Consider the following 110701-nt stretch of genomic DNA (forward strand, 5'->3'; position numbering starts at 1 on the left):
CGCTGGCATTAGGATTATGTGGGCGCGCTGGAGGACTACGACTACAACACCATTGTCCATGTTCGTACGTATAATGAGCGCCGTGGTATTCTGCCACTTAACGAGATTCCCGAGTACTTTTGGAGATTTGGAGACACTCGTGAAGCGCCTGTTGTTTTGGAAATGCCCAAGGGTGTTGCTGTCGACATGATAGCCGATATGTGGGAGCAGGACCCAAGTGGTATTGGGCTTTTCGGCCCCAATAATGGTAAGGGTGGCGTTCACGCGATCGTCGGCCCGAATACACCACCCGACACGCTCCCCTATCCGGTGAATGACCAACGGATTGTCCGGGTCCAAACCGATCAGGCATTTGTTCTGGCTCGACTGATCGGCACACCTGACGAAGTCAAGGAACTCAGCGAACAGCTCAAATGCTACAGTGCTAGTGAGGAGTCGGTGGGCAAGATCATCTCGGGTGAGGACAAGTACGTGCCCAACTATCAGCCGCGCGGTATGGCCTATTGGGAGTTGCTGCATCTGGCTATCAACGAGGAAACCGTGCGGGGTCAGGATCGGTTCTTCATGTATTGGCTAAAGACGCAAGGCATTGAGAAAGGCAAGCCGTCCGAGCCGACCGAACGGCAGGCGAAGATCGTGCTCGATGGAGCCATAACGGGCGAGTTGATGGCCAAGTCGTCTGTGTATGACGAGCGCATCGAGGGCGTGTTGCGCCAGAACAACCGGCGCATGGTGCTGGGCGGACCTTGGGGAGAAGGTATCAAGTACACGCAGTGCATGCCGCATTATGATACATTCGATCCACGTGCACGCAACACCTATGAGGCGATCGTTACATCGCCAGCCATGACCGTGCCGTATATTTACAAGGACTAAATGGTCAAGTTTCGCAACGATGGCGGCAATCGTATGATCAGAAGCAACAACTACGTCATCACAATTACAAAGGATCCTCCGACCCAATTGTTTTGGTCCATAGTGGCCTTCGACACCGACACCCAGAGAATTTTGGACAACCGCGAAGTAACCTAGGGTGGCAAAGCCACGGTTGGCAGTCGGACGGATGGTCTACGCATCAATGAAGATGTAAACATCACCATAATGGTCGGCCCGGATGCGCCGCCCGACGGCTGGAGCCAACTATGTGTACATCCAGCCGGGGCGCGGCTGGTTCCCGTACTTGCGCAGTTTTGGAGCCGAGCCGTCGTTCTTCAACGACGAGTACAAGCTGTCGACGGGTGTAGAGGTCGATGACATCTCGGACATCACAAAGTGACCCGAAGGTCGCAGCGCTTAGACGCGGCGGCTTGATACTTGCGTATTAAGGGTCATCGAAACATGCTAAGAAGACTAGTTCTATCAGCTGCTCTCTTCGGCGTTCTCTCGTCTCCTGTCCGGACCGAAACCAATCCATACACCTTCGAACGTGGTTTTCCCGCCAACGAGGAAACGATTCAGGGCCCGCGGGATGCGACAATGCTGCGGCGCGCCATCGAAGCGGTGATGCAACAATTCGAACCCTTCGGCGCCCGCCCGAACAAGGTGGGCATCATCATGCCACAGGACCCCGAACAGCAGTTCTCGATTGCCAATCCGGACACGCCCTATGTGATAGGTTTTTTTGATTTGAACCAAGCCGGCCCCATGGCGGTCGAGGTTCCCGAAGGCCCCTACATGGGCACGCTGGACAACCACCACATGGAATGGTTCGGCGACATGAGCACCATCGGATCGGGCAAGGGTATGGGCGAAAAGGATTTGCTGATGCCGCCCGGCTATGACGGTGATATTCTGGACGGGTACACACCGCACTATAGTCAGACTAGGAAACTAATACTTTTGATGCGCGTCGCCGTCCCGACCGGTCATTATGATGAGGCAGTCGCGCTTGCACGCAAGCTAAAGGTCTATGCGCTGGGGAATGACGCCAGCGCATAGACCTACGAAATCGTTGAAGTCGAGGTCAATCCGGCGCCTCGGCCAATGCTGACATGGGAAATGTCGATGGACTACTGGCGTCAGTTTCACTCCGTCATCGATCATGAGATCGCTCTACCGCGGCATCGCTTCATGGCTGGTTTGCCTAATCTAGGTGGCATCCCGAAAGGCCAGGCGTTCGAGCCAGACGCCCGCATGGAGACTATTCTGACCGACGCGGCCATGACCGCTTGGGCCAAAATGAACGTCAACCTCTTTGCCAAGGGACACCCCGAAAGTCTGACCTGGCCTGACCGCAACGGGGAGTTCATCCCGTTGATAGGACCTCTGAATCCGGAAACCAAAGATTTCGAAACAGTCAACTACCGGGGCTTGGATTGGAATGATCACTTCTTCTTCAAGGCATTTGGAATATCGGCCAGGATCTGTTGCTGTGAAGTCAGACCCCGATCGCTCTATTTCTACACTCCGTGCGGCTCTAACAGCGCCTATCTGGACGGAACAAAGGCCTACAAACTCACAGCTCCCGGCCCGATTCCCAAAAAGCTCCTTTTGTCGGAGACAGTCTGCGCCTCTGAAACGAGGACGATAATCGACACCGATCTTGGTCGCGGTGCAGTGCGCACGATGTTCAAAGACCCACAACCGAAAGAAGATGGTTCCTATGACATCTTCTTTGGACAAAACGCGCCTTCAAGAGAAAGAAAATCAGCGGGTCAAGACGAACCCGGGCAAAGGCTGGTTCACTTTCCTGCGTATCTAAGGCCCACAAGAACCCATTTTTGATGACGCTTGGGTTCTGCCCGATATCGAACCTATGGAATGGTGAAGTGGCAATGGGGCTTTGTTGCACAAATCCCATGAAGGATTCACCTCATGAATCCAGCATGATAGCTGCTGTGTATGAGCAGTTGGTCTCCTACAAGATACAAGACGACAAACTGGTCGTCATACAATGACAGTTTGAAGCGCCGTGGCTCACTGTCTATTTGGTTTGATCCCGAGATGGTTTGGGTGCCACCGCCGAGCGGCAAGCGTGGACGGCAACAGAACTTCAGTGATGCTGCGATCCAAGCCTGTCTCACTTTGAAAGTGCTGTTCGGACTGCCATTGGGGCAGGCCACGGGTTTTGTGCAAAGCCTGCTGCAACTCATAGGGCTGGATTGGGCAGTGCCAGACTTCAGTACCCTTTCCCGCCGTCAGCGAACGCTGAACGTAAGACTACCATATCGCGGCGGAACTGGCCCGCTGAACCTCTTGATTGATAGCACAGGCATCAAAGCGGAGGGCGAAGGTGAGTGGAATGCCCGCAAGCATGGCGGCTCAAAGCGACGTATCTGGCGCAAGATTCACATCGGAATTGACGAGGAAACGTTGGAGGTTCGGGCGGTCGAGATCACCAGCAGTGGCGTCGGGGATGCTCCCGTGTTGCCCGATCTCCTGAACCAAATTCCGTCCAGCCAAGACATCGGCAGTGTCACCGCAGACGGAGCGTACGACACGCGCAAAGTCACGAGGCTATTGCCGCTAGAGACGCCTATGCGGTGATCCCTCCGCGTAAGAACGCAAAGCCCTGGAAACCGACGAGCGCCGGAGCCATAGCGCGGAACGACGCGGTCAGCGCACAACGATATCTGGGCCGCACTGTGTGGCGACGCTGGAGCGGATACCACCGCCGAAGCCGCGTCGAAACCAAGATGCGTTGCCTGAAACTAATGGGCCAATCGCTCATGGCACGGGACTTCGACAGGCAAGTCGCGGAATTCCAAATCCGCATCGCCGTCCTCAACCGCTACACGGCTCTTGGCATACCTATCACTGAGGCCGTAGGCTAAATCCGTCTGCGGTAAGGGGAAGAACGTCCTTCACCCGATTTGTGCAACAAAGCCCTTACGGATGACTGCTGCCAGCCAAAGCAGAAATTTATTAACACGAACACTATTTTATAGTGACTTCAGTGTTTTCTACTATAGCTTTGAAGCCATGAATATTCTTGAGAGCTTCATAACACTTTGGGTCGTTATTGATCCGATTGGTACGATTCCAGTTTTCATCGCGGTCACAACTGGAATGAATGCTGCGACCCGCCGCTCGACAGCGTTTACTGCAACATTTGTTAGCATAGGCGTTTTGTTGTTCTTTCTCATACTGGGGCAACTGCTTATCGACGCGCTTGGCATAAGTTTGCTGTCTTTTCAGGTGGCCGGTGGAATTGTATTGTTCCTTTTCGCGCTCACCATGATATTTGGCGAACCGAAGCAAGAAACTGATCTCAATACGAAAGAACTGGATGAGGAGCGCCCAAAGCAGGATCGCCCCTCACCTGCGATCTTCCCGTTGGCGGTACCTTCACTGGCATCGCCCGGCGCGATGCTGGCAATTGTCCTTCTAACGGACAACAATGAGTTCTCAATCCTAAGTCAGGCTGTAACGGCCATGGTTATGGTCGCGGTTCTACTCGCCGCTTTTGTAGCGATGCTAATGGCTGAACCGATCATTCGACTGATTGGCAACTCTGGTGCAGCGATTATCAGCCGTGTGATGGGAATGATTTTGGCATCAGTTGCGGCGGACGCAGTTTTGACCGCCATCCTAGAGATTCTTCGAACAGGGTCAGTCTAAAAGCCGGCCACTTTCTGACTGGCAATTTCCGATAGCTGGGAATGTCGACAGACTGTGAGGTTTAGGAGTTCCTGACCCTGAATTTGCAGCGAATTGCGGCAATGCGAGGTGCGATCGTAGAATGACAGGACCACTCAGAGTGTAGGCTATAGACCGGAGTGTCGGCCAACTGACCAAGAAAACAGCGGATGTTGCACTGCACCCAATGACGGCTTTGAACCCGGCTTGCCGGGTGCCACGCTACATCCCAATATCTTTTAAGCGCAGAAAGTTGATTTCCAATGTCTGACCTGAAAATCAAAAACCGTACATCAAATTCTTGATCAACTCCAACGGATTACCTTCAAATATTGTACACGTCGGCGACCTCAAAGTCCCGCTTCGCGGGCCTATTGGAGCTAATTCAAGTGACCTAAGCTTTATTTGAAAAGGTTTTATATGCTTTGGTCACGGAGACAAACTCAATAAAGCAGACCACATGATTTTGCGCTTTAGGAAGACACTGATCACTCCCGACGCAAGCCTGTTACTCATCTCAGTTGGTACGGAATACAGGATGGAATTGCCGCGCCCTAGAGCGCGGACAGCGCGGCCTTTCTAGCTTCGAGGGACCACACCGAGATTCAGTTTCTGTCGATCTCGACTTTTACAAGCAAAAGGAAAACCTGATCGGATCTTATGTGTATGACATGGGGTGCATTTCAGTGTTACAATTTTGTTGTGAGAAGAGAAAACAAGGACACAACCACTAAGAACAAATCCAACTAAGGCCATTGGAACGGTGCGAAGCGTCTTAACTTAAAGACATGAATTTACCAAGCAAGGGGCTCGGAGGGTAGGGAGAGCCAATGGATGCGAGAACAATAGAAACGCTAGGTCTCGCTGCAGGTTACAGCCTCCAACACAATCTGCCTGCCCAGCGGGTGGCAAGGGGACTAGCTTCGATCTGTGATTAGCTAGATACGATACGACGCTGTTTTGTAACCGGTTGTTTGGTCGCCAGTGACAAATCTATGTTTTAACCCTGTAACAAACATGGTTTTCTACTTTAACTTCGGTTGTCGTATAGGTGGCCAGATCTCCTAGATAGAGCTTAGAATTGGATATTATATGAACGACCGTCGTCTCCTAAATCAGATAGGTAGAAGCGCATACAAGTTAAGTGTTTATCAAATTTTGCGCGAGCGCTCGATCCTTGAGTCGGCAGATTATATCGAGCAGCACATTGATACAGCAATGATCTTCGACCAGCTGGCAAAGCTTTGGAGCTACTCAGCTAAGTCTGCGAATTTGAATGATGGTTTAGTCCTCGAGTTCGGTGTCTTTAAGGGCAAATCTATCAATCACTTCGCTAGGTTATTCTCCAACCAAGAAGTGCACGGATTTGACAGTTTTGAAGGCTTGGCAGAGGATTGGAAAGGCTATCATTTGCCAAAGGGTGCATTTGATCTTGGTGGAAACCTTCCACAGGTTGAAAACAACGTAACGCTGCACAAAGGGTGGTTTGAGAATACACTACCATCTTTTTTGGAAAAAGAACCTGCCCCTATCCGCTTATGCCATATTGATTGTGATACATACGAAAGTGCGCTGTACGTCCTCAAAAGTTTGGCAGACCGCTTAGTCAAAGGAAGTATCGTTGTCTTTGATGAATACCACGGATACCCAAACTGGAAAAACGGTGAGTTCAAGGCCTGGCAGTCGGTTTGCAACAGTGATGTCGGCATTAAATATCGCTATATAGCGTTTTCTGATATGCAGGTCGCAGTCGAAATCCTCTAAAGCGTTTCCGTGCCATCTCCTCAGAGATCATCAGGTCATGGCTATTCTTGATTGAACATAGATATTCAGCACATATCATTCACATCTACTTTATTTATGCTCAGCGTCGTTTTGTCTGCTGAGCCGCATTTCTAAAGAAGATTTGCGATTACCGAGACAATTCAATTCTCCGGTCCTTCAGCCGTTAGCTTGTTTGGGATCTCCTGCCTAGAGCTCGCTCCCAACAGTGGTCCCCCCTTATGTTGAGTAATGCGCAGGAGTTTAGTAGGCGCTTAAGCGACCTAAGTCCGAATAAATTGTTCAAATTTTTGCAGATCGAGATTTTGTGGAGTCTGGTACGTCCAAGGCAGACACCACCAGACAGTCGGTGTGACGGAACAAATCTATTTTCGCGAAAAGTAGAACTAGGTCGTTGAAAATGCCATTGGCTCAAGCCCAAAGGCGAGTGTGGAACGGGTGTGAAACAACTCAAATAACTGAAGCGGTTACCAAAAGGAGTAGGAGCTACTCTGACGGGTTGTGCAGGGTTTAACACTGTACAAGCTGATATTGAAGTAGGCCGCAACGGGAAGATCGCCCTTCACCCGATTTGTGCAACAAAGCCGTTACAGAGGGTAGCTCTGATGTCCGTTGTTTTTCCTGAATTTGGGATTTTCTCCATCATGCTCAAAGATCTCTTTCAAAAGAGAGAGAGCACCCTTTGCAATTTTCACAGGCGAACATCCTGATGATGTAGGGAAGCGCTAACGCTTCAAGAAAGCACATGGCATCTGAAACTTGAGCTGAGCTCATGTAGGTCGAATTTTTTCACAATTGTCAGCGCGTGGCTCTTTCTTGTTTCTGGCGACATAACATGGAGATCGCCTTGCCTGATTCAGCTTTGACCCAACTTGCAGATAGCTTGCGTGCCACGCGCCAGTCTTTTGATGCCATACCCGTGATCGATATTGCGTCTTTGGTGGATGGTCGCGATCCCTTTAGTGTTGCCAAAGAAATCCGTTGGGCTTTGTCCAATGCCGGTTTCATGTATGTGAAGAACCATGGTGTTCCCTCCAGCGTTGTTGAGGCAGCGTTTGCGCAGGCAAAGGCGTTTTTCGATCTGCCCAACGACGACAAGATGGTGCTGCATGTCGGCAACTCTGGCGTTGCAATGCGGGGGTACATCGAAATATTCGGGGAAAATACTGACCCCGCCAAAACGAAAGACTTGAAAGAATGCTTTGATATTGGGCCTGAAACGCCGGGTTATGAGGTGCCGTTTTTTGGGGCCAACCAATGGCCAGATCAGCTTCCTACCTTTCAACCTGCAATCTATGCCTACCATGAGGAAATGAAAAAACTCTCCCTGATCCTGCTGCGGGGGATCGCCCTGAGCCTGGATTTGCCCCCCGAATTCTTTGCCGCGAAAATGTTGAATCCGATCAGCATTCAGCGCCTGCTGCATTATCCACCACAGACTGGCAAAATTGATGAAAGCGTGATGGGGATCGGGGCGCACACGGATTACGGAAATTTGACCATTCTTGCGCAGGATGATGTCGGCGGGCTGCAGGTCATGAACCGCGATGGGGTTTGGGTACACGGACCGCCGATTCCGGGAACCTTTGTGATCAATATCGGGGACCTAATTCAACGGCTGACCAATGACGTCTACCTTGCAAATCTTCACCGGGTTGTGAACACCAGCGGGCGCGAACGCTATTCAATCCCGTTTTTCATTGATGCGGACTATGATGCGGAATTTGCCCCAATCCCAAGCTGCATCAGCGCTGAGTACCCAATCCGTTATGATCCGGTAACATGTGGTCGGCACAAGTTCGGTCGGTTTCTTGATAGTTTCCCGCATTTGGCCGCAACATTCGGCTAATCGGGATTAGGGGGTGATCAGTCCGGCGGTTGTTGCCTCGGCGCGGGTGGGAGACCACAATTGCGCGCTTGGGGTGTCGAACATCCGGGTCAGAAATTGCGGGCTTACCCCTTGGTCGCGGAAGAAGGCACGGTCCTTGTCCTGTTCCTCTTGCAAGTCCAGATGGGGCAGGGCGGTGGCAAAGTTCAGGGCATATTGATGAAATCCAAGACTGGCCCCAGGGGCGAGACTGCGTTTGGTGCCGGCGACAAAAACCAGAGTGCATGCCGAATTGCAGGTGTCGACGGCCTGTGTGTTCAGCTTCTGGCTCAAAATCACTCGGGCGACCCCCCGGGCCTCGTAAATGTGGCCTCCTTCACTTGTCAGGCTTACAGATTGCAAGTTTGGGTTCGCGGCGATGAGGTCTGTTACGCGCTTGGTTAGACCAAAGGTGATATCGCCAGAAAGCAGCATGGTTTCACCATCTTCAGACACCGTGAGGGCATATGTGGCGGCGTGTTCTCGATCCATCCGATCGGTAAACAGCTCAGCCTCTGGCGGGGCATAGGCCGCGAGACCCAACCCCCACCATTGCGCACTCATCAAAGAGGCCGCCAGCAACAACGCAAGATAGCCGCCCCAAACCGGGATCATGCTGCCAAGTCCAGAGACATAAGCATCTGCCGCGCGTTGAAAACGCATGGCTTGCCAGAAGAAGAAGGCGATGTCGCAAACCATCAAGATGTATAGCGGGATCAAGGGGAGAGTTAGAACCGCCCCAACGGCCGTCAAAGCAGCATAAATAGCAACGCGTGGTACGACCAGCCAAAGCCAGAAAACACGCGCCAAAGAGGCTGGATCACTTTGCATTCTGCCACAGTGCGCGGCTTCGCCCCGTGGATCAATTACAAAGACAACGTCACTCTAGAATGGTGGCAATTTGATCCATGGGTTTTTTCATTTTGGCGACCTGCGGCACTGTTGCGTCTGGGGCTGGGTGCCCCACGGCGATGATCATGGTGGGTTTTTCGGATGCAGGGCGACCCAACGCTTCGTTCAGGAACCGCATCGGGTTCGGAGTGTGGGTGAGGGTGCTAAGCCCGGCGTGGTGCAGGGCGGCCAACAAAAAGCCGGTCGCGATGTTCACGCTTTCAGGCACATAATAGTTCTTGTAGCGGGTCCCGTCTTCGAATTGCCCCCAACGCTGGGCAAAAACTATGATCAGCCAAGGGGCAATTGTCAGGTGTTCTTTGACAGCATTGGTGCCAATGGGTTCCAACGCCTTTATCCATTCATCTCCAGCACCGCCTTCGTAAAAGCGGCGCTCTTCTTCTTCGGCTTCTTCGCGAATGCGCTGTTTCAAAGCGGGGTTTGCCACGGCCACGAAATGCCAGGGTTGATGGTTTGCACCTGACGGAGCAGTGCCTGCGGTTTCGATACAACGTTCGATGATATCACGTGGCACCGGCTGATCGGTATAGTCGCGCACGGTATGCCGCTTACGCATTACATCGTAAAACTCCGACGCTGCGGTGCGCATTTCTTCGTCCGTCAGGTCGACGCGGTCTGGCAAGGGCAGGGTGGTATAGGTCAAGGCTTCGCGGGCAAACATGCACAGATCTCCGATGGGGTTCCCCATTATTAGGTCTGCTCAGGCTGGGATCAACCCTTTGGACGCAGCGGCGCGAACTGCTTGTGTCAGAGGTTGCAAGACGGGGGCCATGATGCGGCTGACTTGCCATGTGAGCGGCACGTCCAAAGGGGTGTTTGCGATCAAAGGAGTCAACCTGCCATTGCGGATCGGACCGCGTACCAATTGTGCCGGGTTCATACCCCAGCCAAGCCCCAACCGTGCCGCATCTACAAACGCCTGTGTGGACGGCAAAAAATGTGTCGGTGGAGAGATGCGGCGCCCAAACTGCGCGTCGATCCAAGCCTTTTGTAAACCATCTTTGGCGTTGAACGTCAGACACGGGGCCTGCGCTAATCTGGGCGCAGTCACCCCATCGGGAAACCACTGATCCATATAGCCGGGACTGGCCGTCGCGATGTATCGCATTTTGCCCAATGAAATAACGTCACATCCTGTCACTGGTTTCGTTGTTGCACTGATGGCCGCGCTGACTTCCCCACGTCTGAGCCAGTCTGCGGAATAGTCCTGATCATCCATAACCAAATCAAAAAGCACATCAGGGACCGCAGCCATTGCTGTTACAAACCACGTCGCAAGTGAATCTGCGCTGACTGCAATTTTCAGGCGTGCGGGGCCGGGCGTTGCATCCAGCGACAGCTCTCGGCTCAATTGTGCTTCAAGCAACCCGACGTCTTCGGCATGTTTAGCAAGGCGAACGCCTACTGGCGTGCCGGTACACGGCGTAGCGCGATTGATCAAAGCAACCCCAACTCGGTCTTCCAATGCTTTGATACGTTGGGAAATCGCTGACGGGGTTACCGACAGATCGGCGGCGGCGGCCTCGAAACTTCCTCGTTGCAGGATGGCTGAAAGAGCAGATAGCTGCTGTGGGTCGAACTGCATTAGCAATCCTTAATTTAGGTCAGTTTCTTTAATTGGATTATCGCGCCGATAGTTCGTAGTCAAATGCAGACCTACTGAACGGAGCGCACATGACTTCTTCTTTCTTTCCCGGATTTGCCTTGGGATTCAGCCTGATCCTCGCCATTGGGGCGCAAAACGCATTTGTTCTGCGCCAAGGTCTGCGTCATGAACATGTGCTGCCCGTTGTGCTGACCTGCGCGGTGTCTGATGCGATCCTGATTGCTGCGGGTGTCGCGGGCTTTGGCTCTTTGGCGCAGGTGGTCCCTGGTTTTGAAACGGTCATGCGATATGGCGGGGCTGCGTTTTTGGTTTGGTACGGAACCCGCAGCCTGATCAGTGCTTGGCGCAGCCATGCTGGGTTAGAAGCGGACCCGCGAAACGGGGGCAAGACGGCGCTCAGGACCGTTTTGCTGACGGTGCTCGCCTTCACTTGGCTGAACCCGCATGTCTATTTGGATACCGTCGTTTTGATCGGTTCGATTTCTGCGCAGTATGATGATCGGCTCAGCTTTGCACTGGGCGCGATGACAGCCAGTTTTGTTTTCTTCTTTGCGCTTGGGTATGGCGCAAGATTACTGGCCCCCGTTTTTGCGCGTCCACGGGCATGGCAAGTGTTGGACGCGTTGATTGGGCTAACGATGTGGGGCATTGCCCTGAAATTAGTTACCATGTGAAGTCTTGCCCCCGGCCTCGATTGGGTGTTCAACCGTTTGTATGACAACAACCATCACTTCTGAACCTCGGCCCCTTGCGGGAATGATGTGGATGCTCGCAGCTGGGTTTAGCTTTGTTGTGATGACCGCACTGGTTAAATCCCTCGGGACAAGTCTACATCCGATACAGTCGTCGTTTCTGCGCTATGCGTTGGGTTTGGTATTTGTGCTGCCAGCCATTCGCCCATTGTTGAATGCAAAACTGACGCCCAGACATTGGGCGCTGTTCAGTATCCGCGGGGCGCTTCACTCGGTTGGGGTCATGCTGTGGTTCTTTGCCATGACGCAAATTCCGTTGGCCGAAGTGACTGCTATGAATTACCTGACCCCGGTTTACGTGACATTGGGGGCGGTCATATTTTTGGGGGAGAAACTGGCTTTGCGCCGGATCTCAGCGGTGATTGTCGCAGTAATAGGCGCCGCGATTATTCTGCGCCCGGGGTTTCGTGAGATTTCATCAGGCCACCTCGCGATGCTTGCGACCGCTTTTCTGCTTGGGGGGTCTTATTTACTGGCCAAGGTCACAGTTGATGAGGTCAGCCCTGCGGTGGTTCTGACCATGTTGTCGGTGTGGGTAACGATTGCACTGACCCCGTTTGCCATCGCGGTTTGGACCCCACCCAGTTGGTCGGATATCGGTGTGCTTTTTGTTGTTGCTTGCTTTGCGACTGCTGGGCATTATTTCATGACGCTGGCGTTGCAAGCCGCGCCGGTAGCGGTCACCCAACCGGTCACGTTTTTACAGCTGATCTGGGCTACGCTGCTCGGGGCTCTGGTTTTCGACGAGGGGGTCGATATCTGGGTCGTAGCAGGCGGGAGTCTGATCTTGGCTTCGGTGAGTTTCATCACGTGGCGCGAAGCAGTCCTAAAGCGCCGCGCGATCACGCCGCACAGCATCGCGCCTAAGCTCTGAAATGAACGTTTGGAAGACCTGATTAGGTCTTTGATTGACGAGTCAATAAAAAAACCCTAGCGTTTATGAAACGTAATCGCGGAGGGCGGAATGCCAAAACTTGGAATGGAGCCAATTCGGCGGGATGCGATCGTACGTGCGACGATTGCTGAGCTGGGTGTAACCAAGTCTCTGGATGTAACCGTCAGCCAAATTGCAAAACGCGCCGGGATATCCAGCGCGCTTGCGCATCATTACTTTGGCGGCAAAGATCAGATCTTTCTGGCTGCTATGCGACGGATTTTGTCTGATTTTGGCGCTGAAACGCGGGAAGAGCTGAGCACAGCGCCGAAACACGAGCGGGCGCAGGCCATTATCCGTGCTTGTTTTGCGCCATCCTGTTTTACCCCCGATGTCGTTGCGGCTTGGATGACTTTTTACGTTCTGGCCCAAACGAATGATGACGCCTTGCGCCTTTGGCAGATCTATCAGGCGCGGATGCGCTCCAATCTGGTGAACGCTTTGCGCCCGCTGGTCGTGGATCCGGTTGAGAATGCCGAGAACATGATCGCACTGATCGATGGGCTTTATATTCGCGCAGCCCTTGGCGCGCCCGAAGAGCCCCAACTTGCCGTAAATCACGCGCTGCGTGTGTTGAATACTATGATCGAGGCCGGACAATGAGCCAACCCAATATCCTGATCTTGATGGTTGATCAGCTAAATGGAACGTTGTTCCCAGATGGACCAGCGGATTGGCTGCATGCGCCCAATTTGAAAAAGCTCGCGGCCCAATCCGCACGCTTTTCCAATGCTTATACCGCGTCGCCTTTGTGCGCGCCGGGACGGGCGTCTTTTATGTCAGGACAATTGCCGTCGCGCACAGGGGTGTATGACAATGCGGCCGAGTTCCGCTCGGATATTCCTACCTATGCGCACCATCTGCGTCGGGCGGGGTATTACACCTGTTTGTCGGGTAAAATGCACTTTGTCGGACCAGATCAGATGCATGGGTTTGAAGATCGCCTGACAACCGACATCTATCCAGCAGATTTTGGGTGGACGCCAGATTACCGCAAACCGGGTGAGCGGATCGATTGGTGGTATCACAATATGGGGTCGGTAACTGGGGCAGGGGTTGCAGAAACCTCGAACCAGATGGAGTACGATGACGAAGTTGCGTACAATGCGACCGCTAAACTGTACGAACTTTCGCGTGGGTTGGATGACCGGCCCTGGGCGTTGACGGTCAGCTTTACCCATCCGCACGATCCCTATGTGGCACGCAAAAAATACTGGGATCTGTACGAAGATTGCGAACACCTGCTGCCAGAAGTTCCAGCGATGGACTATGAAGATCACGACCCCCACGCCAAGCGTATCTTTGATGCAAATGACTGGCGCAGTTTCAATATTACCGAAGAAGATATCCGCCGCTCGCGCCGGGCCTATTTTGCCAACATTTCATATCTTGATGACAAGATCGGTGAGATCCTGAATGTGTTGGAAACCACCCGGCAAGAAGCGATCATCCTGTTTGTGTCCGATCACGGGGACATGCTGGGTGAGCGTGGGTTGTGGTTCAAGATGAGCTTTTATGATGGCTCTGCGCGCGTGCCTTTGATGATTTCCGCACCTGATCTGCCAGCTGGCCGCATAGATACGCCAGTATCGACGCTGGATGTGACCCCGACATTGGGGGCGCTTGCAGGTGTTTCGATGGAGGAAATCGCCCCTTGGACGGATGGTCAGGATTTGACTGGGCTTGCCAAAGGTGCCGAGCGGACAGAGCCGGTGACCATCGAATACGCGGCCGAGGCATCTTATGCGCCTTTGGTTTCGTTACGGTATGGTCCTTGGAAATACAACAGATGCGCGCTTGACCCGGATCAGCTGTTCAATTTGGAAAACGATCCACACGAGTTGTCGAACCTTGCAGATGATCCAGCGCACGCTGGGACACTGGCCACGATCAAAGCCAAATCAGAGGCGCGTTGGGATCTGGATAAATTCGATACCGACGTGCGTGCAAGTCAGGCCCGTCGCTGGGTCGTTTACGAGGCGCTCCGGCAGGGGGGGTATTATCCATGGGACTATCAACCACTGCAAAAAGCCTCGGAACGGTACATGCGCAATCACATGAATCTCGACAATCTTGAGGAAGATAAACGCTTTCCACGCGGTGAGTAACCTCTCGACGTAAACAACCATAATCCCGCCGGGACCAACACGAAATGAACGCCCTGAGTGGGGGCGATGTCGGTGGGCTTGCCAGGAGCCAAAGAAATGGAAGCAGATTTTGTCATCGTAGGGGCCGGGTCCGCCGGTTGTGCTATGGCCTATCGGCTGAGCGAGGCGGGGTCCTCGGTGTTGGTTATCGAATTCGGGGGCACTGATGCTGGCCCGTTTATTCAGATGCCAGCCGCGCTGAGCTACCCGATGAATATGTCGCGCTACGACTGGGGATATCAGTCAGAGCCTGAACCGCATCTGGGCGGACGTCGACTTGTGTGTCCGCGCGGTAAAGTTATTGGTGGGTCATCGTCGATCAACGGCATGGTTTATGTCCGAGGGCATGCCATGGATTTTGATCATTGGGCTGACATGGGGGCCGATGGCTGGTCATATGCCGATGTGCTGCCGTATTACAAACGGATGGAAAGTTGGGATGACGGTGGGCATGGCGGTGATCCGACGTGGCGCGGCACGGATGGTCCGTTGCATGTCACGCGTGGACCACGGTCCAACCCCTTGTTCAAGGCGTTTGTGGATGCTGGCCAACAGGCTGGTTACGAAATCACCAACGATTACAACGGCGAAAAGCAAGAAGGCTTTGGCCCGATGGAGCAGACCGTCTACAAAGGGCGGCGCTGGTCTGCGGCAAATGCTTATTTGAGGCCTGCTTTGAAGCGTCCCAATTGTGATCTGGTGAACGGATTGGCGACACGCGTGGTGATGGAAGAGGGGCGTGCGGTTGGCGTCGAAATCACCCGCGGTGGCAAGACCGAGGTGATCCGGGCCCGTCGTGAAGTGGTTCTGGCGTCTTCGTCGATCAACTCGCCGAAACTGTTGATGTTGTCGGGGATCGGGGCGGGGGCACATCTGGCAGAACATGGTATCGACGTGATCGCGGATCGCCCCGGCGTGGGCGCAAACCTGCAAGATCATCTGGAACTTTACATCCAGCAGAAAGCCATTCAACCCATCACGTTGTACAAGCATTGGAACCTCATTTCCAAAGGTGTGATTGGGGCGCAATGGTTGTTTACGAAGACCGGGTTAGGGGCGTCAAACCAATTCGAAAGTGCTGCATTCTTGCGCTCGAAACCGGGCATTCCGTATCCCGACGTTCAATACCATTTCTTGCCGATTGCGGTGCGTTATGATGGCAAAGCCGCAGCCGAAGGGCACGGATTCCAAGCCCATGTTGGGCCGATGCGATCGGAATCTCGGGGGGCGGTGACGCTGCGCTCGAACAGGGCGGAAGATGCCCCCAAGATTCAGTTCAACTACATGAGCAAAGAACAGGATTGGGAGGATTTCCGCACCTGCATTCGCATGACGCGCGAGATCTTTGGTCAGGATGCATTCAAGCCCTTTGCTGGTCATGAAATTCAGCCGGGGGATGCGTTGCAAAGCGATGAGGATTTGAATGGGTTTATCAAAGAGCACGCGGAAAGCGCCTATCACCCCTGTGGGACCTGTCGGATGGGGCGTGCGGATGACAAGACTGCAGTTGTCGATCCCGAAGGCCGCGTGATTGGTGTTGACGGATTGCGGGTTGCCGACAGTTCGATCTTTCCCCGGATCACCAACGGCAATTTGAATGCTCCGTCGATTATGGTGGGCGAAAAAATGTCGGATCATTTGTTGGGTAAGGACCCATTGGCGCGCGCCAATGATCAGCCTTGGATTCACCCTGAGTGGGAAACCGCGCAGCGTTAACCTTTCTTAACAGCTGCGGTTGAATGCGCGGCTTTGGCCGCGCATATCTGATCTATGCTAAGATACTATTTTTGTTTGATTTTAGCATTGGCACCTCTGGGTGCCAGTGCTGAATTCTCTGGTCCTGTTCGAATTGTTGACACTGATACCTGGGATGTGGGGGCGGTGCGTGTGCGTTTGCACGGTATTGATGCCCCAGAGGCCGGCCAACCGTGCCAAAGGAGCGATGGCGCAGAGTGGAATTGTGGTGCGTGGGCGACCCAGCAGACCCGGGCGCAATATGAAGGCCAGCAGGCGAAATGCGAAGCGGTAACGCAAGATCACTATGGCCGGACCGTCGCTCGATGTTCGGTGAACGGAGTTGATGCCGGACGGGAGTTGGTCGCGCAGGGGTTGGCGTTTGCATTCAGAAAATACTCAGTCGCCTATATCGGAACGGAGCAGGCCGCGATCGCGCAACAGCGCGGAGTTCACGAGGGACGAGTCGACCCGCCGTGGGTCTATCGCAACAGCCAACGTGCGCCCCAACGTGATCGGACTTGTCAGATCAAAGGCAATATTTCCTCCAACGGGGAACGAATTTTTCACGTTCCCGGACAGCAGTTTTATGCACGCACACGGATTAGCGAACAAAAGGGCGAGCGGTGGTTTTGCAACGCTGCTGAGGCCCGTCGTAAAGGTTGGCGGGCTGCCTACAGATAGATGCGAAAAAAGTGGTGTTTGGGGTGCGAATTTGATCCGCGTCAAAGTGAGCGGCGGCTGGCTGTCCTAGCCTGTGTTCGAAACCGGAAATAAGGAGCGAACAGATGTCTCACACCCCCCATGAACTGGCAGAAGAATTCCCAGACAAAGTGGCCGCCATGAGCGCGTTGAAGCAGTCTGATGCGCATTTTGCCAAACTGGCGGATGAGTATCACGAGGTGAACCGCGCTGTGCACCGCGCCGAAACCAACGTTGAGCCGATTGAAGAGTTGGCAGAGGTTGATTTGCGCAAAAAACGCTCGGCTCTGAAAGACGAGATCTGGGGCATTCTGGCAAAAGCCTGATTTGCTAACATATCAAGAGATCGGGGGCCGACGGCCCCCTTTTTGTGTCTGCAAGATCATCTGCGTTGGAGGTTAGTTTACCTCATAAGGGAGGATGCTGCGTTGATCCGCATTGATGGTTAACCGTCGTTCCAGCGGCGGAACGGAGCGCTGATGGCACGTTTTGCGTTCACAGATACGGCATGAAATACCGATGGGTTCGTAGGCGCTGTCGTTGGATACATCCATATTGTCCGCGTAAACCAGAGCATCGGCATGGCGGACTTCGCACCCTAAAGCGATGGCATAGCGGCGCACCGGGGCACCAAACGAGCCACCGGGTTTCGACACATCCCGGGCAAGGGAAATGTAACGAATGCCATCAGGCGTTTCTGCAAGTTGCCGCAGAAAATGCCCCGGCGTTTCAAACGCCCGATGCACGTTCCACAAGGGGCAAGCGCCGCCGAACCGGGCAAATTGCAAACGTGTTGCCGAATGCCGCTTGGTGATGGTGCCTGCTTGATCAACGCGGACAAAGAAGAACGGAATGCCCTTGGCGCCGGGGCGCTGCAAGGTTGAAAGACGGTGCGCCACCTGCTCCACCGAAGCCCCGAACCGCGTACTTAACACTTCTAAATCATGGCGGCTTTCTTTGGCAGCGGTTAACAGCTGGGTGTAGGGCATGAGGGCCGCGCCCGCAAAGTAGTTGGCCAATCCAATCTTGGCGATGGAGCGGGCCTCCTCGCTTTGAAAGCGCGCAAAATCAAGAGTGGCCTCAAGCAGTTTATCCTGACTGAGCAAAGCAACCTGCAGCAGCAGTTGAAAGAGTTGAGTTTGAGGGGCGATGCGGGAGGACAGGCGGAGGGTTCGCGTCACGGCGTCATAGCTGCGCAGGGTCGGGGTATCGCTCAATTCGATGCGGATCCCCATTCCTGTCAGGCGTTCAAAGGCGGCAGCGCGTATGCCGCCATTTGGGGTAGCGCGTTCTGAAAAGCGCTCCGCTGCCCGATCAACCGCATCAATATAGTTGTCACAGTAGTGAAAGAAATCTCGGACTTCTTCCCAAGGTGAACTTTGGATTTGTGCATCCTCTCGCCCCAAAGCCTCGTCCAGCGATGCAAGCCTTTCGTGGGTCTGTCGGTAGCTTTTGTGAAGTTCAATGAACGCACGTGCCAACGCAGGGGCGTTTGAAGCGGTCAGGCGCAGGTCGGCCAACGGGGGAATGGCATCAGAAAAAATCGGGTCTGCAAGGGCTTCACGCATGTCAGAGACAAGCCGCTCACTGTCACCGGTGCTCAGCTCGGTTACATCCATGCCGAATTCTTGAGCGAGTGCCAGAACAACTGTGGTCGAGACCGGGCGGTTGTTGTTTTCCATCTGATTGAGATAAGGCAACGAAACGCCAAGCTTGGCGGCAAAGTCTTTCTGGGTCAGCGTTAGACGTGTACGCATCTCACGCAGCTTTGCGCCCGCATAGAGTTTCTGGGTGGCCATAGGGTACCTTTGCAAGTTTACCTATTGGCTAAGCTAACTTTGCAAAGGGGGCAGTGCAACCTATTGCAGGCCAAGTTGACGTTCTCGGTTGATAACAACAGAAATCGCAACGACACCAAAAAGGCCGGTCACAACCATGAGGTACAGTAGCGGCATTGCGCCGGTTTCGGGACCCAACAAAGCCCCGGCAAGGGCGCTTAGGCCAGCGCCACCTGCCAACATGATTGCCCCGGACAGACCCGAAGCCGTGCCGGCCAAATGGGGCCGTACGGACAGCGCGCCCGCCGTTGCGTTTGGAATCGACATGCCGTTTCCAAGACCCACAAAGGTCATGAAACCAAAGAAGCTGAGCGGTGAACCGTACCCCGCCCACATCACGATCACGGAAAGCACAACACCGATCGCGTTCAGCCAGCATCCCCAAAGCACCATGTGGTTCACGCCGATGCGCGTAGAGAAACGCCCGCTGATGAAGTTACCGACAAAGTACCCAACAGCCGGGGCTCCGAAGAAAAAGCCCAATTCACTGGGGGACATGTCGTAGACAACGGTCCCAACAAACGGTGCGCCGCCAAGATAGGCAAAAAAGGAACCAGACGAGAATCCGCAGGCGAGTGAGTATCCCCAAAAGCGCGGAGATTTGAGCAGCTCTGGGTATTCTTTGAACTGGGCGGCGAGTGTCTTGCCGCTTTTGTGCGCGGTTTCGCCAAAGTCGAAATAGGTAAGCGCCAGTGTGATTACGCCGAGCCCGAATAAAAGCCAAAAGTTGGCGTGCCAGCTGAACCATTCATCCAATACACCGCCAAGTGCCGGGCCAATCATTGGAACAACAGCCATGCCCATCGTGACATAGCCAATCATCGAGGCCGCTTGATCCTGTTCGTACATATCGCGCACTGCTGCACGGCTGAGAACAACGCCGACGGCGATCACGGCTTGGCACATACGGAAGAACAAGAATATCTCAGCTGTGGGTGAGAAAATGCACCCCAGCGTTGCCAAAAGGAATAGAGACAGACCCCACAAGATAACCGGTCGCCGACCTGCCTTGTCTCCGAGGGGGCCGATCAAAATCTGCATCACCGCGTTGACGAGCAGATAGAGCGCGACCGAAAGCTGCATCAGACGATAATCGGTCTGATAGTATTCCGTCATATTGGGTAGGCTGGGAAGAAAGATGTTCATTCCGAGCGCAGACAGCCCAGAAAGCAGGATCAACGTGGCGATCTTTGGTGGGCTGCGGTGGGGGGCGGTTGTTGCGGGATCGGACTGCATACTTCGCATCTATGCCCGCGTTTGAAAGATGTCCAACACTACGTGTGGTTAATATGATAATTAGCAGATTTGCATTTAGCTTTGAGGCCCTTTGTTTGAATTTGCAAATTTGCCGAAAAAGACTTTGGCCTCGCGTCAACTGAATATATGGTCCGCTAAAATTTAATAGGGGACAATCGTCATGAAGGACATCCTTTCCGAGCTCGAAGATCGCCGCGAAGCCGCGCGACTGGGTGGTGGGCAAAAGCGGATCGATGCGCAGCACGGGCGCGGTAAACTGACAGCCCGCGAGCGGATCGAGCTGCTCTTGGATGAGGACAGCTTCGAAGAGTTCGACATGTTCGTCGCCCATCGTTGCACCGATTTTGGCATGGAAAAACAACGCCCTGCGGGTGACGGTGTGGTCACGGGCTGGGGCACGATCAACGGTCGCATGGTCTATGTCTTCTCGCAGGATTTCACCGTGTTTGGTGGGTCGTTGTCTGAGACGCACGCGCAGAAAATCTGCAAGATCATGGATATGGCGATCCAGAATGGCGCGCCAGTGATTGGCATCAACGACTCGGGTGGTGCGCGTATTCAGGAAGGTGTCGCATCGCTCGCGGGTTATGCCGAAGTGTTCCAGCGCAATATTATGGCCAGTGGCGTAGTGCCGCAGATCAGTGTGATCATGGGCCCCTGTGCCGGTGGTGCAGTGTATTCACCAGCGATGACCGACTTTATCTTTATGGTTAAAGACACGTCATACATGTTTGTCACCGGCCCCGATGTGGTCAAGACCGTGACCAACGAAGTCGTGACCGCTGAGGAACTGGGCGGGGCGTCTACGCACACCAAGAAATCCAGCGTTGCGGATGGCGCTTTTGAAAACGATGTCGAGGCCCTGGCCGAAGTGCGTCGTTTGGTGGATTTTCTGCCATTGAACAATCGCGAAAAGCCTCCGGTGCGCCCGTTCTTTGACGAAACATCCCGTATCGAGGCCTCGCTTGACACGCTGGTGCCGGAAAACCCGAACACCCCGTATGATATGAAAGAGCTCATCACCAAATTGGCGGATGAGGGCGACTTCTACGAGATCCAAGAAGACTTCGCCAAAAACATTATCACCGGATTTGTTCGCCTCGAAGGGCAAACTGTTGGGATCGTGGCCAACCAGCCGATGGTTCTGGCCGGGTGTCTGGATATCGATTCCAGCCGCAAAGCGGCGCGTTTTGTGCGGTTCTGTGACTGTTTTGAAATTCCGATCCTGACCTTGGTTGACGTGCCGGGCTTCTTGCCGGGGACAAGCCAGGAATACGGCGGCGTTATCAAGCACGGTGCAAAGCTGTTGTTCGCTTATGGCGAAGCGACCGTACCAAAGGTCACTGTGATTACGCGCAAGGCTTATGGCGGCGCGTATGACGTTATGGCGTCCAAGCATCTGCGAGGCGATTTCAACTACGCTTGGCCAACTGCTGAAATCGCGGTGATGGGTGCCAAGGGTGCAACCGAAATCATCCACCGTGCCGATTTGGCGGATGCGGAAAAGATTGCGCAGCACACACAGGATTACGAAGACCGTTTTGCCAACCCGTTTGTGGCGGCTGAAAAGGGCTTTATCGACGAGGTGATCCAGCCCAAGTCGACGCGTAAACGCGTGGCACGAGCTTTTGCTTCCTTGCGGAACAAGTCGCTTAAGAACCCGTGGAAAAAACACGACAACATTCCGTTGTGATCCATGAGCGCTCGTTGGCATATTTTGCGTACCGAAGGCAGTCTGACGTTATGTCGTCAACTGCCCCCTCGGTTTGATGTGACGGCTCACACCGAACTGCCTTTGGCGGATTCGGCGAAAGTTGCGCATCAGATCCGACAGGATATGTGGCGGGCGGTTCAAAAAGTACGAGGCTTTTCCCCGGTTGTGACTGTGACGCAGCTGGGGGACACATTGCACGTCGTTGCTGGCGGGCGCGTGAACGGTGCGGTGCCCGATACCTTGAGTGCAAAGATCTTGTCGGTGTTGGAAAACCCAGAAAAACGCGCGCGATGGGTGCGACACGCTCAAAGGAGGCCGAGAACGCAATGAGACAGTTATGGAAGAATCAAGCGTTCTCAATCTCTCATGCAGATGACTCGGCATTTGTGGGGCAGGGGTTACGGGCGTTTTTTGAATACCGTGATCTTGGAGTCAACGATGCCACCAATGGTAAATTTGGCGCGCATGTGATCCGGGCGGTTCCGGGGATGGAAAGCCCGGTGGCTTGGCATAGCCATGATCTGGAGTTCCAGATGGTCTATGTGACCAAAGGTTGGGTCGTCTTTGAATACGAAGGACAGGGCGAACAGGTACTGCGTGCAGGATCCTGTGTTCTACAGCCCCCCGGGATCAAGCACCGTGAGGTGCGCCACTCAGACGATATGGAACTTATTGAGATTATTTCGCCATCTCAATTTGACACGAAGGATGAAACTGCTCCATGATCCGCGCCAAGCGAAATAGAACAGCGCGCGCCGCAAGCGTAGCGCAAGCAGCCCCGGCAGGAGGAGCTCGCATCGCGCGGGGTCGGGGCTGCGTATATGTTTTGTCGTGTCTTGTGATCATGAGCACTGCTACAGCAGGGGCTGAGGCCTCTTTGCCGGTGCCTTCGGGGCAAACAATCCATCTGAATGACGTTCTTTTAGATGAAAATCCCGGCGAGCTTTGGGTTCGGTTTCGGTTTGTTGCGCCGCGGATTGGCAGTTTGGTTGGGCAGATCGGATATGATGTCGCCGCGATCGATATGGATCATCTGTGCGCATCGTTGGCGATCCCATATGTGACGCTGCATGATCTCAAGCCCAGCAGGGTGGTGATCTCTTTGGCGGACCGGGTTGTGTCCTTTGGTGACAGTAATCCCGAAGCAACGCAGTTTTTTGAAGCATATCGGCTGGAAAATGCCCGCTGTATCTGGGAGGAGTTCTGATGACGCCACAACATGTTGCGGCTGGAACTTCAACCAACAGAGGTTTTGAGGCTTTGGAGACACAGACAAAGATCCTGCCCCTTGTCGGATATATTTCCGCAGGGTTTTCGGTTATGATCCCGGGCGGTGGCCGTGGGGCTGCCGTAACTTCGAAATTGAGGCAGACAGGGGGAACGACCCTTGTTCGTTTCGAACAACAAACCAGGAGATACAGATGTCGAAGAGCATCAAATTCCTTGCAGCCTTCGCCCTCGTCGGTGTCGTTGCTGCGTGCGACAATTCACCGAAAGAAGAATTCGTTATCGTTGACCCCGAGCCCATCTCGGTTGAGCCGGCTTTCACCGGTAAATACAAATAATCGTGCATCGGGATCCCCCGTTAGGTGGGTCCCGGACACCCTGATGCAGGCACTTTGGCCCGCGCACCTTAAACGGGAGGCCGCGCCATGCTAAAGCATCGGGGATTCCCCGGCCGTCTTGCCGGAACAGATTTTCAATTCACAATTCGCCGCCCCAATCCCAAAGGGGTCACGCCGTTGACATCGCGCGAACGTTTTCGCGACCGTCGTCCCCCGGATCGGAGAGCCGATACCGGTTTCTTTGAGGCATTGTGGTTGCAGTTTGGGGACCAACCCTTTGAGCGCGGCAATCTTGATGCCGGGCGTCTGAGTTGGTTCTTTGGACGCGAAGTGATCGCGGCCGAGGACCCGTTTGATCCTGCAAGTTACGAAGCACTGCTTGTTATCGATGTAAAAATCGCTCGCCGTTCTTATCCAGAAATTGTTGGGGATTAATCGGCGTGAATTTGCGGATGGCTCATCAAATTCGGCAGAAAGCGGCCCAATACCAAACCTGCGTCAGCGCGGGCTTGGAGGCTGGCTGTGTGTCGGGCAGGGTGCCCCTTGTCGCCGCAATCAATCTGCCTTTTGTGGCGGCTGACGGAAACGTCCCTTCCCCTTCTTTGAACGGGCAGACATATGTGCCTCACACTCTTCTGCCCGTTCCTTTTTTTGGACAATGCGTAAGTTTTCGCCGGTCCGCCTTGATCGGTCGGCGAGGGGCTGCGCACCGGAACGCAATGTCTCGTCCGCGCTTGCGGGCTATGGGTCAACCATTCCATATCAATGCACTTAAACCCAATCACTCAGAAGGATGGGAACAGTGCGAGCAAAACAAATCTCAGCTGCTTTGGCGGTCTGCATCAGCTTGGCCGCATGTGGCGACACGCAAACAGAACAGGCGCTTTATGGCGGCGGGGCGGGGCTCTTGGGGGCCCTTGTCGTTGACGGAAACCCGGTCGCTGGCGCGGCTGTCGGTGCCGCAGCCAACCTGCTGTATTGCGAAACGCAAAACACCTGCAACTGACGGGCTCTCCGTCACGAACATCCAGACCTCATCGGGTCTGACAATATATGCGCGATTCACCGTTTCGGGCCCAAGGGCTCGGGGCGGTGTTTTGCGTTCTCAACACCTCAAGACAAAGGACATCGCATGTTCAACAAGATCCTGATCGCCAACCGCGGCGAGATTGCCTGCCGGGTCATCAAGACCGCGCGCAAAATGGGTATTTCGACCGTCGCCATCTATTCCGATGCGGATAAGCAGGCGCTGCATGTCCAGATGGCAGACGAAGCCGTACACATTGGGCCACCCCCTGCGAACCAGTCCTATATTGTTATCGACAAAGTGATGGAGGCGATCCGTTCATCCGGCGCACAGGCCGTGCACCCCGGGTACGGTTTCTTGTCCGAAAACGCGAGCTTCGCCCAAGCGCTGGCCGCTGAGGGCGTTGCGTTTGTAGGCCCCCCAGTTGGCGCCATTGAAAAGATGGGGGACAAGATCACCTCGAAAAAGATTGCCCAAGAAGCCGGTGTTTCGACGGTTCCCGGGTACATGGGGCTGATCGAAGACGCCGAAGACGCGGTAAAGATTTCCAACCAAGTTGGCTATCCAGTCATGATCAAAGCCTCGGCCGGTGGCGGTGGTAAGGGCATGCGGATTGCGTGGAACGATCAAGAGGCTCGCGAAGGGTTCCAATCGTCCAAGAACGAGGCGGCAAATTCGTTCGGTGATGATCGGATATTTATCGAAAAATTCGTGACTCAGCCGCGCCACATTGAAATTCAGGTTCTCTGCGATAGCCACGGCAACGGCATCTATCTGGGTGAGCGCGAATGCTCGATCCAGCGCCGGAATCAAAAAGTTGTGGAAGAAGCACCATCGCCTTTCTTGGACGAAGCCACGCGCAAAGCGATGGGCGAACAGTCGGTCGCTCTGGCCAAGGCGGTTGGCTATGCAAGCGCCGGTACTGTGGAATTCATCGTTGATGGCGACAAGAACTTCTACTTCCTAGAAATGAACACCCGTTTGCAGGTGGAACACCCTGTGACCGAACTGATCACCGGTGTTGATCTGGTGGAACAGATGATCCGCGTCGCCAATGGTGAACCATTGAGCATCACGCAGGACGACGTGACTTTGACAGGCTGGGCGATTGAAAACCGTTTGTATGCCGAAGACCCGTATCGCGGTTTCTTGCCATCGATTGGCCGTCTGTCACGTTACCGTCCGCCGGCAGAAGTGGCCTCTGGCCCATTGCTGGTCAACGACAAGTGGCAAGGGGATGCCCCTCAGGGTGAGACTGCGGTTCGTAACGACACTGGCGTCTATGAAGGCGGCGAAATCTCGATGTATTATGACCCGATGATCGCCAAGCTCTGCACATGGGCACCCACCCGTGGCGAAGCAATCGAAGCAATGCGCACTGCATTGGACAGCTTTGAGGTCGAAGGTATCGGCCATAACTTGCCGTTCTTGTCCGCCGTGATGGATCACCCGATCTTTATCGATGGAACCATGACCACTGCCTTTATCGAAGAGCAGTATCCCGAGGGTTTCCAAGGGGTAGAACTGCCAGAAGCGGATCTGCGCCGGATCGCGGCGTCGGCAGCAGCAATGCACCGCGTTGCCGAAATTCGTCGCACCCGGGTTTCAGGCCGGATGGACAATCATGAACGCAAAGTTGGCACCGAATGGGTGGTATCCTTGCAAGGTCAGCATTTTGCAATGAGCATTGCGGCGGATCATGAGGGATCGACAGTTCAGTTCGCTGATGGCAGCTCTCATCGTGTGGCATCGACTTGGACGCCCGGGGATCAACTGGCCACACTTGAGGTCGACGGCAGTCCCTTGGTGCTGAAGGTTGGTAAAGTGTCCGGCGGCTTCCGGTTGCGGTCGCGTGGGGCGGACCTGGTCGTGCATGTGCGCACGCCTCGGCAGGCTGAATTGGCTGCTTTGATGCCTGAAAAAGTTGCGCCTGATACATCCAAGCTGCTGCTGTGCCCGATGCCCGGTCTGATCGTAAAGGTCGACGTCGAAGTGGGCGACGAGGTACAGGAAGGTCAGGCCCTTTGCACGGTCGAGGCGATGAAGATGGAAAACATCCTGCGCGCTGAGAAAAAGGGGGTGGTGTCCAAGATCAATGCAAATGCAGGCGAAAGTCTTGCAGTTGATGATGTCATCATGGAGTTCGAATGATCGGGTAGTCCCGGTCATTTAACCTAACCGGAGATTGGATCTGTGCCAGACGGCAAGACATTTTATTGGACACGCTGCCAAACTGGCGGGGCGAGGGCTTATTTGTTCTCGCGCCGTTCGCGGATTTCGCGTTCTCGCAATGGAAACTTGTCAATTGAGCGGCTCAGTTCGCGGACGTTCCAGGGGAACGGCTTGCGTAGTTTGACCCCACCGTCCTTGCCGATCAGAACAAGCTGGAAGCCACGCGGGCGCAGTTTTTGGCGCAAGGGTGATTTTGCGGCAGGGTCGGTGTCCGTAAGCACAACGACATCGCGATCGCGCATCATGGGTTCGCCTTGGGTTAACAAGTCGATCTGTTGCTGGAAACGCGGGTCTGCTGGCGTATCCGCAAACACCACGACGGGCCTGTTAATCCATAAAAATTCGCTCAAATCGCTTTCACCAGCCGATTGGACAAAGGCTGGTTCTGGCGTTTGGGTGGCATCAGTTGCCAGACCAGCGACTGGAAATAGCAAAGACAAAACAAAGGCTAGCGTGCGGGTCATTGGGTCTCCTGTTGTATTGAATATAGACCCGGTTGCAGGGATTGCGACACGGGAAATGCACCGGGTCTGCAAAAACTTTAACGTTAATCGGTTCGTTAGGGGTTTGGCGTGACAGTTGTTCCATTCCCAATACACCGGCTGCAGAACGTAGCCCCGGTCGCACGGACGGGCGAACCCATGGACGTTACTCTGCATATCGGAGCGCATCGATGCGCGACGACAACTTTTCAAACTTATATGCGTAAGAATGCCGATAAACTGGCCGAGGATGGTACAGGTTTTTGGGGGCCGTGGCGGACCCGCAAAGGCTTGTTTCGTGATATTGTCCCGGGACCGTCACAGGCATTGGGGCGCAATTTGCAGCGTCGTGCCTATGGGCGGGTTCAGATTAATCTGGATCGCTCAACTCAGCGCGGTGTAAAGCGTTTGATCGTGAGCGACGAGAATATGCTGGGCTCTATCCGGCACAATGTGCGCCACCTTCGCCTGTATGGCGGTGCGGGCGAATGGACATCTCGCTATGGCGAAGCCTTTAAGGGCTATGTCACAGATGTGGTCCTGAATGTGCGCAGTCTCGATCATTATTGGGCTTCAGCATTAGGATACGCGGCGTCGCGGGGACGTGGCATTCCTGATTCTGCTACACTTGAACTGGTGGCTAAAACCCGGCGCAGCTGGCGTGATGTGATCGAAGACGTTGCCTGTGCACTGCCAAATGCCCGGCTGAAGGTCCTGCCATTTGAGAACTTTGTGGGTAGCCCTGATCGCCAACTTCGCGCGATGACCGGGCAATCTGCGCCTCAGACCCATCGTGATCTGTGGAAAAATGCTTCGCCCCGGTTGCCGGAATTGCGCGAACTGTTGCCCTCTGACGTGTCTGCCTTGCTTCCGACAGGCGATGCGCGTTGGAACCCATTTACCCCGGCGCAGGCCGCGCATCTGCGCGAAACCTATGCCGATGACCTGATGTGGTTGACTGCTGGGGCTGACGGCCTGGCGCAGCTGATACAGGATCCTGATAAAAAACCGGTGGGGCGAACCCTGCCAAGGACAGAATTGCAAAGAGGAAGACCCAATGACCAAGACCGACGATTGGCGGGCGCTGGCTGAAAAAGAACTGCGCGGACGTGCGGTAGATGACCTGACATGGACCACTTTGGAAGGGATCGATGTCAAGCCGCTCTATACTGAAGAAGACACCAAAGACTTGCCACACATGGGGACAATCCCGGGCGAGGGGCCGTTTACCCGTGGTGTAAAGGCAACCATGTACGCGGGACGCCCGTGGACCATTCGTCAGTATGCAGGTTTCTCCACGGCCGAGGAATCCAACGCCTTTTACCGACGCAATCTGGCGGCGGGTCAGCAAGGGGTCTCTGTCGCCTTCGATCTGGCAACCCACCGGGGGTATGACTCCGATCACCCGCGCGTTGTCGGCGATGTTGGCAAGGCGGGCGTCGCCATCGACAGCGTTGAAGACATGAAAATCCTGTTTGACGGCATTCCGTTGGACAAGGTCTCGGTTTCGATGACCATGAACGGGGCTGTTGTGCCGATTTTGGCCAGCTTCATCGTCGCGGGCGAAGAGCAAGGTCACGACAAAGCACTGCTTGCGGGCACCATTCAGAATGACATTCTGAAAGAGTTCATGGTGCGCAACACCTATATTTATCCGCCTGAGCCCTCGATGCGGATCATTTCGGACATTATCGAATACACTTCGAACGAGATGCCCAAATTCAACTCGATCTCGATTTCCGGCTATCACATGCAGGAAGCGGGTGCGAACCTGGTACAGGAACTTGCCTATACGCTGGCGGATGGCCGTGAATACGTACGTGCAGCGATCGAGGCGGGTATGGACGTGGACAAGTTTGCAGGCCGTTTGTCGTTCTTCTTTGCCATTGGCATGAACTTTTTTATGGAGGCTGCCAAACTGCGCGCCGCGCGTCTGCTGTGGCACCGCATCATGACTGAATTTGGCGCCAAGTCGGATCGTTCGAAGATGCTGCGCACGCACTGCCAGACATCTGGCGTGTCGTTGCAGGAACAAGACCCTTACAACAACGTCGTACGCACCGCCTACGAGGCGATGTCGGCGGCACTGGGGGGAACTCAGTCGTTGCACACGAATGCGTTGGACGAGGCGATTGCCCTACCAACGGATTTCTCGGCCCGGATCGCGCGTAACACGCAGCTGATCCTGCAAGAAGAAACAGGCATTACCAATGTGGTCGATCCACTTGCTGGGTCTTACTATGTTGAAAGCCTAACGGCTGAGCTGGCCGACAAAGCTTGGGCTTTGATCGAAGAAGTCGAAGAAATGGGCGGCATGACCAAGGCGGTCGCGTCGGGGATGCCCAAACTGCGGATCGAAGAGTCAGCAGCCCGGCGTCAGGCGATGATCGACCGCGGCGAAGAAGTCGTTGTTGGCGTCAACAAATACCGTCTCAGCGAGCAAGATCCGATTGATATCTTGGATGTGGACAACGTGGCCGTACGTGAAAGCCAAGTTGCGCGTCTGGAAAATATCCGGGCTACACGGGACGAGGCAGCCTGCACCGCAGCGTTGGCCGAATTGACGCGTCGTGCGAAAGAGGGCGGCAACCTGCTTGAAGGGGCTGTCGAAGCTGCACGTGCTCGCGCATCTGTAGGAGAAATCAGCATGGCGATGGAAGACGAATTTGGTCGCCACCGCGCCGAGGTTAAAACTCTGGCCGGTGTGTATGGGGCGGCATATGAAGGCGATGAAGGCTTTGCAGCCATTCAGAAAAGCATCGAAGAGTTCGCCGAAACCGAAGGCCGCCGTCCACGTTTGTTGGTGGTGAAGATGGGGCAAGACGGTCATGACCGTGGTGCCAAAGTCATCGCAACGGCCTTTGCTGATATCGGCTTTGACGTCGACGTTGGCCCCTTGTTCCAAACCCCAGCCGAAGCTGCGCAAGACGCGGTCGATAACGATGTGCATGTTGTTGGCATCAGCTCGCAGGCTGCGGGTCACAAAACGCTGGCACCGCAACTGGTACAGGCGTTGAAAGAGGCCGGCGCCGAGGATGTGATTGTGATCTGTGGTGGGGTTATTCCTCAGCAGGATTATCAGTTCCTGTACGATAATGGCGTTAAGGCGATCTTTGGTCCGGGCACCAACATACCCGAAGCAGCACAGGATATCCTGAAGCTGATCGGCGAAACGCGGACCTAAATGGGCAAGCGGGCACTGATCCTATTCGGCATGGCCGGTGGCGCGCTTTGGGGCATTCTTGTCTGCGCAACACCGATGTGGCTGGATCTTCCCTATTTGCCTGCGGCCCTTGCTTTACCCGGCGCGTTTCTCGCGCCGGGTCTTTTTTTGGCCGCTGTAATTGGACGGCTGGCCCAGCGTCGGTTCTTTGATGATGGGATCATCGACGGCGATCCGTTTCAACCCGGGTCTGGCGCGGAGCTGGATCAGCGGGTTTTGACAAATACAGTGGAGCAATTGGTTTTGGCGCTGATGCTCTGGCCCTTTGTTGCAATGACGCTTGGCGGCGCAGTTGTGATCGCCCTTGGGGTGTCATTTACAGTGATGCGGGTGTTGTTCTGGTTCGGCTATCACCTATCGCCCCCTTTGCGCGGGTTGGGGTTTGCGGGCACATTTTACCCCACACTCATAGCGACGCTTTGGGCGTTTGCTGCTTGGGCAGGATAAAGCGTGTGACACTTCACGGTGGTTTCGTGCCCTAGTGATCCTTTCTTCGTTTTGCCGTTGTGCTTGAGCCACTGCTTAGTAGGGTACTCTGCAAAGGAGACTTTGACATGCAATTGGATCATTTGGCAGTGGCGGGTGAGACCCTGTCCGAAGCGGTCGCGCATGTGGAGCAGGCGCTAGGGGTTGCAATGCAACCCGGCGGACAGCACCCGCGCTATGGAACGCATAATCGTTTGATCGGGTTGATGGATGGGCTGTATCTAGAGGCGATCGCGATTGAACCCGGCGTGGTGCCGGAAAATCAACCCAGATGGTTCGATCTGGACAATTTCAAAGGGCCTGCGCGCCTGACAAACTGGATCCTCCGGTCGCCTTCTTTGGAACAAGAGGCTGAGACGCTGTTACCGCATGCACGTCAACTGGTGGCGATGCAACGAGGGGATCTCAGGTGGCTGATGACGGTGCCGGTGGATGGGCTTTTGCCTTATGAAAATCTGTATCCGGCGGTGCTGGAATGGCAAGGGCGGTTGCCGGTGGAAAGTTTAGCCCCCACTGGGTGTCGGTTGCTGCGCCTGACGATCCGCCATCCCGACGGGAATGCATTGGGTGCAGACGTAGCGCCGATCCTAAAGGATCAGAAGATCGCATTCGAAGCTGGCCCGCATGGAATGAGTGCTGAATTTGAAACGCCGCACGGGCGTCGCGTGCTGGAATGAGGGTCCGTCCGGCAACTCAGAAAGATGCAGATGCGATCTGTTTGATCATGAACGCCATGATTCAAGACACCCTAAATACTTTCACGACCAAACTGCGGGATCCTGCGTCTGTTGAGGACGATATTGCGCAACGCGGCGCTAGTTTTCTAGTCGCCGATGATCAGGGGCAGGTGGTTGGGTTTGCGACTTACGGTCCATTCCGCAACGGGCCGGGCTATTCCCACACGCAAGAACATTCAATCCAGCTGAGCGCAGAGGCGCGTGGGCGGGGTGTGGGGCGGGCCTTGATGATGCAGTTGGAACAAGTGGCACAAGATCGCGGAGTTCATATTTTGGTCGCAGGCATCAGTGCACCAAATCAGGCAGCCATCCAATTCCATCGCGCGCTTGGGTTTACCGAGGTCGGGCGCATGCCAGAAGTAGGGTTTAAATGGGGGGAGTGGTTGGATCTTGTATTAATGCAGAAAAATCTTATTGAGGTAGAAAAAGCCGCACCTGACACTTCTGAAAAGTGCAGTTAGGATACGTCTATGTCACTCTGGACCCGTATAAGCGACGCGCTCAGCGCGCTCTCCCAAGGCGAAAGCCTGACGCAAGTCTTTGATCGCCTGCGCACTCCACCTGAAAAATCCGTTGCTTTTGCTATCGCAGTGATCGCTTTGGGGGCGAAAATGGCCAAAGCGGACGGGCAGGTCACGCGGGACGAGGTAACGGCGTTTCGCGAGGTGTTTCAGATCGCGCGGGATGACGAGGCGGGCGCTGCACGGGTCTTTGATATGGCCCGAACCGATGTGGCGGGATACGAGGAATATGCACGAAGCATCCAGCAGATGTTCTCGGATGATCCAACAACCCTGTGTGATCTGATGGAGGGGCTGTTTCACATTGCTATGGCCGATGGTTTCTACCATCCCGGAGAGAATGAATTCCTATCTGAAGTCAGCCGGATCTTTGGACAGAATGAACAACAGTTTATGGCGCTCAGGGCGCGCTTCGTCCCTGATGCGCCAACAGATCCGTACACGGTTTTGGGCGTTCAGGCGGATATGACTATGCCTGAAATCCGTAAGGTCTGGCGTCAATTGGTCCGCGAAACCCATCCGGATGCAATGATCGCGCGGGGAGTTCCCGAAGAAGCGATCAGACTGGCTGAAAAGCGTATGATCGACATCAACCGGGCCTGGGATGAGATCAACGGCGCACGGATCTGAGCGATGCGTTTGGCGACCTATAATGTGGAATGGTTTGCTAATCTTTTCGATAACGAAGACCAACTGATCAGCGATAGCAGCTGGTCAGGACGTTTTGATGTGACCAAGGTCGAACAAATCGAAGCGATCGCCAAAGTTTTGACGGCGGTCGACGCGGACGCGATCCTGATTGTTGAGGCCCCTAATACGGGACGCAAGCAAAACACTGTGCACGCATTGGAACGATTTGCTGCCACTTTCAATTTGCGGACACGCAGCGCGCTGATTGGGTTTGCCAACGATACGGATCAAGAAATCGCACTGTTGTATGATCCTGAGGTGGTGACTGCCAGCCATGATCCCAAAGGTGAAGAGACAGGGAAACGCGGCAGCACAACACCGCCGCGTTTTGACGGCGTGTTTCGGATTGACCTGGATATTGATGCTACTGAGGACTTGATACGCTTTTCCAAACCCCCTTTGGAACTGGCCGTGCAAACAGCCAAAGGGACGCAGTTTCGCTTGATCGGGGCGCATTTGAAATCCAAAGCCCCGCATGGAGCTAAGACCCGGGACGAGGTTATTCGCATTTCGATTGCCAACCGACGCAAGCAGTTGGCGCAGGCGATTTGGCTGAGCGCACGTGTGCAAGAGCATCAAGCCGCCGGAGAAGACGTGATTTTGCTTGGGGATCTGAACGATGGCCCGGGATTGGATGAGTTCGAGCACCTTTTTGGCCGGTCATCGGTCGAAATCCTGCTGGATGCAGGGCTCTACGACCCACATGCAGATAAAGCCATTCAAAAGCGCGCACGTGCGGTGCCCACCACAGCTCGGTTCAAGATACGAGGAGAGGGGCGTTATCTGCAGGCCTTGTTGGATTACATCATGGTGACGCCGCGATTGCAGGCGCGACGCCCCGTTTGGCGGATCTGGCACCCTTTTGACGATGCTGAATGTTGGAAAGTTCCTGAATTGCGCGATGCTTTGCTCACGGCTTCGGATCATTTTCCTGTCTCTATGGAAATTGACATATGACCTTTGAACCGGGGACGGAGATCCATATATGAGGGGTATGAAACAGATTGCTTCTCTGGCCCTCATGGCCACGCTCGCCGCCGCGCCGGTTACGGCTCAAGACGCTACCGACACGGATAAGTCTTTGATGGAGCAGGGTGCTGAACTGTTCTTTAAGGGGCTGCGTGAAGAAATGGAGCCAACTCTGGATAGCCTGCGAGGGTTGGCAGAAGAATACGGCCCTTCCATGCGCAGTTTTTTTGAAGAAATGGGACCGGCACTAGCCGATATGGCAAGCCAGGTTCAGGATTGGAGCGCCTATCATGCGCCTGAAATGCTAGAAAACGGGGATATTATTATCCGAAAGAAAGTTACGCCCGAGGGAGAGGCTCCGATAGATCCAGCGCCCGAAGAGGAACCACCCTCAGGTGCAACAGATATCTAACCTTTGATAATGACCTCATGTTCGGCATCAAGCGCGTTGGCCAAAGAGTCAAACCGCGCCTGAGCCACTTCGCTGTAAAGTGGTACGGTGCTTTTGGGGAGGATCATCTCAAGGCGACGCTTTTTGGGATACCAGTGCAGTTTGCCCATCTTGGTGTCTTTTTGCATCCATAACATCGCGCCCAAACGCATGGCTTTGCCCAGAACTTCGGCCTGTTTCTGCTCTTTGTCGGTGAGCAACTCGTATAGGGGTTCAAAACGGTTCCCGGCGCGTTTGTTGCGATACCTGTGTTGCAATGCCAGCCCCAGGAAAACACGTTCAGAGTGTTTTAGTCCGCCCAGATTTGCACGGGTTGCATTATCAAAGCAAACCTCGGCCCGATAGTCAGGGTGCGCGCGCCAGCTGACGTCGTGCAACAGACACGCGGCTTTTATCAGACGCACCTGAGCCTTTGGCGCGGATTTGTACAAAGGCATCACAAAATCAAACAGCTGCTTGCCAAAGCCGGGCAGGCGGGCGTCCTTGTTTTCAGCCCAGTAACAGGATTCGATCAAAGGATCCCGATTGCGCAGCTTTTGTGGCATTTGTTCGTACAACAACCCTTCGCGGATTCCGTAGCTGGAAATCGCGATATCTTTGGGTTTGAAGGTTCGGACAAGGCGCGTCAAAACATCCATCGCGTAGGGCACCAACGCCATCCGGGACGACGACACACCAGCCCGATTGCGCAGTTTGTCGAGATCACTTTGTTCGATGAATTTGATCGTTTCGCGCACATCCGTCACGGTCATGCGATATTCATGCAGAACCTTAAGGGGGTAGCCGCGTCGTACCATGTCGATACGGGCGATCGCGCGCCAGCTGCCCCCAACGAGGAACAGGCGATCCGGTTGTGGCCCCATCTGTTGATAGAGCCCCTCCATCACCTCTTTGATGTGGTTCTTGAGGCCGCGTCGTCCGCCTTTGATGTCCCGCAATTTGAGCGGGCCAAGTGAAGAAGTCACCCGCTTTCCCACCGTACCGTCGTGGATTTCAGCCAATTCCATGGACGAGCCGCCGATGTCACAGATCAACCCATAGGCGCCCGGCCAGCCCAGCAATACGCCTTGGGCGGATAGGCGCGCCTCTTCCTTGCCGTCGATGACCTGAATGTGCAGGCCGGTTTCTTTCAATACCTCGGCGCAGAAATCAGGGCCATCCTCAGCATCGCGAACCGCAGCTGTCGCGACCACGTGCAGGGGGGGCATGTCCAAACCCTGTGCCAGATGTTGGAACCGATTCAAGGCGGCAAGTGCGCGTTCCCGACCTTTTGGGTTCAGGCGGCCCGTTTCGGACAATCCAGCCCCGAGCGCGCACATGACTTTCTCGTTGTAGAAATAAGCAGGTGAGCGGGCCGCGCCGTCGAACACAACCATACGGACAGAGTTCGATCCGACATCGACCACTCCAACGCGGGACAAAGCCCGGGCACTGGGATCATCGAACAAAGGCCGTCCAAACGGACCCCAGTCAGGGGCAGTTATCGCAGGTGAATGGTCCATATCATCCCCGGAATTTTTGGAGTTAAGATGCGCAATTGGTCCGCTTGGGTCAATCGCGCTGTCGTCTCATGCGACATCTTCGTTCAATACTCTGATGGCCAGTGCCCGTGTTATCGGGCGACTTTCAGTCAGCGCAATACGGTCCAGACGATCCACGACCTGAGCAGCCGTCTCAAAACGCCGGTCCATGTGTTTCACAAGGTACGAAATCACATCCGGTTTGGGAAAAAGCTGGCGATCCACAAACAGCTTAGCCAAAACCGCACAGAGCAGCGCATCGTCAGGCGGATCAAGTGCAACATGATGCGCGCCTTGGATGCGGCTTTGTAAATCCGGTAAGGGGAGTTCCCAGAAACGCGGCGCGAGGCGCCCTGTCATCAACAGCGTATGTCCCTCAGCAAGGGTGAGGTTATGCAGGTGAAACAACGATTTCTGTATTTCTAGATCCGCAGCGACAAAAGGAACGTCTTCTATGGCGATTGGCCCTTGTGCCAATTCTGGTACATCTTCGTATCGCAGATTGGCGGCATTCAGAATGCGCCCACCGGTTTCTCCGGCCCACACATGTGCCAAATGTGTTTTGCCAGCCCCCGCAGGGCCCGTCAGAACCAATTTGTTCCCCGGCCAGGAAGAGGCCGAGATCATTGCAACCGCCAACGCATTGGACGGGGACACAAAGAAGTCCTCGCGGCCCAATGCGGTTTTGGCCGGCAAATCAAAGCTAAGCTGTTCGGCCATTTATTCGGCGTCCTGTCCCGTGATCCCTTGGTACAACCGACTGCTCAGGTATTGCGCAGTTCCGAACCGTGCCAGCACTCCCAAAGCCGCGGCAACGGGGACTGCGATTAGCATGCCAACAAAGCCAAACAATGCGCCAAAGACAGACAGAGCCAACAGCAACCAGACGGGATGCAAACCGACCGAACTGCCAACCAGTTTCGGGGTGAGATAATTCCCTTCGATCACTTGTCCAAAGGCAAAGATCGCGCCCACAATTCCGATGGATGTCCAGTCGCCCCAGAATTGGAACAGGGCCAGACCGATCGCCAAGGCACCGCCGATCAGTGCACCGAGGTAAGGGATAAACGTGACCAAACCAGCGATAAAGCCGACGATCAGGCCAAATTGCAGCCCGACCAGCATCAGCGCCACGGCATAATAGGTGCCCAAGATCAGGCAAACGGTACCCATACCGCGTACAAATGAGGCCAGCACTGCATCTACATCGGTCGCCAATTGACGAATGACGGGCGAGTGGTCACGCGGCACAAGGAAATCGATCCGCTCGATCATATTGTCCCAATCCAGCAGCAGATAGACGGCCACAACCGGGACAATCACCAGCAAAACTACGATATTGATGGCAGACCCAACCGACCCCACCAAGGTTTGCAGTAACTCACCCGTCTTTGATTTTAGGGTTTCCCCCAGCGTAACCAAAATCTGGTGTGTGTTTGATTCGCGGTCCAGCAACGACGGGAATTTCTGATCCACAAAGGTGCGCAGGTCGCGGAACAGTTGCGGTAACACGTCAATCAGGTCGATTAACTGCGTGATCAAGGCTGGGACAACCATCAAAACTAAGATGACAAAGATCAACACAGAGACCACCGTAATGACCGCTGTTGCGGCCATGCGGGATAGGCCCCATCGCTCTAATCTGTCCGCGACCGGATCTATGAAATAGGCAATCGCCCCACCAATGACAAAGGGCAACAAGACGTCCCCCAGAAACCAAAGGACGAGAACAAACACAGCGGCGACAACGCCCCAGTATCTAACCTGATCTTTTGCCGAGAGGGCCATGGGTGCTCCACATGCGAGGACGTTTGCCCCTTCATCGCTCAAGGGTGGGTTGCATGCAAGTGTCGCTGTTTCAGAACACCACGTTAAGCATCGCAAGAGAGACGATGAGGAACAAAATCGTCATTATTCCGCCGGAGCGTACAAAATCCATGACCTTATACCCAGCGGGGCCCATGATGAGAGCATTCACTTGGTGGGTGGGAATAATAAAGCTGTTCGAGGTTGAGATAGCGACCGTCAGTGCAAAAACGGCAGGGTTTGCCCCCGCTGCACTGGCGATTGAGACCGCTAGCGGCACCAACAAAACCGTGGCGCCAACATTTGACATCACCAACGAGAACACGGTTGCCAAAAGCGCGATACCTGCCTGTAAGGACCAAATGGGCCAGCCATCAAGAACCACCAGAATTTGTTGCGCAATCCAAGCTGCAGTGCCTGTGTTTTGCACAGCCTGACCTAGGGGGATAAGGCTGGCGAGCAGGAAAACCGTATTCCAGCCAACGGCGCGATAGGCTTCGTCGACCCTCAGAACGCGTGTCAGCAACATACCGACCGCGCCGACCATCAGACACAAGGACAGACGGATGTCCGAAAACAGGATAAGGCTGAGAGAGAGTGCAAAGAAGAGCAGGGCCCAGCCCACTTTTTGCGGCCGCAACTCTTCTTGCGGGAAGTCGGATGTCACGACGACAAAATCCGGATCTCTTTTTAATCGAGTCAGGTTGTCCCATTTCGTGTGAGAGACCAACATGTCCCCGGGTTGGAATTTGACCAACCCAATTGCAGTCGGGATATGGTCCTCTGTTTCGACATGGCTCAGCGTGTCTTCGCCGCGGTGAATCGCCAGAAGGCTGAGCCCGTATGTTTTTCTGAGAACCAGTTCACGGGGACACTTTCCGATCAATTGGCTTTCGGGGGGGATGACCAGCTCGGCGATACCCGCGTTTGTAGGCGCGAATTCCTCGGCAAAGACATCGAGCTCTGGGCGAATGGTCAACCCATACTCTTCAGCAAACCGGGTCACCACCTTGCTTTTACCGATGATTGCCAACCGGCATGGAGCGGCGATTTCAGCGGTTAAAATTTGCACCATCGACACTTTGCCGCGGTAAAACGTTGATATGATATAGAGGTTATTCTCAAGGTTGATATCCGCAAGGATTTGGCCAACCAAAGCACTCTCCTCTGGAACATCGACTTCAAATACCTCGGCTTTAAGACCGTACACACGCTTCAGATAGGACCGGGTACTTTGCGCGGTCGTTCCCTCGGTGCGGGGCTCGGCTGCGGGTAGGACCCAACGGCCCAATACGAGAAAGTACAATACGCCCGTCAGGATCAGGACCGCCCCAATCGGGGCGACTGAAAACAACCCAAAAGGCTCCATCTGCTGATCCGCAGGCAGACCTTCGTTCGCAGTTGCCAGCAAGTCGTTTAGCAGGATGAGAGGCGAAGACCCCACCATTGTCAGCGTGCCCCCTAGAATGGCACAGAACCCCATGGGCATCAGCAGGCGTGACAAAGCAATGCCTGACCGGGATGAAATCCGGCTGACGACTGGCAAAAATAGGGCCGCAGCCCCAACGTTCTGCATAAAGCTGGAGATTATTCCGACAGTGCCTGAAATGATCGGCACGATCCGGCTTTCGGTTGTCCCGCCATATTTAAGGATGACCGCCGCCACCTTGTTCATCAGGCCAGTTTTATCTAGCCCGGCCCCAACGATCATGACCGCAATGATCGAAATCACGGCATTTGATGCGAAGCCATCGAACAGGTGATTGACGTCAGCGAGCGCGCCCAACCCGGGAAGGTAACTGAGCAAACCAATAAGCACGAGAACCAACATGGCGCTGAGATCGATACGGATCAGTTCGGAAACAAACAGGAAAACCGTAAAGCACAACAATCCGGTGACCACGGCCATTTCATAGGTAAAGGCAATGTGCTCCATCTCGCTCCAGGGGGGTAAATGTGACTTTCATGTACAATAAAGCCTGAAAAATGGGCTTTTGTCATGAAGTTTTCAGATTTTACTTCTGGTGGTTAGCTCAGCAGGGTTCCCAATTCCGGTGTATTTTCTGTTGCGCCTTCGTCTGGCCAGTTGGTGCGCCAGACCTCAGCAGACCAATGTCCACAGTGCACGGACGGGCGTACAAACCCGGGTTGGGGTGGTAACAGCGGGGTCACCACAATGTCGTGACGTGGGACAGCGAAATAGGGAAAGGAATATCGTTCCTTGCCAGATTTGTTCACCACGCGATGCGGGGTCGAAACCAAACGACCGCCCGACCAGAGTTCAAGCATATCTCCGATATTGACGACGAATCCACCGGGTGGGCAATCAGGTGTTATCCACCCTCCGTCGCGGGTTTGCACCTCTAGTCCGCCAACTGGATCAGGGGCGATGATTGTCAGGGCATCGGTGTCTTTGTGGGGATGAATGCCATAACCGTCATCGTCGTCGCCCTGGGGCGGATAATGCAGCAAAGTCATGTTTGTCAGAGGCTTGTCAAACGGGGCTTGCAACTCGGCTGGCGGCAGATCCAGCCCTTCGGCCAGTGCACCCAACAAGTCATGCGCGACCAGATCGAGTTGCGCCCAGTAGCCAAGCATAATGTCTCGTGCTTCGAGGTGTTCAACCGGCCAGAGGTTTGGGCCATATAGAGCAGAGTCATTGATCACGGGATCATCAGGGGTGATTTCGTGATGCAGCTTGTAGCCTTCGTATTTGTCCGCAGTGCCTGATCCATCATTGGGGGTAAAGAACCCAAACGGAATGTATCCCCGGTAATTGTCGCGGGTGATAGCCTGTTCCCATTTTCGGGGTTCGGGAATGCCAAAAATCGCGCGCACACAAGCCCGCACGCTATCCACCTGTTCGGTGGGAATTCCGGTGCCCGTGATCGACAAAAAACCGATATCCGTGCAGGCCGCTAGGATTTGCTGAACCACATCTGCGCGATCGGGGTGGTTTGCCGCGCGAAGAGGCGAGATGTCGATTGTCGGGATCGTTTGCATGTGTCGTGTCCTTTGCGGCCTATCCTTCACAGTTTCGCGCCAGTTGGGGGCGGTCAATCCAAATTCCGACAGGCTTCAGTCGCGAAAGACCGAATGGCAGATTGCCTGATGCCCCCGGATGGCATAGACCGCCCAAAACGCTTTATGACGAAAGAGACCGCCCATGCGCCTGTCCCGTTATTTTCTGCCTGTGCTCAAGGAAACCCCTAGTGAGGCACAGATTGTCAGCCACCGCCTGATGCTGCGGGCGGGTATGATCAAGCAGTCCGCTGCTGGGATCTATTCCTGGTTGCCCATGGGCTTTAAAGTTCTGCGTAAGATCGAGAACATCGTTCACGAGGAGCAAATCCGCGCGGGTCACATCCCTATGCAGATGCCCACCATGCAGTCTGCTGATCTGTGGCGCGAAAGCGGCCGTTATGATGACTATGGCGAAGAGATGCTGCGTGTCAAAGACCGTCATGGTCGCGACATGCTGTTTACACCCACAGCCGAAGAGTTGATCACTGATATTTTCCGCGGTCATGTCAGCAGCTACAAAGACCTGCCTCTGACTATGTATCAGATCCAATGGAAATTCCGCGACGAGATCCGCCCGCGCTTTGGCGTGATGCGGGGCCGTGAGTTCTATATGAAAGACGGCTATAACTTTGACCTGACCAAAGAGGACGCGTTGCACGCCTACAACCGCCACTTGGTCAGCTATCTGCGCACGTACGAGCGTATGGGTTTGCAAGCCATTCCGATGCGGGCTGACTCTGGCCCGATTGGCGGCGATGACACGCACGAGTTCCTGGTGCTGGCCGACACTGGTGAGTCGGAGGTCTTTTATGACAGCGAAGTGACTGATCTGAAGTTTGGCGACCGTGAAATTGACTACGATAGCGTTGAACAGTGTCAGTCGGTGCTGGAAGAGTTCACCTCGCGCTATGCCCGCACGGATGAAACCCACGACGAAGCCTTGTTTAATGAGGTCCCAGAAGAGCGCCGTCGCGTGGCGCGCGGCATCGAAGTTGGACAGATCTTTTACTTCGGTACCAAGTACTCCGAAGCAATGGGCGCAACTGTTCAAACCGCTGATGGAGGCAAAGTCCCCGTTCATATGGGGTCGCACGGCATTGGTGTCAGCCGTCTGTTGGGCGCGATCATCGAAGCCAGCCATGACGACAACGGCATCATCTGGCCCGAAGGGGTCACGCCGTTCCATTGTGGTATCGTGAACCTGAAGCAGGGTGACGAAGCGGCAGACGCGGCATGCGAACAGTTGGAAGCCGCGCTGACAGCCATCGGACTTGAGCCGCTCTATGATGATCGCAAAGAGCGTGCGGGCGGCAAATTCGCAACTATGGATCTGATCGGTTTGCCGTGGCGCATGACCGTTGGTCCGCGTGGCTTGAAAAATGGCGTTGTTGAACTGACCAGCCGCCGCACCGGCGAAAGCGTTGAAATGACACCCGAGGATGCGGTTAAGAAAGTGGCGGAAATCTACGCGCCACACCGTGTTGTGGGTCTCTGATCGAACTATGATGAACTTAGCTTTGGCTGGCCTTTTGGTTGGCCAAAGCGTCTTAAATTAGACGATACGCCGTGGGGGATGGCGCAGCACTTCTCCATCTGCGGATTGTCCCGCATACGCCAGAACATAAGGTCGACCCAATCGGGCGACGAGGTCCTGCATGCGCAGACCTAAGAACTGCAGCCCACATATCCGCGTTCCACTTGATTGATCCGTGAGACACAACAGGCCGCTGCGAAAGGCAAGGTGGTAGCCTTTGCTCTGCAAGGTATCGATCAGCCCTGTCCAGCCGGTGGCGCGTTCAAATATCGGTAGAAAGATGGCCCGCAGCAGAATTGCGGTTTCGCAGTCAAATTGTGCAGGGCCGTGCGATGTGTGCTGTTTGAAGCGGGTCTGATGACTTGTTGGTTTGGTATGTGTCAGTTCCATTTGAACACCCCTTTCACAGATGTCCCCCAGTTGTTTCATGCTGACAGTTTGATCAGCTTGATTCAAAATTTGTCATGAATTTTTGTTAACTTTGGTTAATTATTGTGGCGATTTGCTGCCAATGGTGTGTCGTTTTGCCTTATTGTTGCGAATACCTCAACAAACAGAGGGCGCAAACGGATGTCCGGATCCCGTATGGGGTGATTGTTCCAAACCCAACTGAGGTGAATTTACATGGCGCAGGCTTGCCGATCCGCATGTTCGGTCGGTGGCATGGGCTTGACCCCAGTGCCCGATAACCCCACTCTCCGCGCCAAATAAGAGCAGGAGCCGAAATGGCCAAATCTCCAGCCCCATTTGCCCCTTTTGAGTGGAAGATCGCGTGGCGATATCTGCGGGCCCGTCGTGCCGAAGGTGGTGTGAGCGTTATGACCTGGATCAGTTTGATCGGGATAACCTTGGCTGTGTTTGCCTTGATTGCCACATTGGCGGTCCGGTCCGGGTTCCGGTCTGAGTTTGTTGGAACCATTCTGGGCGCAAACGCCCATGTGACCGTCTATAATTCGGGGCAGGTTAGTGAAACCGGTCGTATTGACAGAACGATTGCTGATTTTGACGCAATGGCCGCGCGCGTGGCAGAAGTTCCCGGCGTGACTCGTGTAGCCCCGCTGGTCAAAGGGCAAGTCATGGCGGCCCATCGCAATCGCAATGCAGGGGTTCAGGTGTTCGGCATTTCTGCCGATGATTTGAACTCTTTACCGGGGATCGCGGAAAGCGAAGATTCTTATGGCAATCTGGCCCGGTTCAGCGAGGGGGTTTCGATCGGATCAGGCGTCGCCCGTGAACTGGGTGTGACCGTTGGGGACCGGATCAAGCTGATATCGCCCAACGGGGTGAAGACGGCGTTTGGCACCAGCCCGCGGGTGAATGCTTATGAAGTCGTGCACGTGTTTTCCGTCGGGCGCTATGATATCGACCGCGTGCGCGTTTACATGCCCTTTGCCGAGGCGCAGAGCTATTTCAACCGCGAAGGGGTCGCGGATGAGTTGGAAGTCATGGTGGCGGACCCCGAGGCGCTGAGCGCGGTGACCTTAAAGATTTTGCAGGCGGCTGGCGAGCGCGCCCAGATTTGGACGTGGATGGATGCGTCGGGTGGGTTTTTGCGCGCGCTCGAAGTCGAAGACAACGTGATGTTCATCATCCTGTCGATCCTCGTTTTGATTGCCGCGATGAATATCGTTTCCGGGCTGATCATGTTGGTTAAAAATAAAGGGCGCGATATCGGTATCCTGCGCACAATTGGCCTAAGCGAAGGGTCCATTCTGCGAGTGTTCTTTATCTGCGGTGCGTTCACAGGGATAATCGGAACGGCGATGGGTGTCGTGCTGGGATGTTTGTTCGCGATCTACATCGATCCGATTTTCTCGTTTGTGAACTATGTCATGGGCGGCGGGGTCTGGGACCCGTCCATCCGTGGGATTTACGCTTTGCCAGCCGCGTTGCACCTAGAGGATGTGATGTCAGCGGTTGGTCTTTCGCTTGGCCTGTCGTTCTTTGTGACCTATTTCCCTGCGCGTCGTGCGGCGCGCCTGAACCCGGTAGAGGCGTTGCGGTATGAGTGAGCCAACATTGACCCTGAGCGGGATTACCAAGACCTATAATCAGGGCACACCGGGTGAAGTGCGCGTGTTGCAGGGCGTCGATCTGACTGTAAACGCGGGGGAGGTTGTGGCGTTGGTCGCGCCCTCCGGCGCCGGGAAGTCCACCCTTTTGCATATCGCGGGGCTACTTGATACGCCAGACGCAGGTGCGGTTCAGATGCTTGGTCAGGATATGACTGGCAAAGGGGATCGGACCCGAACAAATGTGCGCCGCAATGATGTGGGGTTCATCTATCAGTTCCATCATCTGTTGCCGGAATTCTCGGCTTTGGAGAATATCACATTGCCACAATTGGCGAACGGTGTTTCCGAAAGTGTGGCTGTGACACGGGCAATGGACCTGCTTGGCAAGGTAGGCGTGGGGGATCGCGCCCATCATCGCCCTGCTGCTTTGTCCGGAGGAGAGCAGCAACGTGTCGCATTCTGTCGCGCCATGGCAAATGAACCTCGGCTATTGTTGGCCGATGAACCGACGGGCAATCTGGATCCCGGAACCTCGGACCAAGTGTTCGGGGCGCTGATGGACTTGGTGTCAGGCACAGGGCTGTCGGCCCTGATCGCAACACATAACATGGAGCTGGCAGCACGGATGGACCGTGTTGTAAGGCTGGAAGCAGGCGCACTTGTTGCAGCGTCTGAAGAGGAGACAACAGATGGTTGAGGTAACACTGGCTGAAATCGGCGCGCTGACGCAGCGGGCTCTGACAGCACATGGTGCGGATGAATGGATTGCGACCGAAGTGACCCGAGCGGTGGTCGAAGCGGAAGCAACCGGGAACAAGATCTGCGGTCTCTACTATCTTGAAAGCTATTGCCAGCAACTACGGACCGGGCGCGTAAACGGAACTGTTGAACCTGTCGTTTCGCGTGAGCGTCCCGGCTTTGTTCGGGTGGATGGCAAGCTCGGCTTTGCGCAGGCTGCATTTGCCAAAGCGTTGCCCGATGCCTTGGCCGCAGCGCGGGAAAACGGCACGGCGGCGTTGGCTGTTGGGCACACACATACCTGCACCTCGCTTGGGTTTTTTACTGGCCAGATTGCGCGCGCGGGTTTGATCGCGCTTGGCATGACCAACGCATCGCCCATCGTTGCGCCACCGGGTGGCAAAACCCGCGTGATCGGCACCAACCCGATCGCGTTTTCGGTGCCGGACGGGCAGGGCGGTGTTGCGATGCAGTTTGACCAGTCCACGACGACGGTGGCCCTAGGCAAGATCACCATGGCCAAGGCCGCAGGGCAAAGCATCCCCGAAGGGTGGGCCTTGGACGTGGATGGAAACCCCACCACCGATCCAACCGCGGCTCTCGGTGGGTCGCTGGTATCTATGGGCGGCTACAAGGGCTGGGGATTTGGTTTGATGGCTGAAATTCTTGCTGCAGCCATGACGGGGTCTGTTTTCTCCCGGGATGTTAAGCCACTGAAAGCCCCCGAAGGTCCGCCCCATAATCTGGGCCAGTTCTATATGCTGATTGACCCTAGTGCCTCTGACGATTTTGGGGCACGCATGGTGACATTGGCGGAAAGCGTCACGCAAGACGAAGGTGCACGGATGCCGGGTCAAGGGCGCACGTTGGCCGAAACCGTGATGGTTCCGGACGCGCTTTGGGATCAATTGTCAGCCATGCGCTGAAGTTGCTTAGGCCAGTTGAGTTACAAAAACGCCAAAGGCCATGATCGTGATACCCCCCGCCCGCATCAGGGTGAGGGGGCTTATCTGCGCGCCAAATAGCCCAAAGTGGTCAATGGCAGCCGCCGAGATAAGCTGACCGATAAGAACAAAGAACACCGCGTTTCCGATGCCAAAATGGGGCGCAACATAGGTGATGGACAAGACGTAGAACGCGACCAAAGCCCCGGCAAGAAACAGATGCTTGGGTGCGTCAGCTACTTTAGTCAACGCTTGCGCGTCAGACATCACCAGCATGACACCGATCGCTGTGGTCAAGGCCACGGAAAAAAGTACCACGCCGGCGGCAAACGGGGACCCGATCAGCTTGCCCAATGCGGCGTTCAATGCCGCAAGAACGGGAATGCCGATCCCGGCAACCAGCATGATCACTGCGTATTCGGTCATCTTATTCATCCCTTGCCTTTGCTCTGCTGTCTGGCCAATGATCTGGATCATTGCGTTCTCAGCCAAGATGTACAAGCCTGAGTGTTCATATGCGACGCGGTGTCATTTCGATTGTTGGCGACGCTGCTGGACGGCGCACGTACTTGAAAATAGGAATTTGTTATGACCCGGATTTTTCTTGTCTTTTCTGCTCTTGCAACCGTCGCGGCCTGTGCTTCGCAGCAGAGTATGCCGGACGCCAAAGAAGGCGAGGCTCTGTTTGTTGAGAACTGCGCGGCATGTCACAGCTATCGCGGCGAAGGCGGTGCGCTCAGTGGGGGGCAGCAGGCGCCAAACCTGTCAGAAATTGCCCTGAGGAATGACGGTGTATTTCCGCGCGCCTCGGTGCTGAGCAAGATTGACGGCTACCAACATGGCAGCGAAGGGGGGCAGGTAATGCCCGAATTTGGTGCGCTTCTGAGCGGTGAGCAGGTTCCTGTTGAGGTGGATGGCGTAATGACGCCGACACCCCGAACGCTGGCAGCTTTGTTGGCCTATTTGGAGAGCATTCAGGTCAAGGCCTAAGCGCAAATCCCGCTCAGTTCGGCGTCTTTCCAGGGTAGGAGGACGTCGCTCTCGCGCGATTGGGGCAGATCCCGTACCGGCAGGTCTTGTTTCAACATCGCGTGCAGGCGCTGAGTGCGGGGGGCCGTGGGCGCAAGGGCGCGGCAGCAGACATATTCTTCGACGATGGCGCCTTGTTGTTCAAAACCATAGTCCAGAAATTTGGGCGCATCGGACAAATCAAACAAATAGGGGTCGTCGTCTTTGCCGTGCTCGGCCGCCGCGCGGAGTGGATGATACCCGGTGCGATCTCGGTTTTGCCATTGCCAAACATGGGTCAACTCGTGTGCCAGCAACATGGCAGCGATCAAATGCAGGCGATCGGGGTATTCTGGCAGGTAGTTATCTGTGTACCAGTCTTTGGTGAAGAAAACCCGATTGAACAGGGCAACCGCGGCGGGTGAGGCGGTAACGATCTCTTCTTTTGCGGGGGGTAAAATCCGTTCACGGCAGGTCACACGAGGACGTGCTTTGCGTTTGAACGTGACGCTTCCAACAGGGGCACCTTCGACCAGACGGGCGCGTTTTAAATCCAATTGATCCCCATGGATGATCTGAGCAAAATCAACTTCGGTGTCCGTCAACGGACGCCCACAAGCAGCCAAAGACACTAACAGCAGAAGGATGCGTAATTTCATACGAGAGAGCCTAGACCGAAGCGTTGTGGGCGGGTAGGGGCGAAGTGTCGGAAATGGCAGATTTTCTGAGGGTTAAGGGAAGTTGCTGCGATGGATTGAACAGAATTGCAGTGGGTTAGACTGACATTGCCAGTACACGGCTGATTTCCGTTAGGGACCGGTCTGACTGATCCATCCAAGTGTTAAAGGCAGTTTGCACCTGCACCATGGATTTTTTTGACCCTGGTTGCTTGTCTATTACGTTCTCTGCAATTAGACGGGCGACAACATCGCGCGATAGAATAAAGCTGTCCCGACCACTGAACCGCATCGCATATTGCGCGGTTGTGCCGCCAAGACGGGAACCGCGCTTTTTCAACATCTCGAGAAGGCCAATATAGTCGTCCGACGGCCATCCCCCCAGGGTTTGTGCAACGCCCTCTGCTTGGCGCAGTTCCAACAACAGTGCTGCATTTTCCCGGACCGTGGCGATTTTGGTGCCATTCCTGACAATGCGCGTGTCTTGCAAAAGCGCGTCAAATTTTTCGTCATCCATAAAGGCGCATCGCCCCACATCAAACTGGTCAAAGGCCATTTCAAACCCGTCCCATTTTGCCTCAATGACTTTCCAATTGAACCCAGCCTGAAAGATGCATTTGGTCAAAGTGGACAGCCAGCGATCATCCGGGATGGCGAACAACTCCTCCATTGGCAGAGGCCCCGATAGTTTTGCATCAAGCGCTGCGTGTCCGCCCTGGCGTTCGGCAGCAATGGCGAAAATATCGTCAAAATAGCGCATAGGGTGTTCCTCCTGAAAGGAATTCGGCGCAAGGCATCCAACACTTCCAGTGTTGGATCATGGTGCAAAGAACGTCGCTGTTGCCGTAGCTACGATTTTTTCGCTGTCTTCCTCTGTCATGTCTGCGCGTGCAAAGACTAACGATCGGCCCGCGCGCACAACTTCGGCACGGCAGAGAATTGCGGTTCCGACACCGGGTCGCATGAATTGGGTATGCAGGTCTGTTGTGGCGTAGGGTTTGAATTCACCGCTATGGGCCACCGCCGATAAAACCATGGTGGTGTCCGCCAAGGCAGCCAAGGCTTGCCCCGAAACAATTCCCCCCATGCGTTTGAGGTGATCCCCTAGTGGCATACGGATCAACACATGGTCGGTCTGGGTTTTCAGGACCGTCAAATCCAAGGCCTGCACCCACTCCGCGAAATGAGCCTTTAGGATATTTTGAGCCGCGTCCGGTGTCATGATGAGGTTCCATAAAGCATGGCAAGGGGTCCTTTGAAGCTGAAGGCTTGGAAGTGTGGTTTCACAGGCACTTAGTCTGCGAATGGGTCCGCCTTTTTGTTTGAGTTGGCAAATGGATCGCTCTGAGATTTTCGAGCTGCCAAATAGGACCGCTGGCAATTCACAACTTCATCAAAGGCAGCCCGTGACCCTTTGAGGGTATACCGGCCTAGCGTGGTATCGGCATAAGACCACGTCATCGAGCTTTCGCCCTGAAACTCGCGAATGAAAAGCGTTGCTTCGTCAGATTGGGCGTTGATCATGATGTTGAGGCCGGGAAAGTCATCCGTTCGCAACCCGTCCATTTCAAGCGACCACGGGCTTTCGTTGCCAAACTTTACAGCAATGTCATATTCCGTGCCTTTTTCGATCGAGGCCCATTTCTTGTCCAAAAGGGTGACGTCGAGCAGCAATTCGTCATCGGTGTTGTCAAAACCAATGAAGAACGCTGTGTCTTCTTCGAACAGGGCAAAGGCTTGGCAACCATCGGATCCAGGGTAAAACGAAATGTCCCATCCGCGCACAGTTTTCCAATCAATTGGGGATGCAAGCGTCGCCGTTCCAAAGAAACCAGCGGCAATGGCCAACAAGCTGAAACGTAATGTTCTTAGCGTCATGATCAGGGTTCTCCGCGTCTTTACGTTGATCCTATTAGGGTTTTTTTACGCTGCCAAGTCGTTGCAGGCTTTGCAAAGTTTAGAAAATCCGAATGCGAGGCGTGAAAATACTCGACAAATGTGGGGTTTTTGGAGTGTAATTGACTGGTCAATTAATAACCCGAACGCGGGTATGCGCGTGACACTCCCTTTGTAAGGGGGATAAGTTGGCGCAAGGACACAAAACAGGGAGTACCTAAGAATGCAAAAACTCAGCCTTGGAATCGCATTGACTGCACTGGCGGGATCCGTCCATGCGGCAGATATGGGCGCCGTAGACGAACCGATCAAACTGGCGATCAATGAATGGACGGGCCAGCACATCACAACGCATGTTGCCGGAGAGATGCTCAAGGCCGCTGGCTATAAGGTGGAATATGCGACGGCGGGCATGATGAACCAGTTTCAGGCGATCGCGGATGGCGACATCCATGCGACATTGGAAATTTGGTCGTCAAACGTCTCGGATGAATACGCAAAGAAAATTGCCGAAGGCAACGTGTTTGAGATCGGGGATCTGGGTCTGGATGCCAAAGAAGGCATCGCATACCCTGCGCACGTGGCCGAGCTGTGCCCGGGCCTGCCTGCTTGGGAAGCGTTGAAAGAATGCGCCCAGAACTTTGCCACTGCCGAAACCATTCCGAATGGTCGTTTGGTGGATTACCCCGCGGATTGGGGCACACCCGGTGCCGATCGTATGACCGGTCTTGAACTGCCCTTCAAAGCGGTTCCAGCGGGATCCGAAGGGGCGTTGATTGCAGAATTGCGCGCCTCAACCGATCGCAAATCGCCGCTGTTGATCACATTCTGGCAGCCCCACTGGGCGATGTCGGCGTATGACGTAAAATTCGTGGACCTGCCTGCTGGCGAAGAAGCGTGTTTTAACGACCCAGCATGGGGTCCAAACCCGAATGCGATCAATGACTGTGATTTCTCTCCAACACGGATTTTCAAAGCCGGTTGGGTTGGTATGCAGGATAAATGGCCAGCGGCCTATGAAATCCTGTCCAACTACGCACTGAGCGTCGAAGCACAGCAGCCTATGATGGGCGAAATTGATGTGGACGGTGGTTCAGTTGAAGACGTTGTGGCCAAATGGATGGCAGACAACGAAGGCAGCTGGCGTCCGGTTGTCGACGCAGCGACCAAGTGAGCCGCGACACGTGACTGACGTAACACCGCCAGCCATCGCCTGCCAGAATCTCTGGCAGGTGTTTGGCAACGGCGCAGACAAAGCCCTGACCGACGCGCTTGCTCGGTCAGGGGGGGATGCTGACGCTGCCGCCAAGGATCTGCGCGAAAAAGGGTTCATCCCTGCCGTGCAAAATGCCAATTTCGAAGTCAAAGAAGGCGAGCTTTTTGTCATCATGGGCCTGTCAGGCTCGGGCAAGTCGACCCTGATCCGCTGTATCTCACAGTTGTTGGATGGCACCGGGGGCGGGATAGATATTCATGGCGAAAACATCATGGAGGCCAGCAAGCAGCGCCTGATCGAATTGCGCCGCAAAAAACTAGGCATGGTGTTCCAGCATTTTGGCCTGTTCCCGCATATGACTGTTATGGACAACGTGGCCTATCCGCTGCGTGTGCAGGGCGTTTCTCGCAAGGCGCGGTTGAAAAAAGCCACAGAAGTGATTGAACTTGTTGGGCTTAAAGGGCGCGAGAAACATTATCCGCGTGAATTGTCTGGTGGCCAACGCCAAAGGGTGGGCATTGCCCGATCATTGGTTGCGGACTGTCAGGTTTGGTTCTTGGATGAACCGTTTTCGGCACTTGATCCGTTGATCCGGCGACAGTTGCAGGACGAGTTCCTGCAAATTCAAGAAAAGCTGAAGACCACGATTGTTTTCATCACACATGACATCAACGAGGCGCTGAAGCTGGCGGATCGCATTGCGATCATGCGGGATGGCAAAATTGTACAGATTGGTACGCCGACTGACATCGTGTTGAACCCGGTCGATGACTATGTCCGCGAGTTTTCCAAAGATGTCGCCAAAGGTCAGCACGCGCATGTGTCATCCGTGATGCAGGCCGGAACCGAGGGCGTTGGCCCCGATGATCCCGGGCTGCGCACAGATATGACGTTGGATGCGGCCCTGGCGCGGTGCATGGAACTGTATGAGCCGGTTCCGGTTCATGACAAAGCAGGCAAATTGGTGGGGATGGTGAATCCAGCCGATCTGGCGGCCGCCTTGCAGGTGGAAGAGGCATGAGCGCACCTGCGGATGTTTCTTCTGGCTTTGTCTCTCTGACGGTTGGTGCCAAAGCGGCCTTGATCACGTTGGTGGTTGGGGCGATCTGCTTGATACTGGAACCCTATGCGCCGTGGCTGGTGGCATGGCCCAAAGGCTGGGTTCTGCCCACCACAGATTGGGTTGGGAGCAGCCTGACTTGGTTCTTGGAAGGCATAAAACCAGTTGCGCGGATGTTTTCGGATGTGATGCGGTATCCGATGGATTGGGCCAATTTCGTCTTGAACGGCACGCCTTGGCCGTTGGTCATTGGATTGGTGACGGCTTTGGGGTGGTACCTTGGAGGCCTGTCGATGGCCGCGCTTGGATTTCTGGGCCTCAGCTTTGTGCTGGCTTCGGGGTATTGGGCCGAAAGCATGAATACGCTGGCGCTTGTGGCGGTATCTGTGCCGCTGGCGCTGGTGATGGGCGGTGCGATTGGCATTCTTGCGAACGAAGTGCCTCGCGTTAAGAACGCGCTTCAGGCGTTGCTGGATATCATGCAGACGGTTCCGACGTTTGCCTACCTGACACCGCTCTTGTTGTTGTTCGGGTTTGGTCCGGTGGTTGGTCTGATTGCGTCGGCGATTTATGCCGCACCACCTATGGCTCGCAATGTGATGTTGGGCCTCGAACGCGTTGAACCCGAAGTGAAAGAGGCCGCGATCATGGCCGGTGGCACCCGAATGCAGCAGCTGTTTCAGGTCGAGATCCCTTCTGCGACGACTCAAATCATGGTCGGGGTGAACCAGTGCTTGATGGCAGCGCTGTCGATGGTGATCATCGCGGCTGTGATCGGTGGATTTAACGATATCGGTTGGGAGGTGCTTCTTACCATGCGCAAGGCGCAATTCGGAGAGGCGCTGTTGGCAGGGATGGTCATTGTCGTCTTCGCCGTGATCATTGATCGGATGAGCGGAGCCTTGGCGACGGAACGCAAACGCTATGACCGGCGAGTGTTTTGGGCATTGGTCGGGTTTGCGGTTCTGTTCACCGTGGCGTTTTGGTCTTCGATGCCCAACGCATCTGATTTGACACTGTTGGATCCGGTCGCGGATGCGGTGGATCAAAGCCTGACAGATTTCACCCGTGCAAACGGGGTGTGGCTGGACGCGCTCAAGAACAACTCGATGTTCTATGTATTGCTGCCGCTTCGCATTGGGCTGGATCAGGCTGTACTGCCCTTTACGTGGGGCTTTTCGTGGACCTCAGGCATGAGCCAGGGACTGTTCCTGTTTGGGGCCGTGGTCGGCGCGCTGATTGCTTGGCGTGGCAATCTGACCGGGGGCTTGGCATTCTTGATTGCGATCGGGATGCTTGAAACCGGAATTGCCAATTTGCCTTGGCCGTTTGTTCTGACGGGGGCGGCCGCCTTGGGTTGGGTCGCCGGTGGGCCTCGTTTGGCGATGCTGTCCGTCGGGCTGTTGTCGACAATCCTTGTGTCGGGGCTGTGGGACCGGGCGTTGCTGTCGCTGTACCTCAGCGGTGCAGCGGTATTTTCCTGTGCCATCGTCGGCGGGGGCTTTGGTTTGCTGAGCGCTGTCAGCCCGCTAGCTTGGAAGATCGTGCGGCCAATCTGTGATATGTTGCAGACGATTCCGCTGTTTGTTTTCCTGATCCCGGTGTTGATGGTGTTCCAAATCGGCGAGTTCTCGGCGTTCTTGGCGATCTGCGCCTATGCTGTGGTTCCGATGATCCGGTACACGCGTCACGGATTGGTTAACACACCGGACGAGATGATGGAGGCGGCAATCGCGAGCGGTGCCACCGAATGGCAGATCATGCGGGATATTCGGGGTCCGTATGCGGCGCCAACCATCTTGTTGGGGCTGAACCAAACCATCCTCTATGCCTTTGCTATGCTGGTGATTGCTGCATTGATTGGAACCACTGGATTGGGTCAGTCGATCTATCTGGCGCTTGGTCAGGCTGACATCGGATTGGGCATCTCTGCTGGGGCTGCGTTGGCTATTCTGGCATTGATTGCCGACCGAATGGTGCAGGGCTTTGCCGAAGAGAGACGCAAAGCTTTGGGTCTGTAGACCGGGGCGCATTTAACATGAAAGGGGCGTGGCCTTTGGCTGCGCCCTTTTCTTTTGGAGCATGGCAAAAGTATCCTGACCTTTTTGATCTGGAACATGTTCAACCCTGATAGCCTGTGTCATGTGAGGCCAAACAAAAGGGCCCTTTATGACCGGTTGGACTGAATTTCTATTTGCGTTGTTGGTGTTCCTGCTCAGCCACGTGATCCCTGTGCGACCACCTGTGCGACCATGGTTGATCGTGCGACTTGGGCGGGGGGGCTATTTTGCTGCGTATAGTGCGGTTTCGACGGGGATCTTGGTCTGGTTGATTGTTGCGGCGGCGCGTGCACCATATGTTGAAGTATTCCCCCCGTTAGACGTTTTGCGCTGGATTCCTTTGGTGTTGATGCCGCTGGTGTGCGTGCTGATAGTCGGTGGTATGACGGTCAGTAATCCGTTTTCTTTCGGTGGGTTAGGGAGAAGAGTGTATGACCCTGATCGACCAGGTATCCTTGCGCTCAGCCGCCATCCGCTGCTGTTGGCGCTGATGGGGTGGTCTGTGGTGCATATGTTGGCGAACGGGGATCTGGCGCATGTCATCCTGTTTGGCTTGTTTGCGCTGTTTGCAGGGTTGGGAATGGTGATGATCGACAGGCGCAAGGCGCGCGACATGGGGCCGGGCTGGTCAGAAATGATCCGAAACACCGCGCGGTTTTCGATGATGGGGGCCGGGCAGGTGCCGTGGCAGGCATGGGGCGGTGGGTTCGGGCTTTATGCCCTATTTTTATGGGGCCACGCGTGGGTTATCGGGGTTTCCCCGTTGCCGTTTTGACCATGGAGTGGTCGCAGAGAGAGTGACGTGCTATGTGCATGTCTAACGATGGATGAAAGGATGCGTTGAGATGCATTTGGCTTATGTAACGACAGAAGCGCGCGGGGGCACGGATCGGTTGCTCAGCGCGATTGCGGAGCGGCTTGAATCCAAGGGCGTGACCCTTGCGGGGGTGGTGCAAACCAACACGGAATGCGCGGATGATGCCAAGTGTGATATGGACCTGCGCGTCTTGGCAAATGGCGAAAAAATCCGTATTTCTCAATCACTTGGCGCGGGGTCGCGGGGGTGCCGGTTGGACCCGGCGGCGCTGGAAACCTCGGTCGCTTTGGTGATGGAATCGCTGGAAAAGACGCCGCGGTTGTTGATCATCAACAAGTTTGGCAAGCACGAGGCCGATGGGCGCGGGTTTCGGCCTGTGATCGGAGATGCATTGATGCGAGGGATTCCTGTGCTGGTGGGTGTTAACGGCTTGAATGAACAGAAGTTTTTGGATTTCACCGAAGGCGCGGCTGAGAAGATGGAGGCGGATCTGGACGCGATTGAGGCGTGGCTGGATCGGGTGGCCCCCGAGGGATCAGAAGCCGCCTGAACCGACCCAACATTGTGATCTGACACCCGTCCGTTTGTGGCGGGTGTTTTGCGTTTGGGGGCTGCGTTCGCTGTGTTAACCGGCGGTTTGGGGGCCGATGCGCGCCCCGCGCGGGGTAGGGATCAGAGTGTTTTGGGGACTCTGGGCGTGATTTCGTACGAAACGAGGGGCTGAAATTGGGGTCTGCGGGGGGGTATTTTGACGGTTTGGGGAGTTCCTACGCGATTTCGTACGAAATAGGGTACTTGGCCGTTAGGGAGACCCCGACTCAGGTTAATTTGAGGGAATATGCCGCAGTTTGAGGGGCTGGCGGGTGGCTTGGGCTGCACGGTGGTTTCGCGTGCGCAGAGGTGGACCCGTTGGGTTTGGGAGGGCACGGGATGACACGACCCGCGCCTGCGTTTCGCCCCCGGAGCACACGCTGGTGCGCGAAGGGACAAACGGTTCGGGGGGCTGTTTGAGGTGGGGACAGGGGTCCCTTTGGCATCGGACGGTGCACATCAAAGCGTGGCGTGTGCTGGATGTCGCCTTGGGGTGTGGCGCGGAGCGGCAGGCCCGCGCCTGAGCTTCCGCTTGGGGTTTCGAACCGGTCCGCGCGGTGGCAACGCTGTAGCAGAGCGTTTGAGGTCTGAACGGGTGGGGCCTTGTGCGCCGAGGGTTGCGGATTGAAGAGGGGCGTTGGTTGGGAGGTGGTTTGGGTGCGTCTTATTGGGGGGTGTCGCGGAGGGACACGACCCGCGCCTGACCTTCCCCCCGGGAGTTTGAACCGGGCCGCGCAGCGGCAAACGCTCTGGGAGAGCGTTTGAGGTTTGAACGGGCGGAGCCCTGCGCGCCATGGTTTGCGGAGTGAAGAGTGGCGGTGGCCGGGTTTCGGTTTGGGTGCGCCTATTTGGGGCGTGTCACGGAGTGGCACGACCCGCGCCTGACCTTCCCCTTGGGAGTTCACGCCGGTTCCCGAAGGGACAAACAGTCCGGGGGACTGTTTGAGGCGGGGACGGGCGGAGCCCTGCGCGCCGAGGTTTGCGGAGTGAAGAGGGGCGGTGGCCGGATTGCGGTTTGGGAGCGTTTTATTGAGGTGTGTCGCGTAGCGGCAGACCCGCGCCTGACCTTCCCCCCGGGAAGGCGCTTTACGCCTCCCCAAGGTCAGGCGCGGGTCTTGTGGAGGCACAGTATTCAATTTCAAGGGAATTTAAGGCACGCAACCTTTGTTGGGAAGCCACTGTAAGCATACGTTGCTTTGGCTAACTCAAATGCACCCTCATCTGCCGTTAGAAAGATATCGCATCTAGATGCTTCTTCAATGTGCCAAGCGTCACGATATTGAGCAGCAAACCTCTGTTCTTGCCTTGGTCCAGTGTACATCTTTCGGTCGTGAATCAGTCCTAATCCAAATAGAGTGAATGCAAATCCCGTTACTTCGCCATTTTTCAAGGGGCGCTTTAGCGCAAAGCTAGGTGGGTAGATCGAGATGAATTTGGTTCTTTGATCTTCATCTAGAAATGAAAGCAAAAAATCGATTTTTTCTAATGGGGGTAATCCTTGAAGGACGTCACCCTTACGAACAGCTTCCCTTTGTTTAAGGATGCTCTTTTTGTCTTTTTCTATATCCCATTCAAGAAGGTTCTTTTCGGTTGCCAGAATAGAGGCTTTGATTTTCTCTAAGTCATTTTCTGAGGGGGGATCTGGTGATGCCGCCAATAAGCTGTCGACCAAAGATTTGATCTCAGCGGATGAACCTGTTGCAATTTCGGTCAAATGCGTTTTGCGTAGACCACCTAGCATGTGGTGTAGCATAGGTAAAAAAGCTTTTAGATAGTTTTCACTCTCAACAGTGTGGCTTGCAAGTCTAGCCCTGGCTTGGCCGATGTCGAATGATGCAATTGGGTGATAACTGTTATGATAGGCCCCTGGGTTGCGTAGATAGCAGGCATTCAATTCTTCAAGTACTTTTGCAAATTCTTCTGGGCGGCCGCTATTTTGCATTTCAGTCAAGTGGGCATCTGAAAACACAGGAAGAGCGCCTAGCTCAATAAGTGTTTTTCCGAGCCAACTATGATCAATGTTTCGAATCTTGCTGTAGATGCCTTGGTCTAAATACGCTGTAATCCGTGGGATCATTTTCTATTTGCTCGCGTAATGCCTATCCCTCAAACATCCAATTCCTCAACAAACCGCGCGTTTTCTTGAATGTACTGGAACCGCAGCTCGGGTTTTTTGCCCATCAGCTGATCGACCAGAATGTCGGTCTCGCCGGGTTCGTCCTCGTCAATGGTGACGCGGATCAGAACGCGGGAGGCGGGGTCCATTGTGGTCTCTTTCAGGTCCTTGGCGTCCATTTCACCCAGACCCTTAAAGCGGGAGACGTCGATTTTGCCTTTGCCGCCAATGCCTTTTTCCAGCCACTCGTTCTTTTCGGCCTCATCAATGCAATAGATGCGTTTGGGGCCTTGGGTCAGGCGGAACAGGGGCGGGCAGGCCAGATAGAGGTGCCCGGCGTCAATCATCGGGCGCATCTGGGTAAAGAAGAAGGTCATCAAGAGCGCCGCGATGTGGGCGCCGTCGACATCCGCATCGGTCATGATGATGACCTTGTCATAGCGCAGGTCATCGACGTTGAATTTGGTGCCCAGATTGACGCCAAGCGCCTGTGTCAGGTCGCTGATTTCGGCGTTGGAGCCGAGTTTGGAGCTGGCGGCGCCAAGGACGTTCAGGATCTTACCGCGCAGGGGCAGCAGGGCCTGCGTCTTGCGGTTGCGGGCCATTTTGGCCGATCCGCCCGCTGAGTCGCCCTCGACGATAAACAGTTCGGTGCCGTCGCGGGTGTTGGACGAACAATCGACCAGCTTGCCGGGCAGGCGCAGTTTCTTGGTGGCGGATTTGCGTTGGGTTTCTTTTTCCTGACGGCGGCGGAGGCGTTCCTCGGCGCGCAGGATCAGGAAGTCGAGGATGGCCCCGGCGGATTTGGTGTCGGCGGCGAGCCAGTTGTCAAAGTGATCGCGGACCGAGTTTTCCACCAGACGCTGGGCGTCAACGGTGGCAAGGCGATCTTTGGTCTGGCCGACAAATTCAGGCTCGCGGATAAAGCACGAGATCAGGGCGCAGCCGCCGGTGAGCAGGTCATCGCGGGTGATTTGCGCGGCCTTTTTGTTGTTCACCAGTTCGCCGTAGGCTTTGATTCCTTTGACGATGGCGGACCAGAAGCCTGCGACGTGGGTGCCGCCTTCGGGGGTGGGGACGGTGTTACAGTAGGATTGGATGAAGCCATCGCGCGCGGGGGTCCAGTTGATGGCCCATTCGACCTTGCCCGGCGTACCGAATTTTTCCTTGAAGTCCACGGTGCCCGCGAATGGCGCATCGGCGTAGGTCGAGGCCTTGCCCAGTGTCTCAGTCAGGTAGTCGGACAGGCCGCCGGGGAAGTGGAAGGTGGCGGTGGTTGGGGTTTCGCCGTCGTCGATTTCGGATTTCCAGCGGATTTCAACGCCGGAGAACAGGTAGGCCTTGGAGCGGATGGATTTGAACAGGCGGGCGGGTTTGAAGCGGTGGTGGCCAAAGATCTGTTCATCGGCGTGAAAGGTGACGGTGGTGCCGCGCCGGTTGGGGGCCGCGCCGACCTTTTCCACACCGCCCAGCGGGATGCCGCGGGAAAAACGTTGTTCAAACAGTTCCTTGTTGCGGGCGACTTGGACGACCATGGAGTCGCTGAGCGCGTTGACGACCGAGGCGCCAACCCCGTGCAGACCGCCGGAGGTTTCATAGGCGTCGCCCGAGAATTTGCCACCTGCGTGCAGGGTACAGAGGATGACCTCGAGCGCGGATTTTCCGGGGAATTTGGGGTGTGGGTCGATGGGGATGCCGCGCCCGTTGTCACGGATGGTGACGGCGTAATCGGCGTGGAGTTCGACCTCGATCCTTGAGGCGTGGCCAGCGACGGCTTCGTCCATGGAGTTGTCGAGCACTTCGGCGACCAGATGGTGCAGGGCGCGCTCATCCGTGCCCCCGATATACATGCCGGGACGTTTGCGTACGGGTTCCAGCCCTTCGAGCACCTCGATCGAGGAAGCGTCGTAGGTGGCGGGGGCGTTACCGCTGAGAAGATCGTCGGGCATGGCAGCTGCTCTTGTTTTTGGGTTTTGGGTATTATGGCAGGTGATGTGGTTGGGGGGAAGGGGGACGCATGGTGTTGTGGATAAGGTTGCTCAGGTGCCAAATCCCGCGTCCGAGCGCAGGGCGCAACAATTGCCGTCTGGGTCGTGGAATTCAGCCGTGGTGCCCCATGTGTGGGTGAAAAGCGTGGTTGCGATGCCCTTGCGGTGCAGATGATCACAGGTGGCTTGCACGTCGGGCACGTTGAAGCGGAACTTGAAAGGGGCAGCGTCGATGGATTTGCGGCCGTCATGGGCGCGGCCACCGGGTTCGACCATCAGATAAGTATCGCCAAGCGCAAAGGTGGTGAGTCGTTCGCCGGGGCGGTCGATGTGATGCAGAAGTTTCAGCCCGAGGCCGTCGCGATAGAAGCGAATGCAATCGGCGTAGTGTTGGGTGAAGAGAATAATGCCGGCTTGGGTGAAGGTCATGGTGTGCCTTTCCTCGGTTGCGCAGATTGGAGAGGCTGCGTTGTGGGGAAGGGAAAGCCTAGCCCCTCAAGCAGGGTTGAGCTCAAGCGGAAAGTTTTGGAAAGAGCGCCGCGCTCAGAGGGGCGGATGGGTTAGGTGTGAGTGCAGGTTTGCGCAGAAAGCGGAGTTTGCAAAGTTCAGCGAACGACCCTAAGCGGACGCTCAACCCAATCTCCGATTGCTGCGGCGCGGCCCGTCGGAAGAGACATTCGCTGCGGGCGCAAAATCTGGCCAAGAGTCAACGTTGGCCATGCAGGACTTAGCGGCTGTACTCCCCCTTGCCCTTATGCCTCAACAGATGCAAACTTGCATATAGAGGGGGGATGCCTGTTTCACCGCAGGGTCTGTTGGTAAACGGACCAGCGCGGTGCCATGCTTTGGGAGGAGTGTGTGATGACATCCAAGACCTCAGGTTCCACACCACCGGACAATCAAACGCCGCCGCAGCTGGCCATGCCCAAGGTCAAGAAGGTGACAGCGGGTGATATCACCGTGTCGTTGAAGGCCGGGTTTTCCGACTTTCGGGCTCGCCCCTTCATGAGTAGCTTCTTCGGCCTGTTCTATGCGGTTTTCGGAATCCTGTTTATTTGGAGCCTGTTCTGGCTTGGCAAGATCTGGATGATCATTCCCGCCGTTGTAGGCTTTCCGCTGGTCGCGCCTTTCGCCGCAGCGGGGCTCTATGAAATGTCCCGGCGGATGCAGACAGGCGAGAGTTTCAGCTGGTCAGACATCCTCACCGTCATGGGCCATCAAAGCAAACGCGAAATGGGCTGGATGGCCTTTGTCACCCTCTTCATTTTCTGGTTGTGGATGTACCAGATTCGGCTTTGGCTGGCGATCATCCTGCAGGATGCATCTTTCTCGGATTTTGACGGGTTTTTGAACGCCGTATTCTTCACAGAAGAAGGCTGGACCTTCCTTGCTGTTGGCACCTGTGCAGGCGCAATTTTGTCGGCAGTTCTCTTCTCGGTGACCGTGATCGCCATGCCCATGCTGCTGGACCGGGAAATCGATTTCGTGTCCGCCATGTTGACATCCATTCGGGTCGTCACCGAAAATCCGGTGGTGATGCTCACCTGGGCGGCGATCATCTCGGTCACTATGCTGTTGTCGCTGGTACCGGCGTTTCTGGGCCTGATCTTCACCCTACCGATCCTTGGCCACACCACATGGCATCTCTATCAGCGGGCCGTGTCACCAGCGGAGGGGTGATCTATCCAACCTTCGCCTTGAGCAGCTGCGGCGACACCCTTGAAAGCCGCTTGGGCGTCAGTGTCGTTCCCGGCCCTAAGCTGACCTTCGATAAGACCACCAATGCCGCGATGCGGCTTCCTCGAACCGGACATTGACAATAGAGCGCAACATTTTCAGCAGTAAGGGGTCAGCTTAACGCTAGCCGTAAGATGTCAATCGCGGTAATCCCTAATCGCGTTCTGATTGAGTTTTTTCGCGGGAACTAGGCGATAGTGCCTCTCTTCAACAACTTTGACTTCATCATCCTGAAGTGTCAGCTCAAATAGTGCGATGATATTGTCATCCATAAACTGGGCTGCAATCGCTCGACAGCGCATTCCTGGGAACTTATCCTCAACGAACCGAATATCCTGCGATATTTGCACAATTCCGATCTGATCTGAACCACCTTTGGCTTGCACGGGGATTACGTAGTGGCAACCATGTTTGTCCAGTCCAACATAAAGCTCGTCAATTTCTATTTGCCCGACACCTTTTACGGTCGTCCGCAAATGGTTCTGCAAGCTATAAGTAGTGAGGCCCAGGAATGTACCGATAAGGCGGTTATACCGGACGATAGCAAGCAGTGCTTGTTCATCATCAAGCGCATAAGCTCTTATCAATTCAGGCGTCGCATCTGGGATTTCAATTCGAACTAAATCTTCTCGGGGTAACACTCGATTAAATTTGACCAAGCGAAAACGATAGACGGCCTTCCCTGCAAGCTCAATCACCCATTCCATACCATCCGGCTGCGTGTCCGTTATGCTGTCCGGCAGGGCAATACGAAAGCGGAACGCGTACAGGACATCGCCCAAGTTTTTAGGTAATTGAATTCCTAGCACACTTGCGGCGTTTCAATATCCGTACGTTCAAACGCAAGTTCAATTGAACCAACTTAGTACCGGTCAAAGAAAATCTTCTCGATTAGAACGCTGTAACGGTTGGGTGGTTTAGCCATTTGCTGTCCTGAGCGAGATAAGCTCGGCTTCTATATCTGTTTGCTTACGCTTTTTCGCGCCGCTTTTTTGATCTCGTTTGCTCGGAGGGGGCTTGACACCAAAATATCTTGAAGCCTGTGAAATGTCGAAAGTCAATAGCGCTGGATCGCCCAACATGATTGGGTTTATTAGGTTTGTCGGCGCAACGTCCAAGACCTTCATAACTTACGCAGCAATAACTCTAGCTAAAGGAGGCGGAACTGCGTTACCGATCTGCCGAGCTCCGTGCCACTTCGTTTTATTGAAACGGAACCAATCGGGAAAGCCATGCAATCGCGCCATTTCCCGAACAGGTATGCAACGAGAGTGGAGATAATGAATTGGGCGTGGGCTCGAAAATGCACCCCTTGCCCCATCTGTACCGGCCCGCAACGTATTGGACACTCCGGCTTCGGGCAGTTTCAAGAAACGACTTATCGGCTCAACGGCACCGATTTCAGTTTCTCGGAATCGTCGTCTTGATATTTCCGTATGCTCAGTGCGGGCGCTTGAAGTTAGAACATTCGGTTCCCATTCACGAACATAGCCGTAGTGCCAAGCATCGTTCGTCAACGCGCGTAGCTCCGCAGCATATTCCGACGGTTGCCCAAATCTAATTGTCTTTACAGCATCCGTTGAACGTAGGGATTCAAAAGTATCAGCATCAGGCAAGTCGCCAATGGCGTCGGCGCAGGTTGGCCCATAGCCAAGATCTGGATAGAGTTTTGGGCGGCCCGCTGCATTCGTTGTCGGCTCTGGATACTCAGGAAGATTCTGACCCTTCTTGACACCCATCAAAATAAAGCGCTCGCGAGATTGCGGTGTCCCAAAATGGGCAGCATTCAAGATTTTCCAGGGTAGCCTGCAAACATACCCTGCATCATCAAAGGCTTGCACCAATTCCTTCAAAAAGGACTTGTGCTTGCCGACCGTAAATCCCTTTACGTTCTCAAAAACAAAGCTACCCGCATCCAATTCGTGAACCAAGCGAACAAAATGAAGCACTAGTTGGTTTCGAGGGTCATCGAAAACTCTTTGACCAAGTAGTAAGGAAAATCCTTGGCATGGCGCACCACCAAAAACACAGTCGATTTGCTCACTATTGAGGCCTGCCCGCTCCCGAATTTCGTTGCCAGAAAGCTCAGCCGCGGATGCCGATATTACTTTTGTGCTTGGGAAGTTGTATTCGTGAACAGCGCAATGAACAGTGTCAAGCTCGACTGCAGCCCGAACGTCAAACCCCGCTTGGTCAAAGCCGAGGCTAAGCCCGCCAGCTCCTGCAAAAAAACGTTGCCCCACTCAGTCGCAGCCAAAACCCTAACTAGTCCGCCTGCATCCAGCTTTGAAAGCCTTGAGATGCTGAAAGGGCCGTACATCTTAGGTGTTGCTAGCCTTTATTTGCGCAATCCTTGAGAGTGGATTCACTACCCACTCACCATCAATGCAAGCTGGATAACGAAGGCCCGCTTTGGCCCAGAACCACCGGTAGGATTCGCGAACGCAGCGAAAGTCCAGTCCCCGCCCGAGGGGGCGAAAGTCCATGTCCGCTTTGGGCTGACTGCAGTCATGTGACAGTTTCCACCAGCCAACTCACTCTGGCGGGACGGATCGAGCGGCAGGTTCGCGCAGGTAGCGACCTTTGCAAAGTTGCGTGAACCTGCCCAAAGCTGTCTTTGGCTTTTGATCATGGTTGCGACCGCCCCCCTGTAAAGGAGGGTACGCAAGAATTTCGATGGCCTCTCATTTTCCATATTGACTTTCATAGCGACTATTGGCTTTTTTCACGGTGTTCTGGTCCGGTTGGGAAATCATCCGGTGAATAGGGAACGAGGTACGGCTGCTTTGCCAAATCCTCGACTGCCCCCGCAACTGTAAGCGGTTAGCGCGTTTGGAAATTGCCACTGTCCCAACAAGAGGGATGGGAAGGCCCAGGCAAGCTTTGACCCGCAAGTCAGGAGACCTGCCAGAATGATCACCCTATCCGGGCGCGGGGCGCGCTGTGGATAACGGTCTTTCCGTAGTGGTGGCATATGCTTCACCGTCTGCGGAGTCGTGATCTCCAAAGGCATTTTAAGAATGAATGGCCCGAACCGGGTCTGCTGTCGGGAGTCGTATTGTCGGCTTCCGCAAAGGATGAGACATGTACGTCAACCTTTTGCGGGCCTCGAGCGTGCTCTCTTTGCTGTTTCCACATGCCGCCTTGGCCGAAGATGCAATCGAATTAGACGAAATCATCATCAGCGGTGGCTTTACCCCCATTGAAGAAGCGGAATACGGGCGGTCGGCAACTGTCATCACCGCCCAAGAGATTGAAGATCGCGGCATCGCAACCGTACAAGATGCGCTGCGTGCGGTGCCCGGTGTGTCGGTCAGCGGGTCCGGTGATAGTTTTACCCAGATCCGCATCCGTGGTGGCGAGGCAAACCATACCCTCGTTCTGATTGATGGCATCCCGGCTGCGGGGGGCAATTCTGAATACATCTTTTCAGGGCTGGAGACCGCCAATATCGAACGGATCGAGGTTCTGCGCGGCCCACAATCCGTGTTTTATGGCTCAAACGCCTCATCTGGTGTGATCAACATTATCACGAAACGTGGTGGCATCGGTCAGGAATTCGGTGGCTCGGTCGAAGTCGGAGACGCGACAACTGTAACGGGCCGCTATTCGGTTCGGAACGAACTTGGTGGGGTTGCTCTCAGCCTGTCACATACAGATGACAAGGGGTACGATATTTCTGGTGACGGTGGCGAGAAAGATGAGCTCAGCCGATCGACCCTGCATTTTACCGGTGACTATATGCTCACTGAACAGTTCAAATTCGGACTGACCTTTCGCCAATCTGAAGAAGATTATGATTTTGACCGCTCGGTCTGGGGTGCCCCGACCGAAGCGGGCTATGTGGTTGATGACCCTTCGCAATTTTCGGAGCGCACTGAACGGTTGGGGAATATTTGGGGTGAATTGGAAACACTAAGCGGGCGTATGAGGCACCGCGTATCGCTAGATTACAGTGACTATAAATCCAGCAGCAATGGGGGCGCACCTACCAAAGCAGATCGCAAATCCGCACGCTATTTGTTGAGCTTTGGTTTGGACGGGCGAAGGCTCGATTCTTCGAACCACATTCTGAACGCTATTGCGGAATACCGCGAGGACAGTTCAACAACTAACCCAACCTATGCGCCTGCACGTGCCTCTTATGCGCTGGAATATCGGGGTAATTTCGACAGCGGCCTGAGCCTTCAGGGTGGCCTGCGGTATGACGACAACAAGACTTTTGAAGATGACGTCACATGGAACATCAGCGCGGCCTATATGTTGGCCTCAGGGATACGATTGCATGCCTCAGCTGGTGAAGGCAGCGTCGATCCCTTGTATTTCGAATTGTTTGCTAATTCTTGGGGGTATGTAGGCAATCCGAACCTAACCCCAGAAAAAAACCTCAGCTTTGATCTGGGGGCTGAAATCCCCTTTGCGCAGGGGCGCGGTCTTGTTGATGTGACGGTGTTTGATGAAACCCTGACCGATGAAATCACGTCTGTTTTTGATCCAGTCAGCGGAAATTTCAATTACATCAACCAAAGTGGCGACAGCACACGGCGTGGTGCCGAGGTTGCAGGTAGTTTCAAGGCCAATGACACGCTGGATCTGCGGTTAAGTTATACCTATCTGGATGCCGCAAACCCGGACGGAACCGTAGAGTGGCGGCGCCCGCGTCACGAATTGCTGCTGAGTGCCACGCAAGCCTTTATGAACGATCGCGGCCGTGTGACCGCCGATCTGCGCTATGTCGCGGACAACTATGATAACCAGTACTTTGGGTCGGCAGGCGTTCAACAACTGCCGAACTATGTCACCGTCGACGTTGCGGCGCAGTATGCCATCAACGACCGACTAAGCCTGACCGGACGCGTGACCAACCTGTTTGACAAAGAGTATTCTGATGTCTGGGGGTATGCCAAACGAGGCCGGGCATTCTATGTCGGTCTGAAAAGCACATTTTAGAATGTGTTGGCTGACCCGAATAGTTGTGGCGTCCCTGTTTTGTGGCGGGGGTGTCACGGCGCAAGAGAGGGAACAGTCGCCTCTTGCAACACCACAGCGCGTGGTGTCCATGAACTTGTGTACAGATCAGTTGGCGATGTTGCTGGCGGGGCAGGATCAGCTTTTGTCGGTGTCCTACCTCGCGCTGGACAAACGCAGTTCTGCCATGACGGACGAGGCCAAGAACTATGTCATAAATCATGGTCGTGCCGAAGAAATCTATCTCTTGCAGCCGGATCTGGTGATTGCGGGTGCGTATTCAACACGCGCGACAACCGACATGCTGCGTCGGCTGCGGGTGCCGGTTGTCGTCATCCAACCCGCGCGTTCGCTGGAGGACGTGCGTGACAGGATCATCGAGATCGGCGGCATTTTAGGACAGCAGAAGGCCGCGCGTTCTATAGTGCGCAACTACGACCGGGATCTTGAACTGGCCCGTTCCACAGGGATAAGCGAACTGCGCGCGGCTCTCTATTCTGCGCGGGGCTGGACCGCCGGAGAGGCGACACTTGCAGGGCAGATCGTACAGGCTGCCGGATTGCAAAACATCGCGCAGGAAATGGGGTTTGAACATGGGGGTGCGATGCCTCTTGAAGTGCTGGCCATGGCCGCCCCCGATCTGATCATTACGCCGGTCCCTTATGCGGGCCATTCCCGATCCGAAGAGATCCTGCAACATCCGGTTGTCGACACGTTTCAAAGAAAGAGCGCGCGCGCAGGTATGCGTGACACCGATTGGGTTTGCGGCACCCCGCATGTGGTGCGCGCAGTCGCGCGACTGGTCGAAGATCGACAGAACATTGAGAAAGGGCACGAATGATGCGTCTGGAACTTTGTCTCTTTCTGGCGATGATCGTTTTGTTCCTCGTGTCGCTTACTGTTGGACCGGCTGATGTTCCAGTCGGTGACAGCCTGCGCGCCTTGTTTGATCAAAGCTATGGCCCTTTGACCTTGGTGATGCAGGAAATTCGACTGCCACGTGCGGTTTTGGCCATCATCGTTGGGTCCGGGCTGGGCCTGGCGGGCGCGGCAATGCAGGGGTATCTGCGCAATCCGTTGGCGGAACCGGGACTTATTGGCGTGTCTGCATCCGCCGCTTTAGGGGCCGTGCTGGCCATATTTTTCGGAGTGGCGGCAAGCGCCTCTTTGGGGTTGCCATTGGCGGCTCTGGCGGGCGCTTTGGTTGGCGTTTTTCTGGTTATGACGTTGGCCGGGCCGCGCGGAGGGTCGCTTACGCTGATCCTTGCCGGGATCGCGATTTCAGCTTTGGCGGGCGCGTTGACCTCGCTTGTGTTGAACCTGTCGCCCAATCCTTTTGCCGCCAATGAAATCATATTCTGGATGATGGGGTCTCTTGCAGATCGTTCGATGCGTCATGTCTGGTTGGCCTTGCCATTTTTCCTGATCGGGGTGGGGGTAATCGCCACTACAGCACGTGGTTTAGATGCGCTGACGCTGGGCGAAGATGCTGCCGAAACCATGGGTATTGATCTGGGACGCCTTCGCCTGCTTTTGGTGTTCGGCACAGCGACCATTGTTGGGGGGACCACGGCTGTGGCTGGGGCAATCGGCTTTATCGGTCTGGTGGTTCCGCACATCTTGCGCCCTTTGGTTGGGGCAAGCCCCTCGCGCCTATTGTGGAGTTCGGCTCTTGGCGGCGCGATTATGTTGCAGCTGGCGGATATCGCTGTGCGTCTGATCCTGCCGGAACGAGATCTGAAACTGGGGGTGGTCACCGCCATTGTGGGCGCGCCTGTGTTCCTGCACCTGATCTACAAAACCCGGAGGGAGCTGCCATGAGCCTTCTGTCTGTCAACCAAATGGGGGTGACCCTGCGCCGTCGCACTGTGTTTCAGGACATCAGCTTTGATGTTCAGCCGGGGGAACTGATTGGTCTGATTGGTCCAAATGGGGCCGGAAAGAGCACACTGATGCGGGCAAGTCTTGGGTTGTTGGCCCATACCGGGACAAGCACGATCGCGCAGATGAACGCCCGCAAACGCGCTCATGCGGTGGCTTGGATGCCGCAATCCCGCGAAATCGCGTGGCCTGTATCGGTAGAGCGCATCGTCGCCCTTGGGCGCCTGCCGCATCTTGCTGCTGGGCAAAAAATGCCGCCGCAGGATCAAGCCCATGTCGAAGCCGCCACCGCGCGGCTTGGACTTGAGCGTTTGCGAAACCGCGCAGCATCGCGGCTGTCCGGTGGGGAGCAGGCGCGCACTCTGATCGCGCGATCTTTGGCGCAGGACACGCCCTTGTTGATGGCGGATGAACCTATCGCAGGTCTTGATCCGGCGCATCAAATTTCAACGATGCAGGTTTTTCGCGATCTTGCCGAAGAGGGGCGTTCGGTCGTGGTGTCGATCCATGATCTTGGGTTGGCAGCGCGCCATTGTACACGCCTGATCCTACTTGCACAGAGCCGCATCCTTGCTGATGGGCCGCCAGAACAGGTGTTGACCCCTGATCTTATGGCCTGTGCCTTTGGTATTTCGATCTGGCATCACACCACGCCCTATGGACCGGTCTTTCAACCTTTGGAAGTTGTCTCATGATTACTGTGACCTTGACCGAACCTTGGCTGGAAATGGATTTTGGCCGCGAATTGCAGGTGCTTAGTTGGGCCGTGAACAAGCCCGGATTTGCAAAGGCCAGTCGGATCCTTTGGCGCGAGGTCAATAACCGGGACCTGCCGCGTGATATGGATGTTTGTGAGTGGTTGGGTCGCGAATTACACGCGCGGGATGCACAGGATGCTGTCACCTTTTTAACCTCTCGTCGGATTACCGTATTCGAACAGTCCATTGCCCATGTTGGTCACACTACAGCCCATGCGGTTGCCACGGTTGGCTTGTCTAATGCCGAGCGGATTGGCCACCGGGTGGATTACTCGAACCGCAACTGGGGCACGATCAACATTGCCGTAAGCCTGAACCGGGGGCTGACACAAGTTGCCATGATCGAAGCGATGAGCATCGCCGTAGCCGCCCGGACCGTCGCAGTCATGGAGATGCAATTCAGCCTGCCTACGGGGGTGGCCACGGGCACAGGCACAGACTGTGTCGCCATCGCCGCGCCACGCGGGCCATCCGAATATGCCGGCATGCATACTGAAATCGGCGAAGCCATCGGGCGCGCCGTCTATGACGCAGTAAAATTAGGTGCCCAGAACTGGGGTGCCGAACAATGGGAGAAAAACAGGCGTGCTTGATCTAAACACAACTTTGTCGAACCTTTTGAACGATCAGAATACCGGCTGGAACATGGGCTCCTTTGGAGCGATTGCCGAATTTCATCACGTGGCTGGCGATACGGCTCCGGCTGAGGTCTCTGGGTTACAGCAGGCCACATCTCGTGGCGGCGTCCGCATTGATCGACTGGAAGGGGTCACGCCTGTGGCCTATGAAACGCTTAGCCCCAAACCGCACCGCTGGACACAGGCCGTGTCGTTGTGCCTGCCTGCGGCCGAGGCCGCGATGCATCAGCGTAACGTCTTGACCGAATTGGGGCCTGATGCGAATGCCCTGCGCGACACAGATCGCGACGCAATCCTGTTTGACATGGGGTTGGGCCAGTTTCAGGTCGATTTTTGCATTCGCACTGCAGACGCAGAGTTGCTTGGCGTACTGCGTGATTGCGCTGGGCAATCGCTGTTTGAGCCGGGTAATCCGGCAATGGGGGCAATTCTCAAGGCGCACCCTCATCGCGTGGCGCTGACCCGACTGGGCCGTGTCGAAGTCTATCAGATGATCGGTGGTCCGGACACAGGGGGCAAATCCCCCGAAGGTCCACACACGCACGTCCTGCCAAAACTGTTGCGGGCAGAACGGACACATTCAGCCAATACGCCGATCCCTGAGGGGCTGGTGCCATGCTGCGGTGTGCATCCCCAAAACCCGGTGATCGGACGGCTTGGCGAGGACAAGTCGTTTGTAAAAGAGGCATTCGAAATGTTTCAGGCTCTGCTCAACGGGTGGGGGCCAGAGGATTATCTTATGGGTAAAAACGCGGCTTGGTCGGGGTTGCATCGGGGCACTGCAGCGACAGAGGTAAATGAACCGACAAGCCGGATCGGGCGGGCAGGGTGGCGCAATGGCATCCGTCAATGGCGCGTTCTGCATGGCAATAGTGCTTTGCTGTCTGATTGGGCCACCGCCTTTGATCGAGATCCCGATCAGACCGATCCCGAAAATCCGGGCCATTGATCCCCAAGCCACAAACGACGGAGACCAGCCATGACTTCCACTACGCTTACCACGTTCCTTGCTACCGGCGGCCCTGCTCTGTGGGTGATTGCGGGCCTGTCCGTCGTCACGCTGAGCCTTGGGGCGTGGCGCCTTTGGGAGTTGATCTTATTGGGTGTTTGGCGACGTCCTGCCGAGGATGGCAGCACAGGGGCAACGCCCAGTGATCGGGTGGCATGTGCCGCAGTCAACGCGCTCAAGCAGCCCGAATTTGACCGCGAAATGGCAGTGAATGAAACCACACGGGTTGCCAAAGCTGAATTGCAGGAGCTTCGGCGGGGTGTACGTCCGCTGGAATTGATCGCGGCCATTGCACCTTTGGTCGGGCTATTGGGGACCGTGCTGGGCATGATCGAAGCATTCCAAGCCTTGCAGACCGCAAGAAATGGTGCGGATCCATCCGTTTTGGCCGGAGGGATCTGGGAAGCATTGCTGACCACAGCGGCGGGCATGGGGGTGGCCATTCCAGCGTCGATGCTGGCCAGTTGGTTCGAGAGCTTATCCGAGCGAGAGCAGGCGCGTATGGAGGATATTGCCGTTCGTGTCTTTAACAATACGCCGCGCGCGCAACCCGATCAGTTTCAGGCCGCTGCCTGATGCTTGCCATTTCAGCGTCACGACCCCGCAAAAGGCCCAGCCTGACACCCATGATTGATGTGGTATTCCTTTTGTTGGTCTTCTTCATGCTCGCGTCGCAATTCGGTGTTGACCGCGTTCTGTCACTGGGCGCAAGCGGCACCGAGGGCGCGTACAGCGGACGGCCCCGTTTGGTTTTGATAAAACCCGAGGGCGTGTTTTTGAACGGTGTCGGGGTTGACCTTGACGCATTGCCCAACGCGGTAGCACCGCTGACGCAGACCAAGGACGACGCCATTATCCTGAAACCGGCCTCTCAAGTGCCGCTACAGTCCCTGATGGATGTGGCTGGCGCCCTGAACCTAGGCGGATTTACCACCTTGATGGTGATGGAGTAACGCCATGGATTTCTCGACCCAACGCAAGAAACCTGCGACCGAGTCCGTGCTCCCTATGATCAACGTCGTGTTTTTGTTGTTGATTTTTTTCCTAATGACCACTCGGATTGCGCCGCATGCACCTTTTGCAGTAACGCCACCGGTCACAGCGCTTGAAACCTCATCCGAAGCGGCCCCGATCTTGTTTCTATCCGCAGAAGGGAACTTGTTCTTTGAAGGGCACACAGGCGACGCTGCATTGCATGCAGTTGGCTTGCGAGCCCAAAAAGACGCCCCTGTGACCCTGCGTGCGGATGCTGTCGTTGAGGCGGCAACGGTCGCGGCATTGTTGGCTAAATTGCGTGGTTTGGGATTTCGCAAGATCAACCTGGTGGGGCAAAACGGATGAAATCGGGTGGTCGCCTGACGCTTGTGCTGCTTTTGTCAGTCGCCGTCCACGTGTTGCCGTGGGCGCTCTGGCGCGCGGCTGGTCAACAGGCTTCTGGCGGGGGCGGGCAGGAGGCCATCACGCTTGCCGCAGTCCCCGAAAGCCTTGGGGAGATTGTCGATAAGTGGCAGGAACCGGTTGAGGTGCAGCACCAGATGGCACCGCCCCGGACTCCACCTGTGATGTCCCCTTCGCCCGTTTCACCGCGTGCGTTCCAATCCCCAGGCCTTGCCCCTATGAAACCGGTTATGAAAGCTGCAACACTGGATGCTGCGCCTCAACTGGATATACGTCCACCCAAACCGCCTAAGCCAAAACCCGCTACTAAACTGAGAGTGACGCTTAAACCCAAAGCGGCCTCGGCGCCACGAAAGGCTGAAAAAGCCAGCGGGGGTGCACAAGCCGCAGAACGGGGAAATCGGGGCAAGGCTAAAATTTCCACAGGAAACAGCGCGCGCGAAGCGTTAGTGTTGCGTCAATGGGGAAGCGTGATCCGCAGCCGCATCGAACGTCAAAAACGTCGTGCGCCGGGTGTTGGGAAGGTTCGTCTGCGCGTAGCGGTCTATCGCTCGGGAAAACTGGCTTCGATCGGGATTATCGCCAGTTCGGGGCACAAAGTTCTTGACGATGCAGCCGTTACAACCGCCAAACGCGCCCGTTTGCCAAAGGCGCCCCCAGGTGTGTCACGGGGTCCTCACACGTTCTCTCTAACGCTGCGCTATGAGAGATGACCAAGGCAATGGTTGACGCACTGGCAACGTGTAAAGCGCACAAAAAGATATTCGTTAACTGGCGCTAAATGAACTGCCTAATGAAGCCGCAGAATTAGGTGCTGATGCCGTATTTGGTGTGGGTTTTGTTTACGGCGAAATTAGTCCGACGGGAACACCCATGTTAATGCTGGTTGCTGGCGGTATAGCGGTGAAGTTGAGTAAACCAGATGGGCCGAATTGAATGGAACATGAACGGCCATTGTACCTATCTTCATGTTGAGTAAGGCATCGACCCACCATTTTAAGGCACAAAGGAGACAGGCGCATCAGGGCGCCCGTCAAGTGATTGACGGACATCTTGGCCGAACAGAACTGAGAGGATGAGCTGTTCATTGAGTGGGGGAGCTGTCACCGATACAACACATGCCTGCATCAGCCTAGACCTTCTTTGGGACCGTCGACACGTGGCTGGTTTCAAGACTGAAGCTGAAAATCCGGACTGTAGCTGCTGATTGCGCAGGCAGGACTAGTTTCAGGTGGGGTCTAAGTGATGGCAAGACGGTTGATGCGATACATCAGAAGACGCTGATTTATTTAACAATAAAATTTTTGCGAGGAGAAGTGGCAGCCCGTAGGGGAATCGAACCCCTCTTTCCAGGTTGAAAACCTGGCGTCCTAACCGATAGACGAACGGGCCACTCTTGCTGTGAGACGGCTTTTAAGGGCAATAATCGCTACCCGCAAGCGATAAAATCAGACTTTTTAAGTTTTTTTAAAAACTCCGGGTAAGTTGTTTGTTTTCAGGGCTTTGAGGTCTCTGCCGCATCATCCAAACGCAATTGGACGGTCTGCCTGCCACCCCAGGTATTGATCTCTAGACGGCCCGCGAAATGAAACCGGGCGCCGCCATGATTGCTAAGCCGTTCGCCGAGTGGAGAATCAAATGCACCGAATGCAATCGCATCAATCCCGCGCGACATGCCATCCGATAACGAGAGTTTTAGGTGGGATTCCCCGATGCGTTTGGCAAAGCGAACCTGTAAATCTGGCAAAGCATATCTGGGTGCTGCGGCCCCGGCGCCAAAGGGTCCGGCCTGCTCGATCTGGTTGATCAGATCCACCGTTGCAGCTCCGGGCATCAAGGCACCATCCAGCTTTAGGTCTGCCGGTCCACCTTCGCCCGCGCCTTGCTTTTCCAGCAATTCAGTGAGGCGTGCCATGGCGGGTTCAAGCTGATCGCGCATTACGGTCAAGCCCGCCGCCATCTTGTGACCGCCGCCTTTGGCCAGCAACCCTTCGGCGACGAGCCGTTGGATGGATGCGCCGAGATCAACACCCGAGACGGAGCGACCGGACCCTTTGCCTTCGTCGCCGTCAAAGCCAATCACAATTGCTGGGCGGTTGGCGTTTTCTTTCAGGCGGGATGCAACGATCCCAACAACACCGGGGTGCCAGCCTTCTCCGGCGGCCCAAACCAAGGGGGCTTCTAATCCGCGATCCTCGGCCTGTTCCAGTGCCGCGGCGCGGACTGCATTTTCGATGTCACGGCGTTCCGTATTAAGTTGATCCAAGCGTTCTGAAATCGCTTCGGCTTCGACCATCGAGTCCGTGCTCAGCAGGCGAGCGCCCAAGTCGGCTTTGCCAATGCGACCCCCGGCATTGACCCTTGGCCCCAGCATAAAGCCAAGGTGGTATGTGTTGGGCTGTGCGTCCATCCGCGATACATCTGAAAGCGCCACCAGACCCGGGCGTTGGCGTTGGGCCATCACCTTTAGGCCCTGACGCACCAGCGCCCGGTTTGCGTCGATCAGCGGGGCAACATCTGCAACCGTGGCCAAGGCCACAAGATCCAGCATCGCCATCAGATCCGGGCCTTTTGCTCCGGCCTCGCGCAATTGGCGCCCAGCTTCGACCAGCATCAAAAACACCACTCCGGCGGCGCAGAGATACCCTTGATCCCCGGATTCGTCCTGTCGGTTCGGGTTTACGACGGCAACACAGTCCGGAAGAGTTTCGCCTCCCAAGTGATGATCGAGAACAATGACATCCGCGCCTTTGGCCGCGGCAATGGGTTCGTGGCTCAGCGTGCCGCAATCCACGCAGATAATCAGATCATGGTTGGTGGCGAGTTTCTGCATGGCCGGTACGTTGGGGCCATACCCCTCATCGATGCGGTCGGGAACATAGAGCGTCGCTTGTAGACCCATCTGCCGCAACCAGACCAGCAGAAGTGCCGCCGAACTGCCGCCATCCACGTCATAATCGGCGAAGACTGCGATGCGTTGTTTGCGGCGTACGGCCTCTAGGAACCGCGCTGCGGCGGATTCCATATCTTTCATCAGGCGGGGATCAGGCAGCAGATCCTTTAGGGTCGGGTTCAAGAACCCTTTGGCTTCGATGGTGGGGACGCCGCGTCGGGCCAAGACCTGACAGACCGGGCGGGGCAGGTCGGTTTGTTGGACCATCATTTCAGCAGCACGTTCGATGTCGATCGAAGGGCCAACCCAACGTCTGCCCGTGAGCGAGTGTGAAACATCGAGAAAGTTCATGTTCTGCCCCTAGATATGCCAAGGCCGGACCCAATGAGGATCCGGCCAAATTATTAACCCAGAATTCGCGCGCCACAAGAAGCGGCGCTTATCGATTTCGGGGACACCGGATCAGACCGGAGTGCGATACTGCATCCGACGGACAGAGCCGGTTTTCGAACGCATCAGCAACGTGGTGGTTTCAACCCAACCCGGCTGACGCTTGATTGGGGGCAACAGCGAGCCACCAGTTACGCCAGTCGCAGCAAAGATAACGTCGGCGGTGACCATTTCATCCCGTGTGTAAACGCGGTCGAAATCGGTGATGCCCGCTTTGGTGGCGCGACCACGTTCGTCGTCGTTGCGGAACAACAGGCGACCAAAGATCTGACCACCCATACATTTCAGAGCCGCAGCAGCCAAAACACCCTCGGGTGCGCCACCGGATCCCATGTACATGTCGATGCCTGTGATTTCGCTTTCGGCACAGTGCATGACGCCTGCAACGTCACCATCGGTGATCAGGCGAATTGCGGCACCCGTTTCGCGGACTTCTGCGATCATGGCTTCGTGACGGGGGCGTTCCAGAATGCAGACGGTGATGTCTGAAGGGGCGCAACCCTTGGCTTTGGCCAACGCTTCGACGCGCTCTTTTGGGGACATGTCCAGCGAAACAACGCCATCTGCAAAACCCGGGCCAATGGCCAGTTTATCCATATACGTGTCAGGTGCGTGCAGCATCGAACCACGAGGTCCCATTGCGATCACGGTCAACGCGTTGGGCATGTCTTTTGCGGTCAGCGTGGTGCCTTCGAGCGGGTCGAGGGCGATGTCAACGCCGGGGCCTTTGCCTGTGCCGACTTCTTCGCCAATGAACAACATTGGGGCTTCGTCACGTTCGCCTTCACCAATCACCACCACGCCAGCAATATCCAGCAGGTTCAATTGTTCGCGCATGGCGTTGACTGCGGCCTGATCAGCGGCCTTCTCGTCTCCACGACCCACCAGCGAAGCGGAGGCCAGAGCGGCTTGTTCTGCAACGCGGGCAAGGCCCAGGGAAAGCATGCGATCGTTAAAGTCGATGTCCGAAGAGCTCATATTCAATTTCCTTTGGTCACGAAGACAGTTGTATTCGGCATACCCCGGTCAGGACGATCCGTGCAAGGGGGATCAAACTCTGGGGTGAGGGGGCGCGCAATGTCAGGTCAAACCTCTTCGATGCGCAGGGCGACAGGGTCCAGAGCGACAACATCGGTGTCACCAAGAGTGGCAAGGGCGATGTCCAACGCCGCACGGGTGGTTTTGTGCGTGACGATCAAGACCGGAGCGGTCCCGTTGGTATGCCCATATTGGCGCATACGATCGATCGAGACACCCGCATCCCCCAAGATCGCGGCAACTTTGGCCAATGCGCCGGGTTTGTCCAGCAGCGCGGTGCGCAGGTAGTAGGGCGCAGGTAGGCCAGTGCGGGCCGGTTGTGCGGCTTCTAGCATTGTAGCGGGTTGCCCAAAGGTCGGGATCCGCAGGCCACGGGCGATATCGCAAATGTCACCCAGTACCGCGCTGGCTGTGGGGCCTTCACCGGCACCGGGACCGCGCAGAACAACCTGCTCAACAGCATCGCCTTCGAGGACAACCATGTTGGTGCCCCCTTCAAGCTGCCCGAGGGGGGAATTCACAGGCACAAGGCAGGGCTGCATCCGCTGCTCAAGGCCACGCGCAGATCGCTGAGCAACGCCGAGCAATTTGATGCGATAGCCCATGTCGGCCGCTTGGTGGATATCTTCCAACGTGATGCGCTGGATGCCTTCGATGTCGATGCCGTCAAAGTTGGGCTTTGTGCCAAAGGCGATTGACGACAGAATGGCGAGCTTGTGCGCCGCATCAATGCCGCCCACATCCAGATTTGGATCTGCTTCCAGATAGCCAAGTTCAGCGCATTCATCAAACAGCGCATTATAGCCTTGGCCTTTGGCTTCCATGTTTGTCAGGATGTAGTTGCAGGTCCCGTTCATGACGCCCATGACACGGGTAATTTCGTTTCCAGCCAGACCTTCGGTCAGTGATTTGATCACCGGGATACCACCTGCAACAGCGGCCTCATACCGGATTACCTGACCGGCAGCTTCGGCCTGTTCAGCAAGGGCTTGGCCGTGAATGGCGAGCAAGGCTTTGTTGGCGGTGACAACGTCTTTGCCAGCCGCCAAAGCGGCCTCGGTTGCGTCTTTGGCCGTGCCTTCGGACCCGCCCATCAATTCGACGAACACGTCGACATCGTCACGTTTTGCCAAAGCGACAGCATCGGTTTCCCACGCGTAGCCAGCCAGGCTGACACCGCGATCTTTTTCCGCATCGCGCGCACAAACGGCGGTGATTTCGATCTTACGCCCGGTGCGTGCTTCCAGCATGGCAGCCTGTCGGCGGATGATCTTAACAACCCCCACGCCGACGGTCCCCAAACCTGCAATTCCAAGCCGCAGAGTCTGTGTCATCGTGTGGGTCCTTCTGTTTTTATGAAAGTGAGCCCGCGCACAGGCCAGTGGTCGGGGGTGCCTTAGCGGGTTCGGCGCTTGGGTGCAACGGATCAGATGCGGTTACTGACTGATCCCAGTGTTCAGCCGGTCCCGTGTGGTGTCATCAACCACCGAAGCTTGCAATTGGGTGGCACGATTGCGCAGCCGTTCACGGCGCCCGACGAGTTCGTTTTGCAATTTGGAGGCTTCATCTTCCGGGTCTACGGCCGGTCCGAGGGCCGTGTCCAGCGGAACAAGATCTGGGAAATCGGCTTTGCTCATGTCTGCAGTGACCGTGTCTTTGAGCTCGGGCACTTGGGTGCAAGCCGCCAGCAGGGCGAGAAAAACAATGGAAAGCCGCACACTCATATCAATCTCTTTGCCACAACGCATGTCCGTTGATGCCTGTTTATGATGGGTGGTGCAAGACTGCTTGTTCGTCCGTCATAAGGCACGAAAGTGCGATGAAACAAATAATCTAGCAGGAAGCAGGGGGGGTGAGATGAACCTTTTAGTCTCCCCACTAAAAGATCCACCTCAAGGCGTGTGAGTGATGGCCTCGCCTTCATCAAATGTAGGTGAATACGTTGGGCCGCGAAATGGCGAAGCGGGATAGATTACCTATCCTAAAGTATAGAAAGACTACTCTAAAGAGACGGATTGGCGTAGTTTTCCAGTTGTTTTGTCAAAGATCAGGATACGATTGTCATCTGTAACCACCGCGTACCAGTTCGATCCAATGGTCACAGCTTGGGCGCTGGCCCCATTCGGCAAAGTGATATCTTTGGGTAAGGTGGGGGTCCTGTCAGACAAGCGGATGACAATCAGTGCAAATGTGATTAGAACGCCGCCAATCATCACCGCCGTCAAGAGCATCACAAGGCGTCTCAGCAGTTTCAGTTGCGGCGTTTCCTGTGGTTCAGGATCAGAAGGGATCGTCATGGGCACCCGCCAGATAGAATTTGTTATCGCGGCTTCACCGCCGTCACGTCTTGATAAGGCGCTTTCGCGGGATGTTCCAGCCGAGGCGACTTTGTCACGCACCAGATTGGCGCGATTAATCGAAGCGGGCGGTGTTTCCATCAACGGGGTGGTCGTAACAGACGCCAAGGCCAAAGTGGCTGAGGATGCGCAAGTCCTGATCACGGTGGAAGAAGCCGAAGAGAGCCACATTGGCCCCGAAGACATCCCGTTGGCTGTTGTGTTCGAAGATGACGATCTGATCGTGGTGAATAAACCGGCTGGGATGGTTGTGCATCCCGCGCCCGGATCCCCCAATGGGACGTTGGTAAATGCGCTTTTGCACCATTGTGGTGCTGATTTATCTGGCGTCGGGGGGGTGAAACGCCCCGGTATCGTGCATCGGATTGATAAAGAAACCAGCGGCTTGTTGGTCGTTGCTAAATCCGATGCTGCGCATCAGGGACTTGCTGCCCAATTTGAGGCGCACACAGTCGAGCGTTACTATCAGGCGCTTTGTTATGGTGTTCCCGAAGCCAGTGATCCCCGTTTGCGTGGGATCCGGGGGGCCAGTTTTGAGGCGGGGAACATCCTGCGGATGACAACGCAATTGGCGCGGCACAAAACAGACCGTCAGCGTCAGGCTGTTCTGTTCGAAGGGGGGCGCCATGCCGTGACCCGGGCGCGGATTGTTGAACCGTTTGGGGTGCCGCCTGTGGTGACATTGATTGAATGCTGGCTTGAGACCGGTCGCACGCATCAGATCCGGGTGCATATGGCCCACGCAGGGCATGGGCTTCTTGGGGACCCGACCTATGGGGGCAAGCGCAAACTGCCAGCCAAGGCCCTGTCTGTCGAAGCAGCGCAGGCGATCCGTGATTTCCCGCGCCAAGCTTTGCATGCGGCGGTTTTGGGGTTTGAACACCCCGTCAGTGGGGAGCATCTGCGGTTCGAGGCCCCGATTCCATCCGATATGTCTGATCTGATTGATCTATTGAGACGCCCAGCGGCACAGTGATGTCATCAAGCGCACATATGTGTGAGATACCAATTCTCATGTTTTCTTAATGTAAGCTTAATCGCAATATAGTAGCCCAGATACTTGAAAGGGCAACATAGGTGACCCATATCCTATGTTAAGTCCTTAAACATTTAAGGGAGGGACAAGAAAATGGCTAATTACGCAAATCTCCCCGTTCCGACGCCTGAAGGCGGTTTGAACCGTTACATGCAGGAAATTCGTAAGTTTCCTCTGTTGGAACCCGAAGAAGAATACATGCTGGCTAAGCGCTGGGTCGAAGAGCAGGACACCAAGTCCGCTCATAAGATGGTGACATCGCATCTGCGCTTGGCTGCAAAAATCGCGATGGGATATCGTGGCTATGGTTTGCCACAGGCCGAAGTTGTGTCTGAGGCCAATGTGGGCCTGATGCAGGCGGTCAAACGGTTCGACCCTGAAAAAGGCTTCCGTTTGTCGACCTATGCGATGTGGTGGATCCGAGCCTCGATCCAGGAATATATCCTGCGGTCTTGGTCTTTGGTGAAACTTGGCACGACCAGCGCGCAGAAGAAGTTGTTTTTCAACCTGCGCAAAGCCAAATCCCGTATTGGTGCCTTGGAAGAGGGCGACCTGCGCCCTGAAAACGTCAAACGGATTGCGACCGATCTGGGTGTGACCGAGGCCGAAGTAATCAGCATGAACCGACGGATGTCGGGCGGGGATGCGTCGTTGAACGCGACCGTCGGATCCGAAGGCGAAGGCACAATGCAATGGCAGGATTGGCTGGAAGACGAGGATGCGGATCAGGCAGGCGATTACGAAGCCCGTGACGAGCTGGAATCGCGCCGCGAGTTGCTAGCCCTTTCGCTTGAGGTTCTGAATGATCGTGAAAAGGACATTCTGACCCAACGGCGCCTGTCGGAACAGGCCGTGACGCTGGAAGATTTGAGTGGCCAATACAACGTCAGCCGTGAACGTATTCGTCAGATCGAAGTGCGTGCCTTTGAAAAGCTGCAAAAGAAAATGCGCGAATTGGCGCGTGAACGCGGGATGCTGAACAAAGTCTGATCCCTTGATACATTAAGAGAAAGCCCATCGTGCAACCGCGCGGTGGGCTTTTTGCTGCGCTGGGCGCAATCTGTGCGATATATGTTTTGGGGGATTTGGTCGTCATTTTGTACGGAAATGTCGGCGCGAGTTATTTGAACTCAGCGAAATGTCGATAGCGTTCTTGGAGATAAAACCTTCACCTAGACTGCGCCGGGATCAAAGGACTGCCGAAATGCCTAATCTGCTTGATCCATTTCAGTTGAAACATCTGACCTTACGCAATTGCATCGTCAGCACGTCACATGCGCCCAATTATGTGGAAGATGGTCACCCACGGGATCGGTATCGGCTGTATCACGAAGAAAAAGCCAAAGGTGGCGTTGCACTGACGATGATTGGGGGATCAACCAATATCGCTCCTGACAGTCCCTCGGTTTTTGGGCAGCTGTATGCGGGGGACGACAGTATCATCCCTTGGTTTCAAAAGCTGACGGAGGGCGTCCATTCTCATGGTGCAGCTGTCATGTGTCAGATCACCCATATGGGACGGCGGACCGCTTGGGATGATGGGCATTGGCTGCCTGTTCTTGCACCGTCAGCTGTGCGGGAACGGGCGCACAGAGCGTTCCCCAAAGTGATGGAACAACACGACATAGATCGGGTGATTTCAGATTTCGCTGCCGCCGCGCGGCGGTGTCAGCAGGGCGGTTTTGATGGTATCGAATTGCTCTCGCATTCGCATTTGTTGGGTCAGTTCCTATCGCCCCTCACCAATCACCGTGACGATGCTTATGGCGGGTCTCTTGCGAACCGGCTGAGGCTGACGTTGCTGGTGTTAGAGGCGGTGCGTGCTGAGGTGGGGCCGGAGTTTATCATTTCGATGCGGGTGACCGGGGATGAATTGACCCAAGGTGGGCTGAGTGCAGATGACTGTGTTGAGGTGGCAAAATTGTTGGAACAGTCCCAGCAGGTCGATTTGCTCAACATTCTTGCGGGCGCGCCTTATGACGATCTGGGACTGGCGGAATGGGTCCGCCCGATGGGGATACCGGCCGCACCACACATCAGTGTAGCGGGGCGGATCAGAGCAGCGGTTGATATTCCGGTGCTGCATGCGGGAGGCATTGCCGACATTGCGACGGCGCAACACGCTGTATCGGGGGGGCATGTAGATCTGGTGGGGATGACGCGGGCGCAGATGGCGGATCCTTATTTGGTCGCCAAACTTGAACGCGGCGAGGAAGAGCGCATTCGCCCCTGTGTCGGGCTGGGATATTGTGTGGACCGGGTCAATCAAGGCAAGCCAGCGGTTTGCGGGCACAACGCGGCCACCGGGCGGGAAGAGATTTTGCCGCATGATATTACGCCAAGCAATGCGCCGAAAAAGGTGGTCATCGTTGGCGGCGGGCCGGGTGGGTTGGAAGCCGCTCGGGTGAGCGCCCTGCGAGGGCATGAGGTCGTGCTGTTCGAGGCCTCAGACCGTTTGGGGGGGCAGCTTGGCCTTGCGGCCAAGGGAACAACACGCCGTCAAATCTGGGGCGTTGCGGATTGGTTGATTTCAGAGATCGAAGCGCTGAATGTGACGATCCGATTGAATAGTTACGTCGAAGCAAGCGATGTGCTTGCCGAAAGCCCGGACCTTGTGATCATCGCCACTGGCGGGTGGCCCGAACCGTTGGCAATTCCGGGGGCGGACCTTGCGATTTCCAGTTGGGATGTTCTGTCAGGCGAAGTCCGCATTTCGGGCCGCGTTCTGCTGTTCGATGAAATCGGGGATCATCCTGCTGCGGTGACTGCAAATGTGATGTCATCAGCAGGCCATTGCGTCGAGCTGGTAAGCCCTGATCGTGCGCTGCTACATGATCTGGGTCCGACGACGAGTGCGGTTGCCCTGCGCGATCTGGCGGCGAAAGGGGTTACGTTCACTTGTCTGGAAGAACTTGCCGAGCTGTCTCGGCAAGGAAACCAAATCGTTGCGCGGCTGCGTCATGTCCTGACCGGCGCAATGAGTGAGCGTCTGGTTGATCACGTGGTGCTTGAACATGGGTTAACGCCGATGGACGCATTGTATCATGATCTAAAGCCCAACTCGCGCAACCTTGGGCAGGTTGATCAGGCAGCGATGATCACAGGGGCATTCCCGTTCGAAGACCTTGAGCAGAACAATCCGTTCTATTTGGCCCGCGTCGGCGATGCGGTTGCGAGTCGGAATATGCATGCCGCCATTTTTGATGCGCTGCGTGTGTGCCATGCCTTTTGATTGGGCGTAAACCCAACAGCGTGATCTAGCCTGACATCAGGGCAGCGGGTCCGTTTGGTACAGCCGGACTTTTAAACCACCATGTGCGACTGGCGCCGCAAGAGGTTTGAAGGGAAGCCCTGTGGCTTTGGCCAGAGAAGGTTCGTTTGTGATAATGCCCACTCGCCATCCTGAAAAGCGAGACAAGAGCGCCTTGCCCAAAGACCCATGCAGGGCAAAGAGGTGTTTTTTGTCACCGATCCGGCCCCCATACGGCGGGTTCACGATGACCAAGCCCTTGGGGCCTTTGGGCGGGGATATTTCACCGGCGCTGTGTTCGTTGAACTGGGTCAGCGCGGTGATGCCGGCCCGCTCTGCGTTGGCGCGGCTGTTGCGGATGGCCCCTGCATCGCGATCAGACCCGTAAAACTGAACCGAAACCGCGTTGGGTTCTGACTGTTTCTGCAGGTTTGCCCATGTTTCGGCGTCAAAGGTCGCCAGATCCTCAAATGCAAAATGGCGGGATCGGCCGGGGAGGAGGCCAGCCGCAATCTCGGCCGCCTCGATAACAAACGTGCCCGAGCCACACATCGGGTCCAGTACAGGTTCGGTCCCGTCATACCCACACTGACGCAGAAACAGGGCTGCCATGTTTTCGCGCATGGGGGCTTTGCCAACCGCTTCTTTATGACCGCGTTTGTGCAGCAACTCGCCTGATGTATCGACGCTAAGCGTGCAGAGGTCATCTTCGATACGGACCTTGATGCAGACCTGAGCCTCGGAAGAGATTGGCGCGCCGAGCTCTTGCGTAATGGCACGTTCGATGCGTTCAGCGGCGGCGCCAGCGTGATAAATGCGGGACTTTTTGCAGGTGACATCGACGCGGACCGGGATATCCGGGCGCAGGATCTCGTGCCATGCGAATTCGCGGGATAACGTATCCAGCTGCGCCAAATGCGTGACTTTGAACGATCCGATGCGCGCCAGCACGCGCGCAGCGCCGCGCAGCATCAGATTTGCCCGCCAGACATCCGCCCAGTTGCCACGAAAGCGTACGCCGCCTTCGGTTGCTTTTGCCTTGCGAAAACCAAGGTCTAGCGCTTCGTCCCGTAAGGCCAGTTCAAGACCGGGCGAGACAACAAGGAAGATTTCAAATTTGCGATGCATGTTCATCCTGTCCCTCTAGCGACAAAGGGCAGGTACATCGACCGTTTTGTGGGGGTAGGGCAAGAAAAACGGCCCCGTTTGGGGCCGTCAAGGCAGGTCATGTCGGTGTGTGGTGTTAATCCGACAGGCGTGCGCGCAGGACACGCACCATGTTTTCACCCATGACTTTGCGGATTTGGGGCTCTGTCACGCCTGCGTCGAGCAAGGCAGAGGTCAGTGCCGCCAGTTCAGATGTATCAAATTTCGTTTGAACAGACCCATCATAGTCAGATCCCAAAGACACGTGATCCTCGCCCAATACATCAATCGAGGCTTTGATCATTTTGGCGATGCCGTCTGGGGCGAAATCATTGCACGACACCTCGGCCCAGTAGCCGATCCCAATGACACCACCGGTTGAGGCGATGGCCTTCATCAGGTCATCCTTAAAGTTCCGTTTGACGGGGCAATTGCTGTGCAGGCCGGTGTGGCTGACGATCAGCGGCATATCCGTGATTTCGAGCGTGTCCCACGCCACCTGTGGACTGGAATGCGCAAGATCCAGCACCATGCCACGCTGGCTAACTTCTGCCACGACAGCGCGACCAAAGTCGGTCAGGCCAGTGTTCGATTGCCCATGCAGCGATCCGCCAAGCGCATTGTCAAAGAAATGCTGTAACCCGATGACACGATGCCCGGCCTGTTCCAGGGCATCCATATTCTCGAGCTTACCTTCTAACGGATGCGCGCCTTCGATGCCCAGCAATCCGCCGATAATTTTGGAACCGTTTGCGCGGGCCTCTAGCACCTCTTCCAGATCAGAGCGGGTGCGAATGATCTTGAGCTGATCAGGTGCGTCTTCTTCAAACTCGTGCAGCTTTTCCGCTTGATACAGCGCGCGGTGCAGCAGGCTGTCCCATGTGTTCATCGGCCAAAGTTGTCCGACGGCCAAAAGGGTTATGTTGTCAAAAGCTTCGTCTGAGTTTTCGTCATAGTTTTGCCCGGCGGGGCTTTTGGTGACGGCGGTAAATACTTGGAGCGCGACATTCCCTTCTTGTAGGCGCGGAATATCAACCTGCCCGCGATTTCCACGTTCCGTGAGATCGCGCGACCACAGCAGGCTATCTGCGTGCCAATCCCCAACGATCATATCGGCATGCAAGGCGTTGGCGGTATCTGTGACAGCGTAGGGGGCGTGTTCAAAGACCTTGTTGCGGGTTTTCTCGACATAGGGCGGAAGAAAGCCGAAGAAACCGATCCCCCCGACAACCACTATGAGCAGAAGTAATCGCCCAACCCATTTTCCAAAACCACGCATTTGACTCTCCCTCAAGCTGATTAAGGGCAGGATAGAGAGAGGGGGGTGGCGAACAAGGCGTAACTTTACGTCGTTTGCGTGTCTGGCCACATCCCGTCCGACGATCTACAGTTAAGCGGGTGAACGTGAGAGGACCGGCTATGGCGGGAGGATGGGCGCGCGACGGCGCAGTGAGTGAACAGATCGAAGCATCCGTGAACGATGAACTGGCCCGGATGCAGGCGCGCCGAGGTCAGCAGGGCGAAAGCCTGACGCATTGCGCGGAATGCGAGGAACCTATCCCCGAAGCAAGGCGCACAGCGATCCCGGGTGTAAAGCTGTGTATCGACTGCATGCGGGACCGCGATGGTCAGCGTCAGCAGCGCGGCGGGATCAACCGCCGCGGCAGCAAGGACAGCCAACTCAAATAATCAGTGCGACATGGGGGGACTGTTTTCCTGACGCAACTCTCGTGCCGTCAGGTGATGGGCGGTGCGAAACGACCGTGCAAAGCTGGATTGGGACGTAAAACCAGTTGCCATAGCAACATCCATCAATGGCATGTCGGTGTCCGTCACCAGACGCCGAGCCTCGGCCAAACGCAGTTGCAAGTAGTGGTCTTGCGGCGTTGTGTTCAGGCGCAAGCGGAACTGTTGCTGCAGGGTGCGCGGGCTGGTGCCAAGGGTTTCGGCAATTTCTGCAACAGGCAGGGGCTCGTCCAGTGTGGCCTCCATCAATGCGTTTGCTTTGGCAGTCACGCCATTGTGGCGATGGGGGGCACCAGTCCGCGACTGCGGTTTGGTCGGCGCTGGGGCACCATCGTACAGGAATAGACCAGACACCCGTGCCGCAAACCCGGCACCATGACGGGCCGAGATAATATGCAGCATCATTTCGATCGCGGGCATTGCGCCACCGCTGGTCAGACGGTTTTCAGAAACGGTAAACCGGTCGCGCAGGGTCGAGACATCGGGGAACCGACTTGCGAAGCTGTCCAGATCCTCCCAATGGGTGGTGGCGGCATGACCGTCCAGCAATCCGGCCTCGGCCAGCAACCAGGGACCACCGTCGATCCCGGCAATGGTTGTACCGCTGGCCGCGATCCGACGCAGGCTGGCAAGCAGGCTGGGTGTGGCGTGGCGCGCAAGTTGAAAACCCGCGATGACGATCAACAGATCGCAGCCATCAAGCCGGGTCAGGGATTGGCCGGGCACAGACAGTCCGCTGGTCAGATGGGCGGGTTCACCGGTCGCGGTGACATAGTCCCAATCAAAGGCCGGTCGACCCGCAAGTCGGTTGGCGGCCCGCATCGGATCCACGGCCGCAGCAAAGCTGAGCGTGTTGCATTCGTCGAGCACGAGCACGGCGGTTTTCAGGGCCTGATGTTCAGGCTGAAGGATGTTTTTTGCGGATTTCATCAAGTCGATTCGCATCATGTAAAGTTATCATGACAAAGCTGCGCCAGACTCGAGCGTGAACGCAAATTGGAATCCGTGGACAAGCCTGGGGATAAGCCGGGGCAAAACACGGTAAATGTAGGGGAAAACGCAATGCCGTTGGAAATGAACCGAGAAGTCTTCATTACCTGTGCCGTGACAGGGTCGGGTGGAACGCAGGATCGCAGCCCTCATGTGCCCCGTTCACCGCAACAAATTGCTGACAGTGCGATTGCTGCTGGCAAGGCGGGAGCGGCGGTTGTTCACTGCCATGTTCGGGACCCCGAGAGCGGCGCGCCGTCGCGGGATCTGGCCTATTACCGTGAGGTGACGGACCGCATTCGGGATGCTGACATAGACGTGGTTCTGAACCTGACCGCAGGTATGGGGGGCGATATCGTTTTTGGGGATGTTGAATCTCCGTTCCCAGTGAAAGCAGCAGGCACCGACATGATTGGCGCGTCCGAGCGGGTCGCCCATATCGCGGAATGCCTGCCGGAGATCTGCACGCTGGATTGCGGCACGATGAACTTTGCCGAAGCCGATTATGTGATGACCAACACCCCAGGCGCATTGCGGGCCATGGGGCAGATGATGACGGATCTGGGTGTGAAGCCCGAGATCGAGGCATTCGACACCGGCCATCTCTGGTTTGCCAAGGAATTGGTAAAAGAGGGCATTCTGGACAGCCCTGCCTTGGTGCAGCTGTGCATGGGCGTGCCATGGGGCGCACCGGATGATCTGAACACGTTCATGGCGATGGTCAACAACGTGCCGGCTGATTGGAACTTCTCGGCCTTTGGGTTGGGGCGCAATCAAATGGCCTATGTGGCGGCGGCTGTTCTGGCGGGCGGCAACGTGCGCGTTGGGCTCGAGGACAACCTTTGGCTGGGCAAGGGTGAACTGGCGCAGAACTGGCAGTTGGTCGAACGCGCGGGCACCATCATCGAAAACATGGGTGCGCGCGTCATTGGGGCGCAAGAAGTGCGCGAAAAGTTGGGCCTGACCAAGCGCGCACCTGTAGCAAAATGAGGCTGTTAGCGGGGGATGACATGCGTACACCTTGCGTGCATCCCCCGTGCACCGCCGTGGCACAGCATGACGTCGTCAACTGTGAGGACGTCATCTGGATCAGCGACCGTTTTTGTTCAGTCGGCGCGATAAATTCGACAGAGAAAACAGTTGTTGCTGGCGCTGCGCAGATCGACAAAAGCGATGTCATCACGTTCCAACAGACTGGCGGCGTAGCTGGTCAGATTGGCGCGCGGTGTAACCGCACCGGTACCATAAACGATCCGTTCGTCCGGTCCGTAACCGCGCAAAAGGTACTGCGTGGCGGACAGGAACGCGGGCGGTTCAGGCGAGGGTTCTGCACGGGTACAGCCCGGATCGCACAGGTATATCGGCCCGGTTTCAGTAAACGGGTTGCGCCCCTGAAACGGCCGGTGTGCCAGCGCGAGAAATGGCAACCCTTGGGGCACGTTCTGCAAACAGTGGCGACAGGGCATTCCGTCCTGTTCAGCGCTGGCGTGGCGTTCCACCGGGTCGCCATAACTGTCAACTCCGGTGCGGTGGATCATTTCGACATCCGCGCTGGGCAGTCCATGAAATTCAAGTCTCATACTCGGTCTCCTTTGGATGCGACCCTGCCGTGGCGCAGGGCATTTGGGCGACCCGAAACATGCGGGAAAGACACATGACGAAAACAGCAGCAATCATTGGTGGTGGCGTAATCGGCGGCGGATGGGCCGCGCGGTTCCTGTTGAATGGATGGGACGTGCGGGTGTTTGACCCGGACCCCGAAGCCGAACGCAAAATCAGTGAAGTTATGGACAACGCGCGCCGGTCCTTGCCGGGGCTCAGCGATGTGCCGCTGCCTGACGAGGGTACGTTGAGTTTTCATGCAGAACTGGCCGACGCGGTTGCGGGCGTGGACTGGATTCAGGAAAGCGTGCCCGAGCGGCTGGACCTGAAACTGAAAGTCTACAAGAGCCTGCAAGAGGCGTGTGATCCGGGTGCGGTAATTGGGTCGTCTACGTCGGGTTTCAAACCATCCGAGTTGCAGGAAGGCGCATTGCGTCCTGAACAGATCGTAGTCACGCATCCGTTCAACCCGGTCTATTTGCTGCCGCTGATCGAAGTGGTTCCGACCGAAGCCAACAGCGCAGATTTTGTGCAAAAGGCCAAAGATCTGCTGACCTCGGTCGGGTTTTATCCGCTGCACGTGCGCAAAGAAATCGATGCGCATATTGCGGATCGCTTTCTTGAGGCGGTCTGGCGCGAGGCGCTGTGGCTGGTCAAGGACGGTGTCGCCACCACCGAGGAAATTGACGAAGCCATCCGCATGGGGTTCGGCATTCGTTGGGCACAGATGGGGTTGTTTGAAACCTATCGCGTCGCGGGGGGCGAGGCAGGCATGCGCCATTTCATGGCACAGTTTGGCCCGGCGTTGAAATGGCCTTGGACCAAGTTGATGGATGTGCCCGAGTTCACCGATGAGCTGGTTGATATGATCGCCGATCAGTCGGACGCGCAGTCTGGCATGCATTCGATCCGCGAGTTGGAGCGTATTCGCGACAATAACCTTGTTGGGATGATGCGGGCGTTGAAGGCGCAGGACTATGGCGCGGGTGCGGTGCTGAACAAACACGATGCAGCACTGAAACCGGGTGCGTTGCCAACGTTGGACGAGGCGGACCTGAGCCAGCCGATCCGCACGCTGGCCCGCGCGGTGCCGTTGGATTGGACAGATTACAACGGTCATATGACCGAGTCGCGGTATCTGGATGCCTTTGCCTGTTCGACCGACCGGTTCATGGAAATTGTGGGCTGTGATTCCGACTATATCGCGTCGGGCGGCAGCTATTTCACAGCCGAAACGCACATCCGCCATCTGGACGAAACGCACGCCGGGGCGAAAATCGAGGTGCGCACGCAAATGCTGTTGGGTGCGGGTAAAAAGCTGCATCTGTTCCATTCGATGTACGAGGGCGACAAGCTGCTTGCGACCGGCGAAAGTTTCCTTTTGCACGTGAGCCTGGAAAATCGCCGCCCCTGCGCGCCGTCCGCTGCGATTGAAGCGGCGCTGGCGCGTGTGACTGAGGCGCAGGCGTCATTGCCGTATCCTGAGGGGGCGGGCAATGCGATCCGCAAACCTGCATGAGTCAGCGGGTTCTGATCACCGCAGGCGCGTCCGGAGTTGGGCGCGCCATGGCCGAGGCCTTTGCCGAAGCGGGGGCGCAGGTCTGGGTGGCAGACGTGGACGAGGCGGCGCTGGCGGCCTGTCCAGAGGCGTGGCAGCGCAGCCGAGTGAATGTTGCGGATGAAGGTTCGGTTGCGTCCCTGTTTGCCGAGATCGCCACAGAGTGGGGCGGGCTGGATGTGCTCTGCGCCAATGCCGGGATCGCAGGGCCAACGGCCTTGGTCGAGGATGTCTCGCTTGACGATTGGCGCGCGTGTCTGTCGGTCAATCTGGAAGGTGCGTTTTTGTGTTCCAAGTACGCAGCCCCGATGATGAAGGCGCAAAAGTCGGGTGCGATCCTGATCACCTCGTCCACAGCGGGCCAATACGGCTATCCCAATCGTGCGCCTTATGCGGCGGCTAAGTGGGGCATGGTTGGATTGGGCAAAACGCTGGCGATGGAGCTGGGGCCGCATGGCATCCGGTCCAACGTCATTTGTCCCGGTTCTGTCGAAGGGCCCCGGATCGAAGGCGTGATGGAGCGCGAAGCCGCCGCCAAGGGTATGACCCGCGATCAGGTTTATGCGGGCTATGCCTCGGGCACGTCGATGGGCAGCTTTGTCGAGGGCCGCGATATCGCGGCGATGGCCGTTTTCTTGGCATCAGATGGGGCGCGGTTGGTGTCAGGGCAGGTGATTGCCGTGGATGGTCATACCGTGAATCCTGACCCTAAGGTTTGAAGGAATAATCGCGCGTCCCCGGTAAACCGGGGGCGGGCTTTATATGTCTGGTGCATTTTCTGGGGCAATGCTTGCGCGCAGGTGGCGCAGGTGTGTGGGGAAATTGCGTGCTGTCAGATCAGCTTCACGCACCAATGTATCGAAGTGGCGCGTAAAGGTTTCGATCCTGTCGCGATCCCGAAACGCCATGTAGTGACCACCCGCATAGAACACGCACAACAGCGGCCCGAATACCGTGATGGGCGCCGCATAGAGCCGTTTGGCATCAAACAGATAGATCCTGAGGCGAGGGTAGAGCTGTTCGCTGAGTGTGAGCAGGCGGTCGATCTGTTCCAACCGGATGTCGAGTGGCAGGCCCTGATAGTATCCGGTGCCGTGTACGAAGCTGTGAATTTCAAAGAGTGGCATCGCGATCTCATAGTCGGACTGGGCGCTGCGCATCCAGGTCAGGCGATCCTCGGACGCGCCAATGGCCTGATCCGCAGTGCGGCCCAGATGTGGCGCGTATTCCCATTCCAGCAATGCGCGTGTTTTCAGCATGTCAGGCAGAGTCGCAGGAACGTAGCGGATTTTGTATCCGGCGGCCTCTTGGTGCCAATCGAAGATCCGTTCATCCACCAAGGCACGGGGGGCTTCGGTGACGGACAGGGACCCGGCCAGCAACTCGGCTGCGCTTTCGGGGCGGTCTGACAGGCTGAGCAGCCAATCCGCCGACACCCCAAGGGCGGCAGCGCAGGCGCCGACCACATGGGCATTGGGCAGGCGTGCGCCGTCGTCAGTCAGCAATTGGGAGATGGTCGAGCGATCCACGCCGACCTGACGGGCGAGGGCGCTCTGACTGGTGGCGCTGTCTTGCATGGCGCGGGCCAGTCGCGTTCGAAATTGAGCGGCACGGAGCCGTTTGTCGATTTTTAGCGTCATGTGGTGACTTTTATCACGCTTGCTGAGTTTTGTTAATCATATTCAGAATGTTCACATGCCTCTCCAGCCCATAACAAAGTTGTGAGGACTAGAGGCAGGAGACAACATGGAAACGCGACGGAGATCGCTGGTGAAGGCAGTGATCTGGAACCTGTTGGGGTTGGCATCAATGACATTGGTCGGGGTGATCGCCACTGGATCGGCTGCAATTGGGGGAACCCTTGCATTGGTCAATACGGCGATCGGATTGACCCTCTATGTGCTTTACGAACGGATTTGGGCCGGTATCCACTGGGGCCGGAATGTCTGAGCAGGACACCGTGCGCAGCCCTGAGTGGGGCACATTTGGATTGATCTTGATCTGCTACGGGGCATGGCTCGGCGTGGTGTTTGGGCTGGCACAGGTTTCGCTGGTTTTGGCCGTTCTTGCGGGCGGCGTTGTGGCTGCATTGCATTCGTCCCTGACGCATGAGGCGTTGCATGGGCATCCGTTTCAAACCAAATGGATCAACGAGGCGCTGATGGCGCTGCCGCTGACCCTGTGCATTCCTTACAACCGGTTTCGAGATTTGCATTTGGCACATCATCTCGATTCCAAATTGACCGACCCTTATGATGATCCTGAGACCAATTTTCAGGATCCCGTCGTTTGGGCCAGCATGCCGCGATGGAAACGGCGGTTGTACCGCGCCAACAATACGCTTTTGGGTCGAATGGTTTTGGGACCCTTGATCGGACAGGTGATATTCACTTGCGACGAGGGTTTGGCCGCCCTGCGTGGGGATCGTGATGTGTTGCTGGCCTGGGCATTGCACCTGCCCGGAGTTGCCGTTGTTATATGGGTCGTGGCGCAATCTGCGATGCCGATCTGGGCGTTCTGCCTGTCGGCCTATCTGGGCTTGGCTGTGCTTAAAATCCGAACCTTTCTAGAGCATCGCGCACATGAAAAGTCGCGATGCCGCACGGTGATCATCGAAGACCGGGGGCCGTTGGCATTTTTATTTCTCAACAACAACTTCCATGTTGTTCATCACATGCACCCCAAGGCCGCTTGGTATCAGTTGCCCGGGCTGTATCGGGCGGGAAAGGCCCGATATCTGGAGTGCAATGAGAGCTACGTGTATCGGTCGTATGCCGATGTCTTTCGGCAGTATTTTCTGAAAGCTAAGGATCCGGTTCCACATCCGCTCTGGCCTCGTTCCTGAATTGAGGTCATACGGGGATCATGCCTATTTGGATCCTTGTGTCAGTCGCCGCCGCCACGTTTCAAACCGTGCGGTTCATGTTGCAAAAATCACTGAGTACGGTGAAGCTGAGTGCTGCGGGGGCGACCTTTGCGCGCTTTGCCTATTCCGCACCGCTGGTCGCGCTGTTGCTGGCGTTATATCTGGCGGCCACGGGGCGAAGCCTGCCTGCGTTGTCACCAACGTTTTGGGGGTTTGTTGCCATTGGGGGCACTGCCCAGATCTTGGCAACTGTCTGTGTTGTCGCCTTGTTCAAGCAACGCAATTTCGCCGTTGGGATCACCTTCAAAAAGACCGAAGTCATCCAGACCGCTTTGGTCGGATTTTTGGTGCTGGGCGAGGGGATTTCTTTTGGTGGGCTGATCGCCATTCTGTTGGGTCTGGCCGCTGTTCTGATCCTGTCCAAAACACCGGGCGGGACAGGGAAATGGTGGCAACACTTGACCAACCGCGCGTCGATGCTTGGGATTGGGTCGGGCGTGTTGTTCGCCTTTTCGGCGGTCAGTTACCGAGGCGCATCCCTGGAGTTGGGGACGTTGGAGCCTGCATTTCGCGCTGCGGTCACCTTGTCAGCGGTCACACTGTTTCAGATGACGACAATGGGGGCGTGGTTGTTTTGGCGTGACCGGGGCGAGCTGCGTGCGGTTTGGCAAACGCGCCGGACTGGAATTTTTGTTGGGCTTACCAGCATGGGCGGATCGTTTTGTTGGTTCTGGGCCTTTACCCTGCAGAATGCGGCCTATGTAAAAGCCGTGGGACAGGTGGAATTGATCCTGAGTTTGCTGGCTTCTATCCTGTTCTTCAAAGAGACAATCACGCGTCGGGAAATCTTTGGGATAGCCCTGTTGGGGGCGTCTATCTTGGCGCTGATCATCGCGATCTAAGACAGCAAAAAAGCGGCTTCGAAAGAGGCCGCTTTTTGTTTGGTCTGTTGTGGTGCGCTTTAGCTGGCGCGGCGCTCATCAAAGCTGAGCGCGATAAAGCTGGGCAGGTGATCCCCCATCCCGACAACCCGACCACCCCGATCATGGCGATCACGACCACGTGGTTTGGGATTGGATTTGGGTGCTGGTTTGGGCGCAGGCGCGGCCTGTTGCTCAACCGGTTTTTCAGCGGGTTTACGACTGCGCGGTTTTCTTTCGGCCTGCTTCTCTTTCGGGGCGTCTGCCTCTTTCGGAGGTTCGGGCTTTTCAAGATTCAGAGGGTTCTCGATCCGTGGGATCTCTTTTTGAACCAAAGTTTCGATCGCGTTGAAGTTCTTTTCGTCGCGAGGCACGCAGATCATCATGGCCTTGCCATCGCGGCCCGCCCGACCTGTTCGGCCAATGCGGTGTACGTAATCTTCGGCGTGGCTGGGCACATCAAAGTTAAACACGTGGCTGACGCTGGGCACGTCCAAGCCGCGCGCCGCGACGTCCGAGGCCACCAGAAAACGCAAGGACCCCTCGCGGAATTCATCCAGTGTTTTCATACGCTGGCTCTGATCCAGATCACCGTGGATTGGTGAGGCGTTATAACCGTATTTTTTCAATGACTTCGCGACGATATCTACATCCATCTTGCGGTTGCAGAAGATGATCGCATTGGTGCATTTTTCACCTTCGCCATCGATCAACTTGCGCAGAAGTTTGCGTTTTTCACTGGCTTCGCGATCTCGACGCGAGCCTTTGAACATGACAACGCCTTGTTCGATATTCTCAGAGGTCGTTGCCTGACGCGCGACCTCGACCCGTTCAGGGGCCGACAGGAAGGTGTTGGTGATCCGCTCGATTTCCGGCGCCATGGTGGCCGAGAAGAACAGAGTTTGACGTGTGAAAGGTGTCAGCGAAAAGATGCGTTCGATATCGGGAATGAAACCCATGTCGAGCATCCGATCGGCTTCGTCGACAACCATGATCTGCACACCGGTCAGCAGCAGTTTGCCGCGTTCGAAATGATCCAGCAAACGACCGGGGGTCGCGATCAGAACGTCGACGCCACGGTCAATCAGAGCATCCTGTTCTTTGAACGAAACGCCACCAATCAGCAGGGCTTTGGTCAGTTTCAGGTGCTTGGAATAGGTGTCAAAGTTTTCGGCCACCTGTGCCGCCAATTCGCGCGTTGGGCATAGAACCAGCGAACGTGGCATACGGGCGCGAGCACGTCCACGCGCCAGCATGGTGATCATCGGCAGCGTGAAACTGGCGGTTTTGCCTGTCCCTGTTTGGGCGATACCCAGAACATCGCGCCCCTCAAGAGCGGGGGGAATGGCACCTGCTTGAATCGGGGTCGGGGATTCGTATCCGGCCTCTTCAATAGCTTTGAGTACCTTGGCGTTCAGGTTCAGATCGGTAAATTTTGTCATGTGTTTCCGTGGTTTACGGACACTGACTTGGCCCGCACATCTGGTCTAAGCCGGATCCGTATGATCCTGCGCTGAATGCGCATGATGGCTTGGTCGGGGGCATAGCAAAATCCCTGCCCAAGGTCAAATCTGCTGAAAAGAAGCGGCAAAAGGGTCGAGACTGTAGGGTTTTTGACCCCAATTTATGAAAAATCGGGGAAGTGTTTCCGCATAGCCCTATCCAGATGCAGCGGGCAGGCGTGGAGCATGCCACGATTCTGCAGGTTTTGGCGCACTACCGGATCGACGGCGTTCAATTCGTCATAGAAGCGTTTCAAGCCAGATTGCCCGCTTTCGTCTTCGATCACGCTGAGCAATTCGTGCATGGTCAACCCGCCCTCGGTGCGGGATTTGTTGGGGGCGAGTTCTGAGCGGTAGGAGCCTTGCGCCAAACGAAAGCGATAGGCGGCGATCCAGGCGTCCCATGTTTGGGCATGGGCGTGGCACAGGGCCATGGTGTCCAACGTTTGATGGCCCGGGTTGGTTTGGCCATTTTGAAAGGCGTTGTGAATGCGAAATTCGATGTCGGGCAAGCCGGTGCGCACAAACAGTTTGCCTGCGACGTGGCTCATGAAACCACCTTTTACATAGGCGCCGAAGGTTGGATAAATCTGTTGGGTGATCTTGTCTCTTTCCGGGCCGGAGGGGACACAGTCTTTGAACAGTTCGTTGTCACCGGGCAACGCCTCGCGCGGTCGTAATCGGGCGCAGTTGATATGGGGGGGCAAGGCCGACAAGGCATCTGCAACCGTTGTCTGAGGCCAGAGAAACTCATCGACGTCGATATGCGCGAGCCAAGCGGTTTCGGCCTGACGGCGATAGGTGCGTGTCGCGTTGACCGTTTGGCGAACCTGATGTTTTTCAGGGCGCTTGCGGTTTTTCCAATAGCGGGCGTCGCATTGGGTCACGCGGACCTTTGGGTTGGCCTTGAGCGGCGCATAGGCGGCGGCATCAGGGGCATCCAGGTAGATGTGAATACGATGGGCGCCAAGCTCGAGGTGGTAGGCGACAAAGCGCAGAACCTCAGCCGTGGGGGCCTTGATCGTGGCAACGAGGCCCCATGTTTCCGGCGCGTGCCCCATCGGTTATTTTCCTTTGTAACGGCGCATGCGGGCAAAAATGGACCGCTTGTCTGTCATCACGAGGCCGAGCATGCGAAACCCAAGCGGGCGCAGGATCGCGTCGTCTTCTGCCAAGCGCCACAAGCGGGCCAGCATGATCTTGTCCAAATCACCTGCGGTCAGGGAATAACCCGCCATTCCAAAGGCTAAAGGCGGGATCTTGCGGCCACTGACGCGCGAATAGGCATGGTCATTGGCCCGGCCGGAGACCCTGCGTTCGCTGTCGTGTAGTTTGATCAGATCAAAGAGCATCGCCAAACCAGACCCGCCTTTGATCTGCTCTGGCGTTTGGCCGTGATCGCCAAAGGTCGTGGCTGCTGAGATCAACCAGCGCACCGGCAGGGTCTGCGCCAAGTGCTGTCCCTGTTCGGTCCAAAGGCGAAAAAACAGATCCTGTGCGGCTGTCGGGGCCGGGGACCGACGCAGCAGCGAGATAACCAAGGCGTGCAACAGGTGTAGTGCGGAGCCGCCGTCAAATTCCTGTTCCAGCGCGTGACGCTTGCGACGTGCGTCGCGCAGGTCGTCTGGTGGCACGTGGTCTGGGTCAAAGCGCACGATCTGATCTTTGAGGGCGGCCAAATCGACATCAGCCGCCGGTAGAACCGTTTCTGGGTGGGCGTAAGGGATTTCCTTACGGTCCAGAAAACGCATCAAGCTGTAATAACTGCCGGGATAAACCGTGTCTTCGATCTCCATATCCGGCAGCCTAGGACAACTGTGGGGTCACGTCATCATCTCTTTGGTCGCGGTCAATTTCAGATCGGGATAATCCCGTTCGACCCGATCAATATCCCACTGCAGACGCGTCAGATAAACAACGTCGCCATCATGGTCGTAGGCAATATGCTGTTTGTTGACGTTGATGAATTTATCCAACGCCGTCTTGTCGCCTGCCACCCAGCGCGCCGAAGTGAATTGCGATTGTTCGAACCGCACCGGCAGGCCGTATTCCATTTCGATCCGGCTGGCGAGCACCTCGAACTGCAACTGGCCCACAACGCCAACAATGAAGCCCGACCCGATCGAGGGTTTGAACACCTTTGCGGCGCCTTCTTCGGCGAATTGCATCAGTGCTTTTTCCAGATGCTTGGATTTCAGCGGATCGCCAGCACGCACGCCTTGCAACAGTTCCGGGGCAAAGCTGGGAATACCACTAACACGCAAAGCTTCACCTTCGGTTAACGTGTCACCGATTCTCAGCTGTCCGTGGTTGGGAATGCCGATAATGTCGCCGGCCCATGCCTCGTCCGCGAGTTCACGGTCAGAGGCGAGGAACAGAACCGGGTTGGAAATCGCCATCGGCTTTTTGGTGCGGACATGGGTCAACTTCATGCCGCGTTTGAAGTGACCCGAGGCCATGCGGACAAAGGCAACGCGGTCGCGGTGCTTGGGGTCCATGTTCGCCTGAACTTTGAAGACAAAGCCGGAAACTTTTGTTTCTTCAGGAGAAATCTTGCGTGGCTGTGCGGTTTGAATTTGCGGTTCGGGGCCATATTGGGCGATGCCGTCCATCAATTCCTTGACGCCGAACGAGTTGATCGCGGAGCCAAACCAGATCGGGGTCAGTGTGCCATCCAGCAGCGCCTGATGATCCAGCGGTGGCAGCAGTTCGCGGGCCATCTCAAGCTCTTCCAACAGCTGTTCCAGCAGATGCTCAGGGACGTGTTTGGCCAGGTTGGGGTCATCAAGCCCTTTGATTTCAATGCTTTCCGCGATCTTGTTGCGGTCGGCACGGTCCATCAGTTCCAGACGGTCGCGCAGAATATCGTAACAGCCGATGAAATCGCGACCGACCCCGATGGGCCAACTGGCCGGGGTCACGTCGATGGCCAGGTTTTCCTGGATTTCGTCAATAATTTCAAAGATATCTCGGCTTTCCCGGTCCATCTTGTTACAGAAGGTCAAGATTGGCAGGTCGCGCATCCGGCAGACTTCGAACAGTTTCTGCGTCTGGCTTTCCACACCTTTGGCGCCGTCAATCACCATCACGGCTGCATCGACCGCCGTCAGGGTGCGGTAGGTGTCTTCTGAGAAATCCGAGTGGCCCGGAGTGTCCACAAGATTGAACCGAAAGTTATTGTAATCAAACGACATTGCCGATGCGGAGACCGAGATGCCACGGTCTTTTTCCATCTGCATAAAATCAGAGCGCGTGCGCCGGGATTCGCCCTTGGCGCGGACCTGTCCGGCCATCTGAATCGCACCACCATAGAGGAGGAACTTTTCAGTCAGGGTCGTCTTGCCGGCATCCGGGTGCGAGATGATGGCAAAGGTGCGACGGCGCGCGATCTCGGGCGGCAATTCGGGGCGATTTGTGGCGGTATCTAGCATGAGCGCGCGTATAGGTAAGATATGGGCCAGAGGCAAGGAAAACGGGGGGTGACATGCGTGCACCACACGTGCACCGGTTTGCAGCGGGCCCTGATCTTGGGTGGTGTTAACCTTTGGCTGGCAATGTTGGCGGTGGGATTTAACACGAGGTAAACACATGGTCAGTCGCAATCAGGCCCGCAATGAAATGCTACACGAGCTGGAGGCGCTGCAGGAAAAGCTGGCCAGCGATTGGCTGGATCAGAGCCTGCCCGAGGATTGGCATGGGCTGGATACGTGGCACGGGCCGGTGCGGGACAAAACACGCGTGACGATCCGGCTGGACGCCGACATGGTGCGCTGGTTTCGCAAGCTGGGGCCGGGCTACGGCGCGCGGGTCAATCAGGTGCTGCGGATCTATTGGACGGCGCTGTTGTGCGGCCACATCAAAGCGCACCAATACGACAACACGCTGCCGCGCCTGATGCTAGAGGCGCAGCGCATTCAGCGGGAGATTGGGGCTTAGGTTTTGGATACGTACAGGGCGTTGAAGGCACGGGTCTTGATCTGATTTTGACCTTGATTTCGGCTTTTTGTTCACTTTATGTTCTTGTTAGCGTTTTTGAGTTTAAAAGGAGCATAATCGATGATCGCGGGAAGTTGTTGTTGCGGTGCAGTCAAATTTGAATTGTTGAATGCCCCGTCCATGGTCGGAACCTGTCACTGTGCAAGGTGTCGCAAGGTTGGCGCGAGCACGATTGCATTTGTGAGCAAGGGCGATCTTAAGTGGGTCGCGGGCCGGGAGCAGGTCCAGTTGTACCAACCGCAGGCTCCATATATTTATGGTCGGTGTTTTTGCAAAATCTGTGGAAGCTCACTTGGGGAAATCCTCTCGGAAGAGGACAGTTTTCCCATCGCCGCCAATGCGCTTGACGGGAATTTGGGTTTGAAGAACCAATCTCATGAGTTTGTTGGGGAAAAACCATCGTGGTATGAGATTTGCGATGATGCGCCGCAAAATGTTGGGCATCCTGAATCCGCATAGTGACCCTGGCTTTGAAAGGGGGCGATTTGAGGTGAAATTTTCAAGAGGTATTGAAGTAGCTTATGAGGCCCAGTTTACGACATAAATTCATTCAGGTGTGTGATGAAAAGATTGCCAAAAAAGGAGAGACGGTTGGTCTTTCTTTCTATGCGTTTTTTGCCAATAAGAATGATGATCCTGACCGTTTGATGGAAGCTGCGGAATGGTGGATCAAGACGCATGAGCTTGACCATTTTGAGAAGGCGCTGAAGATACGAAACATGATCAAATCGGGATTTTAACCGACTGAAATCACTGCGTACTGCGGTTGTTAATAGAGGACATGCGTTCAAAAAGATCGCTGAATTCTGTGGGAAATGTTTTGCGTGGGTCAGCGCATTTTTTGAATTTTCAGTTTGTCTAGCTTTGCCCTGATTTTTGTCGATTCCTCTGAGCGCATAAGAGCTTTGGCGATGGCCTTTAAGCTCATCCCTTTTGTTGCCAGCATGCGTAGCTTTTGAATTTCCTCTGATGTCCAAGCTTGGCGGTGGCGTTCGTAACGTTCTGCCATTGGGTTCGTCTACCTTGTGATTATATTGGAACTCTTATTCAGCATGGTCATGCGGATGGTGCCAGCGCAATGGCGAATGAGGTAGGGCCTGTCGATTAAACAAGTGCTGAGAAAACGTCTGTTCAAATTATTTGCGTGAACCTGACCTGAGTCCCATCACTATTCCGTTCTGTTTTGAATGGTGATTTTGCGGGGCCATGTCGAAGGGGGGTGAAAGATGATACCTCCTCAACATGTATTACGTCACCGCGTTGAGGCGCGTTTTAAAAGGGCTATAGCATCGGGGCGGTCCAATAGGGCTTTGGCGACGTCGAGGCCGTGGCCTTCGCGGTCGGTGTGTTTCAGCAGGGGGCTGAGTTTTTCCAGCAGATCCTCGGGCAGGGCCGGTTTGGTGCGGGGGTCAACCAGCATGGATTCGGCGGCGATGCCTTCGGCGTAGATGATGTGGTGGCGGTCGAACAGGATCTGGAAATAGTCGACAAAGCCGCCGTCCATCACCGTGACGGTGTCGTCATTGACCAGATGGCGGGCCTTTACCAGCAGCTCGGCTGAGCCGGCGCCGATCTCATCTGTGCGTTGATAGACAAACAGGCGGTGGTCGGGGCTGACGGTCAGGTCGTGTTCGTTGTTCAGGGTTCCGGCTTTGATCACGATGGGGGCAAAATCGCCGGTGGCGCGGACCGTGCTTTGACCGATCCAGCGGATTTGCTGGACGCCATCATCACGGGTCAGGACCTTGTCGCCGATTTTCAGGTCTTCGATGCGGACCTGTGCGCCAGACCCCAGCGTGATGTGGGTGCCGCGTGTAAACGAAACGCAGGCGACTTGGGCGAATTTCTGGCGAGCGCTGTCGCGATCCATACCGACGAGGGAGTAGTCGGTTTTGGGGAACAGCGGGGCCAGCGGTAACAGATAGACGTCGGCGATATGGCCGGTCTCATCAACCTCGACCAGCACCAGTGCCTCGGTCGTGAGACCATCGGGGGACATCAGGTTCAGGGTGCAATCCAGATGGATCTGCCCATCGGGTCGGCCCAACTCGGTGTCGCCTGCAATGTGAAAGCTGCCGTCAGTGTGGGTTTCCAGCGACAGGCGACGCAGATTCGCATCCAGATCAAGGCCGTAGATATCGGCCAGCATCAGATCATCCATCGGCGAGATCTCGTCCCCGAAGTTGGCGCCGTTGATCACCGTAAAGGCATCGGCGCGGTAGACGGGGATGGATTGGATGGGGCTGATGGCGATCACGGGCAAAGGGTCTCTTGCTGTTGAGGGTACTGGAAAACTGGGTATTCGGGCGGATTTAACAAGTCAGGGATAGCGCCAGAATGTGGCGGATATCGGTCAGAGGTTCGGCGAAGTGCTGGCAATTGCTTTTGAGCTGGTGCTAACTCTGACGCAACAGCACATGCAAATGGAGAAATCGTGATGGATTTGGGAATTGCCGGAAAACGCGCATTGGTATCAGCCAGCAGCAAGGGCTTGGGTCTGGGCTGTGCCGAGGCTTTGGCTGAAGCGGGGGTCGACCTGATCATGACCGCGCGGGGATCTGAGGCGCTGGAGGCGTCGGCGTCGGCGATCCGGGCCGCGCATGGGGTGGAGGTTGTGACCTTGGCCTGTGATGTGACGACGCAAGAGGGCCAAGCGCAGGTGATTGAGGCGTCGCAGGGCGTTGATATTCTGGTGACCAACGCGGGTGGTCCGCCCCCCGGTATGTGGTCGGATTGGGACCGCGACGATTTCATCAAGGCGCTGGATGCCAACATGCTGGCACCGATTGCGTTCATGAAGGCGCTGTTGCCGGGCATGATGGATAAGGGGTGGGGCCGAGTGGTCAACATCACCTCGCAATCTGTCCGCGCGCCGATTGGTGTGTTGGGTCTGTCGAATGCGGCGCGGACCGGGTTGACCGGCTATGTGGCGGGCACTGCACGTCAGGTGGCGGGCAAGGGCGTGACCATCAACAACCTGTTGCCGGGCATTCATGCAACGGACCGGGCGGTTTCATTGGATACAGGCGTGTCGACCCAGCAAGGGATCACGATGGCCGAAGCCAAAGCCGCACGCGAGGCGACCATTCCGGCGGGCCGATATGGCACGCGGCAGGAATTTGGCGCGGCCTGCGCGTTCATGTGCTCGCAGCATGCGGGGTTCATGGTGGGGCAGAACATCCTGTTGGATGGCGGCGCAACCAACATCACGATGTAAGGGATGGTCCTTTGAAAGATCAGTTGTTCAATGTGCAAAAGGTCCGCTATTTGGCGGGCCTTTTTGATCAGGGTGGCTTTGACGCGGCGGCGTTTGAGGCACGGGTGATGTCGCGGTTGCTGGACCTGGAGTTGAAGGCGCGGATGGCGTGGATTGCCGCGTGTCTGGCCGAAGCGGTGCCCGGCGATCTGCCGGATGTGGCCCCGGTGATCTTGCGCGCGCTGCCGCCGCCGTTGGATCCGGGCAAGACGGATGATGATTTCGGTGATTTCATCTTTGCCCCATTGGGCGATTGGGTGGCTGAGATTGGGATTGAACACCCGGAACTGGCATTGGATGTGATCGAAGAGATCACGCAGCGGTTTTCGATGGAGTGGGCGATCCGGCCGTTTCTGAATCGTTGGCCCGAGGTGGTGTTGGCGCGGATGCAGGATTGGGCCGGGCACGACAGCTATCACGTGCGCCGATTGGTGAGTGAGGGCACGCGCCCTCGTTTGCCTTGGGGCATGGCCGTGGGGTTGGGGTTAAGCGACCCGCTGCCCTTGTTGGATCAACTGCATGGGGATGACACGCGGTATGTCACGCGATCAATCGCCAATCACCTGAATGACATTGCCAAGAAAGACCCGGACATGGTGCTTGACCGTTTGGCGGGGTGGCGCAGAGCGGGGGACCAGAAGGCGGCTGAACTGGACTGGATGACCGGTCATGCTTTGCGCGGGCTGGTCAAGGCAGGGCATCCCGGAGCGATGGCGATGTTGGGGTTTGATCCTGAGGCGGATCTGACGGTGTCGGTTGCAGTCAGCGGCCCGGCCCAGATCAACGGGGCCTTGACGTTTGACGTTACACTTGAGGGCGTGGGTGAGGTGCCGGTGTTGGTGGATTACATCATCCATTTTCAGCGCCCGGGGGGCAAAGTGTCGGCCAAGGTGCACAAGTTAAAGCAGACCGTTGTCAAAGGCGGCGCGATCACCCTGAGCAAGGTGCACAAGTTGAAAGGCAATGCGACCACGTTCCGGTTGGTGCCGGGCGTTCATCGGTTGCAAATTCAGGTCAATGGCGTGGTGCGGGCTGAGACAGAGTTTGATCTGTTGCAGGTATAAGGGGCGGGTGCCCCTTTGGTTCAGTTTGAGCGCGGGAACTGGTCACGCTTGTGTTAGGTTTCACGGCTAAGGATTGCGGGATGGGCTGCGAGACGTTAGCTCAGCCACAACGATCAGGATGAGGACCCTCGGATGAAACACGACTCTGTGCAGAATTATTATGGTGAAGTTTTGCAAAGCAGCGATGATTTGCAGACCAATGCCTGTTGTTCACCGGCAGACATGCCGGACCATCTGAAAAAGATCCTGAGCAAGGTTCATGACGAGGTTCTGACCCGCTATTATGGTTGTGGCCTGATCGCGCCGCTGGATCTGACGGGGATGCGGATTCTGGATCTGGGCTGTGGTGCGGGGCGTGATGTGTATGCCTTGGCTGCGATGGTTGGCGAAACCGGTCGCGTTGTGGGTGTTGATATGACCCAGGCGCAGCTGGATGTGGCGCGCGCGCATGAGGCGTATCACGCCGAGGCGTTTGGCTTTGCTGAAAGCAACGTTGAATTCCACCATGGCTATATCGAAAAGCTGGACGAGCTGGGTCTTGAGCCGGGATCGTTTGATATCATCGTGTCGAACTGTGTGGTGAATTTGGCCACCGACAAGGGTGCGGTGTTGCGCGGGGCGTATAATCTGCTGAAACCGGGCGGTGAGATGTATTTCTCGGACGTGTATGCGGATCGTCGGGTGCCACAAGCGATGGCCGAAGACGAGGTTCTGTATGGCGAATGCCTGTCGGGTGCGCTGTATTGGAATGATTTCCTAAATATCGCCAAGGCGTCTGGGTTCAATGATCCGCGCCGGGTGACGCATCGCCCACTGACCATCGAGAACCCCGAGCTGGAGGCACGCATTGCGCCGTTGTCGTTCCTGTCGGCGACCTATCGGTTGTTCAAACTGGATGATCTGGAACCCGCCTGCGAGGAATACGGGCAGGCGGTGATTTACAAGGGAACCGTCGAGCACGCACCGCATGCCTTTGCGCTAGACGATCATCATCTGATCGAAGCGGGCAAGGTGTTCCCGGTCTGTGGCAACACCTGGATGATGTTGAAAGACACGCGTTTTGCGGCGCATTTCGAATTCATCGGGAATTTCGACACGCATTACGGAATTTTTGAAGGGTGCGGCGGTGAAAGCCCGTTTTTGCAAGAGTCTGGAAGCGAAGTCAGCTGTTGCTGATGTCTTGCGCCTGAAGGGGCGGGTTGCTATCCCGTCCCAAGTCCGATGAAATTGATCGGAAAAGGCAGTGAGGCTTGCTTTGAGCGCTGAAATACAGGCACCCCGGTTGGAAATCCGCAATATCGTGCGTCAGTTTGACGGGCGCGCGGTCGTGGATGACGTGTCCTTGACCATTCAAGCGGGGCAGGTGACCTGTTTGCTAGGGCCATCTGGCTGCGGCAAATCGACGACATTGCGCATGATTGCGGGCGTCGAGATGCAGGACAGCGGCGAGATCTATGTGGATGGCAAGCTGATCTGTGACACCGTGTTTCGTGTGCCGCCCGAGCGGCGCGAAATCGGGCTGATGTTTCAAGATTTTGCTCTGTTCCCGCATCTGAGCGTGGCGGATAACGTCGCCTTTGGTCTGAAGGGATCGAAGGCCGAAAAACGTGCGCGGGTCGAAGAATTGCTGCATCGGGTGGATTTGTTCCGTTTTATCGACGGGTTTCCCCATCAGTTGTCGGGCGGTGAACAGCAGCGGGTGGCCTTGGCGCGCGCCTTAGCCCCGCGGCCGCGGATCATGCTGATGGACGAGCCGTTTTCGGGGCTGGACAATCGGCTGCGCGACGGCATCCGCGATGAAACGCTGAGCCTGCTGAAAGAAGAAGACGCCGCTGTTTTGCTGGTGACGCATGAGCCAGAAGAGGCGATGCGTATGGCCGATGAGATCGCCTTGATGCGCAGCGGAAAGATCGTGCAACAAGGTGCGCCGTATAATGTTTATACTCGCCCGGTTGATCGGTCTGCTGTGGCATTCTTTAGCGATACCAATGTGTTGCGAGCCACGGTGAACGGCGCGCTTGCGGAAACACCCTTTGGTCAGTTTCTGGCACCGGGTGTGGCAGATGGCACGGAGGTGGACATAGTGTTCCGCCCTCAACATGTGCGCATCGACTTTGACCGCAACGGGCGCGGACCGCTGCCAACCCCCAGCGATGGGGTGGCCGCACGGGGCATTGTGCAGCGCGCGCGGTTTCTGGGCAATGAGAGTCTGGTGGAATTCCGCATGGACTTTGATGGTGCGTTGTTGCGGGCGACGGTGCCAAATGTATTTGTGCCAGAAGCCGGTCGTGTGATGTGGCTGACGGTGCGGCGGGATCGCTGTTTCGTGTTCCCCGCCTCAGACGCCTAGACTGCCAGAGCGATAAGTCAGCCCCAGATATCCCCGATTGTATAGCCCTGTTGGAACGGATCACTTGGGTCCAGTGACCAGTTGGCGGTGCCATAAATCCAACCTTGCCCCGATAGCGTTGGGATGATCGCATCATAGGGGCCGACATTGGTGGTGTCTTCGATCCGTCCGGTAAAGGTGGTGCCCATGGGGCCAGCGTTCACGTAATCCTGCCCGACCTCTAGCAAACTTTTGGCGTGCAGCACGGCCATTTTGGCGCAGGTGCCTGTGCCACAGGGGGAGCGGTCCAGAATACCGGTCAGGTTTTCGGGGCGGTTGGGGTCAAAGTCGCCGGTGGATAGTGTGATCGCGCCCAGACCATCGGTGCCGGGGGCCTTGGGTGGGGCGAACAGTTGCGAGATGGTCGGGCCGGTGATGGCCGGATTTTCGGGGTGCACCACAGGTAACTGTTCGGCGGTGGCGACGCGCAGGGCCTCGGATATCTTGACGATGGCGGCGCCGTTTTCAGGGATCAGGTCCAGACCAAATTGTGCGGCTTCGGCAAGAACAAAGAACATGCCGCCCCATGCGACGTTGACCACAGCCTTGCCAAAGCCGGGCAGTTCGATTTCAGCGTCCAGATGCATGGCAAATGCTGGCACGTTGCGAAAGGTGACGCGCGTGACCTTGCCGTCTTTGCAATCTGCTCGCACTTTGATCAGCCCGGCGGGAGCCTCGAGCGTCAGTTCGGTGATCGGTTCGACCATCGACAGGATGCCGGTTTCCAGCAGGGTGGTCACGACACAGATGGTGTTGGAGCCGGACATTGGCGGGTATTCGGTCTGTTCCATGATGATGAAGCCTGCATCCGCCGCAGGGTCACAAGGCGGCACAATCACATTGCAGCAGAGTGCGGGATTGCCACGTGGTTCACGCAGCATCAGCAGGCGCACATCGTCTGCGTTTTTTTGCATCCACTGCATTTTTTCAAACACGCTGTTGCCCGGCATATGGGGCAGGCCGGCGGTGATGACGCGGCCGGGTTCGCCTTCGGCGTGGGCTTCGACAGCGGTGATGATACGGGATGCGCGCATTGGGGTTTCTCCTCTCCCTCAGATTGTTTGCACGCTAACGCCTGACGGAGCGTTACGTCCAGCGTTTGTCTTGCCTGTCGGGACTGGCAATTATCGTCTGGCTGGGATATCCCGGCCCCAAGATCCATTGTCGACAGAAGGCTGCTGCCATGAGCTTTGAAACACCCGGACCCGTTGAAACCACGTGGAGCGAAGCGATTTCGCCCATCGAAGAAATCATCAACGAGGCGCGCAACGGTCGGATGTTCATTCTGATCGACCACGAAGATCGCGAAAACGAAGGGGATCTGGTGATTCCGGCGCAGATGGCGACGCCTGAGGCGGTGAATTTCATGGCGACCCACGGGCGCGGCCTGATCTGTCTGACCCTGACCGAAGATCGCATTGACGCGCTGGGTTTGCAGTTGATGTCGACCAACAATTCGTCCCGTCACGAGACTGCATTCACCATCTCGATCGAGGCGCGTGAGGGTGTCAGCACCGGGATTTCGGCGCATGACCGGGCGCGGACGGTTGCCGTGGCGATTGATGCGGGTAAATCCGGCGATGACATCGCGACACCGGGCCACGTGTTCCCACTGCGGGCGCGGGATGGCGGTGTGTTGGTCCGTGCGGGTCATACCGAGGCTGCGGTCGATGTGAGCCGTCTGGCGGGGTTGAACCCATCGGGCGTGATTTGCGAGATTATGAATGACGACGGCACCATGTCGCGTCTGCCCGAGTTGGTCGCCTTTGCCCAGAAGCACGGGCTGAAGATCGGTACGATCAGTGACCTGATCTCGTACCGTCGTCGTCATGACAACCTTGTGCGTGTGACCAGCGAAGAGGTGGTCAATAGCGAGCATGGTGGCGACTGGACTATGCGGATTTATCGCGACGAGACACACGGCGACGAGCACATCGTGATGATCAAGGGCGATATTTCGGGCGAAGAGCCGGTGATGGTGCGGATGCACGTGCTGAACGCGATGCGCGATGTCTTGGCGATTGGTGGGGCGAAACGGTCTGAAAAGCTGAGCAATGCTATGAACCGGATCGCCGAGCAGGGGCGCGGGGTTGTGGTGTTGTTGCGCGATGTGGATCACGCGGTGAAAACCGAAGGGGGCGTTGGTCAGGAAGTGTCGACCAAAGTGTTGCGCCAATATGGTTTGGGCGCGCAGATCCTGTCGTCTCTGGGCCTGAGCCAGTTGACCCTGTTGACCAATTCGCCCGCCCCGAATGTCGTGGGACTGGACGCCTATGGGTTGGAAATCACCGGCACCAGCCGGTTGGACGAGGAGTAAGTCACATGGCCGGACATGAGCAGCATTACATCATGCCGCGTGCGGAATTTGACCGCCCCGTCAAGATTTTGATCGTTGTGTCGCCGTATTACAAAGATATCGCGGACAATATGGTTGCGGGCGCTGTGGCTGAGATCGAAGCCGCGGGTGGCTCTTATGAGATTGCCCAAGTACCCGGTGCGTTGGAAATCCCGACGGCGATTTCAATGGCGGATCGTCAGGCGAATTTTGATGGATATGTGGCGCTTGGGTGCGTCATTCGCGGCGAAACCACGCATTACGATACGGTATGCAATGATTCGAGCCGTGCCATTCAATTGATGGGGTTGCAGGGGCTTTGCATCGGCAATGGCATCCTGACAGTGGAAAACCGACCCCAGGCCGAAGTGCGTGCAGACCCGGCAGATCAGAATAAAGGTGGCGGAGCGGCCGCTGCGGCCTTGCATCTGATCGCACTCAGCCGTAAGTGGGGCGCTTTGAAGAAGGGTGTCGGTTTCAAGGCCCCTTCGGAGTCCATCCTGATGGCTGGCGATACCAACGGATCCACGACCGCATGACAAACGCAGACGCGCCCCTGTCGGGCAACCAGAAACGCAAGATGAAATCCGCCGCTCGGCTGTATGCTGTGCAGGCGCTTTATCAGATGGAACAGACCTCCCAGACCACCGAGCAGGTGATTGTGGAGTTTTTGGACCACCGGTTTGGGGCCGTCTATGAAGGCGACGAGATGCAAGAGGGCGACGGCGCCCTGTTTCGCACGCTGGTCAGCAATGCGGTGAACCATCAGGCGTTGATTGACCAGATGACTGACCGTGCCTTGGTCGCGAAATGGCCGATTGCCCGGATCGACCCCACGTTGCGTGGATTGTTCCGTGCTGCTGGCGCCGAGATGACACAGACCGAAACGCCGCCCAAGGTGGTGATTGTGGAGTTTGTGGATATTGCACGGGCGTTTTTCCCGGATGGCAAAGAAGCAAGTTTCGTCAATGCGGTTCTGGATCACATGGCGCGCGAGGCACGTCCCGAAGCGTTTTAACGTTTATTCCGTATCCCCAGCTTGAATGCCCGTGCTGTTTGTATCTGCAACGGCGATGTTTTGATGCGTCAGGGCAGAGCCCGAGGCGGGGAATGCGTGGGTTTCCAAAACCTCAAAAAGAATTAGCGCAGGCGACCATAAAGGGCACCTGCGCTAGATAGGTATGCAATAAACACTCCAAAACTTCTTGAAGACCACCACTCACAACAGAGGTTTCAAGACAGGAACGAAGATAGCTGAGCGAGTCTCAAATGGCTACTTATCGAAAACGATAGGTTGGTTTGACCTGACAAATAGAGCGAAAACGTGCCGATTTCTGCCAATACGGCCGAAAAAAGCGGCGTTTTGTCGATTCGGTTATGCGATCAGGAATGGTGTGTCATAGCGGGGCGCAAGAGCCCCATCTGGACGGCGCGCACCAATGCGGCTTCGCGAGTGGGGGCATTCAACTTTTCCCGAGCGGTTTTCAAATGCGCGCGAACGGTGACTTCTTTGATGTCGAGGTTGGCAGCAATCTGGTCGTTGCGCAGCCCGTCCCCCAACAGAAGCAGAACCTGCTTTTCGCGTTGTGACAAAGGCGGTGCGCTGGCCACGAGCGGTCCCAGGTCGTGAATTCCACTTGGCACGCCTTCGGTTTCAGAGCCGAGGTTTGTTGCAATGACGGTGGCGAGAATACGCATTTCGCGCGCCTGCTCTGTCATGATCTGCTCGGCATCTGGCCGGTCGGAGCTGAGTATGACAATTTTCACCTCGTCATTGGGGCAAGGCACAACAAGACTGAACAGGTGGTGATACCCTGCGGTTCCCAAACCGGAAAAGAGCTTGGATGCGATTTCTAGGTTGCTGGCTTTGGCCCGGCTTTCGGCGTTGACGTAGACGCTTTCGACACCGTTGGTGACTTGCGCCAGAATCGGGTCCCCTTCGGCGTAACCGCCATCGGAATAGATTTTCAACCAGTCTTCGGACATCGAGGTACGGGCCCAGTGAATGACACCGGATTCGGGAGAGAAGCTTGCCAGATTGAGGGCGTTGAAGCCGAACTTTGAAAGGCTGGTGACAACGAATTCCCATCGTTCGCGATCAGTAAAGCGTCGTGACAATTCATCCAAAAGATTAAGGGCGAACGAGCTAACTGATTGCATTCGGTATTTGGCTTTCTTCGTTTTTGGCGCTCTGGGCGATTAGGACGCAGGTGCTTTTTTGAGGATATGGTCTAAATTTTGAATGTGTAAAGGAGAATGGTATGCCCAAATTGATCCGCCTCTACGTAACCCATGTTTTAATCGGGTTCGCACTGTCTGCGTTGTTCACGGGATTGCTGCTGTGGTTGAACGTTGCCAACCTTTGGTCGTTGGTCAGTCGTTCGGATATGGGGTTGGTCGCTGTTGGAATGTTGTGGTTCACCAATGGGATCGTGTTCGCCGGGGTTCAGTTCGGCTGGGCCGTGATGAATATGGCCGAAACGCCCAAAGGTCCACGCCGTGGGACGCCGATCACACCAACATTGCAGGCCGTGCCTGCCGTTGCATTGAAATCAAAGACCAAACGTTAATTTTGAGTATATGCCCGGCCAGATGCGGGGCAGAAAGTGTGACGGGACCACCAAGCAACCGTGCGGTTTTGATTCCCGGGGACCTGTATGTACAGGTGGGCGCCAGTTAAACGGACCAGGGTCCGAACAGAG

The 110701-nt window shown here is 55.9% G+C and carries 114 protein-coding genes, 1 tRNA gene, 1 pseudogene and 1 riboswitch; of the genes and pseudogenes, 75 read left to right on the forward strand and 41 right to left on the reverse strand.

Annotated features, from left to right (window positions below; all coding sequences use genetic code 11):
- Positions 1-18: 18 nt before the first annotated feature.
- The 9 genes and pseudogenes from ABWV33_RS02550 to ABWV33_RS02590 all read left to right on the forward strand — a co-directional run bounded on the left by ABWV33_RS02550 (position 19) and on the right by ABWV33_RS02590 (position 8209).
- Positions 19-876 carry a DUF1254 domain-containing protein gene (locus ABWV33_RS02550; RefSeq protein ID WP_353329007.1) on the forward strand — a complete coding sequence of 286 codons (858 nt, stop codon included), beginning with the start codon at positions 19-21 and terminating at the stop codon, positions 874-876.
- Positions 877-1032, forward strand: coding sequence for a DUF1214 domain-containing protein (locus tag ABWV33_RS02555; protein ID WP_353329008.1), 156 nt, complete (start codon positions 877-879; stop codon positions 1030-1032). It begins immediately after the preceding gene.
- 82 nt (positions 1033-1114) lie between these two features.
- Positions 1115-1276, forward strand: a complete 162-nt coding sequence (locus tag ABWV33_RS02560) for a hypothetical protein (protein WP_353329009.1) — start codon at positions 1115-1117, stop codon at positions 1274-1276.
- A gap of 200 nt (positions 1277-1476) precedes the next feature.
- On the forward strand, positions 1477-1938 hold the full coding sequence (locus ABWV33_RS02565; protein WP_353329010.1) for a DUF1254 domain-containing protein: 462 nt from the start codon (positions 1477-1479) through the stop codon (positions 1936-1938).
- Positions 1939-2004: 66 nt separating this feature from the next.
- A complete protein-coding gene (locus tag ABWV33_RS02570; RefSeq protein WP_353329011.1) occupies positions 2005-2724 on the forward strand; it encodes a DUF1214 domain-containing protein in 720 nt (239 codons plus the stop codon).
- Between the two features lie 117 nt (positions 2725-2841).
- Positions 2842-3773: pseudogene (locus tag ABWV33_RS02575) on the forward strand (IS5 family transposase).
- Between the two features lie 61 nt (positions 3774-3834).
- On the forward strand, positions 3835-4560 hold the full coding sequence (locus ABWV33_RS02580; RefSeq protein ID WP_353329012.1) for a MarC family protein: 726 nt from the start codon (positions 3835-3837) through the stop codon (positions 4558-4560).
- A gap of 1110 nt (positions 4561-5670) precedes the next feature.
- Positions 5671-6342, forward strand: a complete 672-nt coding sequence (locus ABWV33_RS02585; protein WP_353329013.1) for a class I SAM-dependent methyltransferase — start codon at positions 5671-5673, stop codon at positions 6340-6342.
- Between the two features lie 865 nt (positions 6343-7207).
- Positions 7208-8209 (forward strand): isopenicillin N synthase family dioxygenase, encoded by a 1002-nt coding sequence (locus ABWV33_RS02590; protein WP_353329014.1) that lies wholly within the window; start codon positions 7208-7210, stop codon positions 8207-8209.
- 6 nt (positions 8210-8215) lie between these two features.
- On the opposite strand, the gene ABWV33_RS02595 is transcribed toward ABWV33_RS02590, so the two are convergent.
- Genes ABWV33_RS02595 through ABWV33_RS02605 form a run of 3 tightly spaced genes read right to left on the reverse strand, consistent with a single transcriptional unit; the run spans position 8216 to position 10724 of the window.
- A complete protein-coding gene (locus ABWV33_RS02595; protein ID WP_353329015.1) occupies positions 8216-9058 on the reverse strand; it encodes a COG3904 family protein in 843 nt (280 codons plus the stop codon).
- 49 nt (positions 9059-9107) lie between these two features.
- On the reverse strand, positions 9108-9800 hold the full coding sequence (locus ABWV33_RS02600) for a nitroreductase family protein (protein ID WP_164622547.1): 693 nt from the start codon (positions 9798-9800) through the stop codon (positions 9108-9110).
- Positions 9801-9839: 39 nt separating this feature from the next.
- Entirely contained in the window at positions 9840-10724 is an 885-nt protein-coding gene (locus ABWV33_RS02605) for a LysR family transcriptional regulator ArgP (protein WP_353329016.1), read from the reverse strand.
- 89 nt (positions 10725-10813) lie between these two features.
- On the opposite strand from ABWV33_RS02605, the gene ABWV33_RS02610 reads away from it, so the two are divergent.
- The 7 genes from ABWV33_RS02610 (at position 10814) to ABWV33_RS02640 (ending at position 17340) form a co-directional block, all read left to right on the forward strand.
- Positions 10814-11419, forward strand: a complete 606-nt coding sequence (locus ABWV33_RS02610) for a LysE/ArgO family amino acid transporter (protein WP_353329017.1) — start codon at positions 10814-10816, stop codon at positions 11417-11419.
- 40 nt (positions 11420-11459) lie between these two features.
- A complete protein-coding gene (locus ABWV33_RS02615) occupies positions 11460-12371 on the forward strand; it encodes a DMT family transporter (protein WP_251134199.1) in 912 nt (303 codons plus the stop codon).
- A 90-nt stretch (positions 12372-12461) separates the two neighbouring features.
- Complete coding sequence (betI, locus tag ABWV33_RS02620; RefSeq protein ID WP_113822951.1) at positions 12462-13034, forward strand: choline-binding transcriptional repressor BetI; 573 nt, start codon at positions 12462-12464, stop codon at positions 13032-13034.
- Positions 13031-14539 carry a choline-sulfatase gene (gene betC, locus ABWV33_RS02625; protein WP_353329018.1) on the forward strand — a complete coding sequence of 503 codons (1509 nt, stop codon included), beginning with the start codon at positions 13031-13033 and terminating at the stop codon, positions 14537-14539. The genes betI and betC overlap by 4 nt, the downstream gene beginning before the upstream one ends.
- A 96-nt stretch (positions 14540-14635) precedes the next feature.
- On the forward strand, positions 14636-16294 hold the full coding sequence (gene betA, locus ABWV33_RS02630) for a choline dehydrogenase (protein ID WP_164622537.1): 1659 nt from the start codon (positions 14636-14638) through the stop codon (positions 16292-16294).
- A 75-nt stretch (positions 16295-16369) separates the two neighbouring features.
- Entirely contained in the window at positions 16370-16996 is a 627-nt protein-coding gene (locus ABWV33_RS02635; RefSeq protein ID WP_353329019.1) for a thermonuclease family protein, read from the forward strand.
- 104 nt (positions 16997-17100) lie between these two features.
- Complete coding sequence (locus ABWV33_RS02640) at positions 17101-17340, forward strand: HP1242/YdcH family protein (protein ID WP_113822954.1); 240 nt, start codon at positions 17101-17103, stop codon at positions 17338-17340.
- A gap of 72 nt (positions 17341-17412) precedes the next feature.
- Here the strand turns inward: ABWV33_RS02640 and ABWV33_RS02645 are convergent, their stop codons facing one another.
- Both ABWV33_RS02645 and ABWV33_RS02650 read right to left on the reverse strand, forming a co-directional pair.
- On the reverse strand, positions 17413-18813 hold the full coding sequence (locus tag ABWV33_RS02645) for a helix-turn-helix domain-containing protein (protein WP_113822955.1): 1401 nt from the start codon (positions 18811-18813) through the stop codon (positions 17413-17415).
- 60 nt (positions 18814-18873) lie between these two features.
- Positions 18874-20088, reverse strand: a complete 1215-nt coding sequence (locus ABWV33_RS02650) for a multidrug effflux MFS transporter (RefSeq protein WP_113822956.1) — start codon at positions 20086-20088, stop codon at positions 18874-18876.
- Between the two features lie 181 nt (positions 20089-20269).
- Between ABWV33_RS02650 and ABWV33_RS02655 the strand changes: the two genes are divergently transcribed.
- The 8 genes from ABWV33_RS02655 (at position 20270) to ABWV33_RS02690 (ending at position 26566) form a co-directional block, all read left to right on the forward strand.
- Positions 20270-21802, forward strand: a complete 1533-nt coding sequence (locus tag ABWV33_RS02655) for an acyl-CoA carboxylase subunit beta (RefSeq protein ID WP_113822957.1) — start codon at positions 20270-20272, stop codon at positions 21800-21802.
- Positions 21803-21805: 3 nt separating this feature from the next.
- Positions 21806-22153: a glycosyltransferase family protein gene (locus ABWV33_RS02660; RefSeq protein WP_353329020.1), complete on the forward strand. Its 348-nt coding sequence runs from the start codon at positions 21806-21808 to the stop codon at positions 22151-22153.
- Positions 22150-22548 (forward strand): cupin domain-containing protein, encoded by a 399-nt coding sequence (locus tag ABWV33_RS02665; protein ID WP_353329021.1) that lies wholly within the window; start codon positions 22150-22152, stop codon positions 22546-22548. Before ABWV33_RS02660 ends, ABWV33_RS02665 begins: the two co-directional genes overlap by 4 nt.
- Positions 22545-23030 carry a DUF6497 family protein gene (locus ABWV33_RS02670; RefSeq protein ID WP_113822960.1) on the forward strand — a complete coding sequence of 162 codons (486 nt, stop codon included), beginning with the start codon at positions 22545-22547 and terminating at the stop codon, positions 23028-23030. The genes ABWV33_RS02665 and ABWV33_RS02670 overlap by 4 nt, the downstream gene beginning before the upstream one ends.
- Positions 23031-23244: 214 nt before the next feature.
- A complete protein-coding gene (locus ABWV33_RS02675) occupies positions 23245-23388 on the forward strand; it encodes a hypothetical protein (RefSeq protein WP_162930584.1) in 144 nt (47 codons plus the stop codon).
- An 87-nt stretch (positions 23389-23475) separates the two neighbouring features.
- Positions 23476-23823 carry a hypothetical protein gene (locus ABWV33_RS02680; RefSeq protein ID WP_113822961.1) on the forward strand — a complete coding sequence of 116 codons (348 nt, stop codon included), beginning with the start codon at positions 23476-23478 and terminating at the stop codon, positions 23821-23823.
- A 367-nt stretch (positions 23824-24190) separates the two neighbouring features.
- Positions 24191-24394, forward strand: coding sequence for a hypothetical protein (locus ABWV33_RS02685; RefSeq protein WP_113822962.1), 204 nt, complete (start codon positions 24191-24193; stop codon positions 24392-24394).
- Between the two features lie 126 nt (positions 24395-24520).
- Complete coding sequence (locus tag ABWV33_RS02690) at positions 24521-26566, forward strand: ATP-binding protein (protein ID WP_353329022.1); 2046 nt, start codon at positions 24521-24523, stop codon at positions 26564-26566.
- A gap of 98 nt (positions 26567-26664) precedes the next feature.
- Here the strand turns inward: ABWV33_RS02690 and ABWV33_RS02695 are convergent, their stop codons facing one another.
- A complete protein-coding gene (locus ABWV33_RS02695) occupies positions 26665-27111 on the reverse strand; it encodes a DUF4174 domain-containing protein (protein ID WP_164622529.1) in 447 nt (148 codons plus the stop codon).
- Positions 27112-27288: 177 nt separating this feature from the next.
- Between ABWV33_RS02695 and ABWV33_RS02700 the strand changes: the two genes are divergently transcribed.
- From ABWV33_RS02700 to ABWV33_RS02735, 8 genes are all read left to right on the forward strand, one after another.
- Complete coding sequence (locus ABWV33_RS02700; RefSeq protein ID WP_353329023.1) at positions 27289-28221, forward strand: hypothetical protein; 933 nt, start codon at positions 27289-27291, stop codon at positions 28219-28221.
- Entirely contained in the window at positions 28187-30313 is a 2127-nt protein-coding gene (gene scpA / locus ABWV33_RS02705; RefSeq protein WP_121996706.1) for a methylmalonyl-CoA mutase, read from the forward strand. The genes ABWV33_RS02700 and scpA overlap by 35 nt, the downstream gene beginning before the upstream one ends.
- Positions 30314-30799: an MAPEG family protein gene (locus tag ABWV33_RS02710; RefSeq protein ID WP_353329024.1), complete on the forward strand. Its 486-nt coding sequence runs from the start codon at positions 30314-30316 to the stop codon at positions 30797-30799. It begins immediately after the preceding gene.
- A 107-nt stretch (positions 30800-30906) separates the two neighbouring features.
- Positions 30907-31515 (forward strand): VOC family protein, encoded by a 609-nt coding sequence (locus ABWV33_RS02715; protein ID WP_353329025.1) that lies wholly within the window; start codon positions 30907-30909, stop codon positions 31513-31515.
- Positions 31512-32036: a GNAT family N-acetyltransferase gene (locus ABWV33_RS02720; protein WP_353329026.1), complete on the forward strand. Its 525-nt coding sequence runs from the start codon at positions 31512-31514 to the stop codon at positions 32034-32036. The genes ABWV33_RS02715 and ABWV33_RS02720 overlap by 4 nt, the downstream gene beginning before the upstream one ends.
- A 9-nt stretch (positions 32037-32045) precedes the next feature.
- Positions 32046-32726 carry a molecular chaperone DjiA gene (locus ABWV33_RS02725; protein WP_113822970.1) on the forward strand — a complete coding sequence of 227 codons (681 nt, stop codon included), beginning with the start codon at positions 32046-32048 and terminating at the stop codon, positions 32724-32726.
- A gap of 3 nt (positions 32727-32729) precedes the next feature.
- Positions 32730-33743, forward strand: coding sequence for an endonuclease/exonuclease/phosphatase family protein (locus tag ABWV33_RS02730; RefSeq protein WP_353329027.1), 1014 nt, complete (start codon positions 32730-32732; stop codon positions 33741-33743).
- A gap of 37 nt (positions 33744-33780) precedes the next feature.
- Complete coding sequence (locus ABWV33_RS02735; protein WP_353329028.1) at positions 33781-34167, forward strand: hypothetical protein; 387 nt, start codon at positions 33781-33783, stop codon at positions 34165-34167.
- Here the strand turns inward: ABWV33_RS02735 and ABWV33_RS02740 are convergent.
- The 5 genes from ABWV33_RS02740 to ABWV33_RS02760 form a co-directional block, all read right to left on the reverse strand.
- On the reverse strand, positions 34164-35708 hold the full coding sequence (locus ABWV33_RS02740) for a Ppx/GppA family phosphatase (RefSeq protein ID WP_113822973.1): 1545 nt from the start codon (positions 35706-35708) through the stop codon (positions 34164-34166). The two genes, ABWV33_RS02735 and ABWV33_RS02740, sit on opposite strands and share 4 nt — an antisense overlap.
- Before the next feature lie 66 nt (positions 35709-35774).
- Positions 35775-36446, reverse strand: a complete 672-nt coding sequence (locus ABWV33_RS02745) for a P-loop NTPase family protein (RefSeq protein ID WP_353329029.1) — start codon at positions 36444-36446, stop codon at positions 35775-35777.
- Positions 36447-37514, reverse strand: coding sequence for an AI-2E family transporter (locus ABWV33_RS02750; protein WP_164622521.1), 1068 nt, complete (start codon positions 37512-37514; stop codon positions 36447-36449). It lies immediately after the preceding gene.
- Between the two features lie 70 nt (positions 37515-37584).
- Entirely contained in the window at positions 37585-39468 is a 1884-nt protein-coding gene (locus ABWV33_RS02755) for an SLC13 family permease (protein WP_353329030.1), read from the reverse strand.
- 92 nt (positions 39469-39560) lie between these two features.
- Positions 39561-40535: an isopenicillin N synthase family dioxygenase gene (locus ABWV33_RS02760; protein WP_353329031.1), complete on the reverse strand. Its 975-nt coding sequence runs from the start codon at positions 40533-40535 to the stop codon at positions 39561-39563.
- Between the two features lie 163 nt (positions 40536-40698).
- Between ABWV33_RS02760 and proS the strand changes: the two genes are divergently transcribed.
- Positions 40699-42051 carry a proline--tRNA ligase gene (gene proS / locus ABWV33_RS02765; protein WP_353329032.1) on the forward strand — a complete coding sequence of 451 codons (1353 nt, stop codon included), beginning with the start codon at positions 40699-40701 and terminating at the stop codon, positions 42049-42051.
- A gap of 57 nt (positions 42052-42108) precedes the next feature.
- Here the strand turns inward: proS and ABWV33_RS02770 are convergent, their stop codons facing one another.
- Positions 42109-42480 carry a hypothetical protein gene (locus ABWV33_RS02770; protein WP_353329033.1) on the reverse strand — a complete coding sequence of 124 codons (372 nt, stop codon included), beginning with the start codon at positions 42478-42480 and terminating at the stop codon, positions 42109-42111.
- A 335-nt stretch (positions 42481-42815) separates the two neighbouring features.
- On the opposite strand from ABWV33_RS02770, the gene ABWV33_RS02775 reads away from it, so the two are divergent.
- The 3 genes from ABWV33_RS02775 to ABWV33_RS02785 are packed head-to-tail and all read left to right on the forward strand — an operon-like array spanning position 42816 to position 45769.
- Positions 42816-44102, forward strand: a complete 1287-nt coding sequence (locus tag ABWV33_RS02775) for a lipoprotein-releasing ABC transporter permease subunit (RefSeq protein WP_353329034.1) — start codon at positions 42816-42818, stop codon at positions 44100-44102.
- Positions 44095-44802 carry an ABC transporter ATP-binding protein gene (locus ABWV33_RS02780; RefSeq protein ID WP_215401868.1) on the forward strand — a complete coding sequence of 236 codons (708 nt, stop codon included), beginning with the start codon at positions 44095-44097 and terminating at the stop codon, positions 44800-44802. Before ABWV33_RS02775 ends, ABWV33_RS02780 begins: the two co-directional genes overlap by 8 nt.
- Complete coding sequence (locus ABWV33_RS02785; RefSeq protein WP_353329035.1) at positions 44795-45769, forward strand: Ldh family oxidoreductase; 975 nt, start codon at positions 44795-44797, stop codon at positions 45767-45769. Before ABWV33_RS02780 ends, ABWV33_RS02785 begins: the two co-directional genes overlap by 8 nt.
- A gap of 6 nt (positions 45770-45775) precedes the next feature.
- Here ABWV33_RS02785 and ABWV33_RS02790 read toward each other — a convergent pair whose 3' ends face one another.
- Positions 45776-46213, reverse strand: coding sequence for a DMT family transporter (locus ABWV33_RS02790; protein WP_113823003.1), 438 nt, complete (start codon positions 46211-46213; stop codon positions 45776-45778).
- 162 nt (positions 46214-46375) lie between these two features.
- On the opposite strand from ABWV33_RS02790, the gene ABWV33_RS02795 reads away from it, so the two are divergent.
- Positions 46376-46777: a c-type cytochrome gene (locus ABWV33_RS02795; RefSeq protein WP_113822983.1), complete on the forward strand. Its 402-nt coding sequence runs from the start codon at positions 46376-46378 to the stop codon at positions 46775-46777.
- Here the strand turns inward: ABWV33_RS02795 and ABWV33_RS02800 are convergent.
- From ABWV33_RS02800 to ABWV33_RS02815, 4 genes are all read right to left on the reverse strand, one after another.
- The gene (locus tag ABWV33_RS02800; RefSeq protein ID WP_113822984.1) at positions 46774-47454 is read right to left on the reverse strand and encodes a hypothetical protein; all 681 of its coding nucleotides are present in this window, start codon (positions 47452-47454) and stop codon (positions 46774-46776) included. The genes ABWV33_RS02795 and ABWV33_RS02800 overlap by 4 nt on opposite strands.
- A gap of 115 nt (positions 47455-47569) precedes the next feature.
- On the reverse strand, positions 47570-48232 hold the full coding sequence (locus ABWV33_RS02805; RefSeq protein WP_353329036.1) for a DNA-3-methyladenine glycosylase I: 663 nt from the start codon (positions 48230-48232) through the stop codon (positions 47570-47572).
- A gap of 57 nt (positions 48233-48289) precedes the next feature.
- The gene (locus tag ABWV33_RS02810) at positions 48290-48694 is read right to left on the reverse strand and encodes a PaaI family thioesterase (protein WP_121996721.1); all 405 of its coding nucleotides are present in this window, start codon (positions 48692-48694) and stop codon (positions 48290-48292) included.
- Positions 48695-48765: 71 nt separating this feature from the next.
- Complete coding sequence (locus ABWV33_RS02815) at positions 48766-49350, reverse strand: hypothetical protein (RefSeq protein ID WP_353329037.1); 585 nt, start codon at positions 49348-49350, stop codon at positions 48766-48768.
- A gap of 241 nt (positions 49351-49591) precedes the next feature.
- Between ABWV33_RS02815 and ABWV33_RS02820 the strand changes: the two genes are divergently transcribed.
- From ABWV33_RS02820 to ABWV33_RS02840, 5 genes are all read left to right on the forward strand, one after another.
- Positions 49592-50542: an ABC transporter substrate-binding protein gene (locus ABWV33_RS02820; protein WP_353329038.1), complete on the forward strand. Its 951-nt coding sequence runs from the start codon at positions 49592-49594 to the stop codon at positions 50540-50542.
- A 10-nt stretch (positions 50543-50552) separates the two neighbouring features.
- A complete protein-coding gene (locus tag ABWV33_RS02825) occupies positions 50553-51605 on the forward strand; it encodes a quaternary amine ABC transporter ATP-binding protein (RefSeq protein WP_353329039.1) in 1053 nt (350 codons plus the stop codon).
- Positions 51602-53665: an ABC transporter permease gene (locus tag ABWV33_RS02830; protein ID WP_353329040.1), complete on the forward strand. Its 2064-nt coding sequence runs from the start codon at positions 51602-51604 to the stop codon at positions 53663-53665. Before ABWV33_RS02825 ends, ABWV33_RS02830 begins: the two co-directional genes overlap by 4 nt.
- Positions 53666-53813: 148 nt before the next feature.
- Complete coding sequence (locus tag ABWV33_RS02835) at positions 53814-54479, forward strand: NnrU family protein (RefSeq protein ID WP_353329041.1); 666 nt, start codon at positions 53814-53816, stop codon at positions 54477-54479.
- Positions 54480-54549: 70 nt separating this feature from the next.
- Positions 54550-55071, forward strand: a complete 522-nt coding sequence (locus tag ABWV33_RS02840) for a DUF2478 domain-containing protein (protein ID WP_164622505.1) — start codon at positions 54550-54552, stop codon at positions 55069-55071.
- Between the two features lie 1179 nt (positions 55072-56250).
- On the opposite strand, the gene ABWV33_RS02845 is transcribed toward ABWV33_RS02840, so the two are convergent.
- The 3 genes from ABWV33_RS02845 to ABWV33_RS02855 all read right to left on the reverse strand — a co-directional run bounded on the left by ABWV33_RS02845 (position 56251) and on the right by ABWV33_RS02855 (position 59645).
- Positions 56251-57189 carry a hypothetical protein gene (locus ABWV33_RS02845; RefSeq protein ID WP_353329042.1) on the reverse strand — a complete coding sequence of 313 codons (939 nt, stop codon included), beginning with the start codon at positions 57187-57189 and terminating at the stop codon, positions 56251-56253.
- A 29-nt stretch (positions 57190-57218) separates the two neighbouring features.
- Positions 57219-59177 carry a DNA topoisomerase IV subunit B gene (gene parE, locus ABWV33_RS02850; protein ID WP_353329043.1) on the reverse strand — a complete coding sequence of 653 codons (1959 nt, stop codon included), beginning with the start codon at positions 59175-59177 and terminating at the stop codon, positions 57219-57221.
- Between the two features lie 90 nt (positions 59178-59267).
- Complete coding sequence (locus tag ABWV33_RS02855) at positions 59268-59645, reverse strand: VOC family protein (RefSeq protein WP_353329044.1); 378 nt, start codon at positions 59643-59645, stop codon at positions 59268-59270.
- A gap of 432 nt (positions 59646-60077) precedes the next feature.
- Between ABWV33_RS02855 and ABWV33_RS02860 the strand changes: the two genes are divergently transcribed.
- The gene (locus ABWV33_RS02860) at positions 60078-60896 is read left to right on the forward strand and encodes a DUF2189 domain-containing protein (protein WP_353329045.1); all 819 of its coding nucleotides are present in this window, start codon (positions 60078-60080) and stop codon (positions 60894-60896) included.
- 194 nt (positions 60897-61090) lie between these two features.
- On the opposite strand, the gene ABWV33_RS02865 is transcribed toward ABWV33_RS02860, so the two are convergent.
- Both ABWV33_RS02865 and ABWV33_RS02870 read right to left on the reverse strand, forming a co-directional pair.
- A complete protein-coding gene (locus ABWV33_RS02865; protein WP_353329046.1) occupies positions 61091-61762 on the reverse strand; it encodes an endonuclease in 672 nt (223 codons plus the stop codon).
- Between the two features lie 321 nt (positions 61763-62083).
- Entirely contained in the window at positions 62084-63196 is a 1113-nt protein-coding gene (locus ABWV33_RS02870; protein ID WP_353329047.1) for a DNA cytosine methyltransferase, read from the reverse strand.
- A gap of 476 nt (positions 63197-63672) precedes the next feature.
- Positions 63673-63879: riboswitch (cobalamin riboswitch) on the forward strand.
- Between the two features lie 158 nt (positions 63880-64037).
- On the opposite strand from ABWV33_RS02870, the gene ABWV33_RS02875 reads away from it, so the two are divergent.
- The 11 genes from ABWV33_RS02875 (at position 64038) to ABWV33_RS02925 (ending at position 72541) form a co-directional block, all read left to right on the forward strand.
- Positions 64038-65903 carry a TonB-dependent receptor plug domain-containing protein gene (locus ABWV33_RS02875; RefSeq protein WP_353329048.1) on the forward strand — a complete coding sequence of 622 codons (1866 nt, stop codon included), beginning with the start codon at positions 64038-64040 and terminating at the stop codon, positions 65901-65903.
- A gap of 109 nt (positions 65904-66012) precedes the next feature.
- Positions 66013-66762: an ABC transporter substrate-binding protein gene (locus tag ABWV33_RS02880; RefSeq protein ID WP_353329049.1), complete on the forward strand. Its 750-nt coding sequence runs from the start codon at positions 66013-66015 to the stop codon at positions 66760-66762.
- A complete protein-coding gene (locus tag ABWV33_RS02885; protein WP_353329050.1) occupies positions 66759-67742 on the forward strand; it encodes a FecCD family ABC transporter permease in 984 nt (327 codons plus the stop codon). The genes ABWV33_RS02880 and ABWV33_RS02885 overlap by 4 nt, the downstream gene beginning before the upstream one ends.
- Positions 67739-68497: an ABC transporter ATP-binding protein gene (locus ABWV33_RS02890; RefSeq protein WP_353329051.1), complete on the forward strand. Its 759-nt coding sequence runs from the start codon at positions 67739-67741 to the stop codon at positions 68495-68497. Before ABWV33_RS02885 ends, ABWV33_RS02890 begins: the two co-directional genes overlap by 4 nt.
- A complete protein-coding gene (locus ABWV33_RS02895; RefSeq protein ID WP_353329052.1) occupies positions 68494-69153 on the forward strand; it encodes an adenosylcobinamide amidohydrolase in 660 nt (219 codons plus the stop codon). Before ABWV33_RS02890 ends, ABWV33_RS02895 begins: the two co-directional genes overlap by 4 nt.
- Positions 69146-70147, forward strand: coding sequence for a DUF6925 family protein (locus ABWV33_RS02900; protein ID WP_353329053.1), 1002 nt, complete (start codon positions 69146-69148; stop codon positions 70145-70147). Before ABWV33_RS02895 ends, ABWV33_RS02900 begins: the two co-directional genes overlap by 8 nt.
- A 30-nt stretch (positions 70148-70177) precedes the next feature.
- Complete coding sequence (locus ABWV33_RS02905) at positions 70178-70783, forward strand: MotA/TolQ/ExbB proton channel family protein (RefSeq protein WP_353329054.1); 606 nt, start codon at positions 70178-70180, stop codon at positions 70781-70783.
- Positions 70783-71160 (forward strand): ExbD/TolR family protein, encoded by a 378-nt coding sequence (locus ABWV33_RS02910; RefSeq protein ID WP_353329055.1) that lies wholly within the window; start codon positions 70783-70785, stop codon positions 71158-71160. The genes ABWV33_RS02905 and ABWV33_RS02910 overlap by 1 nt, the downstream gene beginning before the upstream one ends.
- A 4-nt stretch (positions 71161-71164) precedes the next feature.
- Positions 71165-71548 carry an ExbD/TolR family protein gene (locus ABWV33_RS02915; protein ID WP_353329056.1) on the forward strand — a complete coding sequence of 128 codons (384 nt, stop codon included), beginning with the start codon at positions 71165-71167 and terminating at the stop codon, positions 71546-71548.
- The gene (locus tag ABWV33_RS02920) at positions 71545-72318 is read left to right on the forward strand and encodes an energy transducer TonB family protein (protein ID WP_353329057.1); all 774 of its coding nucleotides are present in this window, start codon (positions 71545-71547) and stop codon (positions 72316-72318) included. The genes ABWV33_RS02915 and ABWV33_RS02920 overlap by 4 nt, the downstream gene beginning before the upstream one ends.
- 73 nt (positions 72319-72391) lie before the next feature.
- Positions 72392-72541: a heavy metal-binding domain-containing protein gene (locus ABWV33_RS02925; protein ID WP_353329232.1), complete on the forward strand. Its 150-nt coding sequence runs from the start codon at positions 72392-72394 to the stop codon at positions 72539-72541.
- A 381-nt stretch (positions 72542-72922) separates the two neighbouring features.
- On the opposite strand, the gene ABWV33_RS02930 is transcribed toward ABWV33_RS02925, so the two are convergent.
- The 6 genes from ABWV33_RS02930 to ABWV33_RS02955 all read right to left on the reverse strand — a co-directional run bounded on the left by ABWV33_RS02930 (position 72923) and on the right by ABWV33_RS02955 (position 78283).
- Positions 72923-72997 (reverse strand) — tRNA-Glu (locus ABWV33_RS02930).
- Positions 72998-73100: 103 nt separating this feature from the next.
- Complete coding sequence (gene recJ, locus ABWV33_RS02935) at positions 73101-74849, reverse strand: single-stranded-DNA-specific exonuclease RecJ (protein WP_353329058.1); 1749 nt, start codon at positions 74847-74849, stop codon at positions 73101-73103.
- 111 nt (positions 74850-74960) lie between these two features.
- Entirely contained in the window at positions 74961-75926 is a 966-nt protein-coding gene (gene glpX, locus ABWV33_RS02940) for a class II fructose-bisphosphatase (protein WP_174217180.1), read from the reverse strand.
- 107 nt (positions 75927-76033) lie between these two features.
- Complete coding sequence (locus tag ABWV33_RS02945) at positions 76034-77320, reverse strand: homoserine dehydrogenase (protein WP_113825774.1); 1287 nt, start codon at positions 77318-77320, stop codon at positions 76034-76036.
- Positions 77321-77422: 102 nt separating this feature from the next.
- Positions 77423-77710, reverse strand: coding sequence for a hypothetical protein (locus tag ABWV33_RS02950; RefSeq protein WP_121996754.1), 288 nt, complete (start codon positions 77708-77710; stop codon positions 77423-77425).
- Positions 77711-77983: 273 nt separating this feature from the next.
- Positions 77984-78283: a DUF6476 family protein gene (locus ABWV33_RS02955; RefSeq protein ID WP_113825776.1), complete on the reverse strand. Its 300-nt coding sequence runs from the start codon at positions 78281-78283 to the stop codon at positions 77984-77986.
- On the opposite strand from ABWV33_RS02955, the gene ABWV33_RS02960 reads away from it, so the two are divergent.
- The 3 genes from ABWV33_RS02960 to ABWV33_RS02970 all read left to right on the forward strand — a co-directional run bounded on the left by ABWV33_RS02960 (position 78282) and on the right by ABWV33_RS02970 (position 82611).
- The gene (locus ABWV33_RS02960) at positions 78282-79319 is read left to right on the forward strand and encodes an RluA family pseudouridine synthase (protein WP_353329059.1); all 1038 of its coding nucleotides are present in this window, start codon (positions 78282-78284) and stop codon (positions 79317-79319) included. The two genes, ABWV33_RS02955 and ABWV33_RS02960, sit on opposite strands and share 2 nt — an antisense overlap.
- Before the next feature lie 153 nt (positions 79320-79472).
- Entirely contained in the window at positions 79473-80369 is an 897-nt protein-coding gene (gene rpoH, locus ABWV33_RS02965) for an RNA polymerase sigma factor RpoH (protein WP_113825778.1), read from the forward strand.
- Between the two features lie 214 nt (positions 80370-80583).
- Positions 80584-82611 carry an oxidoreductase gene (locus ABWV33_RS02970; RefSeq protein WP_353329060.1) on the forward strand — a complete coding sequence of 676 codons (2028 nt, stop codon included), beginning with the start codon at positions 80584-80586 and terminating at the stop codon, positions 82609-82611.
- A gap of 36 nt (positions 82612-82647) precedes the next feature.
- On the opposite strand, the gene ABWV33_RS02975 is transcribed toward ABWV33_RS02970, so the two are convergent.
- Both ABWV33_RS02975 and ABWV33_RS02980 read right to left on the reverse strand, forming a co-directional pair.
- Positions 82648-83763: a THUMP domain-containing class I SAM-dependent RNA methyltransferase gene (locus ABWV33_RS02975; RefSeq protein ID WP_353329061.1), complete on the reverse strand. Its 1116-nt coding sequence runs from the start codon at positions 83761-83763 to the stop codon at positions 82648-82650.
- Positions 83764-83872: 109 nt separating this feature from the next.
- The gene (locus ABWV33_RS02980; protein ID WP_353329062.1) at positions 83873-85054 is read right to left on the reverse strand and encodes a dipeptidase; all 1182 of its coding nucleotides are present in this window, start codon (positions 85052-85054) and stop codon (positions 83873-83875) included.
- A 140-nt stretch (positions 85055-85194) separates the two neighbouring features.
- Here ABWV33_RS02980 and ABWV33_RS02985 point away from each other — a divergent pair, with 140 nt between their 5' ends.
- Positions 85195-85464, forward strand: coding sequence for a DksA/TraR family C4-type zinc finger protein (locus tag ABWV33_RS02985; protein ID WP_353329063.1), 270 nt, complete (start codon positions 85195-85197; stop codon positions 85462-85464).
- Here the strand turns inward: ABWV33_RS02985 and ABWV33_RS02990 are convergent, their stop codons facing one another.
- Positions 85465-86451: a GlxA family transcriptional regulator gene (locus ABWV33_RS02990; protein WP_164621581.1), complete on the reverse strand. Its 987-nt coding sequence runs from the start codon at positions 86449-86451 to the stop codon at positions 85465-85467.
- A 132-nt stretch (positions 86452-86583) separates the two neighbouring features.
- Between ABWV33_RS02990 and bcoG the strand changes: the two genes are divergently transcribed.
- A complete protein-coding gene (gene bcoG / locus ABWV33_RS02995; protein ID WP_353329064.1) occupies positions 86584-87501 on the forward strand; it encodes a 3-dehydrocarnitine:acetyl-CoA trimethylamine transferase BcoG in 918 nt (305 codons plus the stop codon).
- 116 nt (positions 87502-87617) lie between these two features.
- Here the strand turns inward: bcoG and ABWV33_RS03000 are convergent, their stop codons facing one another.
- Positions 87618-88091: a DUF1203 domain-containing protein gene (locus ABWV33_RS03000; protein WP_353329065.1), complete on the reverse strand. Its 474-nt coding sequence runs from the start codon at positions 88089-88091 to the stop codon at positions 87618-87620.
- Positions 88092-88165: 74 nt separating this feature from the next.
- On the opposite strand from ABWV33_RS03000, the gene ABWV33_RS03005 reads away from it, so the two are divergent.
- Both ABWV33_RS03005 and ABWV33_RS03010 read left to right on the forward strand, forming a co-directional pair.
- Positions 88166-89632 carry a carnitine 3-dehydrogenase gene (locus ABWV33_RS03005; RefSeq protein WP_353329066.1) on the forward strand — a complete coding sequence of 489 codons (1467 nt, stop codon included), beginning with the start codon at positions 88166-88168 and terminating at the stop codon, positions 89630-89632.
- Positions 89629-90390 carry an SDR family oxidoreductase gene (locus ABWV33_RS03010; RefSeq protein ID WP_164621365.1) on the forward strand — a complete coding sequence of 254 codons (762 nt, stop codon included), beginning with the start codon at positions 89629-89631 and terminating at the stop codon, positions 90388-90390. Before ABWV33_RS03005 ends, ABWV33_RS03010 begins: the two co-directional genes overlap by 4 nt.
- A gap of 39 nt (positions 90391-90429) precedes the next feature.
- Here the strand turns inward: ABWV33_RS03010 and ABWV33_RS03015 are convergent, their stop codons facing one another.
- Entirely contained in the window at positions 90430-91311 is an 882-nt protein-coding gene (locus ABWV33_RS03015; RefSeq protein ID WP_164621367.1) for a helix-turn-helix domain-containing protein, read from the reverse strand.
- 106 nt (positions 91312-91417) lie between these two features.
- Here ABWV33_RS03015 and ABWV33_RS03020 point away from each other — a divergent pair, with 106 nt between their 5' ends.
- From ABWV33_RS03020 to ABWV33_RS03030, 3 genes are read left to right on the forward strand one after another with little or no spacing between them, the layout of a single operon-like run.
- Positions 91418-91621, forward strand: coding sequence for a DUF2061 domain-containing protein (locus tag ABWV33_RS03020; protein WP_113825788.1), 204 nt, complete (start codon positions 91418-91420; stop codon positions 91619-91621).
- On the forward strand, positions 91614-92516 hold the full coding sequence (locus ABWV33_RS03025; protein ID WP_353329067.1) for a fatty acid desaturase: 903 nt from the start codon (positions 91614-91616) through the stop codon (positions 92514-92516). Before ABWV33_RS03020 ends, ABWV33_RS03025 begins: the two co-directional genes overlap by 8 nt.
- 20 nt (positions 92517-92536) lie before the next feature.
- The gene (locus ABWV33_RS03030; RefSeq protein WP_353329068.1) at positions 92537-93439 is read left to right on the forward strand and encodes an EamA family transporter; all 903 of its coding nucleotides are present in this window, start codon (positions 92537-92539) and stop codon (positions 93437-93439) included.
- A gap of 59 nt (positions 93440-93498) precedes the next feature.
- Here the strand turns inward: ABWV33_RS03030 and ABWV33_RS03035 are convergent, their stop codons facing one another.
- The 4 genes from ABWV33_RS03035 to ABWV33_RS03050 all read right to left on the reverse strand — a co-directional run bounded on the left by ABWV33_RS03035 (position 93499) and on the right by ABWV33_RS03050 (position 98390).
- Positions 93499-94899: a DEAD/DEAH box helicase gene (locus ABWV33_RS03035; protein ID WP_353329069.1), complete on the reverse strand. Its 1401-nt coding sequence runs from the start codon at positions 94897-94899 to the stop codon at positions 93499-93501.
- A 182-nt stretch (positions 94900-95081) separates the two neighbouring features.
- Entirely contained in the window at positions 95082-96020 is a 939-nt protein-coding gene (locus ABWV33_RS03040; RefSeq protein WP_353329070.1) for a glycosyltransferase family protein, read from the reverse strand.
- 3 nt (positions 96021-96023) lie between these two features.
- Entirely contained in the window at positions 96024-96755 is a 732-nt protein-coding gene (locus tag ABWV33_RS03045) for a hypothetical protein (protein ID WP_353329071.1), read from the reverse strand.
- A gap of 27 nt (positions 96756-96782) precedes the next feature.
- Positions 96783-98390, reverse strand: a complete 1608-nt coding sequence (locus tag ABWV33_RS03050) for a peptide chain release factor 3 (RefSeq protein WP_353329072.1) — start codon at positions 98388-98390, stop codon at positions 96783-96785.
- A gap of 157 nt (positions 98391-98547) precedes the next feature.
- Here ABWV33_RS03050 and ABWV33_RS03055 point away from each other — a divergent pair, with 157 nt between their 5' ends.
- From ABWV33_RS03055 to ABWV33_RS03065, 3 genes are all read left to right on the forward strand, one after another.
- Positions 98548-98895 (forward strand): BrnA antitoxin family protein, encoded by a 348-nt coding sequence (locus tag ABWV33_RS03055; protein ID WP_353329073.1) that lies wholly within the window; start codon positions 98548-98550, stop codon positions 98893-98895.
- A gap of 120 nt (positions 98896-99015) precedes the next feature.
- A complete protein-coding gene (locus tag ABWV33_RS03060; protein WP_121996772.1) occupies positions 99016-99414 on the forward strand; it encodes a GFA family protein in 399 nt (132 codons plus the stop codon).
- A 95-nt stretch (positions 99415-99509) separates the two neighbouring features.
- Positions 99510-99695, forward strand: a complete 186-nt coding sequence (locus ABWV33_RS03065) for a DUF6500 family protein (RefSeq protein ID WP_258547110.1) — start codon at positions 99510-99512, stop codon at positions 99693-99695.
- A gap of 89 nt (positions 99696-99784) precedes the next feature.
- Here ABWV33_RS03065 and ABWV33_RS03070 read toward each other — a convergent pair whose 3' ends face one another.
- Together ABWV33_RS03070 and ABWV33_RS03075 are read right to left on the reverse strand one after the other, a co-directional pair.
- Positions 99785-99964 (reverse strand): hypothetical protein, encoded by a 180-nt coding sequence (locus tag ABWV33_RS03070; RefSeq protein ID WP_113825797.1) that lies wholly within the window; start codon positions 99962-99964, stop codon positions 99785-99787.
- A 243-nt stretch (positions 99965-100207) separates the two neighbouring features.
- The gene (locus ABWV33_RS03075) at positions 100208-101212 is read right to left on the reverse strand and encodes a Hint domain-containing protein (protein ID WP_353329074.1); all 1005 of its coding nucleotides are present in this window, start codon (positions 101210-101212) and stop codon (positions 100208-100210) included.
- Positions 101213-101392: 180 nt separating this feature from the next.
- Here ABWV33_RS03075 and ABWV33_RS03080 point away from each other — a divergent pair, with 180 nt between their 5' ends.
- The 4 genes from ABWV33_RS03080 (at position 101393) to ABWV33_RS03095 (ending at position 105625) form a co-directional block, all read left to right on the forward strand.
- The gene (locus ABWV33_RS03080; protein ID WP_353329075.1) at positions 101393-102172 is read left to right on the forward strand and encodes an SDR family oxidoreductase; all 780 of its coding nucleotides are present in this window, start codon (positions 101393-101395) and stop codon (positions 102170-102172) included.
- Positions 102173-102183: 11 nt separating this feature from the next.
- Positions 102184-103275 (forward strand): YhaZ family DNA alkylation repair protein, encoded by a 1092-nt coding sequence (locus tag ABWV33_RS03085; protein WP_353329076.1) that lies wholly within the window; start codon positions 102184-102186, stop codon positions 103273-103275.
- 132 nt (positions 103276-103407) lie between these two features.
- Positions 103408-104451, forward strand: coding sequence for a methyltransferase domain-containing protein (locus tag ABWV33_RS03090; RefSeq protein ID WP_353329077.1), 1044 nt, complete (start codon positions 103408-103410; stop codon positions 104449-104451).
- 79 nt (positions 104452-104530) lie between these two features.
- Positions 104531-105625 carry an ABC transporter ATP-binding protein gene (locus tag ABWV33_RS03095; RefSeq protein ID WP_251364725.1) on the forward strand — a complete coding sequence of 365 codons (1095 nt, stop codon included), beginning with the start codon at positions 104531-104533 and terminating at the stop codon, positions 105623-105625.
- A gap of 17 nt (positions 105626-105642) precedes the next feature.
- Here the strand turns inward: ABWV33_RS03095 and ABWV33_RS03100 are convergent, their stop codons facing one another.
- Positions 105643-106698, reverse strand: coding sequence for a proline racemase family protein (locus ABWV33_RS03100; protein WP_353329078.1), 1056 nt, complete (start codon positions 106696-106698; stop codon positions 105643-105645).
- 149 nt (positions 106699-106847) lie between these two features.
- Here ABWV33_RS03100 and ribB point away from each other — a divergent pair, with 149 nt between their 5' ends.
- Genes ribB through nusB form a run of 3 tightly spaced genes read left to right on the forward strand, consistent with a single transcriptional unit; the run spans position 106848 to position 109017 of the window.
- A complete protein-coding gene (ribB, locus tag ABWV33_RS03105; protein ID WP_113825803.1) occupies positions 106848-107981 on the forward strand; it encodes a 3,4-dihydroxy-2-butanone-4-phosphate synthase in 1134 nt (377 codons plus the stop codon).
- A 5-nt stretch (positions 107982-107986) separates the two neighbouring features.
- Positions 107987-108538 carry a 6,7-dimethyl-8-ribityllumazine synthase gene (locus ABWV33_RS03110; protein WP_215193555.1) on the forward strand — a complete coding sequence of 184 codons (552 nt, stop codon included), beginning with the start codon at positions 107987-107989 and terminating at the stop codon, positions 108536-108538.
- Complete coding sequence (gene nusB / locus ABWV33_RS03115) at positions 108535-109017, forward strand: transcription antitermination factor NusB (protein WP_113825805.1); 483 nt, start codon at positions 108535-108537, stop codon at positions 109015-109017. The genes ABWV33_RS03110 and nusB overlap by 4 nt, the downstream gene beginning before the upstream one ends.
- Before the next feature lie 365 nt (positions 109018-109382).
- Here the strand turns inward: nusB and ABWV33_RS03120 are convergent, their stop codons facing one another.
- The gene (locus tag ABWV33_RS03120) at positions 109383-110159 is read right to left on the reverse strand and encodes a helix-turn-helix transcriptional regulator (RefSeq protein ID WP_113825806.1); all 777 of its coding nucleotides are present in this window, start codon (positions 110157-110159) and stop codon (positions 109383-109385) included.
- Positions 110160-110260: 101 nt separating this feature from the next.
- On the opposite strand from ABWV33_RS03120, the gene ABWV33_RS03125 reads away from it, so the two are divergent.
- Positions 110261-110569, forward strand: a complete 309-nt coding sequence (locus ABWV33_RS03125; RefSeq protein ID WP_353329079.1) for a hypothetical protein — start codon at positions 110261-110263, stop codon at positions 110567-110569.
- Positions 110570-110701: the final 132 nt, after the last annotated feature.

Source organism: Phaeobacter sp. NW0010-22 (assembly GCF_040365955.1).
In the GTDB taxonomy this organism is placed as follows: domain Bacteria; phylum Pseudomonadota; class Alphaproteobacteria; order Rhodobacterales; family Rhodobacteraceae; genus OMPR01.

What these genes read in the sequence shown, in the direction of transcription:
- ABWV33_RS02555 (WP_353329008.1), top strand. Translation starts at nt 877, where the DNA reads ATGGTCAAGTTTCGCAACGATGGCGGCAATCGTATGATCAGAAGCAAC.
- ABWV33_RS02560 (WP_353329009.1), top strand. Translation starts at nt 1,115, where the DNA reads ATGCGCCGCCCGACGGCTGGAGCCAACTATGTGTACATCCAGCCGGGG.
- ABWV33_RS02565 (WP_353329010.1), top strand. Translation starts at nt 1,477, where the DNA reads ATGCTGCGGCGCGCCATCGAAGCGGTGATGCAACAATTCGAACCCTTC.
- ABWV33_RS02570 (WP_353329011.1), top strand. Translation starts at nt 2,005, where the DNA reads ATGGACTACTGGCGTCAGTTTCACTCCGTCATCGATCATGAGATCGCT.
- ABWV33_RS02580 (WP_353329012.1), top strand. Translation starts at nt 3,835, where the DNA reads ATGACTGCTGCCAGCCAAAGCAGAAATTTATTAACACGAACACTATTT.
- ABWV33_RS02585 (WP_353329013.1), top strand. Translation starts at nt 5,671, where the DNA reads ATGAACGACCGTCGTCTCCTAAATCAGATAGGTAGAAGCGCATACAAG.
- ABWV33_RS02595 (WP_353329015.1), bottom strand. Translation starts at nt 9,058, where the DNA reads ATGCAAAGTGATCCAGCCTCTTTGGCGCGTGTTTTCTGGCTTTGGCTG.
- ABWV33_RS02600 (WP_164622547.1), bottom strand. Translation starts at nt 9,800, where the DNA reads ATGTTTGCCCGCGAAGCCTTGACCTATACCACCCTGCCCTTGCCAGAC.
- ABWV33_RS02605 (WP_353329016.1), bottom strand. Translation starts at nt 10,724, where the DNA reads ATGCAGTTCGACCCACAGCAGCTATCTGCTCTTTCAGCCATCCTGCAA.
- ABWV33_RS02610 (WP_353329017.1), top strand. Translation starts at nt 10,814, where the DNA reads ATGACTTCTTCTTTCTTTCCCGGATTTGCCTTGGGATTCAGCCTGATC.
- ABWV33_RS02615 (WP_251134199.1), top strand. Translation starts at nt 11,460, where the DNA reads ATGACAACAACCATCACTTCTGAACCTCGGCCCCTTGCGGGAATGATG.
- betI (WP_113822951.1), top strand. Translation starts at nt 12,462, where the DNA reads ATGCCAAAACTTGGAATGGAGCCAATTCGGCGGGATGCGATCGTACGT.
- betC (WP_353329018.1), top strand. Translation starts at nt 13,031, where the DNA reads ATGAGCCAACCCAATATCCTGATCTTGATGGTTGATCAGCTAAATGGA.
- betA (WP_164622537.1), top strand. Translation starts at nt 14,636, where the DNA reads ATGGAAGCAGATTTTGTCATCGTAGGGGCCGGGTCCGCCGGTTGTGCT.
- ABWV33_RS02640 (WP_113822954.1), top strand. Translation starts at nt 17,101, where the DNA reads ATGTCTCACACCCCCCATGAACTGGCAGAAGAATTCCCAGACAAAGTG.
- ABWV33_RS02645 (WP_113822955.1), bottom strand. Translation starts at nt 18,813, where the DNA reads ATGGCCACCCAGAAACTCTATGCGGGCGCAAAGCTGCGTGAGATGCGT.
- ABWV33_RS02650 (WP_113822956.1), bottom strand. Translation starts at nt 20,088, where the DNA reads ATGCAGTCCGATCCCGCAACAACCGCCCCCCACCGCAGCCCACCAAAG.
- ABWV33_RS02655 (WP_113822957.1), top strand. Translation starts at nt 20,270, where the DNA reads ATGAAGGACATCCTTTCCGAGCTCGAAGATCGCCGCGAAGCCGCGCGA.
- ABWV33_RS02660 (WP_353329020.1), top strand. Translation starts at nt 21,806, where the DNA reads ATGAGCGCTCGTTGGCATATTTTGCGTACCGAAGGCAGTCTGACGTTA.
- ABWV33_RS02665 (WP_353329021.1), top strand. Translation starts at nt 22,150, where the DNA reads ATGAGACAGTTATGGAAGAATCAAGCGTTCTCAATCTCTCATGCAGAT.
- ABWV33_RS02670 (WP_113822960.1), top strand. Translation starts at nt 22,545, where the DNA reads ATGATCCGCGCCAAGCGAAATAGAACAGCGCGCGCCGCAAGCGTAGCG.
- ABWV33_RS02675 (WP_162930584.1), top strand. Translation starts at nt 23,245, where the DNA reads ATGTCGAAGAGCATCAAATTCCTTGCAGCCTTCGCCCTCGTCGGTGTC.
- ABWV33_RS02680 (WP_113822961.1), top strand. Translation starts at nt 23,476, where the DNA reads ATGCTAAAGCATCGGGGATTCCCCGGCCGTCTTGCCGGAACAGATTTT.
- ABWV33_RS02690 (WP_353329022.1), top strand. Translation starts at nt 24,521, where the DNA reads ATGTTCAACAAGATCCTGATCGCCAACCGCGGCGAGATTGCCTGCCGG.
- ABWV33_RS02695 (WP_164622529.1), bottom strand. Translation starts at nt 27,111, where the DNA reads ATGACCCGCACGCTAGCCTTTGTTTTGTCTTTGCTATTTCCAGTCGCT.
- ABWV33_RS02700 (WP_353329023.1), top strand. Translation starts at nt 27,289, where the DNA reads ATGGACGTTACTCTGCATATCGGAGCGCATCGATGCGCGACGACAACT.
- scpA (WP_121996706.1), top strand. Translation starts at nt 28,187, where the DNA reads ATGACCAAGACCGACGATTGGCGGGCGCTGGCTGAAAAAGAACTGCGC.
- ABWV33_RS02710 (WP_353329024.1), top strand. Translation starts at nt 30,314, where the DNA reads ATGGGCAAGCGGGCACTGATCCTATTCGGCATGGCCGGTGGCGCGCTT.
- ABWV33_RS02715 (WP_353329025.1), top strand. Translation starts at nt 30,907, where the DNA reads ATGCAATTGGATCATTTGGCAGTGGCGGGTGAGACCCTGTCCGAAGCG.
- ABWV33_RS02720 (WP_353329026.1), top strand. Translation starts at nt 31,512, where the DNA reads ATGAGGGTCCGTCCGGCAACTCAGAAAGATGCAGATGCGATCTGTTTG.
- ABWV33_RS02725 (WP_113822970.1), top strand. Translation starts at nt 32,046, where the DNA reads ATGTCACTCTGGACCCGTATAAGCGACGCGCTCAGCGCGCTCTCCCAA.
- ABWV33_RS02730 (WP_353329027.1), top strand. Translation starts at nt 32,730, where the DNA reads ATGCGTTTGGCGACCTATAATGTGGAATGGTTTGCTAATCTTTTCGAT.
- ABWV33_RS02735 (WP_353329028.1), top strand. Translation starts at nt 33,781, where the DNA reads ATGAAACAGATTGCTTCTCTGGCCCTCATGGCCACGCTCGCCGCCGCG.
- ABWV33_RS02740 (WP_113822973.1), bottom strand. Translation starts at nt 35,708, where the DNA reads ATGGACCATTCACCTGCGATAACTGCCCCTGACTGGGGTCCGTTTGGA.
- ABWV33_RS02745 (WP_353329029.1), bottom strand. Translation starts at nt 36,446, where the DNA reads ATGGCCGAACAGCTTAGCTTTGATTTGCCGGCCAAAACCGCATTGGGC.
- ABWV33_RS02750 (WP_164622521.1), bottom strand. Translation starts at nt 37,514, where the DNA reads ATGGCCCTCTCGGCAAAAGATCAGGTTAGATACTGGGGCGTTGTCGCC.
- ABWV33_RS02755 (WP_353329030.1), bottom strand. Translation starts at nt 39,468, where the DNA reads ATGGAGCACATTGCCTTTACCTATGAAATGGCCGTGGTCACCGGATTG.
- ABWV33_RS02760 (WP_353329031.1), bottom strand. Translation starts at nt 40,535, where the DNA reads ATGCAAACGATCCCGACAATCGACATCTCGCCTCTTCGCGCGGCAAAC.
- proS (WP_353329032.1), top strand. Translation starts at nt 40,699, where the DNA reads ATGCGCCTGTCCCGTTATTTTCTGCCTGTGCTCAAGGAAACCCCTAGT.
- ABWV33_RS02770 (WP_353329033.1), bottom strand. Translation starts at nt 42,480, where the DNA reads ATGGAACTGACACATACCAAACCAACAAGTCATCAGACCCGCTTCAAA.
- ABWV33_RS02775 (WP_353329034.1), top strand. Translation starts at nt 42,816, where the DNA reads ATGGCCAAATCTCCAGCCCCATTTGCCCCTTTTGAGTGGAAGATCGCG.
- ABWV33_RS02780 (WP_215401868.1), top strand. Translation starts at nt 44,095, where the DNA reads ATGAGTGAGCCAACATTGACCCTGAGCGGGATTACCAAGACCTATAAT.
- ABWV33_RS02785 (WP_353329035.1), top strand. Translation starts at nt 44,795, where the DNA reads ATGGTTGAGGTAACACTGGCTGAAATCGGCGCGCTGACGCAGCGGGCT.
- ABWV33_RS02790 (WP_113823003.1), bottom strand. Translation starts at nt 46,213, where the DNA reads ATGACCGAATACGCAGTGATCATGCTGGTTGCCGGGATCGGCATTCCC.
- ABWV33_RS02795 (WP_113822983.1), top strand. Translation starts at nt 46,376, where the DNA reads ATGACCCGGATTTTTCTTGTCTTTTCTGCTCTTGCAACCGTCGCGGCC.
- ABWV33_RS02800 (WP_113822984.1), bottom strand. Translation starts at nt 47,454, where the DNA reads ATGAAATTACGCATCCTTCTGCTGTTAGTGTCTTTGGCTGCTTGTGGG.
- ABWV33_RS02805 (WP_353329036.1), bottom strand. Translation starts at nt 48,232, where the DNA reads ATGCGCTATTTTGACGATATTTTCGCCATTGCTGCCGAACGCCAGGGC.
- ABWV33_RS02810 (WP_121996721.1), bottom strand. Translation starts at nt 48,694, where the DNA reads ATGACACCGGACGCGGCTCAAAATATCCTAAAGGCTCATTTCGCGGAG.
- ABWV33_RS02815 (WP_353329037.1), bottom strand. Translation starts at nt 49,350, where the DNA reads ATGACGCTAAGAACATTACGTTTCAGCTTGTTGGCCATTGCCGCTGGT.
- ABWV33_RS02820 (WP_353329038.1), top strand. Translation starts at nt 49,592, where the DNA reads ATGCAAAAACTCAGCCTTGGAATCGCATTGACTGCACTGGCGGGATCC.
- ABWV33_RS02830 (WP_353329040.1), top strand. Translation starts at nt 51,602, where the DNA reads ATGAGCGCACCTGCGGATGTTTCTTCTGGCTTTGTCTCTCTGACGGTT.
- ABWV33_RS02835 (WP_353329041.1), top strand. Translation starts at nt 53,814, where the DNA reads ATGACCGGTTGGACTGAATTTCTATTTGCGTTGTTGGTGTTCCTGCTC.
- ABWV33_RS02840 (WP_164622505.1), top strand. Translation starts at nt 54,550, where the DNA reads ATGCATTTGGCTTATGTAACGACAGAAGCGCGCGGGGGCACGGATCGG.
- ABWV33_RS02845 (WP_353329042.1), bottom strand. Translation starts at nt 57,189, where the DNA reads ATGATCCCACGGATTACAGCGTATTTAGACCAAGGCATCTACAGCAAG.
- parE (WP_353329043.1), bottom strand. Translation starts at nt 59,177, where the DNA reads ATGCCCGACGATCTTCTCAGCGGTAACGCCCCCGCCACCTACGACGCT.
- ABWV33_RS02855 (WP_353329044.1), bottom strand. Translation starts at nt 59,645, where the DNA reads ATGACCTTCACCCAAGCCGGCATTATTCTCTTCACCCAACACTACGCC.
- ABWV33_RS02860 (WP_353329045.1), top strand. Translation starts at nt 60,078, where the DNA reads ATGACATCCAAGACCTCAGGTTCCACACCACCGGACAATCAAACGCCG.
- ABWV33_RS02875 (WP_353329048.1), top strand. Translation starts at nt 64,038, where the DNA reads ATGTACGTCAACCTTTTGCGGGCCTCGAGCGTGCTCTCTTTGCTGTTT.
- ABWV33_RS02880 (WP_353329049.1), top strand. Translation starts at nt 66,013, where the DNA reads ATGAACTTGTGTACAGATCAGTTGGCGATGTTGCTGGCGGGGCAGGAT.
- ABWV33_RS02885 (WP_353329050.1), top strand. Translation starts at nt 66,759, where the DNA reads ATGATGCGTCTGGAACTTTGTCTCTTTCTGGCGATGATCGTTTTGTTC.
- ABWV33_RS02890 (WP_353329051.1), top strand. Translation starts at nt 67,739, where the DNA reads ATGAGCCTTCTGTCTGTCAACCAAATGGGGGTGACCCTGCGCCGTCGC.
- ABWV33_RS02895 (WP_353329052.1), top strand. Translation starts at nt 68,494, where the DNA reads ATGATTACTGTGACCTTGACCGAACCTTGGCTGGAAATGGATTTTGGC.
- ABWV33_RS02905 (WP_353329054.1), top strand. Translation starts at nt 70,178, where the DNA reads ATGACTTCCACTACGCTTACCACGTTCCTTGCTACCGGCGGCCCTGCT.
- ABWV33_RS02910 (WP_353329055.1), top strand. Translation starts at nt 70,783, where the DNA reads ATGCTTGCCATTTCAGCGTCACGACCCCGCAAAAGGCCCAGCCTGACA.
- ABWV33_RS02915 (WP_353329056.1), top strand. Translation starts at nt 71,165, where the DNA reads ATGGATTTCTCGACCCAACGCAAGAAACCTGCGACCGAGTCCGTGCTC.
- ABWV33_RS02920 (WP_353329057.1), top strand. Translation starts at nt 71,545, where the DNA reads ATGAAATCGGGTGGTCGCCTGACGCTTGTGCTGCTTTTGTCAGTCGCC.
- recJ (WP_353329058.1), bottom strand. Translation starts at nt 74,849, where the DNA reads ATGAACTTTCTCGATGTTTCACACTCGCTCACGGGCAGACGTTGGGTT.
- glpX (WP_174217180.1), bottom strand. Translation starts at nt 75,926, where the DNA reads ATGAGCTCTTCGGACATCGACTTTAACGATCGCATGCTTTCCCTGGGC.
- ABWV33_RS02945 (WP_113825774.1), bottom strand. Translation starts at nt 77,320, where the DNA reads ATGACACAGACTCTGCGGCTTGGAATTGCAGGTTTGGGGACCGTCGGC.
- ABWV33_RS02950 (WP_121996754.1), bottom strand. Translation starts at nt 77,710, where the DNA reads ATGAGTGTGCGGCTTTCCATTGTTTTTCTCGCCCTGCTGGCGGCTTGC.
- ABWV33_RS02960 (WP_353329059.1), top strand. Translation starts at nt 78,282, where the DNA reads ATGGGCACCCGCCAGATAGAATTTGTTATCGCGGCTTCACCGCCGTCA.
- ABWV33_RS02955 (WP_113825776.1), bottom strand. Translation starts at nt 78,283, where the DNA reads ATGACGATCCCTTCTGATCCTGAACCACAGGAAACGCCGCAACTGAAA.
- rpoH (WP_113825778.1), top strand. Translation starts at nt 79,473, where the DNA reads ATGGCTAATTACGCAAATCTCCCCGTTCCGACGCCTGAAGGCGGTTTG.
- ABWV33_RS02970 (WP_353329060.1), top strand. Translation starts at nt 80,584, where the DNA reads ATGCCTAATCTGCTTGATCCATTTCAGTTGAAACATCTGACCTTACGC.
- ABWV33_RS02975 (WP_353329061.1), bottom strand. Translation starts at nt 83,763, where the DNA reads ATGAACATGCATCGCAAATTTGAAATCTTCCTTGTTGTCTCGCCCGGT.
- ABWV33_RS02980 (WP_353329062.1), bottom strand. Translation starts at nt 85,054, where the DNA reads ATGCGTGGTTTTGGAAAATGGGTTGGGCGATTACTTCTGCTCATAGTG.
- ABWV33_RS02985 (WP_353329063.1), top strand. Translation starts at nt 85,195, where the DNA reads ATGGCGGGAGGATGGGCGCGCGACGGCGCAGTGAGTGAACAGATCGAA.
- ABWV33_RS02990 (WP_164621581.1), bottom strand. Translation starts at nt 86,451, where the DNA reads ATGAAATCCGCAAAAAACATCCTTCAGCCTGAACATCAGGCCCTGAAA.
- bcoG (WP_353329064.1), top strand. Translation starts at nt 86,584, where the DNA reads ATGCCGTTGGAAATGAACCGAGAAGTCTTCATTACCTGTGCCGTGACA.
- ABWV33_RS03000 (WP_353329065.1), bottom strand. Translation starts at nt 88,091, where the DNA reads ATGAGACTTGAATTTCATGGACTGCCCAGCGCGGATGTCGAAATGATC.
- ABWV33_RS03005 (WP_353329066.1), top strand. Translation starts at nt 88,166, where the DNA reads ATGACGAAAACAGCAGCAATCATTGGTGGTGGCGTAATCGGCGGCGGA.
- ABWV33_RS03010 (WP_164621365.1), top strand. Translation starts at nt 89,629, where the DNA reads ATGAGTCAGCGGGTTCTGATCACCGCAGGCGCGTCCGGAGTTGGGCGC.
- ABWV33_RS03015 (WP_164621367.1), bottom strand. Translation starts at nt 91,311, where the DNA reads ATGACGCTAAAAATCGACAAACGGCTCCGTGCCGCTCAATTTCGAACG.
- ABWV33_RS03020 (WP_113825788.1), top strand. Translation starts at nt 91,418, where the DNA reads ATGGAAACGCGACGGAGATCGCTGGTGAAGGCAGTGATCTGGAACCTG.
- ABWV33_RS03025 (WP_353329067.1), top strand. Translation starts at nt 91,614, where the DNA reads ATGTCTGAGCAGGACACCGTGCGCAGCCCTGAGTGGGGCACATTTGGA.
- ABWV33_RS03030 (WP_353329068.1), top strand. Translation starts at nt 92,537, where the DNA reads ATGCCTATTTGGATCCTTGTGTCAGTCGCCGCCGCCACGTTTCAAACC.
- ABWV33_RS03035 (WP_353329069.1), bottom strand. Translation starts at nt 94,899, where the DNA reads ATGACAAAATTTACCGATCTGAACCTGAACGCCAAGGTACTCAAAGCT.
- ABWV33_RS03040 (WP_353329070.1), bottom strand. Translation starts at nt 96,020, where the DNA reads ATGGGGCACGCGCCGGAAACATGGGGCCTCGTTGCCACGATCAAGGCC.
- ABWV33_RS03045 (WP_353329071.1), bottom strand. Translation starts at nt 96,755, where the DNA reads ATGGAGATCGAAGACACGGTTTATCCCGGCAGTTATTACAGCTTGATG.
- ABWV33_RS03050 (WP_353329072.1), bottom strand. Translation starts at nt 98,390, where the DNA reads ATGCTAGATACCGCCACAAATCGCCCCGAATTGCCGCCCGAGATCGCG.
- ABWV33_RS03055 (WP_353329073.1), top strand. Translation starts at nt 98,548, where the DNA reads ATGGTCAGTCGCAATCAGGCCCGCAATGAAATGCTACACGAGCTGGAG.
- ABWV33_RS03060 (WP_121996772.1), top strand. Translation starts at nt 99,016, where the DNA reads ATGATCGCGGGAAGTTGTTGTTGCGGTGCAGTCAAATTTGAATTGTTG.
- ABWV33_RS03070 (WP_113825797.1), bottom strand. Translation starts at nt 99,964, where the DNA reads ATGGCAGAACGTTACGAACGCCACCGCCAAGCTTGGACATCAGAGGAA.
- ABWV33_RS03080 (WP_353329075.1), top strand. Translation starts at nt 101,393, where the DNA reads ATGGATTTGGGAATTGCCGGAAAACGCGCATTGGTATCAGCCAGCAGC.
- ABWV33_RS03090 (WP_353329077.1), top strand. Translation starts at nt 103,408, where the DNA reads ATGAAACACGACTCTGTGCAGAATTATTATGGTGAAGTTTTGCAAAGC.
- ABWV33_RS03100 (WP_353329078.1), bottom strand. Translation starts at nt 106,698, where the DNA reads ATGCGCGCATCCCGTATCATCACCGCTGTCGAAGCCCACGCCGAAGGC.
- ribB (WP_113825803.1), top strand. Translation starts at nt 106,848, where the DNA reads ATGAGCTTTGAAACACCCGGACCCGTTGAAACCACGTGGAGCGAAGCG.
- ABWV33_RS03110 (WP_215193555.1), top strand. Translation starts at nt 107,987, where the DNA reads ATGGCCGGACATGAGCAGCATTACATCATGCCGCGTGCGGAATTTGAC.
- nusB (WP_113825805.1), top strand. Translation starts at nt 108,535, where the DNA reads ATGACAAACGCAGACGCGCCCCTGTCGGGCAACCAGAAACGCAAGATG.
- ABWV33_RS03120 (WP_113825806.1), bottom strand. Translation starts at nt 110,159, where the DNA reads ATGCAATCAGTTAGCTCGTTCGCCCTTAATCTTTTGGATGAATTGTCA.
- ABWV33_RS03125 (WP_353329079.1), top strand. Translation starts at nt 110,261, where the DNA reads ATGCCCAAATTGATCCGCCTCTACGTAACCCATGTTTTAATCGGGTTC.